Genomic DNA, 114,786 nt, shown 5'->3' with positions numbered 1-114,786 from the left:
GCGCACGGCCGGCACTGCCTTGGCCTCCGCCGCGGGTGCGTCCGCCTGCGCTGCGGGCGCGACCGGGGCAGCCACGCGCGCCGCCGGACGTTGAGCCGCCAACTGATGCGCGGGGACTTCGATCACTTCGCCCGCATTGACCTTGAACACAGCCACCGCTTCGGCCAGGCGTTCCGCCTGTTCCTGCAGCGAACCTGCGGCCGCGGCAGCCTCTTCCACCAGCGCCGCGTTCTGCTGCGTCACCTCGTCCATCTGCGACACGGCACGGTTGACCTGGTCGATGCCGCTGGACTGTTCTTCCGACGCGGCCGAGATCTCGCCCATGATGTCCGTCACGCGCTTCACCGAGGCCACGATCTCCTGCATCGTCGAGCCGGCGCGCTCCACCTGCTCCGAACCCGCGCCGACCTTGGACACGGAATCCTCGATCAGGCCCTTGATTTCCTTGGCCGCCTGGGCGCTGCGCTGCGCCAGCGAGCGCACTTCGCCCGCCACCACGGCAAAACCCTTGCCCTGCTCACCCGCGCGGGCCGCTTCTACCGCCGCATTCAGCGCCAGGATGTTGGTCTGGAAGGCAATGCCATCGATCACCGACACGATCTCGGAGATCTTGCGCGAACTGGCCGAGATTTCCTGCATGGTATTGACCACTTCCGACACCGCCGAACCGCCGCGCTCGGCCACGTCGGACGCGCTGGCCGCCAGCTGGTTGGCCTGGCGCGCGTTATCCGCATTCTGCTTCACGGTCGATGCCAGTTGCTCCATCGAAGCCGCGGTTTCCTCAAGCGAAGCGGCCTGTTCTTCCGTGCGGCTGGACAGGTCCGTATTGCCGGCGGAAATCTCGCGCGAGCCCACGTTGATCTCGTCCACGCCACGGCGCACCGCAGATACGGTACGAGTCAGGCTTTCCTGCATGCGCTTGACCGCAGCCATCAACGTGCCGATCTCGTTGGTCGAGGTCACGTCTACGCGGACGGTCAGATCACCGCCAGCGATCTTGTCGAAGCTGTCGCTGACAGCGCGCAAAGGCCGCAGAACGACACGATTCATGAACAGGAAGGCGCCCAGCCATACCGCCACGATCAGCACCGCCAACGCGGCGTACACAATGGCCATCGTCGCCGCCTGCGAGCGCGAGGACGACACCATCTCTTCGCTGTAGGAGGTAATGTCTTTGGCGAATTCGCCCAGTTGTTTCGAGAACGCCCCGCTCGCGGCGCCGGCCCTGGTGTTTTTCAAATCCAGGTAAGCCGCCGAATCGCCCTTGTCCAACGCCGACATCATGGCTTGCAATGCGTCTGCAAAGCCGTTGAACGAGGAAAGAAGGTCACCCTCGGCGCTCTTTCCTACCGCCGTGGTCTTCGGGATGGCCTTGAAGGTCTCCATCTTCTTCTTGGCGTCGGCGACCAGCTGTTGCACCGTACGGGTGTTCTCGCTGGCGCCATTGGCGTCGCCCGTGGCCCGCTGCGCGGCAGCGATGTCGGCGCGTATGGTCGCGCGCAGCATCTGCGTGTAAGCGTCCTTGATCAGATTCGCCTGCTGTACGCTCAAGCTATCCAGCGCATTGATCGCCTCGGAGTTGGAACGCATGCTGTTCCAGCCCAGGACGATGGAAACCAGCGCGGCCAGCGCTACGGCCAACTGGGCAAGCATCAAGCCCGTACGCACCTTCAGATTGCTAAACATTTCCGTATATTCCGGTAGTCGTCCCGACGGCACTCTTGCCGCCAGGCCGTAAATAGGGGGGTAGCTTTACTGCCTGTGCTGCGCTGACGGATCCCTCCGTCAGAAAGACTCCCAATCGTCATCCGCCGCAGGCGTCGGGCGCCGGCTGGGGGCTGGCGCCGCAGGCGCGGCATCCTTGGCGCTCGCCGGGCGACTGGCTGGCCGGCGTAGCGGACGAACGGTGGTAGCCGCTTCCGGCGCTGGCTTGGGCCGGGCGACCTGAGTCAGGCGTGGCGCAGGCGCCGCCTTGGGTGCAGGTTCCGCCGGCTGAGGCGCTTCAGCGTTGGCGGGTTCGGCGGGCACCTTGCCTGCCGCAGCCTGCGGCTGTGCGGGCGGCGCCGGCATGCGGGGCGCGCTGCGTTGCGATGCCAATTGCTGCGCGGGGACTTCGATCACTTCGCCCGCATTGATCTTGAACACGGCCACCGCTTCGGCCAGGCGCTGCGCCTGTTCCTGCAGGGAGCCCGCGGCAGCCGCCGCCTCTTCCACCAGCGCCGCGTTCTGCTGCGTCACCTCGTCCATCTGCGACACCGCGCGGTTCACCTGGTCGATGCCGCTGGACTGTTCTTCGGACGCCGCCGAGATCTCGCCCATGATGTCCGTCACCCGCTTCACCGAGGCCACGATCTCCTGCATCGTCGACCCTGCGCGCTCCACCTGCTGCGAGCCCGCGCTGACCTTGGTCACGGAATCCTCGATCAGGCCCTTGATTTCCTTGGCCGCCTGGGCGCTGCGCTGCGCCAGCGAGCGCACTTCGCCGGCCACCACCGCAAAGCCCTTGCCCTGCTCACCCGCGCGCGCCGCTTCCACCGCCGCATTCAGCGCCAGGATGTTGGTCTGGAAGGCAATGCCGTCGATCACCGACACGATCTCGGAGATCTTGCGCGAGCTGGCCGAAATGCCTTGCATCGTGCTGACCACTTCCGACACCGCAGAACCGCCGCGCTCGGCCACATCGGAAGCGCTGGCCGCCAGCTGATTGGCCTGGCGCGCATTGTCCGCGTTCTGCTTCACGGTCGACGCAAGTTCTTCCATCGACGCCGCGGTTTCCTCCAGCGAGGCCGCCTGCTGCTCGGTGCGGCTGGACAGGTCCGTGTTGCCGGCGGAAATCTCGCGCGAGCCCACGTTGATCTCGTCCACGCCACGGCGCACCAGCGCCACGGTGCGGGTCAGGCTTTCCTGCATACGCTTGATAGCGCCAAACAATTGGCCAATCTCGTTGGTGCTGCGCACGTCGATGCGCCCGGTGAAATCGCCGCCCGAGATCTTTTCAAAATGGTCGCCCGCTTCCCGCAACGGGCGCAGCACGGTCCGGCTGATGAACAGCCAGCAGCCCAATGCCAAGGCCAGGGAGATCGCCAGCATGACTATCGTGACCGTGCGCGAAACGCCGTGGGCCGCTTCGGCCTGCACCACCAGCTCATCGGTGCTGGAGTCGATATGCGCCAGCACGCCGCCGACGGCCTCTCTCAGAGCCGTGTTCGCCGCGCTTCCCGCGTCGTTCAGATCCAGGTAGTCCTGCACGGCCATGGTCGACAACGCAGCCGCCTGACGCCTGACCACGTCGCTGAACTGCTTGTAGGCGCCTTCCAGCTTTTGATTCAACGCCTCCGAGCCTTCCAGGCGCGGTGCCTTGCGGTATGCGTCCAGCGCCTGAGCGCCTTCCTGCATCAAACCTTCCGCGCGCTTGGCCTGCGAAGTCGCCTGTTCGGTCTTTCCTTGCTGCAGATCCATCAGCGACGTCGCCAACAGCAAGCGGCCGCGCAGGAACAGGATGTAGGCCCGGTTCAGCTGCGAGGCCTGCGTGGAATAGGCGTCGTTGACCCGCTCCAGCTTCTCATTGCTCGAGTTCAGCCCCATCCACGCCACGCCATTTGAGATGAACATGGCGCCCGTGAAGAGCAGCAACACCAGAACGAGACAGGTGCGGACTTTCAAGTTGACAAGCATGGAATATCCGAGCGTTAAGCAATGTGAAACGACTATTTCCTACTCTGCACGCACACACGGACGCCCCGGCCCCTGGCCAGTAGCGTCCGCAAAGGCGCAACCCTACGCACCCGATGGCGCGTTTTTGTACCTACCGCATTGCTACTTGCGGCTGAACAGACTTGATCCCTGGATGGTCATGAATGCTGCCGACGCCGCTTGCAGCGCGACCTGGCGCAACGCGAGCTGGCTGGCGCCTTGGTAGTAGTCCAGTTCTTCCAGATCCGAGAGAGATTTGGAATAGGACAGCCCCTTCTGCGTACCGGTGGCATCCAGCGCATCCAGTTCATTCATGCGAGCGCCGACCGAAGCTTGTACCGTCAGCACGTTGTCATAGGTATTTGCCAACTTCTTGTTGGCGGTAGCGAGTGCATTGTTCAACTTTGCCGTCGCCACCGGATCGCCGCTGCTGGGCGCATCCAGAGCAGCGATCACATCGTCCAGGGCTGCGAACACATCCATATCGGCGGCCTGAACGCTCTCGACATTGATCACGTCGCCTGCGTTGGGAGCACCCTTGATTGCCACCGACACGCCGCCAAAATCAATGGTCGCACCATCGGTATACCCGGTAGCAGGCAACCCCGCAGCCGGTACTGTGGAGCTAGATCCGTCGGGATTGGTCGTCGTAACCCGGTAACCGATAGCGCCCGTAACCGCATCGGCCTCAAACTGCACGGCAAAACTCTTTCCGTTGTTGGCAGATCCGGGCACAACGGAAGGCGCGCCGAACTGGGCAGTCCCGGTATTGGCGCTTGCAGCCGATGCGACGAAAGCCTGCGAACCCGGATTGGCTCGGGCAAAAATGTCCTTGCCCAGGTCACTGGTGGACAGTTGCCGGCTTTGATCAACCTGAATGGTTCGTTCGCCGACCGAGCCGCTGTAAACAATCTGACCGGCAGCATTCTTCGCGTACGGCATGACGCTGCCATCATTACCGGAGAACAGGTACTGGCCATTGCCATCGGTGGTATTGGCCAAGCCCAGCATCGCTTCACGGGTACTCTTGAGTGCCGCGGAGAGAGTCTGGCGATCCGTATCGGACAGCACGCCACCCGCCTGGATGATGCGTGTTCTCGCTTCCTGCAGAGCGTTCGTGACGGCGGTCAAGGTGTTGTTCTCTTGACCCAGGTTCGTATTGGCCGTCTGGCGGTTCATGCCATACGTACTGTTCATGCTCTGCGTCTGTGCGACGCTGATGGCCTGCGCCGCCGCCAAGGGGTCATCGGCAGGGCTCAGGTTCTTGCGTCCGCTACCGACCTGCTCAACCAGGCGGTTCATATCGGATTCCTGAGAGAGAACGCCCTTCAGGCCGTTCGAGTACATCATCGAGGTGCTCAGGCGCATGGTGAAGCTCCGAAATTTTCTTTATTTGTCACGATTCAACGATCCGATCAGCCGCGCAGACCCAGCAGCGTGTCGAACATGGTGCTGGCCACATCAATGATGCGAGCACTGGCTTGATACTGTTCCTGGTACAGCGACAGGCTGACGTATTCTTCGTTCAGGTTGACGCCCGAGACCGCCTGCTGCGCCGCAGTCTTCTGCGTGATCAGGTTTGCCTGCGCGGTCGCCGCGGACTTGAGTTGAGCGGTTTGCACCCCAACCGTATTCACCACCTGGCCGAACATATCGTTCACGCTCATCGTGCCGTTACCAAGCACCTTGCTGTTCTGCAGCTGAGCCAGTTTCAGCGCGTTCTTGCCGTTGGCGTCACCGCCTTCTAAGTCGGCCGCCGCGATCTTGTAAGGATCGGAGATCAGAACGGTAAGATCGCGTGCCGCATCGCGCGTGGGTGCCAGCGACCATTTGTCGCCAGCCTGGGGCGGCGCGCTGATGGTCAGGGTCACACCCATCTCGCTGTCGAGATTCAGCGTGCCCGGCGTCCCGGTGGCCGGACCGTTGTAGACCTGCGAACCTTCCGGCATGCGCAGCACGCGGTAGTTCGTGCCGTCGAAGGAAATCTCGTATTCCTTGGCGTTGATGTTGTTCAGGTTCGTGAACTGACCCGAAAGCGACGCGTTGCTCTTGTTCTGCGCATTCGGTACGCCCTGCGGCGAACCGATGCCAAAGAAGTCCGTGCCGGGATTGCCGTTCTGGTCCAGGCCCTGCTTGTGCTGCTCGTTGAAGGACAGCGCCAGGCCGACGGCCATCTGACCCAGCTGGCTTTGCATGACATCCAGCGAAGTCGCGCGAAATTGCAACAGGCCGCCCAGCGAGCCGCCGGTCACTTCCGCATCATCCAGCTCCACGGCGACCGTCTTACCCGAGCCGGCCGGCAGCGTGTAGGCAATGGCGGTGCGTCCCGTATCCTTGGAGGAAGCCACCGCTTGCAGCGGATAGATGGTGCTGCCGGACAGCAGCGCCTGGCCGCCATTGGCCAGCGAAATATTGATCTTGTCGCCCTGTTCGTAGGTGGTGATGCCTACCAGCTGATTCAGTTCCATGACGGCCTGGTCGCGCTGATCCAGGAGATCGTTCGGAGGACTGCCGCCCGCCTTGCCCGTAGCCAGCGAGATTTGCTGGTTCAGATCGTCGATACGCGTCAGATAACTGTTGACCTGCTCGACCGTCGTGGTGATCTGCGTGTTCAGGCCGATGCGCTGGTTTTGCATCTCGGTGTAGGCCGAACGGATCTGGGTGGCCAGGCTATTGGCCTTGCCCAGCAAATCCTGGCGCGCGGCAGGGTCGGCAGGCTTGCTGGCCACCGCATTCATGCTGGTGAAGAAATTGGTCAGGCCTGGCGCGATGCCGACGGTGCGGTCGGCGAACAGGTTGTTGATTGCCGAGACCTGGTTGTATTGCGTCTGCAACTGGGCGCCACTGCCCTGAGCGCCGACCAGTTGCTTGTACAGGAAACTGTCGTAGCTGCGCACGACCGTGTCGACCTGCACGCCTCGGCCTATGTAGCCGTTGCTGGTCGCCTGGGCACCGGCAGTCGAAACCATGACGCGCTGGCGGTTGTAACCGACCGTGGTGGCATTGTTGATATTGTGGCTGGTGGTGGCCAGCCCTGCCTGAGCGGCGTTCAGCCCGCCCAGCGCCAATTTATACATATTCATGCTGACAATGCCCCGTATTTAACCGCTGATATACCTGGATATCCAATTAACGGCAGGAGGTGATCCGAATTTAGAGTCCTTCCAACATCTGGCGAGAAATTTCCACCTTGGATGCCGCGCCCCGCAGCTGGCTCATCACGCCGATCAACTTTTGCGCATACTGGGGATCCGTCGCATAACCCGCGTCCTGGATCCGGCGCGCCGCCTCGATCTCGTTGCGGGCCTGCGTGACGGCCTCGTAGCGCGGGCTGTTGCCGATCAGACGGGCGTAATCCGCGAACGATTCCTCGTAGGACGCGTAGGCGCGGAAAGGTTGCGTCACCTTTTTCGCCACTCCGTCTTCGTATTCAGTAGTCAGTACGTTGACAACCTGCCCCTTCCAGCTGGATCCCGCCTTGATGCCGAACAGGTTGTAGCTGGTGCTGCCGTCCTGGTGCTTGATCTCGCGCTTGCCCCAGCCCGACTCCAGCGCCGCCTGGCCCATGATGAGGCGGGCCGGCACGCCGCTTTGCTGGGAAGCGAGATTGGCTGCGCGCGACATCTTGGACACGAAGGCGACCACGTGGTCGGGCGCGCCTTCCGCAGCGGCCAGCGCCCGGTTCTGCGCGCTGTTATTGCGCATCACATTCAGCAATGCCGACACTTCGCGCGAGCCAGCGGCGCGGAAATCGAGGTCCGCGCCCTCTCCCAGGCGCTTGACAGCATCCGCGCCCAACTCGCCGGGCTTGCCCTGCTGCATCTGCGCCAGAATGGCGCCGGACAGGCCGATGCCAGGCGACGCCAGATGCAGGGCCAGCTGCTCGTCCGCCATGGACTGCAGCATCTGCGTCTGCTGCGAGTCGAACAGCCCTTCCTTGGGCGTCGCCTCGCGCATGCGCTTGACCATCATCTGCAGGAACAGGGCCTCGAACTGCTTGGCAACCTGTTTCTGCTGCTCGGTCCCCTCAGGATCCTTTTTGACATCGCGCTTCAGGTCAGACAGGCGGCCCATGTCGAAAACCGAATCCTGCCGGCTGGCGCCGCGCGCCGCATCATTGGTGTACGCCATGGCCGTCAGATGATTTCCAGTTCGGCGCGCAAGGCGCCGGCGGTCTTCATGGCCTGCAGAATCGCCAGCAGGTCCTGCGGCGTGGCGCCCAGGGCATTCAAGCCCTTGACCACATCCGCCAGATTGGCGCTGGTGCTCACGCGTTGCAGGGAACCGTTCTCCTGACGCACCTCGATCTGCGTATTGGGTACCACCACCGTCTGCCCTTCGGTGAAAGGCGTGTCAGGCTGCGATACCTGGTTCTGGCGATTGATGATGACCGACAGATTGCCGTGGGCCACGGCGGCTTCTTCGATCATGACGGTGCGGTTCATGACGACCGAACCCGTGCGCGCATTGATGATGACCTTGGCCACCGTGGGCGCGCGCGCCACCTGCAAGTCTTCGAGCTGCGACAGGAAGCGCGCCTGCGAAGCCTGATCCATCGGTGTGCGCACCTGCACCACGCGTCCGTCCAGCGCAGTGGCGGTGCCTTGGCCGAACTTGCGGTTCAACGCCATGGCCACATTCTGCGCCGTGCCGAAATCGGTATTGTTCAGTTCCACATAAACGTAGCCGTCACGCGCGAACGTGGTGGGCACGCCGCGCTCTACGATGGCGCCCGCGCTAATGCGCCCGCCATTCAACTGGTTGATCTGCACGCTGGAGCCACCGGCGGAGGCGCCCGCGCCGCCCACCAGGATGTTGCCCTGGGCGATCGCGTAGACCTGGCTATCGGCCCCCTTGAGCGGGGTCATCAGCAATGTGCCTCCGCGCAGGCTCTTGGCGTTTCCCATGGACGAAACCACCACGTCCAGCGTCTGGCCCGGCCGGGCGAATGCCGGCAGCGTGGTCGTGACCATGACCGCGGCCACGTTCTTCAATTGCATATTGCTGCCGGGCGGAACGGTAATGCCCAGCTGCGACAACATATTGGTCAGACTTTGCTGCGTGAACGGCGTCTGCCGCACCTGATCGCCACTGCCATCCAGACCCACGACCAGGCCATAGCCGATCAGCTGGTTGCCCCGCACGCCCTGGATCGACGCCAGGTCCTTGAGCCGTTCGGCGTGCGCCGCACCCGCGCCGGCCATCAGCCCGACCGAAATGCAGACGCGCGCCAACAAGGACACCAAGGCGGATATCGGATTCGGTTGTTTCATGTTCAGAACGGCGAAGCGATCAGGAAGAAGCGTTGCAGCCAGCCCATGGTCTGGACTTCGTCCATGACGCCTTTGCTGCGGTACTCGATGCGGGCGTCGGCCACCTGCGTGGACGACACGGTGTTGGTGCCGGTGATGGAGCGCGGATCAACCACGCCGGAGAAACGCACGAATTCGCTGCCCCGGTTGATGGCGATCTGCTTTTCGCCCGCGACCTGCAGGTTGCCGTTGGACATCACCCCCACCACCGTGGTCGTGATGGTGCCGGTAAAGGCATTGTTCGCCGTGCTGTCGCCCTTGCCCTGCGACACATTGCCGCCCTTGGCGTCGGTGTTCAGGTTGGCATTGGCCCAGCTATCCATGAAGGACGGCGCGGCGGCGATGCCCAGGGAAGCGCTGCCGCTGCGGTTGGTGTTGGTGGCGACGTTCTTGGAAGCGTTGGTCTTTTCGTTCAGGACGATGGTGACGATATCGCCCACGTTGCGCGGCCGGCGGTCCTCGAACAAGGGATAGTTGCCGTAGGTCGTCGGCTGATAGATCGAGCCCGTGGGCTGCGCCATGGGCGTGGGCGGCGGCGGCGGCGCCGCCGTCGTCGGCCCGGTCACGATGGGCTCGGGCGGGATCATGGCGCAACCGGCCACCAGCATAGCCAGGGCCGCACTCGATACCAGGCGCAGGACAGACATGGGCATCACAGTTGGGTCAGGCGGGCCAGCATTTCGTCCGAGGTCTTGACGGCCTTGCTGTTCATTTCGTAGGCGCGCTGGGTGGTGATCATGTTGACCAGCTCTTCAGCGACGTTGACGTTGGAGGTTTCAACGTACTTCTGCATGATCGAACCGGCGCCGTCCACGCCAGGCTGCAACAGGTTGGCGGGTCCCGAAGCGTCGGTCTCCAGGTACAGGTTCTCGCCGACGCTCTGCAAGCCGGTGGGGTTGATGAACGTGGCGATCTGCAGCTGGCCGATCTGCACGTTGATGCCAGCGGCGCCGGGCTGCGTCACCGAAACGATGCCGTCGTTACCAATGGAGATCGACAGCGCATTGTCGGGGATGTTCATCGGCGGCTGGATCACGTAGCCGCTGACGGTCGTCAACTGGCCGTTCTGGTCGCGTTGCAGTGCGCCGTCGCGGGTGTAGGCCTGGGTGCCGTCAGGCAGTTCGACCTGCAGGAAACCACGGCCATTGATGGCGATATCCATCTCGCTGCCCGTGTTGTTCAGATTGCCGGCGGTGTGGATGCGCTCGGTCGCGGCCACGCGCGCACCGGTACCCAGTTGCAGGCCCGACGGCAGCTGGGTAGCGTCGCCGACTTGGGCGCCAGGCTGACGCAGCGTCTGGTACATCAGGTCCTGGAACACGGCGCGACCGCGCTTGAAGCCATTGGTCGAAACGTTGGCCAAGTTGTTCGAAATCACGTCCATGGAAGTCTGCTGACCTTCCAGACCCGTCTTGGCGATCCACAACGAACGCATCATGATGAAGTACTCCTGGTGCCGCGGCCCTGCCGCGCGCAAAAAATGTTTCTAGTTCAGTTGCCGTATCACGCGCTTACCGACAGGATGCCGTTGGCGCGCTCGGCGTTGCGGTCCGACTGCTGGATCACCTGCATCTGCTGCTCGAAGCGGCGGGCGTTGGCGATCATGCCGACCATCGCCGCCATCGGATTGGTATTGCTGCCTTCCAGCACGCCCGACAACAGCCGCAGGCTGGGGTCGGCAGGCACCGGAGGCGCGGGTTGGCCATTGACGGGCGCCATGCGGAAGACGCCATCGTCGCCGTGCACCAGCTGCTCGTTCTGCGGGCTGGCCAGTTTGATCCGGCCCAGGTTCAGGATGTTGTTCGGCGCGTCGCCTGCGCCGATGGCGGTAATGGTGCCGTCCGCGGTGATGGTCAGCGCGGCCTGGTCGGGCACGTCGATGGGGCCGCCCTGGTCCGACAACACGGGTTGGCCCAACGAGGTCTGCAACAAGCCATTGATACCGACCTGCAGGCTGCCGGCGCGGGTGTACGCCTCGCCCTGCGGCGTCTGCACGGCGATCCAGCCACGCTCGCTGGACAGCGCCACGTCCAGGTCCCGGCCCGTGGTCTGCATATTGCCCATCTGGAAGCTGTTGCGCGGCGTGGACGCCACCGTCGAAACACGCGTGGGCAGACTCGTCCCATCCGTGACCGGCACGGAGCGGTACAGCGCGATCTGCTCGCGGAAACCCGCCGTGTTCACGTTGGCCATGTTGTTGGAAAGCGCGGCCTGATGCTCGGTGATGCGCGCCGCGCCATTCATGGCGGTGTAGATGATACGGTCCATTGCCTATTCCGTCGGTGTCGTCTCGTGCCTGCCCGGCTTACTTCAGATTCATCAGGACTTGCATGATTTCGTCCTGAGTCTTGATGGTCTGCGAGTTGGCCTGGTACGTGCGCTGGGCGATGATCATGTTGACCAGTTCCTTGCTCATGTCGACGTTGGACGACTCCGTGGCCTGGCCCACGACCTTGGAGAGGCCGTTGGTGCCGGGCTGGCCCAGGATGGGCTGGCCGGAGGCGGAGGTTTCCGTCCAGGCGTTGTTGCCCACGGGCTGCAGCCCCTGCAGGTTGGAGAAGTCAGCCAGCACGATGGTGCCGACGACCTGGGTCTCGCCGTTGGTGTAGCTCGCCACTATGCTGCCGTCACCACTGATGTTGATGCCGCTGAACTCGCCGGAAGCGTATCCGTCCGGCTTGGCTACCAGCTTGTAGGCGCTGCCGAACTGTGTGGTGCCGGCGTAGTTCATCGCAATGTTGATCGGATCTGCAGGCGTGGTGCCGCCGCCCGGGTTGGCGAAGGACAGGTTGACGACAGGTGCGCTGGTCATCACGCCGGCCTTGTTAAAGGTGAACTTCTGCGGGTTGCCCCAGACTCCGCCCGCTTCGGTGGTCGGCGCCATGGCCTGCCCGTCGATCGTGTAGTAAACGTCGTACGTGCTGGTATCCGCAGTAGCTGCGGGGCGCTTCACGAAGTACTGCATGACCTGATGGGAATTGCCCAGCGAGTCGAACACCGTCATCGGCGAGGCGTTGGTATAGGTGTTGGACAGCTTCGGGTCGAACGGCTTGCCAGTTTCGACGACAGCCGCCGTGTACTCCGTGAACGCCCCCATCTTCGACAGATCACCGCTCGTAATAACTCCGCCCGCGCCCACGGTTACCGTTTCCGTACCGACGGTGAAGGTGGAGCCCGGGGCGGGCAGCCCACCACCGGCGGGCTCGGTATCCTCCAGTTTGGCGGTACCCGTGGCATCTCGGCTGAAGGTGTACACAGTGCCAGGCGCCGCACCCAGCGTGACCTTCCCAAGGACAGGCGCCTTGGTTTGCGTATCCGTTTCGTAGATGACTTTCGCGTTGGCATCCAGGTTGGCCACGGTGGTGCCAGTGGAAGTCGCCTTCGGTGCCACGTTGGCAGTAGGCAACTGCAATTCCACCGGATTCGCGCCCACGGAGCCCGGCGGATAACCCGTCAGACGATAGCCCTGTGCGTTGATGATGAAGTTGTTCTTGTCGACCAGGAATTCGCCGTTGCGGGTGTACATCACCGCACCGCTCTGGTCGGTTACGCGGAACATGCCCTTGGCGCCGTCAATGGCGATGTCGTATTCGCCGCCGCCGCCGTTCACCGTACCCACGGTAAAGCGCTGGTTGATGGCCGCAACCTTCACGCCCAGGCCGACGCGCGAACTGGCGTAAACGTCGGCGAACGACGCGGTGGCGGACTTGAAGCCGACCGTGCCGGAGTTGGCGATGTTGTTGCCGATGACGTCCAGGTTCTGCGCTGCGGCGTTCAAGCCGCTCAATCCTTGTCCGAAACCCATGTTTGTTCTCGCTAATCTTTAACTAGGGGAAGCCGCCGCCCTTGCGCCGGCACCGATACATTGCGCCCGCTTCAGGCGCCGATCACCTTGCGCACGTCCAGCATGCTGGTCTGGCCTTCCAGGCCCAGATCCAGCCTCAGGCCTTCAGTGGAGTACGCCACGCTCTTGACCTGGCCGTAGCTCAGGACTTCCGCATTCACCTTCTTGCCATCGGCATCCGTAGCCAGGACGGACACGGTGTACGCGCCCGGTTCCAGCACAATGCCGTTATCGTTCTTGCCATCCCAGGACAGCGTGTACACGCCGGGCTTCTGGTCTGTCGTTTCGATCGTGCGCACGACCGCGCCATTGGCGTCGGAAATGCGGATCTGCACTTTCTGGGCATCGCCCTGCAGGTCCAGACCGTAAGGCGTGACGACGCGGGCCTCGGGATTTGCCGCATCCACGCCAGACTTGATCTTGGAGCCGGGAATCAGCACGCCCTTGCCTATCATGGCCACGGCATTCATCGACTGCGACACGTCGATCTGGCCACTGATGGCGAGCATGGTGTTCTTCAGGTTGGTGATGCCTTCCACCGTGGAGATCTGCGCCAGCTGGGAGGTCAGCTCGGCATTCTGCATCGGGTTCAGGGGATCCTGGTTCTGCAGCTGCGTGACCAGCAGTTTCAGGAACTGGTCCTGCAGGCCTTGCGCCGTGCTGCTGCTATTGGCGCCCGTTTGAGCCAGGCCCAAGCCGGTCTTGCTCGTCGATTGGTCGATAGTGGTCATGGATTAACTGGTTCCGGAAATTAGGACTGGCCGATGGTCAGGGTCTTCTGCATCAGGGCCTTGGCGGTGTTGAGCACTTCCACGTTTGCCTGGTAAGAGCGCGAGGCTGCGATCATGTTCACGGTTTCGGCCACCGGGTCGACATTGGGCATGCTGACGTAACCCTGCGCGTCGGCCATGGGGTGCTGCGGGTCATAGACCTGCTTCAAGGGGGACTGGTCTTCGACCACGCCAGCCACGCGCACGCCGCCGATTTCCTGGCCCAGCGCCTGGCCGGCCGGGGGATTCACCTGGAACACGACCTGACGGGCGCGGTAGGGTTTGCCGTCGGGGCCAACCACGCTGTCGGCGTTGGCCATGTTGCTGGCCGCCACGTTCATGCGCTGCGATTGCGCGCTGAGCGCCGAACCGGCGATATCGAAAATGCTCAACAAGGACATTGCCTGCCGCTCCCTTTAAAGAATCATTCCTGAATTGCGGCCATCATGGTCCGGATACGGCCAGACAGCATCTGCATCGTGCTTTGGTAATGCAGCGTGTTATCCGCGAACTGCACGCGTTCGATGTCCATGTCCACCGTGTTGCCATCCATGCTCGGCTGGTACGGCAGGCGGTACAGGAGTTCCGTCGGACCTTGCGATACGGCCTTGGCCGGAATATGGCGAGCGGCAGTCAGCGTGAGCGCGGTGTCGGGCAGGCGTTTCGTGCCTTCCATGGCGTTGGCCATGGCCGTCTTGAAGTCGAAATCGCGCGCCTTGTAGTTGGGCGTATCGGCATTGGCGATGTTCGACGACAGCACTTCCTGGCGTTGCGCGCGCAGTCCCAGGGACTGCTGGAAGAACCGAAAATCTTCATTAAGCCTGTCTAGCATCGGGGCGCCTTGGTGCGTTGCAATTCAGATAAAGCCAGGGACGCCGGACAGACCGTTATCCCATTGGATGACGGCATCATAGGGGCCGGGGGCTCAACACAATCAGCCAAATAACCCGTCATTTCTCATCCAATTCACGTATTGCCGAATGCCGCGGACTTCTACAATTCCTCCATCATGAAAATATCCGCACTCCGACTCCGCGCGCGCGCAGGCTGCCTGGCAGCCCTGCTGCTGCCCCTGGCCGCCGCGCAGGGGCAGGAAGCCGCCGTCCAGGCACCCGAGGCGATCGCTCTTGCCGCACAAACCTATCTGCTGGATCAACTGGCCGGCCTTCCAGGGCAGCCCTCGATCGCGATAGACCCGCCGCGCGCGGAACGCCTGGCGCCTTGCGACGCCATGTCCCCGTTTATGCCCTCGGGTATGAAACTGCGTTCACGCATGACGGTCGGGGTGCGCTGCAACGCGCCCAAGCCCTGGACGGCGTATGTCCAGGCGACGGTGAGCGTGCCGGGCCACTACTACGTCGCCGCCCGCATGATTGCTGCGGGGCAGGCCCTGACGCCGGACGACCTCGCTCCAAGAGACGGCGATTTGGTCTCCCTGCCCCCTGGCGCGATTACAGATCCGCAAACCGTGGTGGGCATGTCGGCCGTGCACCGGATCAATGCGGGGCAAGCGGTGCGGGGTTCCGGATTGCGCAACGCACAATCGGTGGTGCGCGGCGCCAACGTCCGCATCAACGCGCGCGGGAAGGGCTTCGTCGTCAGCAGCGAAGGCCAGGCGCTCGACAACGCCGCACCTGGCGCAACCGTGCAGGTCCGCACCGCAGGCGGCCAAGTGGTCAGCGGCGTGGTGCGCAACGCCGGCCTGGTGGAAATACAACTGTAATTGTTGTTACATGTCGCATTGCACCAACACGCCGCCTGCCCCTAAAGTTCCGTCCGGCCCTGCCGTTACTGAGGCATAAGTAGGCGAAACCGTCGCACAACCGACCCAGGACGCCCTGCGGAGAAAATCTTGAAGATCAATTCGACCACCAACCGCCCCCTATCGGCTGACGCCGTCGCGCCCCGCGCCGACTCAGCGGTTGCCCAGGCCTATGGCGCCAGTAGCGCCAGCGGCTCCAGCAGCTCGCAGGTGGCGCTGAGCTCGGCGTCGCGCAAACTGTTGGCGCTGCAGGACGGCTCCAATGACATCAACGTTGAACGCGTCGCCGCCATCCGTGCGGCAATCGCATCGGGTCAGTTGAAGATCGACACCGGCCGCATCGCGGACAGCCTGATTGCCAGCGCCCGCGACTTGCTGAAATAACCCCGAACCTCCCGAGCCGAACAGCATGACCATGAGCACCGTCGAATCCCTGCAATCCTGCATGCGCCAGGAAGATGCCCTGATCACCGAGTTCTCCGCCATTCTGGAAGAAGAGACCGAGGTGCTGGTGGGCTTGGGAAGCGTCGGTACGCTGCAGGAAATTACCGAGCGCAAGGGCGACGTCGCCCGCAAGCTCGTGGACCTGAGCCAGGTCCGGGACTCCCTACTCGCGGAAATCGGTCTGCCCGCCGGACACACCGGCACCGAGCAGGCAGCCGTTCTGCATCCGCAGCTGTCCGGAGTCTGGCAGGCCTTGCTGAGCAAATCGGCATCCGCCAACGAAATCAACTTGCGCAACGGCGCGCTCATCGACGTGCACTTGCGCTACACGCAGCAGTCGCTGGACGCCCTGCGCGGCTTGGGCGCGGCGGGTGGCACCGTGTCCACTTACGACGCCCGCGGGCGTGGCGCACGCAGCGGCCCGGGCCGCAAGCCCATCGTGGCTGGTTGAATCTGGCAGGATGGGTAAAGCGCGCCAGTTCGCGCGCAAGATCCCACCTCGCTATCGCGCGCAACCCATCACATATTTGCGCAAAGCCACTGCAACAACGGCCGTCGTCACCCCGCCGTCATTTCCAGCATCGCATACATCTTCAGCAAAGCCACCGGCAACATGCGCCCGGACAGCTTGCGATCCGTTCCCATGATGCCCGACAGGGGGCCGCGCAGCACTTCCGCTGCCGGCGTATGCGCCAGCTGCCAACATGCCGCGCCCATCTGGCCGGCCATTAGCGATTGGCGCGCCAAGGCATGAGCGCCGTCCACCGCCGGCAAAGCCTGCCACGCATTCGCCATACAGCGGAACCCCGCCTTGGCCTCATCCTGCAGCACCAGCCAGCGCGCCACGGTGGCGGCATCCGCTTGGGACGCGGGCAGATTGGTCATGCCGAACAACTGTCCGGCCACCTCACCACTGACCGTGTCGATCAGCCGGGCGCAGACCAGCCGGACGGGCTCGCCACCGTTGCGGCCCGGCAGGATCACTTCCGTACCTGAGGCCCACAACGCCAGGGGCACGCGCTTGCTGCCCTGGACGCTGTGCAGCCCCGGCATATCGCCAGGTTGGCCGACGGGCAGATAGCCCACGCTCTTGCCCACGGCATTCAGATTGGTCGGGCAGTCATCCTGGATGACGCGCTGCCCGCCAGCGCTGCGCGCAACCCAGGCAACGCCCTGCTCGTTCAAAGCTGGCCACAAGGCGGAAGTACCGGTTTCCAGCATGTGTACGACCGGGACGCGCGCCAGTTTCTCGGCCAGCCAGGCCACTCGCGCCTCTAGCGCCAGGGCCGCGTCCGGCTGGGCCGGCGCCGCTGGCGCAAAGGAGGACAACAGGCCGTGCGGCAGCACCAATTGCTGCGCTGGTGCCGCCAAAGCCGTGCCGCGATCACTCATCAGCAGCGTGCCCAGCAAGGCCCCACCCGGGAGGCCCTCCCCCTTCATGGCGGTCTTGCCATGCATGGCAAGCAGGTGCCGTCCGCAAACCGCGGAAAACTCTCGACGCACCATCGCCAAGGGGTCATCGCCCAGGGCGGCTACGCTCGCGCCCGAACTGTCGCCAACATAGCCGCGCCAGGATGCGCGAGCCTGCACGCAGGCGGGATCGCTTTCCAGCCAGGCGATCGCGTCGTCCAGGTTCTGCGCGGCCTCGATGGACCCCGCACCGCCTTGCGGACGCAGGATGGCGGACGCCAGCAATTGCCGCTTGCGCGCTGGATCCACGCTTTCCGGCTCCCGCGACGCGGACACCAGCGTCGCGAGGTCTGCCTCGCTAGGGGTGTACAGCGCGCGGGCGCGCTCGACCATCGAGAAGGCGCGGTCGATCAGCACGTCGGCGCGGGCCAGCTCCATGTGTTCCGGCACTTTCTGCCCGACCGACATGTAATGGATGGGCAAGCGGTGACGGATGGCCGTATCCAGCGCCGCACCCAGGCGCGTAGCCTCGTCCAGCTTGGTAATGATGCATCCGGCGACATCCTCGCCCACGCCATTACGGTACGCATGCGCCACTTCGTCCAGCGTGTCGCCTTGACTGGCCGCGTTGAGCACCAGTAGCCGGCGCACGGGTTTGCCCGCGTTGCACAGCATGGCTGCCTGTTCCGCCACCTGGCGATCGCGCTGGCTGATGCCGGTGGTATCGATCAGCACGATCTTGCGGCTGCCCAATTCAGCCAGGATGCGGCGCAACTCGCCCGCGTCGCGCACGGAGTGGGCGGGCACGCCCATCAGGCGTCCGTAGATCTGCAGCTGTTCCAGCGCGCCGATCCGGAAATTGTCGGTGGTCAGCATCGCGACCTGCTCGCGGCCCTCGCGCGCCACGCAGCGTGCGGCCAGCTTGGCCAGCGTGGTCGTCTTGCCCACACCGGTCGGACCGACCAGGGCATATACGCCGCCAGCCAGGAACTCATCCTCGGAACGCAGCACGGGCAGGTGGGTCACCAGTTCGTTGCGGGCCCAGCTCAGCGCCGCTTCCGGCGTCATTCCTTCCGGCAGGCGCTCCACCAGCGTGCGCACCAGCTTGGTGCTGAACCCCGCATCCAGCAGGCTGCGGAACAGAGCCGCGCCCGCGGGTTCCCGGCCTGGCCCTTGGCGGCCGCCCCAGAGCAGGCCATCCATGCGGCTTTCCAAAGCGCCGCGCAGCGCGCTTATGGCGTCCTGCAGTCCGGCTGCGGCGTCGGCCGGCATGGCAGCAGAGGGCAAAACTGGCGGCTGGCGCAACGGCGCGTCCGGCATGCGGGCCATGGCAGGCGCGGGTGCCGGTTGGGGCGTGGACGGCGTATAGGCCGCAGGCGCTGGAGCCGCGCTTGCCGGCTGGCCCGCATAGGCTACAGGCGCCGCCGGGACCAACCCTGCCGGCGCAGCAGCGGATGCGGCGGACTGATCTGCGGGGACCTGGCGCAACGGCGGCAGCGATGGCAATTCAACCCGCACGGGCGCCACCGGCTGGGGCGCTATCGGAGCAACCTGGGGTGTCTCATCGTCAGGCTGCGTCGAAGAGGCGTAGGCGGTCTGGTATGCGGCGATCGAACGCGACGGCGTCGCATATCCGCCCTGCGGCATCACAGGCGTGGACGCGCGCCCTGCCTGCTCAGGCAGATCGAAGCGCATGCCCGCAGGCGGCAGCGCTTCGGGCGGCCGGACGGGCGCGGCGTCCTGGCGCGGCGCGGCCTCATAGCCGGCATCGTCAAAAGCGCCTTCGACGGTGGCCAGCACCTCCACGCCGCCATCGACGCTGCGGTTCGACACGATCAGCGCGTCCGGGCCCAGCACCTGCCGGACCTGGCGCATCACATCGCGGCTATTCGCCCCAAAAAATCGGCTTATCTTCATGCCCCATTACCTCCGCCGATCAGCGCGGTAACACGCACCATGCGCTCATCGGGTATTTCCGTATTCGACAACACGCCCAGCTGCGGCAGATGGTGCCGCAGGAAGCGCGACAAAGGCGCACGCAAGACCGGAGACACCAGCAGCACCGGCGCGTTGCCCTGCGATTCCTGGCGTTCGACCGCAGCCTGCGCTTCGCGCAGCAAGGTATCTGCCAGCCCGGGTTCCAGGCCGCCGCTGGTCGTCATCGCCTGCGAAAGCACACGCTCAAGCTTCACGTCCAGGCCAATCACCCGCAGCTCGCCCTCTCCAGGGAACCATTGCTGGGTGATGGCGCGGCCCAGCGAACGACGCGTCAGCGCGATCAGTTCGTTGATGTCGGGCTGGCTGCCCGTACCCGCGGCCAGCGCCGCCAGGCGCGGACCGTGCTCGGACAAGGTGTCGATGATGGTGCGCATATCGCGGATCGGCACCTCTTCCGACAGCAGGCCCTGCAATACCTTCTGCAATGCCGTGAGCGACAGGGTCTTGGGCACCAGATCTTCGACCAGCTTGGGCGCATCGCGTCCAATGCGGTCCAACAATTGCTGCACTTCCTGGCGGCCCAGCAGATTGGAACCGTGACGATGCATCAGGTGATTCAGATGGGTAGCGACCACGGTACCCGCATCAACCACTGTGTAGCCCGCCACCTGCGCCTGATCGCGCAGACTGCCGTCGATCCACAGCGCCGGCAAGCCGAAGGCGGGATCGGTCGTGGGCGTGCCCTTGATCTGCACGGTCACGCCGCCCGGGTCGATGGCCAGCCACTGGCCAGGCATGGCGACGCCGTGACCGACCTCCACGCCGGACAGCAGGATGCGGTAATCGTTGGGCTTGAGCTCCAGGTTGTCGCGGATATGCACGACCGGGGGCAAAAAGCCTACGTCCTGCGCGAATTTCTTGCGCAGGCTGCGGATGCGGTGCAGCAGTTCACCATTCTGGGCGTGGTCCACCAGCGGGATCAGGCGGTAGCCGACCTCAAGGCCTAGCTGGTCCACCATGGACACGTCGTCCCAACTGGCCTCGGCCGCCGCGGCCTGTGCCTGCGTAATCGCCTGTGGCGGCACCTCGGCCGCCGCGGCCGCTGCCGCGGTTTGTCGCTTGTACAGCATCCAGCCGCCCCAGGCCAGCGCGCCGGCCAGGGTCAGGAATGCAACGTGCGGCATATTGGGGATCAGGCCCATGATGCCGACGATACCGGCGGTCAGGAACAGCACGCTGGGGTTGGAGAACAGCTGGCTGAGAATCTGCTGGCCGATGTCCTGGTCGGTCGAAACGCGCGACACCACCACGCCCGCCGCGGTCGAAATCACCAGCGCCGGGATCTGGGCCACCAGGCCGTCGCCGATGGTCAGCAGCGTGTAGACGCGCGCCGAATCACCCATCGACATGTCATGCTGGGCGACGCCCACGATCAAACCGCCGATGATGTTGATCGCCATGATCAGCAGGCCGGCGATGGCGTCGCCGCGCACAAACTTGCTGGCGCCGTCCATCGAGCCGAAGAAGTCGGATTCCTGGGAGACTTCCGCGCGGCGCTTGCGCGCCTCGTCTTCGCCGATCAGGCCCGCGTTCAGGTCCGCGTCGATCGCCATCTGCTTGCCCGGCATCGCGTCCAGGGTGAAGCGCGCGCCCACTTCGGCGATACGGCCCGCGCCCTTGGTGATGACGATGAAGTTGATGATGGTCAGGATCACGAAGACGATGATCCCCACGGCGAAGTTGCCGCCGACCAGGAAGTGGCCGAAGGCCTCGATGACCTTGCCAGCGGCGTCGGGCCCGGTGTGGCCATGAAGCAGCACCACGCGGGTGGAAGCGACGTTCAACGACAGGCGCAGCAGCGTGGCGAACAGCAGCACGGCCGGAAATGCCGCGAAATCCAGCGGCTTGCGCGTAAACATGGCCACCAGCAGGATCATCACGGACAACGCGATGTTGAAGGTGAACAGCAGGTCGAGCAGGAACGTGGGCAGGGGCAAAACCATCATGCCCAGCACCATCACGATCAGGATGGGCCCTGCCAGCAGCCGCGCATGCGTGGCCCCGTTACTTTTCAACATGGTGAGCAAAGCGCTCATTCCTTAAGCTCCTTGTGCTGCGGTTTTGGCTTGCGGGTCCAGCTCGACCGGCACGGGCAACCGGGTCGGGGCCGTCGGCTCGGCGCCCCAACCGGCCCGCCAGGAGCGCAGCTGGAAGACCCACGCCAGCACTTCTGCCACCGCGGTGTAGAGTTCGGACGGGATTTCCTGCCCAAGCTCCACGTGTTGATGCAATGCGCGCGCCAAGGGCGGCGCTTCCAATGTGGGGATGCGGTTCTCGGCGGCAAGCTCGCGGATCTTGGCTGCGATCAGGCCCGTACCCTTGGCCAGCACCCGCGGCGCGCCGCTCTTTTCCTCGTCGTACTTCAGGGCCACGGCGTAGTGCGTGGGGTTGGTGACCACCACGTCCGCCTTCGGCACTTCTGCCATCATGCGGCGGCGCGCCGCCTGGCGCTGCTGCTGCCGGATGCGCGCCTTCACGTGAGGGTCGCCTTCGCTTTCCTTGTGTTCCTGGCGCACGTCTTCCTTGGACATGCGCAGCTTCTTCAGGTGGCTCCAGATCTGCCACGGCACGTCCAGCATGACGATGATCATCAGCGACGCCACGATGAAGGCGCAGCACATCGCCACCAGCGTCAGCGCCTTGATCAGCGCCGCCGACGGCGCCACGTGCATCAGGCTGAGCATGTCGTCGTGGTAGCGCCAGATGACCCAGACCGCCACGCCGCCGACCAGCGCGGCCTTGGCCAGCGCCTTGATGAGCTCCACCACCGTCTGTGACGAGAACATCCGCTTCACCCCGGAAATGGGGCTGAGCTTGGAGAAATTGAACTGCAGGGGCTTGCCCGAGATGACGATGCCGCCCAAAAGCACGCTGGACAACACGGCGATGACAGCCAACAGCCCGAAAATCGGCAACAGCACCAGCAGGGCCTGGCCGAAACCCTCCACCGCACGCTCGACCATCACGCCGGGATCGAGAACGATGCGCTGATCGAACGCCAGGCCGTTGCGCAACACGCCGCTCAGGGTCCGGTAGAGCGAGCTGCCGCCCACCCAGATGGCACCCACGCCCGCCGCCAGCATCATGAACGTTCCCAACTCGCGGGAACGCGCAATCTGCCCCTCCTCGCGCGCCTTTTCCAGGCGCCTGGGAGAGGCGGCTTCGGTTTTTTCGAGGTCGCTTTCTTCGGCCATGCTCTGCGGTGTCGTTGCGGCTCGCGGATTCTGGAATTACGAGCTGCCCGCCGAGATTCTAGGAGGCCCCGGGGTCTGGCGATAAGCCAAGAAACGGGGGGAAAGCGGCGCTATTCCCGGATGCGTTTCAGGCGGCGCGCTCCAGGCCCGCCCGGAACGCCCCCAGGCCCGGGCAGGCCAGCCACGTCAGTGGCCTGTGGCGACCGCCAGCCGGTCTGCCTCGCCCTCTCCGGCCGCCGCCTGGAAGCGGTTGAAGTCCAGGCCGATCCGCACCGCGCCCCAATGTTCCGACCCCAGATAGACCGGGATGGAAATGTCATTGACGATTTCGCCCGTATCGCGGGAATAGGTCTGCAGCAACATCCCGCCGGTATTGGTCGCCAGGCGCAAGCCCACCGGATCATCGAAGATGCGCTTGTTGCGCACTCGCAGGATGTCCTGCTTCGGATCCCCGGTAGGCGCTTGCGAAAAGCGGCGATTGTGGGCCGGCGCGTATCCCCGGCCGTCCACCAGGATCGTGTAGATCCCGCCCGGCACGCCATCCAGCACACTATCAAGCAACTGCGTCACGGTCTCATCGATCTGCCGGTCGTAACTGGTGTGGTAGCGCGCAGGTTCGCTGCCGGGAATGCGCCGGTAGTGGCGGTCGAACACATCGGCACCACGGCTTCTGGCGTCTTCCAGAAGGTTGACAGCGGCGTCGCGGAAGGCTTCGACAGCCTGGGACAGGCCGTCAAAGGCGGTATTGCCGGTGCGTATGTCGGCCAGCACCTCCTGCACGCTCTCCGTCTGGCGACGGATGCGGTCGATTTCGCTGGACATGTTGCCGACGCGATTCAACACGTCGGCGCTCAACGCCGCTATCCGCCCCACCTCCTCGCTCATACCGTGGTTGGTGGAGTCCACCTCGCCTATGGCCTGGACAACGTCGCCGACCTGGCGGTTCATGCTGTCGAAATCCCGCACGAAACGCTCAAAGCCGGAGCATGTCCGATCCAGCACTGCGCCGGACGCGTTGACGTCCTCGCGCAATGTGCCGGTCTGATGCTGGGTCGTCTCCACCAGCTCCAACATTTCGGCGGTATGCCGGCCGATATCGCTGGTAGCCGAGTTCACACGCTCGGCCAGCCGCCCGACCTCGCTGGCGACCACGGCGAATCCCCGCCCCGCATCCCCCGCCCGGGCCGCCTCGACCCCGGCGTTCAAGGCCAGGAGTTGAGTCTGCAAGGCGATCTCCTTGATCAGCTTGCTGATGTCGCCAACGGAGTGGGCGCGGTCTGTCAGTTGACCGACCACCTCGGTGAATGAAGCCATCTCCCGCGTCATGCGCTCCACCCGCGCCTTGACGTCGGACAGTTCGGCCAGCGCCTGCTGCGCCGCGTGCAGATTTTGCCCTGACACCTCGGCAATCTCGCGCGCATGGGTGGAGGTTGACGTCGACAACGCGGCGATTTGCGCGCCGCTGGCCGCGAGCGCTTCCGCGGCCCGCGCCTGCTCCTGTGCCAGGATCGAACAATGGCCCGCCTGGAACTGCGTGCGCGCGGCGTTCAGCGCGATTTCGATGCTGGATTGGCGTACGGTCATGATGCGGCTGCGTATGCGCGCCATGAAACCGTACAGCGGCCAAACGGCCGGGCTGATGGATAGCGTACGTTCCGACAGGGTCGCGTCGCCGCGATTGAGCCGCCGCAACAACCGCCACATGCCGCCCAGGCGGAATACGGATCTGGCCATGATCAATCTCCTTGTGCCGGCCCGGATCGCCTTCTATGGGCATCCGTTGCCTGGCGCGCATTGCGCGCCATGATTCACGCTGCACGGCCCCTGATTATTGTTTTGGAGGGGAGTCTATCCACGAGGCGCGCTTTGCGCCCTTAGGGACTACCTTCATGCGCGGGCGGCACCACCCGGAAAATGCACCGCCGGAGTCCCTGTCCGGCGGCGCGGCTCCCGGCTAGAAGCCCAGGCTGGCCAGCAGGTCGTCGACCTGGTCCTGGCTGGTCACCACGTCGGTCTTGCCTTGCGGACTGATCTGCGGCCCGTTGAGCAGGCTGTTGGCTTCGTCGCGGCGTTCTTGCGGGACGTTGTCCAGCAGCACCTGCAGCAGTTCACGCTCGATCGCGCCGACCACGTCCATCATGCGCATGATGACCTGGCCCGTGAGGTCCTGGAAATCCTGCGCCATGATGATTTCCATCAGCTGGGATTGCGTCTGCTGCGCCTGCTTCGGCACATCCTGCAGGTAGGCGCGCGTGTCCTTCACAAGCTCGCGCGCCTCGGGCAATTCCAGGGGCTGGTCGTACCACTGCTGCCAGCGCGCATCCAGCGCCTGCGCCGAGCGCGACAGGCCATCCTGGATGGGGCCGGCCTGCTCGGTGGCGTTCAAGACGCGGTTGGCGGCCTGCTCCGTCATCTGCGCCACGTAGCGCAGACGGTCGCGGGCATCGGGAATCGCGTTGGCTGCGTCCTTGATGGCCTGATCCAGCCCCAGTTCGCGCATGCTGTCGCGCAGCATGCGCGTCAGCGACGCGATGCGGTGGATCAGGTCGGGGGATTCGCCCGGGCTCTCATGTTCCGTCGTGCTCATGGCTCACCTCAACCGGCGATTTTCTCGAAGATCTTGTTGAGCTTCTCTTCCAGCGTCGCCGCCGTGAAAGGCTTGACCACATAACCGTTGGCGCCGGCCTGGGCCGCGGCAACGATGTTTTCCTTCTTGGCCTCGGCCGTCACCATCAGCACGGGCAGCGAGGCCAGCGCCGCGTCGGCGCGGATCTGCTTGAGCATCTCCAGGCCGTCGAGATTGGGCATGTTCCAGTCCGACACCACGAACTGGAAACCGCCGTTGCGCAGCTTTTCCAGGCCGATGGCGCCGTCTTCGGCCTCATCCACGTTCTCGAAACCCAGCTCTTTGAGCAGGTTGCGGATGATCCGCCGCATGGTGGGGAAGTCATCCACCACCAGAATCTTCAGGCCCTTGTCTACCATCTTCTACTCCAGAAAAAATTTAGCTTGGACCGATCGGGGAGCCTTGCGCGTCAGACGCGGTGCCCGCGATCGCCCAGGCGAGTCAGAATGCGTTCGCTTATCGCCGACAACGAAACCACTTCATCCGCGGCGCCCAAGGCGATAGCTTCGCGGGGCATACCGAAGACGACGCAGCTGGCCTCGTCCTGCGCAATCGTGTGGGCGCCCGCGCGGTGCATGGCCAGCATGCCGGCCGCGCCGTCCTTGCCCATGCCGGTCAGGATGACGCCGATGGCGTTCTTGCCCGCGGCTACGGCCGCCGAGTTGAACAGCACGTCCACCGACGGGCGATGGCGGTTGACGGGTTCGCTGGCTTCAAGCTCGATCACGTAGTTGGCACCGCTGCGGCCCAGACGCATGTGCATGTCACCGCCCGGCGCCAGATAAACGTGCCCGGGCAACACGCGGTCGCCGTGCACGGCTTCACGGACCGTCACCGCACACAGGGCATCCAGGCGTTGCGCAAAGGAGCGCGTGAAGCCCGCCGGCATGTGTTGGGTGATCAGGATGGCCGGGCTGTCGGGCGGCAACGGCTGCAGCACCTCGCGGATCGCTTCCGTGCCGCCCGTGGACGCGCCGACGATGACCAGCTTTTCCGAGCTGGACAGCGGACGGCGCAACATGGGCGCGGGTGCGGCGGGCGCGGCGTGCGCTGCTGGCGCGCGCAGCTTGGCGCGCGAGGCGGCGCGTATCTTGTCGGCGATGATCTCGGTGTATTCGAGCAGGCCGTCGCGGATGCCCAGCTTGGGCTTGGTGACGAAGTCGATCGCGCCCAGTTCCAGGGCCCGCAACGTGATTTCGCCGCCGCGCTCGGTCAGCGACGACACCATCACCACCGGCATGGGCCGCAGGCGCATCAGTTTTTCCAGGAAATCCAGCCCGTCCATGCGGGGCATTTCCACGTCCAGCGTCAGCACGTCGGGGTTATGGCGCTTGATGAGTTCGCGTGCCACCAGCGGATCGGGCGCGGTTGCGACCACCTCCATGTCCGGCTGGCTGTTGATGATCTCGGTCATCAGGCCACGCACCAACGCCGAATCGTCCACACACAAAACGCTAATTTTCTTCATTTTTGCTGCCTCGGCCCGCTCAGGACCTGCCCGCGCATTCATAGACAGTCTGCCCGCGCAGACGAAAGTCCCGGCTGATATAGGTGAAGTTCTCGGAATGGCCAGCAAACAGCAAGCCACCCGGCTTGAGCAGCGGCACAAACCGTTCCAGGATCCTGGCCTGGGTAGGTTTATCGAAATAAATCATGACGTTGCGACAGAAGATCACATCAAACTGTTCGTTGATCTGCCACGTCGGCGCCAACAGGTTCAGCGTCTCGTATCGGACCATGTCGGCGATCTCGGGACGCACCCGGACCTGCCCTTCGTTGGCGCCCCGGCCTTTCAAGAAGAAGCGCCGCAGACGCTCGCTATCCATTTTGTCCACGCGCTCGGCCGGGTAGACCCCCGCGCGCGCACGGGTGAGCACATTGGTGTCGATATCGGTGGCCAGCACCGAACTTGCACTGGCCCGAGGGCCCAGCGCTTCCACCAGCGTCATGGCGATGGAATACGGTTCTTCCCCGGTGGAGGCCGCACAGCACCATACCGACACCGGGCCGCCGCGCCGTTTGGCAAAGTCAGCCAAGATGGGGAAGTGATGCGATTCGCGGAAGAAGGCGGTCAGGTTGGTCGTCAATGCGTTGACGAAATCTTCCCACTCAGCCGCATTCGGTTCGTTTTCAAGCTGGTCCAGATAGCTGCCGAAATCCTGCATGCCCAGCGCGCGCAGGCGCCGGGCAAGTCGGCTGTAGACCATTTCGCGCTTGTGCGTGCCCAACGAAATTCCCGCATAGGCGTGAATCATCTTGCGCACGCGCGAAAAGTCCGCGTCGCGAAAATCGAATTGGCGTTCCACCGAAATGGACGGCGCCTGGGTTGCCGCTGCTGTAGCCACTGCGATCCTCAGTGCCCAAGCGCAAGCGCGTCAGGCGCCTGCAAGCGGGTGTCGTCACCGGCGGAACGCGCCGACGACAGGCGCTGGGCCGGAACCTCGATGACCTCGCCCACGTTGATTTTGAACACGGACACCGCTTCGGCCAGACGCTGCGCCTGCTCCTGCAGAGAACCCGCAGCTGCTGCAGCCTCTTCCACCAGCGCCGCATTCTGCTGCGTCACCTCGTCCATCTGCGACACGGCACGGTTGACCTGCTCGATGCCGCTGGACTGCTCTTCGGACGCCGCCGAGATCTCGCCCATGATGTCCGTCACGCGCTTCACCGAGGCCACGATCTCCTGCATCGTCGAGCCGGCGCGCTCCACCTGCTGCGAGCCCGCGCCAACCTTGGTCACGGAATCCTCGATCAGGCCCTTGATTTCCTTGGCCGCCTGGGCGCTGCGTTGCGCCAACGAGCGCACTTCGCCTGCCACCACGGCAAAGCCTTTGCCCTGCTCGCCCGCTCGGGCAGCTTCCACCGCCGCATTCAGCGCCAGGATGTTGGTCTGGAAGGCAATGCCGTCGATCACCGACACAATCTCGGAAATCTTGCGCGAACTTGCCGAAATTTCCTGCATGGTGTGGACCACTTCCGACACCGCCGAACCGCCGCGCTCTGCCACGTCCGAGGCGCTGGCCGCCAGCTGGTTGGCCTGGCGCGCATTGTCGGCGTTCTGCTTGACGGTAGAGGCCAGCTCTTCCATCGAAGCCGCGGTTTCTTCCAGCGAGGCCGCTTGCTGCTCGGTGCGGCTGGACAGGTCCGTATTACCCGCCGCGATCTCGTGCGAACCGACGTTGATCTCATCCACGCCGCGGCGCACTGACGCCACGGTGCGGGTCAGGCTTTCCTGCATGCGCTTCAAGGCGGCGAACAGCTGGCCGATTTCGTTGGTATTGCGCGCGTCCACGCGGGCGGTGAGGTCGCCACCGGCGATGCGGTCGAAGTGATGACCGGCTTCCTTCAGCGGCAGCAGCACGCGGCGACGCAGGAACACATAGGTGGCGAACACCAGCAGCGCGGCGATCACGCCGCCGGCGGCGACTGCCATCAGGACGAACTGGTAGCGCACCTGTGCCACTTCGTGCGCATCCAGCGTCTTGCTGGCGCGCCAGAAATCAAAGCCTTCGATGGCGCGCGCGTACCGGCCCTCGAGAGCGTCCTGTACCGTCTGGACTTGCTTCTGGTAGGCAGGCATGTCCGCCTTTTCCAAGGCGGCCACCAGCGGCGTCAGCCCTTGCCGGACCAGCGCGTCATAGGATTCGTCGATTTCTTTCAGGGCGTCGGCCGCTTCGGCGGGCCGAGCCAGGCTCTTGTAATACTCGTACTCGGCCTGCCCCTTGTTCATGGAGGCCTTGGCCCGCTCCAGCAGGCCCGCCGCCTCGGAGGACAAGCCCTGGGTCAGCAAGGTGGGCTGCCCCACGCTCTTCACGATGTCCGCATAGTTGGCGGCGGCCGCGCGGCCCAGGCCAGTCATGGTGTCCTTGTAGCTGGAGACCACGCGGCCGACCGCGTCATCCAGCTCTTGCGATTGCTTGATCTGCGCCAGGGTGCCATTGCTGATGCGCAGGGACAGCACGCCCAACGCGGCCCCTATCACCAACATGAATGAGAAAAACGCCAGCACCCACAACAGGCTGCTGCGTATCGTCATGTTTGCGAAGAACTTGCGCATCACAAGAACCACTCCCAGATTGAAGTCGTTAAAGGAAAGCGCCACATTGGGTTCAATATGGCGCTTTTACCTCCCAGCAGGCCGTTCCGATCAGGACGCGACCTTCTCCACCAGCGCCATTTCGTCGCTGGTCATCATTTTTTCAATATCCACCAGGATCAGCATGCGTTCGTCCACCGTGCCCAGGCCCGTCAGGTACTCGGTGGACAAAGTGGCGCCGAATTCCGGCGCCGGGCGGATCTGGCCCGAATTGAGCATCAGCACATCGGACACGCCATCCACCACGATACCGACGACGCGGCGGTCGAGGTTCAGGATGATGACCACGGTCTGCTCGTTGTAGTCGACGCGGCCCAGATTGAACTTGATGCGCAGGTCGACGATCGGCACGATGATGCCGCGCAGGTTCGTCACGCCCTTGATGAACGGCGGAACATTCGCAATGCGGGTGACCGTGTCGGCGTCGTAGCCGCGGATCTCCTGCACCTTCAGGATGTCGATGCCGTACTCTTCGTCGCCCAGCGTAAAGACCAGGAACTCGCTGCCGACATCTTCATTGCGCGCGGCTTGCGCTTGCGGTTTGGCTGCCATGAGGTTTATTTCTCCATCAATTCAGAATGGCTTCGGGCTGCGACCAACGCTCGCGGTTGGCGCGCGCAAGCGCAAATACGTCGACGATCAGGGCCACGCTGCCATCGCCCAGGATGGTCGCGGCGGAAATGCCCGGCACCTTGCGGTAATTCGATTCCAGATTCTTCACCACCACCTGGTGCTGGCCGATCAGGTGATCCACCAGCAACGCAAACCGGCGGTCCTCGGCTTGCATGATGACCGCGATGGCCTGCGTGGGATCGGTCTGGGCGTCGCTGACCGAGAACACCCGGTGCATTTCGACCAGCGGCAGGTACTCGCCGCGCACGTGCATCACGCGCTCGTTGCCCGCCACCGAGTAGATCTGGTCATTGGTGGGCTGCAGCGATTCGGTTACATGGTTCAGCGGCAGGATGAAGGTTTCCTCGCCGACGCGCACCGACATGCCGTCCAGAATGGCCAGCGTCAGCGGCAGGACGATGCGCGTCGTGGTGCCGTTGCCCGGCTCGCACGACAGCTGCACGTGGCCGCCCATGTCCTGGATGTTCCGGCGCACCACGTCCATGCCCACGCCTCGGCCGGAGATGTCCGTCACCTTTTCGGCGGTGGAGAAGCCCGGCGCAAAGATCAGCTGCCAGATTTCGTCGTCCGGCGAATTCTCGTTGACGGGCAGGCCCTGGGCGATCGCCTTCTTCAGGATCTTGTCGCGGTTCAGCCCGCCGCCGTCGTCGCTGACTTCAATGACGATGTTGCCGCCGTTGTGCTGGGCCGACAGCACCAGCTGTCCGACGGGGTCCTTGCCAGCGGCGACGCGCTTTTCGGGCGTCTCGATGCCGTGGTCCAGGCTGTTGCGCACCAGGTGGGTCAGCGGATCGATGATGCGTTCGATCAGGCTCTTGTCCAGTTCCGTTGCGCGGCCGTGGGTTTGCAGTTCGATCTGCTTGCCCATCTTGCTGGCGATGTCGCGCACCAGGCGTGGGAAGCGGCTGAACACGTAATCCATCGGCATCATGCGGATGGACATGACCGCTTCCTGCAGGTCGCGGGCATTGCGCTCAAGCTGTTCCATGCCATTGAGCAGGCGGTCGTGCAGCACCGGATCCAGCGTGGATGCGGTCTGGGCCAGCATGGCTTGGGTAATGACCAGTTCGCCCACCAGGTTGATGACCTGGTCGACCTTTTCGACGCCGACGCGGATCGAGGTGGATTCCTTGTCCGCGTGCGCCGGAGCTACCGCAGCGGGCCGGGCCGCGCGGGTGGACTGTGTGATGGCCTCGGCGGCCGCAGCCGACTCGGCGACGGCCGGCGCTTCGGGCGCCGTCTGTGCGGGAGCCGGCGCGGGCGTCGCAGCCGCAATTGGAGCAGCAGTCTGCATTACGCCCGCCGGAGCAGCTTCGCGGCTGATTTCCAGCTGGTCGCCGTCGACGATGAAGCAGCATACTGCCTCGATATCGTCCGGCGTGCAGGTGCTGTCCATCCAGACGGTCAGGGCGCCGTCGGCGCGTTCGCTGGCCTTGACGTTGCCGAGATTGCCCATTTCCTCGAGGAGGGAGGCGGCGTCCTTGTCCGAAACCTTGGTGATCCGCACACGCAGAGGCAAGCTGCCGGCTTCCGCTGCCGGCGCTTGCGCGGCGGGCTCGGGGGCAGGCGCCGGGGCGATCACGGGAGCCGGGGCCGGAACCGGCGCTGCCACGGGTGCAGGGGCCTCGGCCGGCGCGGCTGCCGCGGCGGGATCCTTATGCTCCAGCGCAAGCTGCCTCAGTACGGCGCAGATACGCTCAAACACGGCTTCATCGGGCTCTTCGGAGGCCCGATAGGCATCCAGTTGGCTTTTGAGCACGTCTTTCGTTTCCAAGAAAATATCGATCATGTCCGTACGCAGCGCCATTTCGCCGCGACGGATCGCATCCAGGAGGTTTTCCAGCAAATGGGTCGTGCCCGCCAGCTGCGTGAAGCAGCCGAAGGTGGCCGCCCCACCCTTGATCGAGTGGGCGGCGCGGAAGATCGCGTTGAGCTGTTCGATGTCGGGCGCGCCCACATCCAGCTCGAGCAGCAGCTGCTCCATCTGCGCGAGCAGCTCGTCCGCCTCGTCGAAAAAGGTCTCGTAAAACTGACTGAGGTCCAAACCAGAACTCATGACCCGTACGCCTTCAAAAATGAACTTGCTTACGCGCCGGCCTGCTCGTCGAGCAGTTCAGACGCCAATTCCACCAGCACATTCGGGTCGACCGGCTTGGAAAGCCAGCCACAGACCCCCAGATCCCGGGCGGCCATCTTGCTGTCCACGTCGTCCTCGGTGGTCAACACCAAGACCGGCACGTCCAGGTACTCGTCCTCTTGGCGCAGTCCCTGGATCAGCTCCAGACCGCCCATGACCGGCATGTTCCAGTCGCTGACCACCAGGTCCACCGGGTGGCTCTTGGCCAATTCCAGCGCTTCCTGGCCATTGCCGGCCGTCAGGACTTTCCATCCCGCGCCCGTCAACGTCGCCTGGACGATCATGCGCATCGTCGCCGAGTCGTCCGCCACAAGAATCGTTGCAGCCATTGCTATCGAACCCCTTCCGCGGGCGGGTTGCTCTCCGCCTCGCCTGGTTTGGTTGCCGTCGTGGCCTGGGCCGCGGCTTGCGCCGCTTCCACCGCCGTTCCTACCTCGCGGGCATCCTTGGCGCTGACGTCCGCAGCCGCGGCGTTCTCGCTTTCGATGCGCCGCTGGGTGCTCTGGTTGAGCACCACAAGGCTGATACGTCTATTAACGGCCGCATACGGGTCATCTTTAACCAGGCTCATGCTGGACGACAGCCCCTGGATGCGCAGGACCTTGCTTTCGTTCATTCCGCCCGCCACCAGCTCCTGGCGCGACGCATTGGCGCGGTCGGCCGACAGCTCCCAATTGCTATAGGCGCGCTCTCCGCGAGCGTATTGCGAGGCGTCGGTGTGGCCGGAGATGCTGACCTTGTTGGGCAATTCATTCAGGACCGGCCCCAGTTCCCTGAGGATGTCGCGCATGTAAGGCTGCACTTCCGCGCGGCCGGTGGCGAACATCGGACGGTTCTGGTTGTCGATGATCTGGATGCGCAGACCCTCCGTAGTCAGGTCGATCAGCAGTTGCGGCCTGAAGCTCTTCAGCACCGGACTGGTCTCGATGACGTTTTCGAGCCGCTTTTTCAGATTTTCCAGGCGATGCTGTTCGCGGCGTTCGGCGTCGCCCATGGGCTGGGCCTCGACGCGGTTGCCCTGCGCGCGGCGCACATCGCCCTCGCTGCGCAAGGGATCCCTGCCGCCTCCTGGAACCGCGCTGGTCTCGGCCGAACTGCTGGGCCCACCCGTAATGGCGACGCGCAATGGCATGCGGAAGTACTCCGCAATGCCCTTGAGCTCTTCGCGCGGGACCACGCTGATCAGCCACATCACCAGGAAGAACGCCATCATCGCCGTGATGAAGTCGGCGTATGCAATCTTCCAGCTGCCGCCGTGGTGCCCGCCGCCGTGGACCTTCTTGCGGCGGATCACCACACGGTGGTTGTTTACCGTGCTCATGGCCCGCTCCGTCAGGCCTTGCCGGTGGCGGTGGACTTGGCTTGCCGGACGTGCTCTTCCAGTTCACCAAAGGTCGGACGCACTGCGGAGAACAGCACCTTGCGGCCGAACTCCACGGCCAGCTGGGGCGGATAGCCGTTCATGCTGGCCAGCAGCGTAGTCTTGATGCATTCCAGCACCTTGGTGGCCTCATCGCTGCGGCGCTCGATGCGCGACGCCAGCGGCCCCACGAAGCCGTAGGCCAGCAAAATACCCAGGAACGTGCCCACCATAGCCTTGGAAATCAGGTCGCCCAGGATCGCCGGAGGCTGGTCCACGGCGGCCAGCGCCTTGATCACGCCCAGCACGGCGGCCACGATACCGAAGGCCGGCAGGCCATCGGCCATTTGCTGCAGCGCGCGCACAGGAACTTCGCGCTCATGGCGGTAGGTTTCGATTTCCTCGTCCATGAGCGTCTCGATTTCGAACGAGCTCATGTTGCCGCTGATCATGATGCGCAGGTAGTCCGTGATGAACTCCATCAGCTTGGCGTCTTTGGCGATGCGGGGGTACTCGCTGAAGATCGGACTGGATTCCGGGTCTTCGATATGCGATTCGATAGCCATGAGGCCCTCGCGGCGTGCCTTGTTCAGCAGCACGTACAAGAGCGCCATCAGCTCCATGTACACGTCCTTGCCGTAGCGCGAGCTTTTCAAGGCGTCGGGCAAGGCGGACTTGACCAGCATCAACGACTTCTTGCTGTTGCTGGCGAGGAAGGCACCAAAAGCCGCCCCAAAAATCAGCGTGAGCTCGAACGGCTGGTATAGCGCGCCCAAATGGCCGCCCAGCGCTATGAAGCTGCCGACGACCGACACGGCCACCACGAGAAAACCGATAACAATCAACACATCAGGCCCCTGCCAACGAAGTCTAAAACTGGCGTCAATGATCCCCTGTTCCCCCCGACCCAAAAAGGCGGGTTACGGGGAGTTTTCCAGGGCTTTTGATGTATTTGAATACCGCCGGTCAGAGCCGGGTGGCATTCGCAACGGGTGCGGGGCGGGTGCCGGAGCGCGCCTTGGCCGCAGCGCGGGTCTTGCCGGCGCGGGGTGGCGGCCGGCAGATCGCGCACACGAAATCCGACTGGGGATCGTGGGCATGGGCGATGAAATGCCCCCCGCATTGGCGGCAGGCGGACATTTGCAGCATGCCGCTATCAAAAAAGCGCACCAGCATCCAGGCGCGCGTAAAGCTCAGGACGGGCTCTGCGCCTTCGGCGGCATCGGTGCCGGCGTTTTCGAGATAGAGGCGATAGGCGTCGATGGTGGCGCGTATGCCCTTGCTGCTGGTGCGCGTATTCAGGAACGAATACACGTTGTAGAAGAGCGAGGAATGGATGTTCGGCAGCCAGGTCATGAACCAGTCAACCGAAAAGGGCAGCATGCCCTTGGGTGGCGAGCAGCCGCGGATTTCGCGGTACAAGCGTGCCAGGCGGTCGTGGCTGAGGCTGGTTTCAGCCTCCAGCACCTGCAGCCGGGCTCCCAAAGTGATCATGGAGCTGGCTAGCAGAATGTCATCCGCTTCCTGCGAAACGCTCTTGGTGGCCATTACACGTGCTTCCGGATGGAATGATCAGGCCGTCAGGCCAATTCTTCGACAGGCTGCTTGGCCAGCAGGATGGTTGCGTGCGCTTGCTGCAGCGCACCACCCAGAACGTCATGGGTCAGCGCGGACAACAGGCTGTAGTCATCGAAGCGGAAGCGGCACAGCAACGAGCTGGAGCTTGCGAGCTTGACCAATTGCGCCGGCGAAAGGCGCATGAGGATGTCAGCAACCTCATTGCTGAATCCCAGGCGGAACATCGACGCCGCGTAGTCGTCGCGCAGCATGCGCTGTGCCAGTAACAAATAGGACAGATTCACTTCGCGAATGTCTGTCAGCAATGAATTTTCGACTTGTTGCACGCCCAACTCCCTATTCCCTATCCCGCCGATGGGGGCTTGTGTAAGCAAAAGCACCGGAATTCCGTTGCCATTACGTTCGATACATCCCGCTTTGATGCGAAATGTATCATTTGTTCGCAATTTAAGTAAAATTTACCACAGCTGATGTCATTTTCTATGACTTATATGACAAAACTTTGTTGATGTTGCGCAACTTACCGTTTCCGATACACCTTGACATATAAATTTCAGACGAATTTACGTCAATTTGGCAAATAAGCATTCAAAACATTGCGTACTTTGAGGAATGAAACGGTGTTGTTTGCCGACAATGGCAGCTTGCAGATCACTAAATCCACCTAGCTTTAGCGCCGCCGCGCGTTTGTCGACAATGTCGCAAATTGACAACAACAGACCACGCGCCACGATGGACACCGCCCGACACTCCCGCAATGCCTCACGCAGATGACAGCCTGGTCGAATATGCCCCGCTAGTGCGGAAGCTGGCCCTGCAATTGCTCGCCCGGCTACCCGCCAGCGTAGAGCTCGACGACCTGATCCAGGCCGGCATGATCGGCCTGCTCGATGCCGTGCGCCGCTACCAGGAAACGGCCGACGCCCAATTCGAGACCTACGCCACCACCCGCATCCGCGGCGCGATGCTGGACGAATTGCGCGGACAGGATTGGCTACCTCGCAGCGTGCGCGCCAAGGCGCGCAAGATCGAGCAGGCCATCCAGCAACTCGAACAGCGTTTGATGCGAGCGCCGACGGAAGCCGAAATTGCACAACAGCTCGACATGCCCCTGGGTGACTATCAAACACTGTTGCACGACGCCCAGGGCGTGCAGATCGTGCATTACGAAGACTTCACCACCGAGCCCGACTCGGCTGGCGGTCAATCCGACTGGGCGGCCACCCTGAACCATGGCGCCGCCGGCGGCAATCCGCTGGATTCCCTGCTGGCCGGGGACTTCCGCCAGGCGCTGATCCACGCGATCGACGCCCTGCCCGAGCGTGAAAAGTTGCTGTTGTCACTTTGCTACGAGCAAGGACTGAACCTGAAGGAAATCGGCGCGATCCTGAATGTGACCGAGGCACGGGTGTGCCAACTGAGGTCGCAGGCGACGGCGCGGATACGGGCGAAGCTGAAGGAACAGGCTTGGCAGGAACTGCCCCAGGACGGGCAGATTGCTCAGGTGATATAGAAGGACGCCGGGTGGCGAGACGACTTTGCCCACCCTGACCACTATTAAAGCCTCTCAACATAACGGGCGCACCTCGCGTCCGTTTCTCATTGCGCAACGCCTAAAGAGACGATGGTTAGAGAATCGAGGGCATGCGTGGTCTGCGAACTTCCAAAGACCGGCGTCTTGCATTAAGGGCGCCGTAGCGGCGGTAGTTGTCGGACTTGGGTCGGATTCCTGCCCCCCTCCGACCGGATGGAAGAAAAATGTCGACTTTCGCGAAATAGTGCTAAAGATTGATTTTGGCCTGCCGTAATCCTGGCAACGGAGAGATTCCTAGACAAGAAGTCGACGAACTTTCCCGTTAACACCAGTGGGCGGCCTTGCTGCCCAGTTTGAAGAAGCCTTTCTCTCTTGGGAGCCTCACATGGCAGTCATCAATACCAACTACCTGTCCCTGGTTGCACAGAACAACCTGAACAAATCGCAATCGACCCTGGGCAGCGCCATTGAGCGCCTGTCCTCGGGCCTGCGCATCAACAGCGCCAAGGACGACGCCGCTGGCCAAGCCATCGCCAACCGCTTCACCGCCAACGTGAACGGCCTGACCCAAGCCGCCCGTAACGCCAACGACGGCATCTCGATCGCTCAAACGACCGAAGGCGCGCTGAACGAAGTCAACAACAACCTGCAGCGCATCCGCCAACTGTCGGTTCAAGCCACCAACGGCACGAACTCGCAGACCGACCTGGACTCGATCCAAGCTGAAATCTCGCAGCGCCTGGGCGAAATCACCCGCGTGTCGGAACAGACCCAGTTCAACGGCGTCAAGGTTCTGGCCAAGGACAACACGCTGACGATCCAAGTCGGCGCCAACGACAACGAAACGATCACCATCAATCTGGAAAAGATCGATGCCAAGTCGCTGGGTCTGGAAAAGCTGAGCCTGAACGGCCCGCAAGGCACGGTCACCACCGCCGCCAACAGCGATGTCGAAGGCTTCCTGAGCGTTGCCGCCGGCAGCATCACCGCTGGCGCCAGCGCAGCCGTCACCGTCAGCAACGCTACGGATCTGGGCTCCACCGCCCCGACCTCCGGTTCGCTGGTGAAGGACAGCAAGGGCAACCTGTTCGTCGAAGTCACCGCAACCGCTGGTGCAACGAAGCCGGGCGTTACCACTGGCCAGAAGATGTACGTGTCGGTCAAGGCATCGGACCTGAGCGTTGCTGGCGGCACCGTTACCGTGGGCACCAAGGACGCAACGGCTTCGACGTTCGCCGCTACGACCAACCCGCTGGCCGGCATCGACAAGGCTCTGTCGCAAGTCGACAACCTGCGTAGCGACCTGGGCGCGATCCAGAACCGCTTCGAATCGACTGTTGCCAACCTGAACAACACGATCAACAACCTGTCCGCCGCCCGTTCGCGTATTCAAGACGCCGACTACGCCACGGAAGTGTCGAACATGACCAAGGCCCAGATCCTGCAACAGGCTGGCACCTCGGTTCTGGCTCAAGCCAACCAAGTGCCGCAAACGGTTCTGTCGCTGCTGCGTTAATTCCAGCGGACAGTCCCAGGCGGAATGTGGAGCAGCAGGTCAACTCCACATACTTGCCCAGACAAGAAAGCCAGCCTTCGGGCTGGCTTTTTTATATGCGTCTCTTGCAGTGCACAAGCGCAGCAGCCGCAAAAAAGGGTGGGCTACACCTCGTCCACCCTCTTGCTCATTGCTTGCTTCTACAGACTCGGTGACGTGCTGCGCGCGGTACTTAGGCCTCCAGCTTCACAGAGCGGACCACAGCCGCCACAGCAGCAGGATTCTCGTTGATCAGGTCGTGGCTACCTGCGATGCGCTCCACCCGGCACCCCTGAGCCGCCAGGCGCGCCAAGTCGTCTTCATCCAAGCAACATGGCACCGGCGGCATATTGCGAGGAGGATGCATCGGAACATTGCCGGTCACCACGGTCACCGGCTGCGTAACACCGTTCAGCAAGGGCCAATAGTCCCGCTCAACCGCTGCGGTTGGCGTGACGCCGTAGATTTCCAGAGCGAAGCTGCGCAAGTGTCGGTCATCCGGTCGAGCGGCAATTGCACCGCGCAGAAATGCGTGGTTGTGCCAGAGCTTGGCGGCCGAGAACGGCGTATCAAGGAGTACCACCTGCTTGCACAGCGGCGTACGACGCGCGATTTCCAAAGAGACACTGCCGCCAAACGACACGCCCAGCAAGCCAAAACCCGAGGGCGCAGCCGTCAGCAACGCGGGCAGCAATTCATCCACGAACCCATTGACGGACATTTCCTGAGGTGCAGTGCTGGCGCCGCAGCCGGGCAAGTCAACAAACAATAAATTCGCATCGGACAGGTGGGGTTCAAAGCCTTGGACGGTGGCGATACTGCCCAGCGAACCGTGCAGCACAACCCAGGTCGGACGCCCCTCTTGCCAACCGGCGCCGCGGCGCATACGAATCAGCCCGGAACGTCCTCGCACCATCTCGAACGGCGCAACCACCTGCGCACTTGCCTGCCCCAGCCATTCCTCATGGCCGTGCTCCAGCGCGTCCAGCGCTTCGGGCGTGCCAAGCATGATCTCGCGAGCGTGGCGCTCGATCAGGTCCTTGGGCCAATCCCACCAGCGTATGCGTATCAGGCGGTCAGATACGGCTTCATCGAAACGCCGACGCCGAAATTGCGCGGGATTTCCCATCCAGATTTCGTAGTCGCCGACATCGCGCGACACGACAGAACCAGCGGCGATCACCGCCCCCGTACCGATCTTCACCCCGGACAGGATTCGCGCGCCCGCGCCAATCCATACATCGTGTCCGATCGTGACGCCGCCCCGCGTCGTCGAGTAATCCGTTATATCCTTCGTGGAAGCGAACAACGTACCAAATTGTGGCACCGAGAAGGGAAAGATCGTATAGGTATCCTCGCGGTGGTAGGCTCCAAGAATGATCTCGACGTGATGAGCGATCGTGCAGAAATTTCCGATCGACAACCGCGCAGGCTCCTGCGGCTGATTATGCAGAACGGGTTGCGGCACCCCATAGGAATAGTCACCGATGCTGTACAAGTCAGGATCCGCCAAGCCTATCGCCGTGAAAATCAGGCCGTGTACGCCATGCTGCATCGCCAGGTTCAAGTGTTTGACGCCCTGATGGTCAGGGCGGATAGCCTGGATTTGCCTGCAAATTTGAGCTGCGTCCGCCAGCCGATTCTCGTGCCACGCGCGCGCTGCGACGCCGAAGGCGTCATCCACGCTCATCGTCTGGCCGGTGGCGGGTTTAGGCGCAGTCTTCTTGTTTGCTTTCACCTGCTCTACTCCAATAGATTTTCAATACGCATCCGGGGTGCGATGACGTATCACCGCCGCCGGGCTGCCTGCGATCACCGCATATTCCGGCCATTCGCCACGCAGCACCGTCCCCGCCGCAACGACGCAACCGCGCCGCAATATACAGCCGTCCAACAGCACGCAGTTGGCGCCGATCCAACAATCCTCTTCGATCAGGATGCCGCCTTTGCTGGGCATGAACCGCTGCTCAATGATGGTCAGATCGCTGCGGCGATACTCGTGATTGGTGGGCGCCAGCGTAGTATTGGCGGCGATCAGGGTTCCGCGGCCAATGTCGACGCCGTTGCCTGAATAGATGACCACGCCGGAATTCAGGTAGACATGGTCGCCGATGAGCACATCACCGTCACCGCCGGCGAATTTGATCTTCACGAAACTGTCTATCGTGACGTGGTCGCCCACCGTGACACTATTGCCGCGCACCGATCGCTCGATATCGGCCAAGGGGGAGATCTTTGCCAGGACGGATAGCCGATTCATCGCTTATCTTCCATCAGATGTGCCAGGGTCTTGTCGAAGAAAGTCGCCATGGCGTCATTGGCATCGCCACCCTCCGCAGCCTCATGCCGCGATATGAATTGGTAGTCAGGCGCGGGCAGCTCCTCAAGCGAACCGAACTGTACCGGAATGTTCCTACCCAGGAGCCGCTTGGCACGAGACGCGGCCAGACCCGCGAGATCGCGGATCAACCAGTCAGCCCCCGCCACATGCAGCACGCCGGAACCGGCGCCTGGCAAACGCCGCGCCAGCACCTGTGCGAAATGCTCCACACTCAAGTAGTTACGCCGCGCTTTGCCTCGCCCATGCAGGACGATCCGGCCGTTTGCCACCGCCTGGCGGCAGAAATCAAATGGCGCCAGGGTCCAGCGGTCGAAGCCTGTCCAGCGAGCGGGCGCCCCGAAGAGATTCGCGGGCCGCAAGATGTCCACTGACATGCCTTGCTCCCGCGCAGCCAGGGCATACAACTCTTCTGCATGCCTATGGGTCAGTCCGTAGTCGTTGGCCGGCACGGCGGGCGCCAGCTCGTCCAACAGCGCCGCGGGCCGCCCGAACACGTGGAAAGTGGAAACATAGGCATGGCGCTCGATCCCCGCGCGCGCGCAGGCCTCCAACAGAGCCCGGGTTCCCGCGACATTGACGACATAGGCCAATGACGGATTGGCGCGGCAAGCCACCTCGTGCATCGCCGCTGCATGGATGCAGGCGTCCAGGCCATCCGGGAGCGCCAAGCCGGCCACGGCGTCCGGATCCGACAAGTCCAGGCGGATGTCATCCGACGGCGCCCGGCCTGCGGTGACGACCTCCACGCCATGAGCGCGCAAGCATGCGGCAACCGCCCCGCCCGCGTATCCGCGGGCTCCGGTAACCAGTACCCGCGACGTCATGGCGCCCCTGCGTACGTAAAGGGGGTGATGAAATCGTCCAGCGCAGGCAGGCCCGCATCGCGCGGCGACATGATGGGTTCTTTCATGCCTGATTCGCCAGCCCACCAGTCGATGCCGGCGCTGCGCGGGTCGACACCCGCGTCCCGCAACGGATCGTGAACCGATGTCGTGTAATAGAGCAATGCCGTCTGGTCCCGGTGCGCGGCAAATCCATGGGCGACGCCTCGAGGCACATAAACAGCTTGCGGCTCATCGCCGTCCAGGATCAAGGACAGGGACTGTTTGAACGTCGGCGACCCCCGCCGCAGGTCCAGCAAGCCATCGCGCGCCCGGCCCGACAGGCAGGTCACGAGCTTGGCATGATCCGACGGCGGCGCCTGGAAATGCAGGCCCCGCAAGACGCCGCGATGCGATACCGATACATAGGATTCGGCATAGTCGGCTTCCAACCCCAAGGCGGTCAGCGTGGGCGCGTGCAAAAGCTTGCGGAATTCGCCGCGTGCATCGGGAAAGCGCGGAAGGCTGAACAGGTAGCAGCCCGGAATATCCAAGGCCCTGGCTTCCATGTCAGAGCCCGACGCCGAAGAACAGCTCGATGCGGCTGGCGGCATAGTCCAACATCTCGGGAGTCAACGCAGGCTGCACGCCGATCCAGAACGTGTTGTTCATGATGATTTCCGTATTCGTCAGCTCGCCCGCCACGCGGTAATGCTGGCCGACCATCGAGGGTTGGCGGGTCAGGTTGCCGGCGAACAGCAAGCGCGTGCCGATCTTGTCCTGGTCCAGGTACGTCAGCAGGTCGACGCGGCGCACTTCGGCTTCGGGCCGCAACGTGATCGGGAAGCCGAACCAGGAAGGATCGGAACCGGGCGTGGCCTCGGGCAGGATCAGGAATTCCTCGCAGGAGGCCAGCCGCTCTTTCAAAAAGCGGAAATTGGCCTTGCGCTGCGTCACGAACTCCTCGACCCGGTCCAACTGCGCCAGGCCGCAAGCGGCCTGCATGTCGGTGATCTTCAGGTTGTAGCCAATGTGCGAGTAGGTGTACTTGTGGTCGTAGCCTTCGGGAAGGCTGCCCAGCTTCTGGCAGAAGCGCCGTCCGCAGGTATTGTCCTTGCCGGGTCCGCAGTAGCAGTCGCGGCCCCAGTCGCGGAACGACTCCGCGATCAACTTCAGGTGCGGGTCGTTCGTGAAGACCGCCCCGCCCTCGCCCATCGTGATGTGATGCGCGGGATAGAAGCTGAGCGTGCCGATATCACCGAAGGTTCCGACCATGCGACCGTTATAGGTCGAGCCCAAGGCGTCGCAACAGTCTTCGATCAGCCACAGGCCGTACTTCTTGCACAAGGCCGTCACCACGTCCAGGTTGTACGGGTTGCCCAGCGTATGCGCCAGCATGATGGCCTTGGTGCGCGGGGTGATCGCGGCCTCCAGCAGGCTGGCGTCCACGTTGTAGGTGCCGAGTTCCACATCCACAAACACGGGTACTGCGCCAAATTGCAGAATCGGGTTGACCGTGGTGGGAAAGCCCGCGGCCACGCCAATCACTTCATCGCCCCGTCGGATAGCCCGTTCGCCCAATTTCGGCGAAGTGAGCGTGGAAAACGCCACCAGATTGGCCGAGGAACCGGAGTTGACGGTGATCAGGTGCTTTACGCCCAGATACTGGGCCAGGCGTTGTTCGAAGGCGTCATTGAAGCGGCCCGTCGTCAGCCAACCGTCCAGCGATGCCTCGACCATGGACTTGAGCTCGGCCGCGCCGATCAGCTTGCCCGAAGGCGGCACAACGGTCTTTCCTGGAGCGAACGCTGCGCGCTCGCGCTCCTGGGCCTCGTGATACTGGTCGACCAGCAGGGCGATCTGCGCCCGAATTTCGTTAGGACTCATGCTATTTCTCTAAAATCAGGTGTTCTTGTCTAGGCAGTGTCGCGAGGACTCACGCCAGAGTCACGGAGGGCCGTAAGCCTCTATCTGCGCCTCACACAAGGCGCGCGCGTCCGCGCCTTCGTATTGGGCGCGGTACCACTGCATTGTTTCAGCCACTGAACGGGACAGGCTCCAGCGCGCCTGCACCTGCAGAATGGAACGCGCGCGCGACGTATCGAGCGTCAGCATGCCAGCTTCGTGGGGCCCCTGGACCGCTGTACCGTAAACCACGTCGCCGCTGCCATAGGCGTCGCGGGCAAGCTCGACCACTTCGCGCACCGTAGCCGCCTCGTGCGACGGAGGCCCGAAATTGTACGGACCGGCCAAGTTGGGACGTTCCCATAGCGTTCGCGCCAGGCGCAGATATCCGGCCAGGGGTTCGAGGACGTGCTGCCAGGGACGAGTCGATCCCGGATTACGGATTTCAAGCTTGCCCTGGGCCTGCCAGGCTCGCACGGCATCAGGCAGCAAACGGTCTTCGGACCAATCGCCGCCGCCTATGACGTTCCCCGCCCGGGCGGTTGCAACGGCGACACCCTGCTGCGCCAGGAACGCATCGCGGTAACAGGCCGCGACCAATTCGGCGGCAGCCTTGCTGGCGCTGTAGGGGTCGTGTCCGCCCAAGGCGTCGCCCTCGCGATATGGATGCGGCCATTCCTCGTTGCGATAGACCTTGTCGGTCGTGATGCACAGCGCCACGCGCGCGTCCGGCAGGCCGCGCAGCGCATCCAGGACATGCGCCGTCCCCATTACGTTGGTGTCGAAGGTCTGCAGCGGTTCGCGGTAGCTGGCGCGGACCAGCGGCTGGGCTGCCAAGTGCAGCACGATTTCAGGTTGCGCTTGGCGTACGAGCACAGCCAGCCCTGCCGCATCGCGGATATCGAGAATGTGGCTGTCCAGCACGCGGGCGATGCCGGCCGCCTCAAACAGGCTGGTCTGACCGACAGGCGGCGCCAACGACGCGGCGCATACTTCGGCCCCCAGCAGGCGTAGCCACAGCGCCATCCAGCCCCCCTTGAAGCCGGTGTGGCCAGTCAGGAAGACACGCTTGCCGCGCCAGAAACTGGCGGCGTCGCTGATCACCACACCCTCCAGGGCGCCTTGCCCGCTTCCCACAGGGATTCCAGCATGCGCTTTTCACGCAGCGTGTCCATGGGTTGCCAGAAACCCATGTGCTTGTAAGCCATGAGATCGCCATTGCGCGCCAGGGTTTCCAATGGCTCCATTTCCCAGGAAATATGGTCGCCTTCGATCAGCGGCAGGACCTTGGGAGAGAGCACGAAAAAACCGCCATTGATCAGGCCGCCATCGCCGCGCGGCTTCTCCGTGAAGCCCGCCACCAGATCGTTCTCCATCTTCAAGGCGCCATAGCGCCCGGGGGGCTGCACAGCCGTGACGGTCGCCGAGCGTCCGTGCTTGCGGTGGAACGCGATCAACGCGGAGATATCCACGTCGGCGACCCCGTCACCATAGGTAAAGCAAAATGCGTCTTCGTCCTTGACGTAAGCGGCCACGCGCTTGAGGCGTCCGCCAGTCATGGTGTCGTCTCCCGTATCCACCAGGGTGACGCGCCAGGGCTCTGCCTTGCGCTGATGCACTTCCATCTGGTTGTTGGCCATGTCGAACGTCACGTCCGACATATGCAGGAAGTAATTGGCAAAGTACTCTTTGATGACATAGCCCTTGTAGCCGCAGCAGATCACGAAATCATTGACGCCGTGGGCCGAGTACATCTTCATGATGTGCCACAGGATGGGTTTTCCGCCGATCTCCACCATGGGCTTCGGCTTGACATGCGTTTCTTCGGAAATGCGCGTGCCCAGGCCACCCGCAAGAATAATTGCCTTCATGCTTGTTTCTCACACCATTGTTTGAACATGGCGCGAAAGGCCGTCTCGACCTTACGCGCAAAAGCGGGTTCGTCCATGAGGCTGCTGGCCTGCATTTCGGCACGCAGTCCGGCGCGTATGCGCTCGAGCGCCGGAATATCGCTGGCCAGCGCCACCACCTTATCGATGTATTCCGCCTCGGTCGACGCGATCCAGTCGCCGCGCCCCAGGCCTATCAGGGTGGACGCGCCAATACGGCCGACGCCGGGCCGGCCCGCCAGCGTAATGAACGGAAGGCCTTGATAGAGGCTCTCGAACAACGTCGTTCCGGAGTTGTGCGGAAAACAATCCAGCGTAATGTCCGCGCTGCGCAGCAGGTCCCAAGGAGGTGAATGAAAGCCGATTTCGAGACGCGATGCCTGCACACCGTGTACCGCGAACCGCGACTCCAGCTCTTCCTTCAGTCCAGGGGACACGTAACTGCGGCTATCCACCACCAGCTTGGATGACGGCACCCGGCGCATGATCTCCGCCCACGTGCGAATCAGATGATCGTTGAAACGGATTGCCCTGGAGAGCGTGATGAACCGAACATGGCCATTGGCCAGGGCCGGCAGCGGCCCTGCATCACCCATTCCGGATTTCGGCCTGTAGGCAAAATTGCTGCCGCTCAAGCGCCAAGGCTTCTCCGCGAACAAATGATCGGATCCAGGCGGCACCATTTCAGCATCGCTCAGGATGTAATCAATGGCCGTCAGGCCGGTCGTGCATCCGAAACCCAACCATGTGAGCTGGACGGGAGCCGGCTTGCGCGCAAATACGCCTAGGCGGTTGTTGCCGGTATGGCCGGCCAGATCCACCAGAATGTCGATCTTGTCGGCGCGTATGCGACGCGCCAGCGCGTCGTCCGTCATGCCGTTCGTGCGCGTCCAGTGCTGGGCGTACCCCTTGAACGCTTCGGTCACCTTGTCCTCGACACCCAGGTGTGCGTAGATATGCACCTCGAATTCGTCCGGATTGTGGTGAGCCATCAGGGGCTCAAGAAACAGGGTCACGGGGTGGAATCGGATATCCGGCGAGACATAGCCGATCCGCAGCCGTCGTCCGGGATCTTTGTCGTTGCGGTGAGGCAACCAATGCTTGCGCATCGGCTTGCCAAATATCTCTTCGAATTCCTTGTAGACCTCGAAAATCTGTTCGGCCGTACGATCGGGGAAATAATTCAAGCCGAAAAACCGACTACCCCAGACCTGTGGATTGTCCGGTACCAGGCGTAGCACTTCCTTGTACTTTTTCTCCGCCCCGTCGAAATCGCCGATATCCGCCAGGACCACACCCAAGTTGCCGTGGGAATCCACGACCGAAGGATCCTCTTCCAGGGCGCGCCCGTAGTGATAAATCGCGTCGTAGAAGCGCGAGGCCTTGTGATAGCAGCTACCCAGGACGTTGTGCGCGGAGGCGTACTTCGGATGAATCGTCAGCGCCAGCAAGGCGCTCTGCTCCGCGTCATCCAACGAATCCCGCGCCAACAGCGTCAGGGCCAGCAGGGCGTAGCGGTGCGCAGGCGTCGGATCCAGGCGAAGCGCATGCAGCAAGGCCATCAACGATTCAGTGTTCTCACCCTTGTCGCGCACAATGCACGACAGCGCGTCCCACGCGGCATCGTTCCGGGGAGCCTGCTTGATCAGGCGGCGCACTTGCGCCTCGGTCTCGGCGCTGACCTTGCCCTTGTACGCGAGATTCCGCAGCTCCACGGCCTCCCTGTGCTGTGCAGGGGTGACACCCCGCAGTCCCTTGAGGGGTACTTGCTGCAACAGGCACCTCGACAATGCCTGCACATAGAGCATCCATGAATGGCGCTCGCCCTTGCTGGCCTCCAGGCCATCCGCCAGGAAATCGCGCCAACGTGTTGGCCCGGCAAGCACCAAGGCGGACCGCCGCAGCATCCGCAATTGCTGAGTCAGAGACACACCCTGCGGCGCAGTCGCCGGCTTTTCGCCAAGCGGGCCGCTCGATTTCGACTCGGCCTTCTCTTTTTCGACATAGGCGTCCAGCGCCGCCAGGGACTGCCCTTGAGCCAGCAGTTCCAGCACGTGCCGGTCGATGGTCTCGGTCACTGGCTCGTGCCACCAGTTGAACAACGGAGCCTGCCCGCCCCGCTCGCGGTCTGCAAGTGCGGGAAGCGCCTGCGCAACCACGGCCAGGGCGTCCGCCCCGATCGTATCGTAAGGCGTGCGATCCACCGAGTAACGCACGAGTCCGCGGCGCACCAGATACAGCAGCGCTGCCTGCGTTGCTTCAAATGCCGTCTTGCCCTCGCCCACCGACGGCCCCGCAGCCACGAAGTCAGCCAGGCCCGCCGCATCGAGCGACTCGGGCCAAGCGCAACCCAGCGCATCCAGGACACGCTGAACCACGGGATCGTCGGTGCAGAACACCTGTCCTGGCGAGGTTTCGAAATAGATATTCTTGACGTCGCGCAGGCCCAGCGCGCAACGCCTGAACCGGCCGGCCCAGCGTAATTCCATCAAACGCGCCACATCGATCTGCGGCGAAGCCTGCTCCGCGCGCTCCTGATGCACGATGAGCGTGCGGCGATGGCGGCGGCCGACTGAAAAGTCCAGGTTCTGTTGCCGCAAGACCCGCGGCTTGCCGAGACCCAGCAATCCATGCGCAAGCGATACATTGCCTCCATAGGTGTCGGCCATCTCGATTTGCGGCTCGGCATCGCCCGCGCAGATCAAGGCGTAACCGGACACGAGTTCCGAAAACTCCACGAAGTAATAGGCCTGGCGTGAGAAACCGAACAACCCGGCATCGAGATCAGCTTTGCCAATCTCGGCAGCCGCGGCGAAGGCGCCGGCCATCGGATTGCCCGATGCCATTCCGTTGGAAAATAGGGTCAAAGCAGTGCGGGCAGCAGCAGTCTGTTCTTCCGCGGTGTCGGCACCATGGCCGTACAGCAACATGGCGTCGCGCACCGCCTCGTCCACGCGCGCGCCCGGGTAGGTGTCGTAATTGACGTACGCGATGCCTTCGAACGACAGGTTCAGGCGGCAGATGCGCAGAATTTCGACTGCCTGGCTGCGATCCAGCAAACTGTAGACATCATGGGCGACGATATAGTCGAATTCGCCCAACTCCGGCGTCACCGCGGCGTAATCGGCCGCAAAGAACTCCGCGTTTCCCAAGCCCAGCCCCTCGGCATGCTGACGCGCCAGCTCGATTTGGCCGGCGTCAGGGTCGATCCCGACCACACGAGCTTGAGGATAGGCCGCGGCAAAAGGGAAGACATTGGCTCCTGCGCGGCACCCGAGTACCAGCACGCGAGCCTGATCCAGTGGCACACTGGAAAGACCATACAAATGCGCCGTCGCCCGCAAGTGGCCCGGCGAACTCAGGAAGTTGATGGCGTGGTCGGCCAAGGCGGGAGCGATCGCAACCTCGCGACCCCCATCGGGTAAGGACTCAGGCGCGTTCAAAAAAACTCCGCATCGGGCAAGTAGCTGTGGCAAGTGTGGCGAGAGTATCAGCGGCCGCGCTGGCTAAATCGTTGGAAAAACGCAGGTTTTTGCCGGTTCCTGCGGTAATCCCCCTTCGAGTCCTAATCAAGCCCCATTTTTTCGGACTGTTCCCCTTTTTCACTTCCTCCGATTGCCTCATACTCGCGGCTGCACGCTTTGTATCAATAATTTTCACAACATGACCGCGACGCCTCCCGATCCACTCGCTACGCAGCACAGCAGCATTCCGGATCCCGATGCCCAGGCGCCGATGGATGAGCAGACCCTGCGTCTGCGCGAAGAGAACCGCGCCTTGCGCGAATTGCTGGTGGCGCAGGCGCAGGCCGCGCCCACTCCGCAGGAACCCGGTCCGCTACGGCGGATGTTCTGGTGGTTGATATCGGCGCCTGGCGCTGCACTGGTCCGCTGGCGCGCCCTGGTAGGACGCGAAGACGCGCGGCCAATCACGGGTAAACGCGTGGGATATGCCACATTGACCGTGCTGTATACGCTGGCAATCTATGGCGCGCTGGTTTTGCTGGTGGTGTCATGGAGCTCGCCGAATACGACAGTTTCGGGCTCCACGGCTGCCGGCCCGGTACGGATACCTCTGACGCCGGCACCGCCTGCGAACGCCGAACCTGTATTCGGTCACCCGGAAATGACGCCGGCGGCGATGCCAACACCCGTTCCAGATTCGGACTCCGATTCGGATTCGGGCCCAGGTTCGCCAGAACCGCAACCCGAGCACGCCCCGGCGCCGCCCGCAGCGGCGGACACGATGAACACTACACCCACGTCTACCCTGCGGATGACTGAGATCCCCGCCGTAGACCCCATGGCCTGGGTGGAAGAGCTGAAAGGTGAGTTGGCACGTTGCGCAACGCTGGGGTTCTTTGATCGCCCCGACTGCGCCTGGGCCGCACGCCGGCAGTTCTGTGAACCCAATAGCGCGTGGGGCACCATCAAGGAATGCCCGAATCGACCGTGAGGACCGCCACGAATCCCGTGCATCCGGGCGCAGTCCACGCGATAATCCAATACCGACTCAAGCCACCCTCCAAACACTAGGACACCCCAAGCATGGACGCCTCGATCAGCAACACCGTCAATACCGCCCTGGCCCTGCAGGACGCGAACCTCATGCAGGAAGTACAGGCCCGCGTACTGAAGAAGGCGCTCAATGCGCAAGCGGACACGGCCTTGACGCTGATGCAGTCGCTGCCGGTGCTGGCGGTGGACGCCACGCTGGGTTCGCGCATCGACACGCACGCCTGAACGCCGCGCCGCAGGCGCACAAAAAAATGCGCCGGTCCCTGTCCAGGGCCGGCGCTTTTGCATTGCGCGGGCGGCATGACCGCCCTCCTGCGCATTACTTCTTCTTCATCGGCGGCAAGTCGGTGCAAACACCTTCTGCAACTTCGGCAGCCATGCCCACCGACTCACCCAGGGTCGGGTGCGGGTGGATGGTCTTGGCGATGTCGACGACGTCGGCGCCCATTTCCACGGCCAGGGCCAGTTCGCTGATCAGGTCACCGGCATGGGTGCCGACGATGCTGCCGCCCAGGATGCGATGCGTTTCAGCGTCGAAGATGAGCTTGGTGAAGCCTTCGTCGCGGCCATTGGCGATGGCGCGGCCGGAGGCGGCCCAGGGGAACACGCCCTTCTCGATCTTGATGCCCTGTTTCTTGGCTTCGTCTTCGGTCAGGCCGACCCAGGCCACTTCCGGATCGGTGTAGGCCACCGACGGAATGACGCGGGCGTCGAAGAAGGACTTCTGGCCTGCGGCGGCTTCGGCGGCGACGTGGCCTTCATGCACGGCCTTATGCGCCAGCATGGGCTGGCCGACGATGTCGCCGATGGCGTAGATGTGCGGCACGTTGGTGCGCATCTGGCGATCGACCTCGATGAAGCCGCGGTCGGTCACGGCGATGCCAGCGCGGTCGGCGCCGATCTTCTTGCCGTTGGGGCTGCGGCCCACGGCTTGCAGCACCAGGTCGTAGCGCTGCGGCTCCTTGGGCGCGCCCTCGCCTTCGAAGCTGACGTAGATGCCGTCCTTCTTGGCTTCCGCGCCCACGGTCTTGGTCTTCAACATGATGTTGTCGAAGCGGTAGGCGTTCTTCTTCTGCCATACCTTGACCAGGTCGCGGTCGGCGCCCTGCATCAGGCCGTCCAGCATTTCCACCACGTCCAGGCGCGCGCCCAGCGTGGAGTACACCGTGCCCATTTCCAGGCCGATGATGCCGCCGCCGATGATCAGCATCTTCTTGGGGACTTCACGCAGCGACAAGGCGCCGGTGGAGTCAACGATGCGGTCGTCCTGGGGCAGGAACGGCAGCTTCACCGACTGGCTGCCGGCGGCGATGATGGCCTGCTTGAAGCGCAGGGTCTGGGTCTTGCCGTCGGCGGCCTTGACGGTCAGGTGGTTGGGGTCGGCGAACTCGCCCACGCCATGCACCACGGTGACCTTGCGGGCCTTGGCCATGCCGGCCAGGCCGCCGGTCAGCTTGGCGACCACGCTGTCCTTGTAGCCGCGCAGCTTGTCCAGGTCGATCTTGGGCTCGCCGAAGCTGATGCCGTGGGCGGCCAGCTCGCGAGCTTCGTCGATGATGGCGGCGTTGTGCAGCAGCGCCTTGGACGGAATGCAGCCCACGTTCAGGCAGACGCCGCCCAGGGTGTCATAGCGTTCGACCAGGACCACGGACAGGCCCAGGTCGGCGGCGCGGAAGGCGGCGGAGTAGCCGCCGGGGCCGGCGCCCAGCACCAGCATGTCGTATTCGCCGTCGGCCGAGCCCTTGAAGCTGGCCGCGGCGGGCGCGGCGGCGGGAGCCGGAGCCGCCTGCTTGGGCGCCTCGGCGGCCTTGGGGGCTTCCTTGGCGGCGGGCGCGGATGCGGCGGCACCCGCCGCTGCTTCCACTTCCAGCACGACCGTGCCTTCGGCAACCTTGTCGCCGACCTTGACGTTGATGGACTTCACCACGCCGCCTTGCGACGCGGGGATTTCCATCGAGGCCTTGTCGGACTCGACGGTGATCAGGCTTTGTTCAGCCTTGATCGTGTCGCCCACCGCCACCAGCACTTCGATGACTTCCACTTCCTTGAAGTCGCCGATGTCCGGCACTTTGATTTGAACGGTATTGCTCATGGGGCTCCCCGTTTACAGCGCGATGCGGCGGAAGTCGGCCAGCAAGGCGCCCAGATAGGCGTTGAAGCGCGCGGCCGCGGCGCCGTCGATGACGCGGTGGTCGTACGACAGCGACAGCGGCACGATCAGGCGCGGCACGAACTGCTTGCCGTCCCACACGGGCTTGTGCGAGGAGCGCGACACACCCAGGATCGCCACTTCAGGGGCGTTGATGATGGGCGTGAACGAGGTGCCGCCGATGCCGCCCAGGGACGAGATCGAGAAGCAGCCGCCCTGCATTTCGGCGGGCGAGATCTTGCCGTCACGCGCCTTCTTGGACAGGTCGGTCATTTCCTGGGCGATCTGCAGAATGCCCTTCTTGTCGGCATCGCGGATCACCGGCACCACCAGCCCGTTGGGCGTGTCGGCGGCGAAGCCGATGTGGTAGTACTGCTTGAGCACCAGGTTGTCGCCGTCCAGCGAGGCGTTGAACTCGGGGAACTTCTTCAGGGCCGCGACCACGGCCTTGATCAGGAAGGCCAGCATCGTGACTTTGATGCCCGACTTCTCGTTTTCCTTGTTCAGCGTGACGCGCAGCGCTTCCAGGTCGGTGATGTCCGCTTCGTCGTTGTTGGTGACGTGCGGGATCATGACCCAATTGCGGTGCAGGTTCGCGCCGGAGATCTTCTTGATGCGCGACAGCGGCTTGGCTTCGATCGGGCCGAACTTGGTGAAGTCGACCTTCGGCCACGGCAACAGGCCCAGCGCGGCCCCATCGGCCGAACCGCCGGCAGCGGCCACCGGACCAGCAGCGAGCGCCTGCTTGACGAAGCCGCGCACGTCGTCGGCGGTGATGCGGTCCTTGGGACCGGAGCCCTTGACCTTGCTCAGGTTGACGCCCAGTTCGCGCGCGAACTTGCGCACCGAGGGGGACGCGTGCGGCAGCTGGCCGGGCTTGAGGTTGGCGTCTTCGAGCGCGGCGGCCGGAGCCGGACGCTGCGCGGCAGGCGCAGGCGCTTCGGCCTTGGCGGCGGGCGCGGCAGCGGCCTCTGCCTTGGCGGCCGGAGCCGGGGCTGCGGCGGCAGCGGCGGCGGGCGCAGCGCCCTCCACCACGACCACGACCGAGCCCTTGGCAACCTTGTCGCCGACCTTGACCTTCACTTCCTTGACCACGCCGCCTTGCGAGGCGGGGATTTCCATCGAGGCCTTGTCGGACTCGACGGTGATCAGGCTTTGCTCGGCCTTGATGGTGTCGCCCACCGCGACCATGACTTCGATGACTTCGACTTCCTTGAAGTCGCCGATGTCGGGCACTTCGATGTTCACCGGACCGCTGGAGGCGGCCGGTGCGGCGGCGGCGGCCGGCTGCGCGGCAGCCTTGGCTTCGGCCTTGGGAGCCTCTTCCTTGGCCGGCGCAGCCGCGGGGGCCGCAGCCTCGCCCGCGCCCGCCGCTTCCACTTCCAGCACGACCGTGCCTTCGGCAACCTTGTCGCCCACCTTCACGCTGATCGACTTCACCACGCCGCCTTGCGACGCGGGGATCTCCATCGAGGCCTTGTCGGACTCGACGGTGATCAGGCTTTGTTCAGCCTTGATCGTGTCGCCCACCGCCACCAGCACTTCGATGACTTCCACTTCCTTGAAGTCGCCGATGTCGGGAACCTTGATTTGCACGATGTTGCTCATGTCTCTTTACCCTCAGGCGTATTGCGGGTTGGCTTTGTTCGGATTGATGCCGTACTTCTTGATGGCTTCGGCCACCTTGGCGACCGGCACCTTGCCTTCGTCGGCCAGCGCGCGCAGCGCGGCGACGACGACGAAGTGGCGATCCACTTCGAAGTGCTCGCGCAGCTTCGAGCGGAAATCCGAGCGGCCGAAACCGTCGGTGCCCAGCACCTTGTACTCGCGGCCCTTGGGCACGAACGGACGGATCTGGTCGGCGAAGAGCTTCATGTAGTCGGTCGACGCGATGATCGGGCCTTCCGTCTTGGCCAGCTGTTCCGTGACGTAAGCCACCTGCGGCTTCTTCTCGTCGGGGTGCAGCATGTTGTGGCGCTCGGCGTCCAGGCCGTTGCGGCGCAGTTCCGTGAAGCTGGTGACGCTCCACAGGTCCGAAGCCACGCCCCAGTCGGCTTCCAGCAGTTCTTGCGCGGCCATGACTTCGCGCAGGATGGTGCCCGAGCCCATCAGCTGCACGCGGTTCTTGCCCTTGCCGTGCGACTTGAGCTTGTACATGCCCTTGATGATGCCTTCCTCGTCGCCCTGGGTCAGACCGGGCTGCGGGTAGTTTTCGTTCATCACCGTCAGGTAGTAGTAGACGTTTTCCTGGTCTTCCACCATGCGCTTCAGGCCATGCTGGATGATCACGGCCAGTTCGTGGCCGAAGGTCGGGTCGTACGAGACGCAGTTCGGGATGGTCGACGCCAGGATGTGGCTGTGGCCGTCTTCGTGCTGCAGGCCTTCGCCGTTGAGCGTGGTGCGCCCGGCGGTGCCGCCCAGGAGGAAGCCGCGCGCCTGCATGTCGCCGGCCGCCCAGGCCAGGTCGCCGATGCGCTGGAACCCGAACATCGAGTAGTAGATGAAGAACGGGATCATGATGCGGTTGTTCGAGGAGTACGACGTGGCCGCCGCAATCCAGGAGCTCATCGCGCCCGCTTCGTTGATGCCTTCCTGCAGGAGCTGGCCGTCGGCCGCTTCCTTGTAGTACATGACCTGGTCCTTGTCGACCGGGGTGTACTTCTGGCCTTCCGGCGCATAAATGCCGATTTGGCGGAACAGGCCTTCCATGCCAAAGGTGCGCGATTCGTCGGCCAGGATCGGCACGACGCGCGGACCCAGCTCCTTGTCGCGCAGCACCTGGTTCAGGATGCGCACGAAGGCTTGGGTGGTGGAGATTTCACGGCCTTCGGCGGTGGGTTCCAGCACGGCCTTGAAGGCGTCCAGCGCCGGGGCCTTGAGTTGCTCGTCGGCCTTGGCGCGGCGGCGGGGCAGGTAGCCGCCCAGCGCGGCGCGGCGCTCGTGCAGGTACTTCATTTCGGGCGAGTCTTCGGCCGGCTTGAAGTACGGCAGGTCGGCCAGCTGGTCGTCCGGGATGGGGATGCCGAAACGGTCGCGGAATTCGCGGATCGAGTCCAGCTCCAGCTTCTTCTGCTGGTGGGTGGGGTTCTTGGCCTGGCCGACGTGGCCCATGCCGTAGCCCTTGATGGTCTTGGCCAGGATGACGGTGGGCTGGCCCTCGTGGGTGGCGGCGGCGTTGAACGCGGCGTACACCTTGTGCGGGTCATGGCCGCCGCGGTTCAGGCGCCAGATGTCTTCGTCGCTCATGCGCGACACGGCTTCCAGCAGCTTCGGATGCTTGCCGAAGAAGTGCTCGCGCACGAACTTGCCGTCGTTGGCCTTGTACGCCTGGTACTCGCCGTCGACGGTGTCTTCCATGATCTTGCGCAGGATGCCTTCCTTGTCGTGCGCCAGCAGCGGATCCCAGTAGCCACCCCAGATCAGCTTGATCACGTTCCAGCCCGAACCGCGGAAGTCGCCTTCGAGTTCCTGGATGATCTTGCCGTTGCCGCGGACCGGGCCGTCCAGGCGCTGCAGGTTGCAGTTGATGACGAAGATCAGGTTGTCCAGCTTTTCGCGGGCGGCCAGGGCGATGGCGCCCAGCGATTCGGGTTCGTCCATTTCGCCGTCGCCGCAGAACACCCAGACCTTGCGCTTGCTGGTGTCGGCGATGCCGCGGGCGTGCAGGTACTTCAGGAAGCGGGCCTGGTAGATGGCCATCAGCGGGCCCAGGCCCATCGACACCGTCGGGAACTGCCAGAAGTCCGGCATCAGCTTGGGATGCGGGTACGAGGACAGGCCCTTGCCGTCCACTTCCTGGCGGAAGTGGTTCAGCTGGTCTTCGGTCAGGCGGCCTTCGAGGTAGGCGCGGCCGTACATGCCGGGGGAGGTGTGGCCCTGGAAGTAGACCAGGTCGCCGCCGTGGTTTTCGTCTTCGGCGTGCCAGAAATGGTTCTGGCCGCAGCCGATCATGGTGGCCAGCGAGGCGAAGGAGGCGATGTGGCCGCCCAGGTCGCCGCCGTCCGGCGGATTGTGCTTGTTGGCCTTGACCACCATGGCCATGGCGTTCCAGCGCACGTACGAACGGATGCGCGATTCCAGCTCCAGGTTGCCCGGGTGCGCCGGCTCCAGGCCGGGGGGAATCGTGTTGACGTAGGCAGTGTTGGGCGAGAACGGGATATGCGCGCCGGAACGGCGGGCTTCGTCGATCAGGCGTTCGAGCAGATAGTGGGCGCGCTGCGGTCCTTCACGATCAAGGACAGCCGCCAGGGCTTCGAGCCACTCCTGGGTTTCAAGGGTGTCTTCGTCGTTGGCAGCCTGTACGGCGCCAGCCTGGGCGTAAGAGGACATCGTGTGTCTCCTGTTGGAATGTTCGTGACCGCACCCGCTTACTTATCTACTCGCGGACATTGCATGGTAGCCGGGATCATCCGGGCTACCATGCAAGGCATGGGGTCGGGTTGTTCTAGAGACCTGCTACTGGGTCGGTTCCCTATCAGCCGGCATTCTAAGAAAGAAGATTAACCGGTCGCAAGAAAAATTTCATGTTGCGGTACGGCATTTCATAATGCGGAAAATTTAAAGCCAGCTGAACGCTTTGGCGTCATACTTTTACTTAGGTACTCCAAAAGGACGAGTCGATTCCCGGCAAATCCCTGCCAACACGCACTAAAATGCGCGGTCTATCCGGCCCGAATTCCATGTCCAGCGCGCCCAAGTCCAATATCCCTACGCCGTTCCACGATCACGCCCGCACTCGCCGACGCGGGGTGTACTGGGTCACGCCAGCAATGGTGCTGATTCTCTATATCTGTGTGATGGCGGTGTTTTTCTGGCTGCAGCGCATCCATGACGACAGTGTCATGTTTGTCACCATCGACCAGGAAATGCGCCAGCAGCGCCTGATCTGGGTAGTGCTGGCCCTGTCCTGTGTGATCGTCATCAGCCTGCTGATGCTGTGGCGCTATACCCGTTTCCGTTCGGCGGCCGAAGCCGCCCTGATCGCCGAAACCGGATTCCGCCGCGCCATGGAGAACTCCATGTCCACCGGCATGCGCGTGCTGGACATGGAAGGCCGCATCGCCTACGTGAACCCGGCCTTCTGCCGCATGATCGGCTGGAACGAGGCCGACCTGATCGGCCGCAGCCCGCCCTTCCCTTATTGGGTGCCGGGCCGCCATGAACAGCATCAGCACACCCTGGACGTGCTGATGTCCGGCAAGACGCCCAGCAGCGGCCTGGAGGTCGAGGCGCAGCGCCGCGACGGATCGCGATTCACGGCGCGCATGTATGTGTCCCCGCTACTGGACCCCAACGGCAACCAGATCGGCTGGATGACCTCCATGACCGACATCACCGAGCCCAAGCGCATCCGCGAGGCCCTGACCGCGGCGCACGAGCGCTTCATGACGGTGCTGGAAGGCCTGGACGACGCCATCTCGGTCACCGCCGACACCCACGACGGCCTGGAACTGCTGTTCGCCAACCGCACCTACCGCCGCGTGTTCGGCGCCCAGACCGGCGGCCACGACGAGCTGCTGGCCGGCCGCCGCGGCCGCTTCACCGACGAATCCGTGGAAGTCTTCGCGCCCTCGGTGCAGCGCTGGTTCGAAGTGCACCACCGCATGCTGGCCTGGACCGACGGCCGCCGCGTGCGCATGCAGGTGGCGCGCGACATCACCGAGCGCCGCGTGCACGAGGAAGCCTCGCGCGTGCAGCAGGAAAAGATCCAGCTCACCAGCCGCCTGACCACCATGGGCGAAATGGCGTCTTCGCTGGCGCATGAACTGAACCAGCCGCTGACCGCCATCGCCAACTACAGCATGGGCGCCGTCGCCCTGGTCAAGGCCGGCCACACCAGCCCCAACATGCTGCTGCCGGCCCTGGAAAAGGCCGCCTCGCAAGCCGAGCGCGCCGGCAAGATCATCAGCCGCATCCGCGAATTCGTGAAGCGCAGCGAGCCCCGCCGCCAGCGCGTGGCCATCAGCCGGATCGTGGACAATGCCATCGGTTTCGCCGAGATCGACGCCCGCAAGCGCCGTATCCGCATCGACCGCTTCGTGCCGTCCAACGCGCCGGACGTGCTGGCCGACCCCATCCTGATCGAGCAGGTGCTGTTGAACCTGCTGAAGAACGGGCTGGAGGCCATGGAAAAAAGCGAATCCGACGAACTCAAGGTCGCCGTGATCCTGCATGAACAGCACATCGAGGTCGCGGTGGTCGATCGCGGCCACGGCCTGGCCGAACCCGAACGCCTGTTCGAACCCTTCTTCAGCACCAAGACCCAGGGCCTGGGCATGGGGCTGAACATCTGCCGTACCATTATTGAATCGCACCACGGCCGCTTGTGGGCGGATCCCAATCCCGCCGGTGGCACCATTTTCCGCTTTACCCTGCCCTGCGCTGCACCCCAGTCGCAGGCCCAGAACGATCAGTCCGAGGAGTTGCACGCATGAACACGCCCCACCTGTCGAGCACGGTTTTCATTGTTGACGACGACGAAGCGGTCCGCGATTCGCTGCGCTGGCTATTGGAGGCCAATGGCTATCGCGTTCGCGCCTACGCCAGCGGCGAGTCCTTCCTGGAAGACTACGACGCCAGCCAGATCGGCGTGCTGATCGCCGACGTGCGCATGCCCGGCATGAGCGGCCTGGAACTGCAGGAGCAGCTGATCGCCCGAAATGCGCCGCTGCCCATCGTGTTCATCACCGGCCACGGCGACGTACCGATGGCCGTGTCCACCATGAAGAAAGGCGCGGTCGACTTCCTGGAAAAGCCGTTCAATGAATCCGATTTGCGCGAGATCGTGGCGCGCATGCTGGAGCAGGCCACGCAGCGCGTGAGCAAGCACCAGGCCCAGAAAGACCACGAAGCCATGCTGGCGCGCCTGACCGCGCGCGAGCAGCAGGTGCTGGAGCGCATCGTCGCCGGCCGCTTGAACAAGCAGATCGCCGACGACCTGGGCATCAGCATCAAGACCGTAGAGGCGCACCGCGCCAACATCATGGAAAAACTTGAAGTGACCACCGTAGCTGATTTGATGAAAGTGGCCTTGGCCAAACCCGAGGCGACGGCATGACGGCAAGGATTATCGACGGCGCGGCCCTGTCGGCGCGCATTCGCGAAGAAGCTGCCCAACGCGTTGCGGCCCTGGCCGCCAAGGGCACGCGCCCCGGCCTGGCCGTGGTGCTGGTGGGTGAAGACCCCGCTTCCCAGGTGTACGTCCGCAACAAGGTAGCCGCCTGCGAAAAGGCCGGCCTGCATTCCGTCAAGGAGCAGTACCCCGCGGACATGACCGAGGCCGAACTGCTGGCCCGCATCGCCATCCTGAACCAGGACCCGACCATCCACGGCATCCTGGTGCAGTTGCCGCTGCCCAAGCACATGGACTCGCACAAGGTCATCGAGGCCATCGCGGCCGAGAAGGACGTGGACGGCTTCCATATCAGCAACGCCGGCCTGCTCATGACCGGCCAGCCGCTGTTCCGCCCCTGCACGCCCTATGGCGTGATGAAGATGCTGGAATCGGAAGGCGTGACGCTGCGCGGCGCCGAGGCCGTGATCGTGGGCGCCAGCAACATCGTCGGCAAGCCCATGGCGATGCTGCTGCTGCAGGCCGGCGCCACCATCACCATCTGCAATTCCAAGACGCGCGACCTGGCGGCCCAGACCCGCCGCGCCGACGTGCTGGTGGTCGCCACCGGCAAGCCCGGCATGATCGACGGTTCGATGATCAAGCCCGGCGCGGTCGTCATCGACGTGGGCATCAACCGCGGCGCCGACGGCAAGCTGTGCGGCGACGTGGACTTCGCCTCGGCCAAGGAAGTGGCCGGCGCCATCACGCCCGTTCCGGGCGGCGTGGGCCCCATGACCATCGCCATGCTGCTGGTCAACACCATCGAAGCGGCCGAACGCGCCGCAGCCTGACGGCCGGCGTACCCGCGGCCGGCCAGGCCGCGGGACGGGGATTGCGATCTGCCCTTGCGTTCGGGCAGATCGCCCTCACCTGATTCTCATGCCCTTGCCGGCGCCTCGTGGCGCTGCTCACCTCTTCCCAGCCTGTAACACCATGACCCAGAACCCCCTGCTCGCCCCTGTCTCCGACCTCGTCGACTACGCGGCCGTCAAGCCCGGACACATCGTGCCGGCGGTCGAGGAACTGCTGGGCATCGCCCGCCAGGCCGTGGACCGCGCCGCCGATCCCGCGCTGGCGCCCACCTGGGAAGCCGTGGTTGAACCGCTGGACACGGCCTCGGAGCGCCTGTGGCGCGCCTGGTCGGTCGCCGGCCACCTGAACGCCGTGGTCAACACCCCGGAACTGCGCGAAGCCTACAACGCCGCCCTGCCCCTGGTGACCGAATTCTCCACCTGGGTCGGCCTGCACGAAGGCCTGTACAAGCAGTACCAGCGCCTGGCCGCCGCCCCCGATTTCGCGTCCTGGACGCCAGTGCGCCGCCGCATCGTGGAAATGGCCCTGCGCGACTTCCGCCTGAGCGGCGTGGAGCTGCAAGGCGCAGACCGCGAACGCTACGCCGCCATTTCCGACCGCGAGGCCCAGGCCTCGCAGAAATTCTCTGAAAACGTGCTGGACTCGATCGACGCCTGGGCGCTGCTGGTCGAGGACGAAGCCCGCCTGGCCGGCATTCCGGCCGACGTACAGGCCGCGGCCCGCGCCGCGGCCGAGGAAGACGGCAAGCCGGGCTGGAAGCTCACGCTGAAGATGCCGTGCTACCTGCCGGTGATGCAGTACGCCCAGGACCGTACGCTGCGCGAGGCGCTGTACCGCGGCTACGGCACCGTGGCGTCGGAACACGGCGACGGAAAATTCGACAATTCGCCGCTCATCGAAGAGCTGCTGTCCCTGCGCGCCGAGGAAGCCGGCCTGCTCGGCCTGGGCACCTTCGCCGCGCTGCGCCTGCAGACCCGCATGGCCCGCGACGCGCAGGAAGTCACTGTGTTCCTGCGCGATCTGGCCGCGCGCGCCAAGCCCTACGCCCAGCGCGACCTGGCTGAACTGAAAGCCTACGCCACCGGCGAACTGGGCCTGGACGACCTGCAGCCCTGGGACGTGGCCTACGCTTCCGAGCGCCTGCGCGAATCGCGCTACGCCTACTCCGAAGACGAGGTGAAGCAGTATTTCACCGAGCCGCGCGTGCTGTCGGGCCTGTTCGAGGTCATCGAGACCCTGTTCGATGTGCGCCTGGCTGAAACGCCCGTCTCGTCCTGGCATGGCGACGTGCGCGGCGTGCGCGTGGAAAGCCCCAAGGGCGAACTCATCGGTTATCTGTATCTGGACCTGTACGCCCGCGCCGGCAAGCAAAGCGGCGCCTGGGTCGACAGCGAACGCACGCGCCGCGTCGTGGCTGGCAAGGTGCAGACGCCCATCGCCTACCTGACCTGCAATTTCTCGCGCCCCAACGGCGACAAAGCCGCCGTCCTGACGCACGACGACGTCATCACGCTGTTCCATGAAACCGGCCATGCGCTGCATGCCCTGCTGTCCGAAGTGGACGAGCCCGGCGCGGCGGCCTTCGCCAGCGTGGAATGGGACGCCATCGAGCTGCCCTCGCAGTTCATGGAGAACTTCTGCTGGGAATGGGCGGTGGTGCAGAAGCTGTCCGCCCATGTAGACACGGGCGAGCCCCTGCCGCGCGCGCTCTACGACCGCCTGGTCGCCGCCCGCAACTACCAGAGCGGCATGCAGACCGTGCGCCAGATCGAGTTCGCGCTGTTCGACATGCTGATGCATGACCGCGCCCAGGGCGCGTCGATTGCCGAAGTGCTGGCACTGCTGCAGGAAGTGCGCCAGGAAGTGGCCGTGCTGTTCCCGCCCGCCTGGCACCGTCTGCCGCATGCCTTCTCGCACCTGTTCGCGGGCGGCTACGGCGCGGGCTATTACAGCTACAAGTGGGCAGAGGTGCTGTCGGCCGACGCCTATGAGGCCTTCGAAGAGGCGGCGGCCCGCCAGGCCGGCAACGCGCTGGGCACGCTGGATCCCGAAACGGGCGCACGCTTCCGGCGCGAAGTGCTGGCAGTAGGCGGTTCGCGCCCGGCGGCCGAGTCCTTCGCCGCCTTCCGCGGACGTGCGCCTCGCATCGACGCCCTGCTGCGCCATAGCGGCATGACGCCTGCCTGAGCGTCCGCTTCCCGGTCGCTACCCGACGGCCCGTCCTGGCGGGCCGTTTGCTATGTTGCGGCGGCGTCGTCGACTGGCCGGCGCGCCGACATCACCAGCCAGCGTCCATGCACGGACTGGTCGGAGCCGGCCTGCTTCCAATAGCGGCGGCTTTCCTCGTCCTGCGCCTGTTTGAGCCGGCGGCCGTAATACAGGCGCGACGGCACGGCCAGCACATGCTCGACCATGCGCTTGGGCTTGATCTCGTCCACATCGTGCAAGCTGATGTCCCTGAAACCGTAGTGCTGGAACAGCAGGTGCAGCTGCGGAAAGCTCCAGGGGAAGTACGTGACGTAATCCTCGCCGCGCTGCCGTCCCACCATGGGCCGGAACCCCGAATGGAAGCCGCGCAGCAGGAACTGCAGGCGCGAACGGAAATACCAGGTGTTGGGCGTGGTGACGATCAGGGTGCCGCCCGGGCGCAGCGCGCGGTAAAGGCTCTGCATCAGCACGCCGGGGTTGGTCAGCAGATGGATCGCCTCGCAGCAGACCACGGCGTCATAGGGTTCGGCAACCGTCAACGGCGTTTCCAGGTCGTGCTCCGTCACGCGGCGGTAGCCGCCGGCCTGCGGAAACTCCCACAGGCCCACGCCGTCGATATCGACCTGCCGGCCGCTGGCGGCGGGCAGCATGTCGCCCAGCCAGCCCGTGCCGCAGGGCGCGTCCAGCACCGAATCCGCCAGGCGGCTGCGCAGGATGTCGAGCACGACGGGATAGTAGGGATAGTAGGGGTAGCCCAGGGAATTCCTGACCGGCATGTCCATATGTGGCGCCTCTGGATTCTGAAATCTGACACGGTCCTGAATGTAGCGGCAGCCATGGCATCCGGTCTGGCGAATTCGCCACTTCCAAACAATAACCAGACAAAGCTTTACAAGTCGGACGGCCGGTCCCGGCCCCGCGGCTTGCGCCAGGACAAGCCGGCCCCAGGTCCGCCCGCCCCCGCACCCTGCCCTGCCCGCGCCTTGCGGGTAGAATCAAAAGGTTTACCCTCTACCGGCCCTTGGACTCATGCGACACCTCATTTCCGGCCGCGCCCTGCGCAGCCTGCTGCTGACCCTGTGCGTGTTTCTCGCTGCCTGCGGCGACAGGAACGTCGATTGGACCCTGTACAACGTGAAGGGACACCTGCCCGACCTGAAGTTCTCGCTGCCCGGCGCAGGCGGCAAGATGGTCAACAGCGACGACCTGAAGGGCAAGACGGTGCTGCTGTTCTTCGGCTATGCCAGCTGCCCGGACATCTGTCCCACCACCATGGCGCAGTTGACGGCGGTGCTGCAGAACCTGGGCGACAAGGCCCGCGATGTGCGCATCCTGTTCGTCAGCGTGGACCCGCACCGCGACACGCCGGACATCCTGCAGGCCTACGTCAACGCCTTCAACAACAATGCCATCGGCGTGACCGGCGATGAAAAGCAGATCGCCGACCTGGCGCGCCGCTACCGTGTGGCCTACCAGATCGAGAAGCCGCGCCCGGGCGACGACGCGGATATGTACGAAGTCACGCACAGCCGCGGCGTGTATATATTCGACAAGGACGGCAAGGCCCGCTTGCTGGCATCGGACACGGACAGCATCGAGGCCATGACCAAGGACGTGCGCCAGTTGATCGACCTGACTTCCTGAGCGCCGGCGGGGCGCAATGTTGCCCGTGCGCCCCATACACCAGTTGTTACAGCCGCTACGCGCGGGGCGTGAGTATCATCTAGCCACACTGCCCCCTTTTACTTCCAGCAAGGAGTACGCGCATGAGCATAATCATCATGATCATCGTCGGGTTCGTCGTGGGCCTGATCGCCCGCGCCATCATGCCCGGAGACCAGAACATGGGGATCATCATGACCACCATCCTGGGTATCGTCGGTTCGGTCGTCGCCGGATTCCTGGGCCAATCGCTAGGCTGGTACGCGCCGGGCGAACCCGCCGGGTGGATCGGATCGGTCGTCGGCGCGATCGTCGTGCTGTTCGTGGTGGGCCTGATCGCCAAGAAACGCGCCTGACGTTCTGCTGGACCTGAAATGAAAACGGGCCGATCTTTCGATCGGCCCGTTTTTTTTCGGCCTGCCCTTATTGCTGCTGGGCCTGCGCGGTCACCGTGCGTTCGGTCCAGCCGCCGCCCAGCACCTTGTACAGCGTGACCAGGTTGGACAGCCTGGCCCGACGCGTGTCCACCAGGGCCTGCTGCGCGCTGTACAGCGAACGCTGCGAATCCAGCACGCTCAGGTAGTCGTCGATGCCTTGGCGGAAACGCTGATCCGAGGCGTCGTAGGCGCGCTGGTTGGCGGCCACCAGGAGCCGCTGCGCCTGGATCTGCTCGTCCAGGGTCCCGCGCCCGGCCAGGGCGTCCGCCACTTCGCGGAAACCCGTCTGGATCGACTTCTCGTACTGCGCGACCTGGATGTTCTTCTGCACCTTGGCCAGATCCAGGCCGGCAAGCAGCGAGCCGCCCGCGAAGATCGGCACGGTGATCTGGGGCACGAAGCTCCAGGCGCCCGAGCCGCCTTCGAACAGCCCGCCCAGGCTGGCGCTGGCGGTACCGGCCGAGCCCGTCAGGCTGATGGTCGGGAAGAAGGCGGCGCGCGCCGCGCCGATATTGGCGTTGGCGCCCTTCAATTGGTGCTCGGCCGCGCGGATGTCCGGGCGGCGGGCCAGCAGGTCCGACGGCAGGCCGGCGGGCAAGGTGGTCGGCAGCATGGCATCGTCTAGCTTGACCGCGTTATCCAGCGCCGCCGTCAGCTCGGGCGACAGCGGCTGGCCCACCAGCAGGACCAGCGCATTGCGGTCCTGCGCGGCCTGGCGCGTGTATTGCGACAGGTTGCGCTCGGCGGTGCGCAGCGACACTTCCGCCTGGCTCAGGTCCAGCGCCGTGGACAAGCCCTGGTCGTAGCTCTGCTGCGTGAGCTTGAAGGAATCCTGCTGGCTCTTGAGCGTGTCGCGCGTCAGGCCGACGAGTTCCTGGTCGGCGCGCAGGGTCAGGTAGGCGTTGGCCACTTCGGCGATCAGCGTCAGCTGGGTCGCCGTGCGGGTTTCGTCCAGCGCCAGATAGGATTCCAGCGCTTTGTCGCTCAGGCTGCGGATGCGGCCGAACAGATCCAGCTCCCAGGCCGACATGGCGGCGCCGACCTGGTAGCTGTGGCTGGTGGTGGCGCGGCCGCTGGGCGACAGATCGGCCGGCGAACGCTGGGCCGTTTCCTGGCCGGCGATGCCGATGCTGGGCATCAGGTCGGCGCGCTGGATGCGGTACTGGGCGCGCGCCGCCTCGACGTTCAGGGCCGCCACGCGCAGGTCGCGGTTGTTGGCCAGCGACTGCTCGATCAGCTGTTGCAGCAGCGGGTCCGAGCCGAAGAAATCGCGCCAGCCGATGTCGGCCGTCATCAGGCCGCCCGCGTCGGCCGGCTGGGCCGCCTGGTAGGACGGACCCGTGGGATAGGCCGCGTCGACCGGCGCGTCCGGCCGTTCGTAGGTGGGGGCCAGCGAGCAGCCCGCCAGGGCCGCCGCCAGGGAAACAGACAGCAAGGTTCTCATCGGGAATGTCATTGCGGTTGGCCCTCCGTCGAGACGCCCTGCGTGCCATTGGCGCTGGTGTCGTGCTCGTCGACGTTTTCGCTCATGCGCTTGACCTTGAAGACGCGCAGCATGATCACGAAGAAGGCCGGAACAAAGAAGATGGCCAGGAAGGTGCCGGTCAGCATGCCGCCGATCACGCCTGTACCGATGGCGTTCTGGCTGCCCGAACCCGCCCCCGACGAGATCGCCAGCGGCGTCACGCCCAGGATGAACGCCAGCGACGTCATCAGGATGGGACGCAGGCGCTGCCGCGCGGCGTGGATGGCCGATTCCGTCAGGCTGGCGCCCTGCTCGTAGTGCTCTTTGGCGAACTCGACGATCAGGATCGCGTTCTTGGCCGCCAAGCCGATGGTTGTGAGCAGACCCACCTGGAAGTACACGTCGTTGGACAGGCCCCGCAGCATGGTGGCGAGCAAGGCTCCGATGATGCCCAACGGCACCACCAGCATCACCGCCGACGGGATGGTCCAGCTTTCGTACAGCGCCGCCAGGCACAGGAACACCACGATCAACGAAATCGCGTATAGCGCGGGCGCCTGGGCGCCGGACAGGCGTTCTTCGAACGACAGGCCGGTCCATTCAAAGCCCACGCCCACCGGCAACTTGCCCGCCAGGCGTTCCATTTCTTCCATCGCCGCGCCCGAGCTGTAGCCCGGCGCCGCCTGGCCCTGGATGTTGTACGACGGCACGCCGTTGTAGCGGTTGAGCTTTTGCGGACCGTAGCTCCAGGTGGCCTTGGCGAACGCCGAGAACGGCACCATGTCGCCCGCCTTGTTGCGCACGTACCATTTGTCCAGGTCTTCCGGCAGCATGCGCGACGACGCCTCGCCCTGCGCGAACACCTTCTTCACGCGGCCGCGGTCGATGAAGTCGTTGACGTACGACGAACCCCAGGCCGTGGCCAGCGTGCTGTTGATGTCCGAGACCGCCACGCCCAGGGCGCGCGCCTTCTCGCGGTCGATGTCCAGCTGGTACTGCGGCGCGTCTTCGATGCCGTTGGGGCGCACGCCCTGCAGGACCGGACTCTTGGCGGCTTCGCCCAGCAACTGGTTGCGCGCGGCAAGCAGCTTCTCGTGGCCCACGCCTGCGCGGTCCATCAACTGGAAGTCGAAACCGGTGACGTTGCCCAGTTCCATCACGGACGGCGGCGGCACCACGAACAATTGCCCGCGGCGCTCGGTCTTGCGGAAGTGCGCGTTGGCCCGTGCCGCCACGGCGCCGGCCTTCAGGCGGGCGTCGCCGCGTTCTTCCCAGTCGCGCAGCTTGATGAACAGGATGGACGCGTTCTGGCCGCGGCCGCCGAAGTTGAAGCCATTGACCGCGAACACCGAGGTGACGGCGTCCTTTTCCTCGTTCAGCAAGTACTTGGTGGCGTCGTCGATGACGGCCTTGGTGGCTTCCGCCGTGGCGCCAGCAGGCGTCTGGATCTGGGCGAACAGAATGCCCTGGTCCTCATCCGGCAGGAACGCGGTCGGAATGCGCGTGAACATCCAGCCCATGGCGAGGACCAGCGCCAGGTAGATCACCATCAGACGCTTGCTGCGGTTCAAGCCGCGCGCGACGGTATTGGCGTAGCCGTTGCTGCTGCGCTCGAACGTGCGGTTGAACCAGCCGAAAAAGCCCTTCTTCGAGCCATGATGGCCCTTGGGGATGGGCTTGAGCAAGGTCGCGCACAAGGCCGGCGTGAACACGATGGCCACGATCACCGACAGCACCATGGAGGACACGATGGTGATGGAGAACTGGCGGTAGATCACGCCCGTGGACCCGCCGAAGAAGGCCATGGGAATGAACACGGCCGCCAGCACCATGGCGATGCCGATCAGGGCGCCGGTGATCTGCGACATGGACTTGCGGGTGGCCTGCTTGGGCGACAAGCCCTCTTCGGCCATCACGCGCTCGACGTTTTCCACCACCACGATGGCATCGTCCACCAAGAGGCCGATGGCCAGCACCATGCCGAACATGGTCAGCGTGTTGATGGAGTAGCCGAACGCCGCCAGCACGCCGAACGTGCCCAGCAGCACCACCGGCACTGCCAGCGTCGGGATGATGGTGGCGCGGAAGTTCTGCAGGAACAAGTACATCACCAGGAAGACCAGGATGATGGCCTCGATCAGCGTCTTGAACACCTCATGGATCGACAGGCTGACGAACGGCGTGGTGTCGTACGGATAGACGACGTCCATGCCCGGCGGGAAGTAAGGCTTCAGGTTGTTGATGGTGTCGCGCACCGCCTGGGCCGTATCCAGCGCGTTGGCGCCCGGCGCCAGCTTGACCGCCAGGCCCGAGGCCGGCTTGCCGTTGTAGAAGCTGTCGATGGCGTAGGTCTGGCCGCCCAGCTCGATGCTGGACACGTCGCCCAGGCGCACTTGCGAACCGTCGGCGTTGACCTTGAGCAGGATGCGGCCGAAGTCTTCCGCCTTTTCCAGGCGCGAAGGCCCGATGATGGTCGCGTTCAGTTGCTGGCCGCGCACGGACGGCAAGCCGCCCAGCTGGCCGGACGACACCTGCACGTTCTGTTCCTTGATCGCCGCCACGACGTCGACCGTGGTCAAGCCGTAGTTGACGAGCTTGGCGGGATCCAGCCAGATGCGCATCGCGTACTGCGAGCCGAACAGCTGGAAGTCGCCCACGCCCTGCGTGCGGCTGATGGGATCCTGGACATACGAGGCGACGTAGTCGGCCAGGTCGTCCTTGGTCATCGAGCCGTCGGTGGAAACGAAGCCCGCCACGATCAGGAAGTTCTTGGTGGCCTTGGTGACGCGGATGCCCTGCTGCTGCACTTCCTGCGGCAGGAGCGGCTGCGCCAGCGACAGCTTGTTCTGCACCTGGACCTGCGCGGTATCAGGGTTGGTGCCCTGCGTGAAGGTCAGGGTGATGGACATGCTGCCGTCGGAGTTGCTTTCCGAGGAGATGTACTGCAGGCCGTCCAGGCCGTTCATCTGCTGCTCGATCACCTGCACCACGGTGTCCTGCACGGTCTGCGCGGACGCGCCCGGGTAGGTCACCGCGATGCCGATGGCTGGCGGCGCGATGTTGGGGTATTGGGAAACCGGCAGCTTCAGGATGGACAGCGCGCCGGCCATCATCAGCACGATCGCGATCACCCATGCGAAGACCGGTCTATCGATAAAAAACTTTGCCATGCAAGGCTCCTGACTACTACTGCTTGGCCGCCGCGGCGGCTGCTTGCGGCTGCTGCGCCGGTTGCGCGGCGCTGGCTTCGGTGGCGACGACTTCAGCCCCCGGACGCACCATCTGCAGACCTTCCACGATGACCTTGTCGCCGGCGGCCAGGCCGTCGGTGACCAGCCACTTGTCGCCGATGGCGCGGTCGGTCTTCAGTTCGCGCAATTCGACCTGGTTCTTGGCGTTGACCACCAGCGCCGTCGGGATGCCGCGCTGGTTGCGCGTCACGCCGCGCTGCGGCACCAGCAGGCCGTCGGCGGCGACGCCGTCGGCCAGGCGGGCGCGCACGAACATGCCCGGCAACAGGCGGCGTTCCGGATTGGGGAACACCGCGCGCAAGGTGACCGAACCGGTGCCCTGGTCCACCGTGACTTCGGAGAACTGCAGCTTGCCCGGCTGGCTGTACTGCGAGCCGTCTTCCAGGGTCAGCGTCACCAGCGCGGCCTGCTCGCCATCGGCCTTTTTCAGCAGGCCGCTGGCCAGCGCGTTCTGCAGGCGCAGCAGCTGGACGCTGGATTGGGTCACGTCGACGTAGATGGGATCGATCTGCTGCACCGCGGCCAGGGCCGTGGTCTGGTTGGCCGTGACCAGCGCGCCTTCGGTCACCGCCGAACGGCCGATGATGCCGTCGATGGGCGACAGCACCTTGGTGTAGACCAGGTTGATGCGGGCCGTGTCCAGCGCCGCCTTGGCCGACAGCACGTCGGCGGCGGCCTGATCGCGCGAGGCGACGGCGTTGTCGTAGGTCTGCTGGCTGACGGCGCGAGTGGCGACCAGCGGCTTGTAACGTTCGGCCAGCAACGCGGCCGTCTTCTGCTGCGCCTGGGCGCGCGCCAAGGCGGCCTTCTGGCTGTCCAGGCTGGCCTGGTAGAGGGCGGGATCGATCTGGTAGAGCTGCTGGCCCGCCTTGACCTCGCCGCCTTCGGTAAAGAGGCGCTTCTGGACGATGCCATTGACCTGGGGACGCACTTCGGCCACGCGGAACGGCGAGGTGCGGCCAGGCAGTTCGGTGGTCAGCGAAACCGGCTGCGTGGCAAGCGTCACGACCGTTACCTGGGGCTTGCCCGCCTGGGGAGCGTCTTGCTTCTTGCCGCAAGCGGCCAGCGTGAGGGCCGATGCCGTCAGCGTGACGACTGCCGCGCTGCGCCACATAGCGCTTTTCTTATCCATAGATTGCATTCCCGATTTCAACAAAAAAAAAGCCCGCCCCGGATCGCGTAATGAGCGTTCCGTGCGCATCGATTGGGTGGATTTGCCTCGAACACGCAGGCTGGGCTTTGTCGCATTGCTGCATTGCAGAACTCGCATTCTGCGTTATCCCGCCCCAGAAACAAAGAGGCATGTTGAGAAAACATCATTCCATTTATGGGACAATGGCTTTACCGTTGAATATGACAAAATTCCGCCATGAAACGCTTGCAAGGCATGGAACTATTCGTCGAAGTCGCCAAAACACGCAGCTTCAGCCGCGCGGCGGCGATGCTCGGCGTGCCGAAATCGACACTGTCCCGCCAGGTGGCCGAGCTGGAGCGCTCCGTCGGCTTGCGGCTGCTCAGCCGCACCACCCGCAAGGTCGAACTGACCGACGCGGGCCGGCTGTACTTCGACCGCTGCCAGCGCATCGTGGCCGAGGCGCAGATCGCCCATGAGGAACTGCAGAAGCTGGTCGATACGCCGGCCGGGCCGCTGCGGGTGAACATGCCCGCGGATTTCGGCACGGACTTCCTGGCTGAATCGTTCATGGAATTTTCCCGCCGCTACCCCGACGTCACGTTTTTCCTGGACCTGGCCAACCCGGACCACGCGCAGCGCGTGTTCCAGACCTGCGATGTTTCGATCGAAATCGGCGAACTGCCCGATTCGTCACAGATTGCGAGGCTCTTGGGCATGCTGCCGGCCCAGTTGTACGCCTCGCGCGAATACCTGGAGAAGCACGGAGAACCGCGGCATCCCAGCGACTTGACCCGCCACGAGTGCATAGAGTTCCGCGCCAAGGGCGCCGGGCAGGTGACCCGCTGGCCCCTGACCGACGGCCAGCAGCACATCGAATTCACGCCCGGCAACCGCTTTTCCGTCAACGGCGTCGCCATGGCCCGGCGCCTGGCCCTGCTGGGCGCGGGCATCGTCGTGCTGTTGGGCGACCAGTTGGCCGAACAGCAGTCCGGTCAATTGCAGCGAGTGCTGCCCGACTGGCAACTGGGTCCGTTCCCGGTCTACGCGGTGACGGAGACACGGCTGTTGCCCGCCAAGACCCGGATCTTCATCGAATTCCTGATGGAGCGCCTGGGCGACGTCGGGCAAGCGAAGAATACTCCCGCTTTCATGAAATAAACGGAAGCCGGAAACAGACTGAAAAATTTAGGACTGGCCGACAACACCTGTCGGTCAATTCGACCAATCAGAAGCGCTCGTCTTCACGCAGGTAGCGCCATTGGCCCAGCGGCAGGTCGCCTAGCGACACGCGTCCGATGCGCACGCGTTTCAGGCCGATTACCTTCAGGCCGACCAGTTCGCACATGCGGCGGATCTGCCGTTTTTTGCCTTCCCGCAGCACGAAACGCAGCTGGTCGCTGTTCTGCCAACGCACCTGCGCCGGCTTGAGCGCCTTGCCGTCCAGGGACAGACCATGGTTCAGCAGCGCCAGCCCGTTGTCGGACAGGTTGCCCTGCACCCGCACCAGGTATTCCTTGTCCACGCTGGAATCTTCGCCGATCAGGTGCTTGGCGATGCGGCCGTCCTGGGTCAGCACCAGCAGGCCTTGGGAATCGATGTCCAGGCGGCCGGCAACGGCCAGCCCGTCCAGGTGCGAACGCTCAAAACGCTGCGGCGCGCGGTCGCCCGCAAAGCGGGAGCGGGAGTCGATCAGGGCCACGGCGGGCGTGTAGCCCTTTTCCGCCTGGCCCGAGACGTAGCCCACGGGTTTGTTGATGAGGATGGTGACGCGCGAGGTCTGGCGCGCCTGCGCGGCGCGTTCCAGGGTGATGACCTGGTCAGGGTAGGCCCGCGCGCCCAGTTCGGACACCACGGCGCCGTCCACGCGGACCCAGCCGCGCTCGATATAGGTGTCGGCCTCGCGGCGCGAACACAGCCCACGCTCGGACATGAGCTTGGAGATACGTACTTTTTCCATGGCCGGTATTGTATGCGGACGCCATGCGCCACACTCTTCATGCCGCGGGGTCGTAGTCCGACGGCGCCATCGGATCCAGCGGATGGAGCGGCCGGCTGCGCCGCTGATAGGGAAACAGCGCGAAGTCCGAGCTCGTGACGCCCGCGCTGGCGCATTCCACCAGCGCCTGGGAGATAGGTTCGAACACAGGGCGGCAATACATGCGCGACTTCACCAGCACGAAGCGCGCCCGGCGCGGGTCCAGCCCCATGCTCTCGAACACGCCCAGGTCCCAGGGCTCGTGCGTTCTCTCGGTGATCACCAATTGCGCAGCGCCTATGTCCAGCACCGCGCTGCGGCCCATGCATGCCGTCTGCCCCGTGTACGTCGGACCGGTAATGACATATTCGCCGCCGGTCACGGCGCGGACCACCCCGCGCAGCAACACGGGCGCCGCCGGGCGGCCGATGGCCGGAATCGGCCGTTTGTTGCCCACCGCCAGCTCCACCTGCGCGCCCTCGCCCGCCGCGATCAGCGCGGCGACGGCCTCGGGGTCACAGTACAGGCCCGCAATGATGCCCGTCAGGCCGGCGTCGACCGCGGCTGTCAGCACCTCCATGGTGTCGCAGGTGCCGCCGGACATGCAATTGTCGCCATGATCCAGCAGGAGCACGGGCTTGTCCGCGCCACGGGCCAGTTGCGCCGCGCGGGCCAGCGACTCGCCCAGGGGTTCGCTGTCGTAGAAGTAACCGTCGCGCTCGGCCCAGATGGCCTGCGCCATTTCGCTTGCGACCCGTTCCGCCTGCTCCTGCGGCCCGGAGCCCACCACGACCACGCTCAGGCATGGGTTGGGGATGTCAGCCAGGGCGAAGCCCGCCAGCACGGAGGCGCCCAGGATGCCGCCCTTTTCCGCGCCCCGCGCCGCCTGCACCGCGCGGCGCATGGCGCCCTGGGACGTGGCGCTGCGCAGGGTGTGCGTCATCAGCGGCAGGCGGCGCCAGGCCATGACCGGGCGCGGACCGCCGTTGAGCCAGTCATACAGGATGCGGCCCGCGTGCTCCCCGGTCTCGTACATGTCCACATGCGGGTAGGTCTTGAAGCTGACGATCACGTCGGCGTTGGCCATCATCTTGGGCGTGACATTGCCGTGCAGATCCAGCGCCACGGCGATGGGCACGTCCGGCGTGCGCCGCCGCAGGCGCTCCAACAAGTCGCCCTCGCCATCGTCGGTGGTCTCGGCCACCATCGCGCCATGCAGATCGAGCAGGATGGCGCCACAGCCCTGCGCGCCGGCCACGATCGCGTCGCTCAGTCGGCTGTAGGCATCCGCCGACACCGGGCCGCTGGGGTAGGCGGTCGCGGAAACCGGCGTGACCACGGTCGCGCCGTTGGCCTCGGCAATATCGATGAAGGCCGACATGGCCGTGCGCTTGCCCTTGTTCTCGGCATAAGCCTGGGCGCCGAAGGCGGGACCGTCATTGCCGAACGCGGACAGCGGCGTGGGCACCGGCGAGAACGTGTTGGTCTCGTGGTTCAGGCGGGCGATCATGACCTTCATTGTCCGGCTCCTCGGCATGCAGATTCAGTGTGTTCAGTTGTTCTGGGACGGCCCCGGGCGCAAGGCCCCCAGGCCAAGCTTTTCCATGGCCTCGCTGGCCTCGACGATCATCGCGGCCACTTCCGCGACGCTTACGCGCAGGCCCGTCGCCCGGGTCCGCATGTGCTCATAGGCGGCGCGCTCGTCCAGGCGCTGGTGGTCCATCAGCACGCGGATGGCCTTCTCGATGACGCGTCGCGCCTTGATCGTGCTTTCCAGCTTGTTGATCTTGGACTGCTGGCGGCTCTGGAACTGCTTGGCCGAACGCGCCAGCACCAGCGTGCTGAGCACGCCCGCCGAGCGGAACGGCCGCGTCAGCACGCCGTGCGCATTGGTCTTTAGCAACTGCTTCAACGTGGTCGGGGTTTCGTACTCGGACAAGGCGATCAGGGTGGCCTCGACCTCGCTGGCCGTCCAGGCGGCGCTGTTGCGGCCGCATTGCGATACCTGGAAGAAGATGACGTCCACCCCTGCGGGCGGGCCATCCGGAAACGGCCAGTGCAGATGGATGCGGCAACCGATGCGCTTGAGCTGTTCGACCAGCAGGTCGCGGTCCTCGCCCGGCGGATACACCACGGCGACGGCCACGCTGCGCAGGTCCTCGTAGAGGCGGCGTAGGCTATGGTCCATGGCTATTTCAACCAGAACTCGTCCAGGCCGAACGCGGTGAGGTACGGGTCCGGCTTCACGGGTTCGTCGCTTTCCCAGACGATGTCGAAGCGACCGTCCTCGCGGCACACGCCTATGCGCGGCGTCAGCACGCTATGGTTGTTTTCCGCCAGCACGGACATCTGCCCGTCCGGCGCGTCGAACTGCACCTGATGCACCGCCTGCACCAGCTTGCGGGTGTCCATGCTGCCCACGCGCTGCAAGGCACGTGCGAACAGGTGCATCTGGCTATAGCAGGTCTCGGCATAGACGCTGGCGGGATGGTCGCCGAAGCGGGCGCGCCAGCGTTCCAGGAAATGCGCGTTGGCGGGCGTATCCACCGTATTGAAATAGGTCGCAGCGGTGATGTGGCCCACGCAGCGCCGCGGTCCGATCTCCGCCACCTCCGACTCCGCCATGGTCAGGCTGGCGATGGGGATGTGCGCGGTGGCTGCGCCCTCGGCCTGGCAAGCCTCGTGGTAGCGCTGGTAGAAGCGCTGCGCATCGGAGCCGATCAAGGTGGAAAACACCACGTCGGGCTGGATGCGGCGGATGTCCGCCACCACGTCGTTGATCTCGCTGTCGTCGCAGCCCAGCGGCAGATAGGTTTCATCCAGGATCTCGCCGCCATGCTCCTCGACCGTCTCGCGCATGATGCGGTTGGTCTCGCGCGGGTAGATATAGTCCGCGCCCACCAGGAAGATGCGCGAACCGCAGTTCTGGATCAGGTATGCAGCCAGTTGCATGCTGCCCTGGTTCGGCGCCGCGCCGGTATAGATGACGTTGGGCGAATACTCGAAGCCTTCGTAGACCGAGCCGTACCACAGCAGGGAATTGCTGCGCTCGACCACCGGCAGCATGGCCTTGCGGCAGTGCGAGGTGCAGCCGCCAAAGATGACGCTGACCTCGTCTTCCAGCAGCAGCCTGGCCGCCAGGCGGCGGTACTCTTCGGCGTCGCTGCGCGGGTCGTACACTACCGGCGCCAGCGGCCGCCCCAGAACGCCGCCCAGTTCGTTGATCTCTTCCACCGCCAGTACCGTGCCGAAGAAGTGCTGCGATTCCGTGGTTCCGGTGACGCCGCTGCGCGAATAAAGCACGCCGATGCGCCAGCCCGGCCGCTCTGCGTGCTTGTCCTGGGGCGTACTCATGAGGGAATCCTTGAACGGGTAGTGCGCGTGTGCGTCATGGCGAATCCGGGCCGCGTGGCCTTCATACTTTCAGATGAGCAATGATATTGCCCGCCGCCTCTGGCGCGCCAGCCTCGCCTTCATCGACGATGCTGCCCTGCTTGAGCACCAGGTAGCGATCGGCCACGTCCAGCGCGAACGCCACGTTCTGCTCCACGATGAACATCGTCGTGCCATGCCGCTCGCGTTCCCAGTTCAGCGCGCGGCCCAGGCGCTCGATCACCGAGGGCTGCAGCCCTTCCGTAATCTCGTCCAACAGCAGCAGCGCGGGCCGCTGCATCAGGCCGCGCGCCACCAGCAGCATTTTCTGCTCTCCGCCCGACAGGGTGCCGGCGTGCTGGCGCAGGCGGCTCGTGAACACCGGAAACAGCTCCGCGATCTCGGCGAAGCGTTCGTCGAAGAGTTGGTCGCGCGCCAGCCCCAGGCGCAGGTTGTCGCGGATGCTCAGGTCGGGAAACAGCGGCTGTTCCTGGGCGGCGTAGGCCACGCCGCAACGCGCCACTTCGTGCGGCCGCAGCCGGGTGGCGTCGACTCCGCCCACGCTGACCCGCCCGCGCTGCTTGGGCAGATAGCCCATGACGGTCTTGAGCAAGGTGCTCTTGCCCATGCCATTCTTGCCCAGCAGCGCGACGCAGGCGCCGCGCTCGACCGTGAGCGACACGTCATGCAGCACCATGGCCCTCTTGTAGCCGCTGGATACCGCTTCCATGCGCAACGCCGGCGCTGCGATGCTCGTCATTGCCCTGCTCCTTGCGCGGCCGGCGCGCTGCCGGCGTAAATGGTGCGCACCAGTTCGGATTCCACGACCTCGCGGAATCCTCCGTCCATGACGATTCGGCCCTGGTGCAGGACCACGATGCGCGTTGCGATCTCCTTGACGAAATCCAGGTCATGTTCCACCAGCAGGCAGCAGAGGCCATAACGGTGCGCCAGGGACGACAGCACGTGGCCGATCTGCAGGCGTTCGGCCTTGCTCAGCCCGGCCGTCGGCTCGTCCAGCAGCACGATGCCCGGTTCCAGCGCCAGCACCATCGCCAGTTCCAGCGCCTGCTGCTGTCCGTGCGACAGGTCGCGCGCCACACGGTCCAGGCACTGGTCCAGGCCGGTCACGCGCAACGTTTCAAGCGCATAGGGCGGCAGATCCAGCGTGGAAGATCGGCGCCACCAAGACGGCCGTTCGCGCAGCGTGGTCGCGATGCGCAGGCTTTCGGCCACCGTCAGCGTGTCGAACACGTTGGCGTTCTGGAACTTGCGGCCCAGTCCGTGGCGCACGCATTGTTCAGGACCATCGCGCCGCAGCACTTCGTGGCCATAGAGTTCCAGCCTGCCCTGGGAACGTTCGGCGCCGTCCGCGATACAGCGCATCAGCGTAGTCTTGCCGGCGCCGTTGGGGCCGATCAGCCCCAGCAGTTCGCCGCCGCGGGCTTGCAGGTCTATGCCTTCCAGCACCTTCAGGCTCCCGAAGTGCTTGGACACGCCCGCCAGGCTCAAGGCCTGGGCCGCGCCGCCGGCCTGCCGCGCAGGGACGACGCGCTCGCCCAGCGCGGGCATGGCCGCGCGCCCTGCCCTTGCGCGCCATGGCGCGGTCAGCAGGGGAAGCAGCCCGCGCGGCAGCAGCAGGATCACCAGCACAAAGGTCACGCCCAGCAGCAGTTGCCAGACGAACGGCATGTTGCCGCTGAGATAGGAGCCCGCGACGTTGATGAGGATGGCTCCCAGCACCGGCCCCCAGATGGTGCCGCGCCCACCCAGTGCGACCCAGATGATCAGTTCCGTGCCGAAGACGAAGCCCGTCAGCTCCGGCGCCACCACGCCGCTGAACGCGCCATAGCCGAAGCCCGCCAGGCCTGCCACCGCGCCGCAGGCCACCAGCAACGCGATGCGCCAATGGGCGGTGTTCAACCCGAGGTAGCTGCACCGCGCCTCGTTGTCGCGCAGCGCCACCAGGACGCGGCCGCCGTCGCTGCGCACCACCACCCAGGCCAGCAGCGCCACCGCCGACAGGCCGCCTGCCGCGATCACGTACCAGGCCTCCAGCGACAGGTCGAAGGTTTCGTAGCCCGTCAGGCCGGATGAAGAGCCGGTGTAGGTGCCGCCGGACAGCACCAGCTGCATCAGCACGATGGGCAGCACCAGCGAAATCACCGTGGCGAAGAATGGCGAGGCCCCACGGTAGAACGACAGCCAGCCCGTCACCAGCGCCAGCAGCGCCGCGGCACCCACCGCGGCCAAGGCAGCCATCGCGGCGATCGCGGGCGAGAATCCGTAGTGCGTGAAGGCCAGGCCCGCGGCGTACGCGCCCACCCCGAAAAAGGCGGACTGGCCGAAAGTCAGGTAGCCGGTGTAGCCCCACAGCACGTCCACGGTGATCGCCGCCACGGCGAAGAACAGCGCCTTGATCAACACGTTCAGCAAATAGGTGTCGAACAGCCAGGGACCCGCCGCGGTCAGGACCAGGCAAAGCCCGGCCAGGCCCAGCAGGCTGCGGCTGCGCGCGGTCTTTTGCGCCGAGGCGTCGTCAGCGGCGCCAGCCAGCGTTTGAGGGATCAATGCGCGGTCAGTCATGGGCGAATCCTTGAGGACGCAGACGCAGCGTCAGCGCGGCCAGGACGGCGATGGTGACGCCGCCCAGGATCGGGCTGACGTAGACGCTCACCAGCACCTGGCAGGCGCCATAGAGCAGGCAGGTCAGCAGCAGCGCGGTGATCGAATGGCCCGACACCATGACCAGCATGAAGGCGCTGACCAGCCACGGCAGCCCCATGTTCGGGTCGACGCTGGACAGGGGCGTGATCAGCGCGCCGGCCAGCGCGCCCAGCCCCGCGCCCAGGCCGAATGTGGTGAAGCGGATGCGCTCGGCGTTGATGCCCAGGCCGCGCGCCAGATCCTCGTTCATGATGACCGCCCGGGTCCGCACGCCAAAGCGCGTGCCGCTGAGCAGCAGGGTCATCGTGGCATACATCAGCAATGCCGCCGGCACCAGGAACAGGCGGTATGCCGAATACTCCGTCCCAAGAAAGGACACGGCGCCGTGGATGGGCGAATCGGCGAACTTCACTTCGCGCCCGAAGGCCATGGTGATGAGCTGGCCGATCACGATGCCCAGTCCCCAGGTGGCCAGGATGGCGTCCAGCGGCCGCTTGTACAGCGGCTGCACGATCAGCCGTTCCACGCCCATGCCCACCAGCACGCCGACCGCCAACGCGAACGGCAGCGCCAGCCAGGGATTCAGCCCCAGTTGCGTCACCACCAGGCTGGCGTAGCTGCCCAGCGTAAGAATCGCGCCGTGCGCGAAGTTGACGATCTTCATCACGCCGAAGATGATCATCAGCCCGGCCGTCACGATGAACAGCATGGCGGCCGTGCTCAGGATGTCCAGCAGCAAACCCATATCGCTCTCCGGCGCCGCCGGCAGGACCGGCGGCGCTTGTCATGGCATGGCCGTCACTTCAGGTCCGGACACTGCGCGCCCGGGTCGACCTTGTCGAAGGTTTGCAGGATCTTGATGGAACCGTCCTGCTGCACCTGCCCCAGGCGCATGGTCAGCGCCGCGTGGCGCTGGCGGTCCATGGTCACCGGGCCGCGCGGGCCATCGAACGTGACCGCGCTCAACGCCTGCACCACCTTGGGCGCATCGGTGCCGCCAGCCTTTTCGACGGCCGCCTTGTACAGGTAGAAGGCTTCATACTGCGGCGCGGAGAATTCGTTGGCGGTCTTGGCGTCGTTGCCGAACTTCGCCTTCAGGGCGTCCAGGAATTTGCGGTTCTGCGGCGTGTCGATGCTGGTCAGGTACGAGGCCGACATGTACATGCCCACTGCCGTGTCGCCCATGGTCTTGGCCGTGCCTTCGTCGATCGCCAGATTGCCGTAGGGCATGGCCAGGCCAGCAGCCTTGACCTGCTTGGCCAGGCTGACGTTGGGCCCGCCGCCCGCCGTCGAGCTGATCAGCGCATCCGGGTTGGCCGAGCGTATCTTGGAGACCACCGGCGTCCAGTCGGAACCGTCGATCGGAAGATACTCTTCTCCCACCACGCGTCCGCCCTGCTTTTCGATGTATTCCCGCGTGAACTTGAGCATGCCGCGGCCGAAGGCGTAGTCGCTGCCCACCAGGAAGAAGGTCTTGGCCTTGCGGTCCTGCATGAAGTGGTCCACCACCGGCGCGACCTGCTGTTCCGGCACCCAGCCGTTCACGTGCAGCCAGCGGTTGCACGACCGCCCTTCATAGAATGACGTGTAGATATAGGGCACCTTGCCGCGCGACACGATGGGCAGCGCGGCGTTGCGCGCCGCGCTGGTTTCCATGGCGATGATGGCATCGACCTTCTTCTGGAACACCAGGGTGTCGTAGGCCTTCTGCGCCCCGACCGCGCCCGAGGCATCGTCGGCGATCTCCAGCACGATCTGGCGGCCGAGGATGCCGCCGGCCGCATTGATCTCGTCGGCCGCCAGTTGCGAGGCCTGCACCACGCCCGGCGCGACCACGCTGTTGGCGCCGGACAGGCCGACGGGCACGCCGATGCGCAGCGGTTCGGCCGCGTGCGCGCTGGCGGCGCCAGCCAGCAGTGCGACAAACGACAGTCGGATCCGGCAGCTATTCAATAGGCTCTTCATGGGTTTTCTCCTTGGGGGTACGGCCGTGGACCGTCGTTCAGCGTTGCCGCGGGCCTGCGGCGGCGCCCAACTGCTCGTCATAGATGTCGCGGCGCCTGTCGCGCAGCACATGGTTGAAATCGTTCAACTGGCGCGCACGGCGCGACGCCTTCAGGTCTATGGGCGCCAGCAGCACCTCCTCCTGGTCGATGCTGGCGGGTCCCGCCGCCGTCCAGCCCTGGGACCCCACGATCAGGCTGCGGCCCACGAAGGGCTGGCCGCGCTCGGTGCCGACGCGGTCCGCGCACACCACTGTCAAGCCGTTGCTGTGGGCGCCGCTCATGGTCAGCGCATGGGCCATGACCGGTCCGTCGCGGGTCTGCCCCGGCATCGGCACCCAATTGGTCGGCACCGCCACGATGTCCGCGCCGCGCACCGCCAGCAGCCGGTAGACTTCGGGAAACCAGCCGTCGTAGCAGATGGCCACGCCGATGCGGCCCAGCTCGGTATCGAACACCGGCAATCCCAGGTCGCCCGCCTCGAAATACAGGTTCTCGTCGCCCCACAGATGCAGCTTGCGATAGGTCCCCAGATAGCCATCCGGACCCGCGACCAGTGCGGAGTTGTAGAGACGCCCTCCGGCGCGCTCCGCGATGCCCGCCACCAGATAGATGCCCAGGCGCTGCGCCAACGCGATCCACGCCTGCGAGCTCGGGCCTTCCGGCACTGGTTCAGCCAGGGCGTAGGCCTCCTCGCGGCTCTCGAACATATATCCCGTGTTGGCCAGTTCAGGCAGCACCACCAGCCGCGCGCCCTGGGCCGCGGCCTGCTCCACCAGTTCGATGGAACGCGCGATGTTGGCGGCGGTTTCGCCGATCGCGGGCTCCATCTGCACGCTGGCCACCCAGGTCACGGCGGCGGGAGAACGTTGCGGTTCCGACGCTTGCATGCGAGCTCCATATTCAGAAATTGAAAACGAAAAAGCCCCCGACCACGCATTGCGTGCAAGTCGGGGGCTTCTATAGCCAAGACTGTATGTTCAGGCAGCAATCATTGCTGCGGGGTACTGCAAGCCATTCAGGTCAATGTTGACCGTGTGCGAATGATAGGGAGACGCGGGTTCCTGGGACAATAAGTGCTTTCCCGGACGATATTCCGGCGGGAGTCCGGCACTGCGTCATTGCGACGCATTGGGTCGTCCCGCCCGGCTTGGCATAATACGCAGCCATGAGCAAACCCGCAGCACACCACCCTCCCCTTGCCGCAGGCTGGCTGGCCAGCGCGCCTCCCATCCTGCCTCCTGCCCCGCGCCACTGGCTGTTCCGCCCCGGCGCGCTGACCGCCGGTTTGCGCCAGGTTGGCCAGGTGCGCCTGCGCGTGCTGGCCGAATACGCGGACGGCGCGCCGCCGGACGAAGCCCGGGCGATGGGCCTCGCACCCGGCACGCCGGTGTGGATTCGCGAGGTGCTGATGTCGGTCAATGGCGTGGACAGCGTGCCCGCGCGCAGCCTGACGCCGCTGCGCGCCTCTCACGGCGCCTGGCAAGGCATGCGCCGCCTCCTGACCCGGCCATTGGCGGACATGCTTTACCACGACAGCACGGTCGAGCGTTCGCCGTTTGCCTGCCGCCGGCTGGCCTCGCCGGTGCCGTTCCATGCCACCGCGCTGGGCGTATTGCCGGCCGGCCAGCGCGACCGCGATGGCGGACGCATCTGGGCGCGCCGCTCGGTGTTCTGGCGCCAGGGCCAGCCGCTGCTGGTGGCCGAGTGCTTCCTGCCGGCGTTCTGGGAGCTGGTCGCCGATCAGCCGGTGCCGCCGCTGGTGCCGCATCAGCGCACGCCGCGCTGACACCCCGGCCTCAGCCTTCGTAGCGGCGCCCGCGCTCCAGCAGTTCGGGCGTGCCGATCACAGCGTTCAAGCCGTCGAAATCCAGCATGCACTCACGCCAGGGCGCGGTCGTGCCATGCTGGCGCAGGCTGGCGTAGTATCCCTGCAGCGTGTGCGCCACCGCGCGCGCCGTGCCGCCCGGGAAGATGACGATGCGGAATCCCAGCGCGGTCAGCGCATCGGCGCTTTGCACCGGGGTCTTGCCGCCTTCCACCATGTTGGCCAGCAGCGGCGCGCGGTGCGCAAAGCGGCTGCACGCCGCCTGCATCTGCTCCGGCGTACGCAACGCCTCGATGAACAGCGCGTCCGCGCCCGCTTCCAGATACGATTCCGCGCGGTCCATAGCCGCTTCCAGTCCCTCCACTGCCAGCGCGTCGGTACGCGCCAGGATCAGGGTGGACGCATGCGCGCGGGCATCCACCGCGGCCCGCAGCTTGCCGCGCATCTCGGCGGCCGGGATCACGGCCTTGCCGTCCAGATGGCCGCAGCGCTTGGGAAAGGTCTGGTCTTCCAGCTGGATCATGGCGGCGCCGGCGCGCTCCAGGCCGCGCACGGTGCGCTGCGTGTTGAGGGCATTGCCGAAGCCGGTGTCGGCGTCGACGATAACGGGCGTGGCCACCCGCTCGGTGATGCGGGCCAGCGTGTCCTCGACCTCGCTGTACGTGGTAAGGCCGATATCCGAGCGGCCCAGCCGCGTGTATGCGATGGACGCGCCCGACAGGTATAGCGCGCCGAAGCCCGCCTGTTCGGCGATCAGCGCGGACAAGGCATCGTAGACGCCGGGAGCCAACACGGCGCCGCCGGCCAGCTGTGCTTGCAGATTCTGTATTTGCATGGTCTGGAAAATCCTAGGAAAGCTCGCGGCCCAGCAGGGATGCGGCGGTCGCCGCGGCGATATGGCCGCCCGCCACTGCGCTGAGCAGGCCATTGCCGGACAGGTAGCCGGACACGTCGTTGCCCGACACGCCGCGCGCCGCGCCGCCTGCGGCCAGCAGATTGGGCAAGGCATGGCCCATCTGGTCCAGCACGCGGCAATCCGCGTCGATGTCCAGGCCACCTTGCGTATGGAACAGCGCGCCTGTCACCTTGACGGCGTGATACGGCGCCTGCAGCGTCCGCTCGAAGCGCCGGCCGTACGGATCGGCGGCGTCGCGGGCCACGCCTGCGAGCGTCGCGCGCAGCGTCGCTTCGTCGCAGCCGATCACCCCCGCCAACGCCGCAACGTCGGCGCAGGTCTTCAGCGCCTGCCCCGTCTCTGCCTGGACGAAGTCCGGAAAGCCGCGCGCCAGCGCCAGCGTGCGGTCGTCGAATACGTTCCAGGCCACGCCGCCCGGTTGCTCCAGCACATGCACCGCGGCCTCGGAATAGCCGTGCGTCTCGTCATGAAAGCGCCGCCCCGCGCCATTGATCTGCACGCCGCCGTCCATCATCACCGCCCAGGAGATCAGTGCGCCCTGCGGCGTGGCCCAGGAGCCATGCCCCTGGTAGCCGCCCAGGTCGGCCAGGCGCGCGCCCAGCTGCACTCCCCATTCGATCGCGCTGCCGTCGTTGCCGACGTGGCCGCCGTAGACGGCCTCGCGCATGGCCGGCAGATGTTTGCCCACCATCGCCGCGTTGCCGCCAAAGCCGTTGCAGGCCAGGATCAGCACGTCGCAACCGATCACGTCGATGGAGCCGTCCGGCCGCTCGCAGCCCACCGCCGTGATGCGGCCGGCTTCGTCCGTCCAGATCTGCCGCGCCAGGGCGCGGGTCAGCAGATAGGCTCCGGCTGCGGTGGCGGCGCGCTCCAGCGCGGCCACCAGGGCCGCGCCCGTGCGCTCGGGCAAGGTGTGCATGCGGCGGGCGCTGTGGCCGGGGTACAGGAAGCCGTCCAGCACCTGGAAATCCAGGCCGTGGCGCGCAAGGTTGTCGATCGCGGCGGCTGCCGCGCCCGTGTAGGCATCGACCAGCTGCGGCGCGGCCGTGCCGCCGGTCTTGGCCTGGATATCCGCGGCAAAGCGCTGCGCGTCGTCCTCGATGCCGGCGGCCCGCTGCGCCGCCGATCCCGCTGCCGGGATGAAGCCGGACGACAAGGCGGTGGAGCCGCTGGGCGCGGCGTCGCGCTCGATCAGCACGGTCTCGATGCCGGCATCGGCCAGGCGCAGCGCGGCGGTCAGGCCGCAAGCGCCCGCGCCGATGATGGCCACCGGCACGTGCATCGCGTCCGCGCCAGGCGCTGCACCCCGCAGGACTTGCGGCGCGCTCACGAGGCCAGCCTGTCCAGGAATTCCTGGCAGGACAGCACATCGGCCACGGTGCGCAAATCCGCCAGCGCGGCATCATGCATGGCCGGCGTGGGCGCGGCGCAGCCATCGGCCAGCACCGCCACGTGATAATCCCGCATGTGGGCGTCGCGCGCGGTGCTGGCCACGCCGCCATTGGTGACGATGCCGGCGATCACCACGTTGGAGATGCCCGCGCGCCGCAGCACCCAGTCCAGCTGGGTATTGAAGAAGGCGGAATACGCCACCTTCCAGACCGACACGTCCACCAGTCCGTCCAGTTCGGCGACGTTGGCCTGCCCCTTGGAGCCGGCGACGAAATCGCCCTTGCGCAGGAACGGGCGCAACTGCCGCAGATGCGGCGAGATCATGGGTTCGCCGTGCGCGTCCGGCCATAGCGTGAACTGGCTGGCCGCCACGAAGCCTCCTCGCTCCTTGAGCTTGCGGGCCACGGGCGCGACCCGGGCAGGCAAGGCCCGCGCCTGCGGACTGACGGCGCCGCCGCGGTCGTAGGCGCCGCCGGGCGCGAGGAAATCGTTCTGCAGATCGATGACGACCAGCGCTGTGCTGCGGGGATCGAAGGCTGACATGGGCTCTGCTCCTAGGAAGCCTGGCGGGCGATCAGCAGATTGCCCAGGGAATCGACCTGGCCGGCAAAGCCGGGCTCGATCCAGATCGTGGTGTCGGGCTGCTCCAGGATGGCGGGTCCCGCCACCTCTGCGCCCACCGGCAGGTCCAGCCGCGCATAGCGCACGGCGTCATGCCATTGCCCGCCATGGAAGACGGGCTGCGTGCCCAGCGCGTCCGGCATCGCGGTGCTGGTCGGCGCCAGCAGCGCCAGATCGAACTTGGGGCGCTGGCCGATGCGCGCATAGCGCAGGTTCAGGATGCGCACCGCGATGCCGTCCAGGCTGCGGCCGAAAGCAGCGCGGTAAGCGCGCTCGAAGGCGGCGCCGATGCCGGCGCGGTTCAGTTCATCACGGCCGACTTCCACTCGCACCGTATGGCTCTGACCCACGTACAGCATGTCCAGTTCGATGCTCTCGCGTATGCCCTGAAAGCCCACGCCGGCGGAATCGAGCCGCTCCTGGCAGGCCAGGGCCAGGCCATCGATGCGGGCCAGCAGGTCGTCGGCGTCCAGGGCGGCGAGCGCCACGTTCAGCGTCTGCACGCCGTCATGCCGCATGTCGGCCATGACGCAGCCCAGGGCCGAGGTCACGCCGGGGTAGCGCGGCACGATGCCGCGTGCCGCGTCCACTTCGTTCATCATGGCGCAGACGTGCAGCGCGCCGCCGCCGCCAAACGGCATGTAGGCGAACTTGCGCGGGTCGTGGCCGCGCTCGATGGACACCACGCGGATCGCGCCCGCCATCTTGGCATTGGCCACGGTCAGGATGGCCTCGGCCGCGGCATGCACGTCCAGGCCGAGCGGCTTGGCCACGTGTTCCTCGATGGCGGCGCGCGCCAGCGCCACGTCCATGGTGGCAAGCAGGCCCCCGCCCAGCGGGCGCTCGGCCGCGATGCGGCCCAGCAGCACGTTGGCGTCGGTCACGGTGGGACGGGTGTTGCCCCGGCCATAGCAGGCCGGCCCTGGCACGCTGCCGGCGGATTCGGGACCCACCTGCAGCAGGCCGCCCGCGTCCACGCTGGCAATCGAGCCGCCGCCCGCGCCTATGGTTTCGATCTGGATCATGGGCGCGCGCACCACCATGCCGAAGTCGATGGCGGTCTGCGCCGACAGCGAGGCCTCGCCGTCCGCCACCAGCGACACGTCGAAGGAAGTGCCGCCCATGTCGCCGCTGACCACGTTGGGAAAGCCCGCGGCGCGCGCGATCGCAGCGCAGGCGATGACACCCGCGGCCGGGCCCGACAGCGCGGTGCGCACCGGCACGTCGCAAGCGGTCTGGCGCGACATCACGCCGCCGTTGCTCTGCACCACCAGCAGTTCGCCGCCGAAGCCGTTGTCCTTCAGATCCGCTTCCAGCCGGGTCAGATAGCCGCCGACCACCGGCTGCAGCGAGGCGTTGAGCACGGCCGTGGAACAGCGCTCGAATTCGCGGATCTCGGGCAGCACCTCGGTCGCGGCGGTGACGTTGCCGTTGGGCCAGAGCCCGCGCACGCAGGCCGCGGCCTGCGCCTCATTGGCCGGATTGGCATAGGCATTGACGAAGAAGAGGCAGACCGCCTCGCAGCCCTGCTCCAGCAGTTGGCGGGCCGCGGCCTCGACCTGGGCCAGGTTTACCGGCGTGTCGATGGTGCCGTCGGCCAGCACGCGCTCCTCGACTTCCAGGCGCAGGTCGCGCGGAACCACCGGCTCATAGTTGCCGCGCAGGCCCCAGGTCTGGGGCCGGTCGCGACGGCGCATTTCCAGCACGTCGCGAAAACCTGCCGTGGTGATGATGCCGGTACGCGCCACCTTGCGCTCCAGCAGCGCGTTGGTGCCTACCGTGGTGCCGTGCACGATGGTGGCGATGGCGTCCGCGCCATCGGCGACGCGGGCAATGCCGTTCATGAAGCCGCGCGCTTCCTCGCCGCGGGTGGAAGGCACCTTCACCACGCGGGCGCTGCCGCCCGCCTCGTCCAGCACGAATATATCGGTGAACGTGCCGCCCACGTCCACGCCTACGACCAAGCCTTGTGCTGCGCTCATGCCGACTGCTCCTTCAGATTTCCACTTACATAGCCCATCTTGCGGTCATGCTCGCGCGCCGCCTGCGTACGCGCGGCAGGCTCGCCATAGCCGCCTCCCCCGGGCGTTTCCAGCCGAACCCGGTCGCCGCGCTGGAGCTGGATGCCCAGCATCTTCGAACGCATGGGCGGGGTCTGCCAGCCGCCGTCCTGCTGATAGCGGAAAACGTTCAGCGCCGCTTCCCTGCCGCCTGCGATGCCCTTGGGCGCGCTCTTGCCGCGCTCGCCGAAGATGAAGGCTTCGGCGCTGTCTTCCAGCAGTTCGATTTCATAGATGGCGCCCAGCCCGCCGCGGTGCTGGCCGTCGCCCGCCGAATCGGGCCGCAGCGCCCATTGCGTGAAACGCACGGGATAGGCCGCCTCCAGGATCTCCAGCGGCGGAATGGTGGCCGTAGAGATGGGCGCATTGCCGTGGCTGAGCCCGTCGCCGTCCGAATGGCCGCCGTGGCCGCCGCCGAAGAAGCTGAACATCACCCAGCGCTGGCCGCGCCGGGCGGGGTCGCTGCGGTAGCCGGCGATCGACAAGGCATTGATGGTGCCGTAGGCCTGCGCCAGCGCGCGCGCCGGCTCGGCCTGGGCCATGGCGCAGAAGATCACGTCGATCATGCGCAGGATGGTTTCGGTATAGCCGCCGACCGGACGCGGGCGGTCCGCCGAGATCACCAGGCCGTCCGGCAGCACCACGTCCACCGCGTCCAGCACGCCGGCATTGGCCGGCACGTCCGGGAACAGGTGCTTCAGGGCCACGTAGCAGGCCGCGATCGCCGTGGCGCGGGAGATGTTCACCGGCCCGGCGCAGGCCGGCGAGGTACCGGTGAAATCCAGCGTCAGACGCTCGCCCTGGACTATGAGATTGAGCGCGATGCGCAACGGCTGGTCGCGCACGCCGTCGTTGTCCAGCATGTCTTCGAAGGCGTACTCGCCGTCGGGCAGGCGCGAGATATGGTCGCGCATCAGGCGGCGCGCCCGTTCGCGCAGCGTGTCCAGCGATTCCAGCACGGTGGCGTCGCCGTATTCGTCGAGCAGGCCATCCAGCCGGCCCGCGCCCAGTTCCAGCGCCGCCAACTGACCGTTCAGGTCGCCCCACAGGCTGTCCGGCAGGCGCGTATTGGCCTTCAGGATGGCCAGCACGTCCAGGTCGAGCACGCCCGCGCGCACGATGCGCACCGGCGGAATCTGCACGGCTTCCTGCCAGCATTCAGTGGCGGCGGGGTTGTAGTTGCCCGGCACCGCGCCGCCGACGTCATGCCAGTGGGCCGCCGAGGCCAGGAAGCAGAACAGCTTGCCGCCGCGGAACACCGGACGCACCAGCTTGAAGTCGTTGGCGTGGGTGCCGCCTTCGTAGGGATCGTTGAACAGCCAGACGTCGCCGTCGACCATGCCACCGCGCTCGGCGGCCGCCTTGGCCGCGGCCTTGACGGCGAATGCCATCGCGCCCACGAATACCGGCAGGCCGGACTTGCCCTGCACCAGCGTGGCGCCGGTGGCGGCGTCGTACATGCCGTGGCAGGCGTCGTGGGCCTCGGCGATGATGGGGTTGAACGCGCTGCGGTACAGCGTGGCGTCCATCTCGTCGGCGATCTGTTCCAGGCGGCCTTTCAGGACCGCGAGTGTGACGGGGTCAAGCATGATGTGGTTCCTAATGAGTCTTGCGCTGTTTCAGCAAATTCAGCAGTCCGCCGGCCTGCACCATTTCCAGCAGGAAGGCGGGCACGGTGTCGCAATGCAGTTCCGCAGGTTCTCCCGCGGCGCGGCGGATGCGGCCGGCGGCGGGATCCAGGGCGATGCGCTCGCCCTCTTGCAGGGTTTCGGCCTGTGGGCAGGTCAACAGCAGCAGGCCCACGTTGAAGGCGTTGCGGAAATACAGGCCGTTGAAGGACGGCGCGACCACCGCGGCGATGCCCAGGCGCACCAGCGCCGCGGCAGCCTGTTCGCGCGAGGAGCCGATGCCGAAGTTGGGACCGGCCACCAGCACGTCGCCCGGCCGCGCGCCGGCGGCGAACTCGGGCCGAACGCGCTGCAGGCAGTGGCGCGCGATCTCGTCGATGCCGAATTTCATATACGCGCCCGGCGCCAGCGCGTCGGTGTCGATATCTGCGCCCACGCGCCAGACGCGGTGCGTCACGGACTGCTCGGTCATGCCATGAACTCCCGCGGATCGGCGATGCGGCCGGCTATCGCCGATGCCGCCACCGTATAGGGTGAAGCCAGATAGACCTGGGCCGTCTCCGAGCCCATCCGCCCCTTGAAATTGCGCGCCGTGGTGGCGATGACGCTGGAGCCGTCGGGGATGGACCCGCCGTAGCCCGCGCAGGCTCCGCAGGATGTGGCCAGCACGTCCGCGCCGGCATCGCGCAGCGCCTGCATCACCCCTTCCGCCTCGGCCTGGCGCTGGTCCTGCCGGCTGGCCGGCGCCACCATCAGGCGCATGCCGGCGGCCAGCCGGTGGCCGCGCAACACGCTGGCCGCGGCGCGCAGGTCCTCCAGCTTGGCGCCGGTGCAGGCGCCGATATAGGCCACTTGCAGCGGCACGTCGCCATACTGGTCCACGTCGCGCGCATTGGCCGGGCTGTGCGGCGCGGCGACCTGCGGCGCCAGCGCCGCGGCATCGAAATCGTGCCATTCGGCCTGCGCCCCTTCGTCGCTGCGCCAGCGCGCCAGATCGATCTCGTCCGTGACGCCCGCCTCGCGCAGGTAGGCAACGGTGGTGGCATCCGGCGCAATCAGGCCGACCTGCGAGCCCAGCTCCGCGCTCATGTTGGACAGGGTCATGCGTTCCTGCATCGACAAGGCGCGCACCGCTTCGCCGCAGAATTCCACCGCCTGGTAGCGGCCGCCGTTCATGCCGTAGCGGCCTATCATGTGCAGCATCATGTCCTTGGCGGTCACGCCCGGCGCCAGCCGGCCGCTCCAGCGCATCATCAGGGTCTGCGGCACCTTCACCCAGATCTGCCCGGTGACGGCCACGCCCAGCATCTCGGTGCTGCCAATGCCGAACATGTAGGCGCCGAATGCCCCGCCGGTAGGCGAATGCGAGTCCCCGCCCACGCAGAACATGCCGGGGCGGATATGCCCATGCTGCGGCACCACCACGTGGCAGATGCCGAGCGAGTCATAGACGTTGGGCAAGCGCTGTTCGACCGCCCAATCGCGCGCGATGCGCACGATGCGGCGCGACTCGTCATCGGATTCGGGCACGTAGTGGTCTATGACCAGCACGATCCTGGATGGATCCCACAGCGTGGCGCCCAGTTCCTGCAACATGGGCTGCAGGCGGCGCGGACCGCTGGAATCATGGAACATGGCCAGGTCGACCGCACAGGTGACGATTTCGCCCTCGGCAACGGAAGCACGGCCACAGGCCGCCGCGATCAGCTTCTGCGCCAGCGTTTGAGGCTCGGCCATGGCTACATCCCGAGATAGGCCCGGCGCACGTCGTCGCTGGCCATCAGTTCCGGACAGGCGCCGCTATAGCGCACCGCCCCGTTTTCCAGCACGTAGGCGCGCTGTCCCGTCTCCAGGGACTGCCCCACGTTCTGCTCCACCAGCAGGATCGCCAGTCCCTCGCCATGGAGGCGCGCGATCAGGCCGAACAGCTCTTCGACCATCAGCGGCGACAGGCCCAGCGATGGCTCGTCCAGGATCAGAAGGCGCGGCTCGGCCATCAGGCCGCGGCCGATGGCCAGCATCTGCTGTTCACCGCCGGACATGGTGCCAGCCAGTTGCGCCAGGCGTTCGCGCAGGCGCGGGAAGATGTGCAGCACCTTCTCCAGGTTGGCGGCGCGGCGCTCGCGCGCCCGGGTGAACGACCCGAGTTCAAGGTTTTCGCGCACGCTCAGGTTGGGGAACACGCGCCGGCCTTCCGGCACCTGGATCAGCCCGGCCTTGACCACGTCGCGGTAATGGCGGCCGGTCAGGTCCTGGCCCTCGAAGCGGACCGTGCCGCCCCAGGGCCGGCACAGACCGCAGACCGTGTTGTTCAGCGTGGACTTGCCCGCGCCGTTGCTGCCCAGCAGCACCACGATCTCGCCCTGGTCGACCCGCAGGTCGACGCCGCGCAGTATTTCCATGCGGCCGTAACCGGCGCGCAATCCCTGGACTTCCAGCAGCGCGCTCATGCCGGCGCTCCCTGCGCGGCCAGCCTGGCCGCCGCGCCCTGGCCCAGATAGGCCTCGACCACCGCCGGATCGCGCGTGACCTCGCCCGGCGTGCCCGAGGCGATAAGGCGGCCCTGCGCCAGCACCCATACATGTTCGGCCAGGCTCATCACCGCGCGCATCACGTGTTCGATCATCAGCACGGTCACGCCGTCTTCGGCCAGCTTCTTCACCACCGGTATCATCTCGTCGATCTCGCTGGGGTTGAGCCCCGCCAACACTTCGTCCAGCAGCAGCAGGCGCGGCCGCGTGGCCAGCGCGCGCGCCAGCTCCAGGCGCTTGCGGCCGGCCACCGTCAGATCCGCCGCCGGCCGGTCCAGCAAGGCCCCCAGATTGACCCGCGCCGCAACCTCTTCGGCCGCTTGCAGCGCCTCGCGGCGATTGCCCAGGCGCAAATGCGCGCCCACGGCGATGTTCTGGCGCACCGTCTGCGCGCCGAAGGGCTGCACGATCTGGAAGGTGCGGGTCAGCCCGAGCCGCGCCGATTCGTGCGGCGGACGGCCGGTGATGTCGGCGCCGGCGAAATGCACCGAGCCGGAACCGGGTTTGAGGAAGCCTGACAGCAGGCCGAACAGCGTGGTCTTGCCCGCGCCGTTGGGACCGACCAGGGCCGTCAGCGAACCCTGGCGCACGTCCAGGCTCACATCCTGGACCGCCTTCAGGCCGCCGAAAGTGATGGAAAGATTGCGCGCTTGCAGCAGGATCTCAGACACGGGCGCGCTCCTTGGCACTGAACAGCCGGCCCAAAGCCTGGCCGCTGCCGGTGATGCCGCGGGGCAGGAACATCACGATCACGATGAGCACCACGCCGTAGATGACCATGCTGATGCCAGGCAGTTCGCCAAACAGGTTGCGCGTCAGGTCGCTCAGCGCATGCAGCGTGACCGCTCCCAGCACCGGCCCCCACAAGGTGCCCAGGCCGCCGACGATGGCGCCGACCAGCGCCTCCACCGACACGGCCGAGCCGAAGGCGATGCCCGGATCGATGTACTGGAACACCTGTACGTAGAAGGCGCCCGCGGCGCTCATGAAGGCCGCAGACAGCGCGATGCCGCCGAGCTTGACCCGCAGCGGATTCACGCCGATGGCGCGCGCCGCGTCCTCGTTGTCGCGCACGGCTTGCAGGTAGGCGCCGAAGCGCGAATGGCGCAGCCATGCCGTGACTACCAGCGCCAGCAGCACGAAGCCCAGCAGCAGGTAGATGTAGCCGCGGCGCGAACCGAACTGCATGTTCGCCACGCCCTCCTGCAACGGCACCATCAGGCCCACGCCGCCCCCGGTGAACGACACCGACAACGCCAGGATGCGGAACACTTCCGCAAACGCCAGCGTCACCAGCGCGAAGTAAGAGCCCTTCAGGCCATAGCGGAACGTCAGCCCGCCCACCGCCAGCCCGACCAGTGCGCCCAGCGCGATGGCCATCGGCAGCGCCAGCCAGGGATTGATGCCCAGGTTCAGCTGCCCCAGCGCCTGGGCATAGGCGCCCACGCCGAAGAACAGCGCATGGCCGAACGACAGCTGGCCGCCATAGCCGCCCAGGATGTTCCAGGCCTGCGACAACAGGGCCGCGTACAGCGACATCATGACGAACGTCAGCGCCACGCCCGATTCGGTCAGCGCGGCGGCGGCCGCCAGCGCCGCGCCGAACAGCGCGATAGTCAAAAGATCCTTGCCCATGCTCAGCCCCTCGCCCCGAACAGCCCCTGCGGGCGAAACAGCAGCACCGCGATGAAGATCGCGAATATGCCCATCTGGCCCAGCGAGTCGCCCAGGAACAGGCCCCCGATGGACTCCACCACCCCGATCAGCAGGCCGCCGACCAGCGCGCCCACGAAGCTGCCCATGCCGCCCAGCACCACGATGGTGAAGGCCACCAGCACGAAGCCGCCGCCGACCTGCGGATTGACGTAGTAGGCTGGCAGCAGGAAGCAGGCCGCCGCGCCCAGGCAGGCCATGCCGATGCCGAACGACAATGCATAGACCTTTTCCACGTCTATGCCCATGAGCTTGGCGCCCTGCTTTTCCTTGGCCACCGCGCGGATCGCCCGGCCCAGGTCGGTGCTGCGGATGATCCAGAACAGCACCGCCGCCACCGCCAGCGCGCCACAGAAGGCGATGACCTTGGGCAAGGCGATCATGGCCGGCCCGATCTCCACGGTGGACAGCGTGTAGGCCGTGTCGATGGTGCGCGTATCCGACTTGAACCACACCAGCGCCAGGTTCTCCAGCACGATGGCCAGGCCCAGCGTCACCAGCAGGATGTTCTCGTCCTTGCCGTGGCTGGCGCGGTTGATCACGTAACGCTGCAAGGCGTAGCCCAGCGCGAACATGCCCGCCACCACCAGCGGCAAGGCGGCGTACGGGTCGATGCCCAGGCGGTCCTTCAGCAGATACACCGCGTACAGCGCCACCATCAGCGCCGCGCCATGGGCGAAGTTGATGATGTGCAGCACGCCGTAGATCAAGGTCAGGCCCAGGGCGATCAGCGCGTACACCGCGCCCGTGGTCAGGCCGTTGAGCACCGACGAAAAGAGGATGGCGGGGTCGAGCACGCTCAGGCCTTCAGCGGAAAGATGGCGTCGGCCTGGCGGTAGTCGGCCGGGATGACGACCTTGATGTCGCCGCCGATGACCTGCGTCAGCAGGGGCTGCGCGCCGGTGTTCTGGCCGTTCAAGAACTTGGTCGGGCCGTAGGGCATGATGTGGTCCGAGAAGGTGCTGGAAGCCAGCGCGTCGATGATGGCGGCGCGGTCGGCCGACTTGGCGCGTTCCAGCGCGTCGGCCAGCAGCAGCACCGAGGTGTAGGTCATGAAGACCTCGTAGCTGAAGTAGGCGCCCTTCTCTTCGACGCGCGCCTTCAACGGGGCCACGCGCGCATCCTTGGGGTTGAACCAGTGGTTGCAGTCGAGGATGCCATTGGCGATGTCGGGGAATTCCTTCAGGAACTTGTAGCTGGAGGCCGCGCCGCCCAGCACCGAGTAGATCGCCTTGGGCTGCACCTTCTGCTGCTTCATGGCGCGCAGCAGCAAGGCATATTCGTTGTAGTAGTTGGCCGGGATCACGATGTCCGGATTGAGGGACTTCATGCGCAGCACGATGTTGTTGAAGTCGCGGGTGGGGTTCGGGTGCTTGACCACGTCCTTGACCTCGAAGCCATGCTGCGGCAGCGCCTTGGACAGCAGCGCCGCGGTGCCGGTGCCGAACAGCGAATCCTCGTGCACGATCATCACGGTCTTGGCGGGCTTGCCTGCCGCGTCGTTGAGCGCGGCCAGGTCGGTGATGGCGCGTTCGCTACAGGCGCGATAGCCCGGGCCGAAACGGAAAGTGTTCTTCAGGCCGCGCTCGACGATCTGGTCGGCCACGCCCACGTCCACCACGTGCGGAAGGTTGTACTTGGCGGCGGTCTGCGTGGTGGCCAGGCAGATCGCCGACGCATAGGCCCCGACAATGGCCGACACGCCCGCCTCGTTCATTTTCTCGACCTCGGCCGACCCCGCCTCGGGGCGCGACTGCGCGTCGCCCAGCATGGCTTCCAGCGGCGCGCCGCCCAGCGACTTGATGCCGCCGGCCTTGTTGATGTCCTCGATCGCCAGCAGCGCGCCCAGGCGGCATTGCTGGCCCGAATAGGCCAGCGCCCCCGTCACCGGATGCAGGATGCCGACCTTGACGGGTTTGGCGCCCTGGGCGCGTACCACCCATGGCGCCGACACCAGGGCAGCTGCGGCGGCGGATTGATAGAGGAAAGTGCGGCGCGAGTTCATGGGCGATCTCCGAGAGTTCAATGGAATTGGGCGGACAGCTCTTCGCTGACCCATACCTTGGCGTCGATGCTGCCGACGCGTGACAGCTGCAACTGGTACTGATAGCGATCGGGGCGATACAGGCCTTGCAGCAGCTGCACGGGCCGCTCGTTCACGTCGCGCACGATGCGCGTCACGGCCAGCAGCGCGGAGCCCACGGCCACGTCCAGATGGCGCGCCACCTGCGCATCGGCCAGCCGCGCCGAAATGGTCTGGGTAGCGCCGCCGAACTCCACGCCGGCCGCTTCCAGCAACATCAGCAGGGGCTCGCGCTCCAGGTCTTCGCGCGTGAAATCGGCCACGGCCTGCGGCACGTAGGTCGTGATGTGGGACAGCGGCCCGGCTTCGGTGCTGCGCACCCGCAGGCTCTTGTGCACGGGCGCGCCGGGCGCGAGGTCCAACGCTTCGGCCACCACGGGCGGCGCCGACACCAGGGCGCTGTCCAGCACCTGCACCGAGGTGCGCAGGCCCATGTTGACGATGTTTTCCAGCAGGCCGGTCAGATGGGCCTTCTGCGGCGGATTGGCCTTGGGCGCGCTGGCCGGAGTCGCCGGCGCGCGCAGCGGCCAGGTGCCCAGGCCGGGCCGGCGCGACACCAGCCCGTCGGCCACCAGCATCTCCATGGCCTTGCGGATGGTGATGCGGGCCACGTCGAACTGGTCGGCCAGCGCGTGCTCGCCTGGCACGCCGTCCTGATCGAAGCGCCCTTCCTGCACCTGTTCGCGCAGGACGAGGTAGATCTGGTGGTACTTCGGCAGAGGTAATGAGGTTCCCATGACGGGAACTCTAGGAGTGTCCTAATGTACCGTCAATGGAACAAATGGCTTTGAGGGTTGTTCTATCGGGAAAACACTGAGGGCGCGGATTCGATCCGGTTACGCCCGCGCTGCTTGGCGTAATACAGGGCGCGGTCGCTGCGGCTGAGCGCCAGTTCGGCGTCCGCGTCCATGGTGTGCATGGTCGAGATGCCGATGCTGACCGTCAGCGGAATATGACGGTCGTCGCCCAGCGAAAACGGCGCCGCCGCGATGCGCTGCTGCACCCGCGTGGCGAAGGCGTGCGCGCGCTCGATGTCGGTATCCGGCAGCACCACGGCGAATTCCTCGCCGCCGATGCGCCCCACCAGGTCGACCGCCCGCAGCTGGGCCCGCAGCGTGTTGGCGAAGTGCTGCAGCACGCCGTCGCCAATGGCGTGGCCCCAGGTGTCGTTGATGCGCTTGAAATGGTCCAGGTCACACATCAGCACGGCGGCGCAATCGCTGCCCTGGCGCTTGATCCGGGCCAGTTCCGCGGCGATGCGCGACATGAAGTGGCGGCGGTTCGGCAGCGTGGTCAGGGCGTCGGTGGCGGCGAGTTCACGCAGTTCGAAATCAGCGCGCTTGCGGTCGGTGATGTCGGTCACGAAGCCGTGCCAGACCACGGTGCCGTCGGCCGCCTTGCGCGGACTGGCGTCGCCCTGGCGCCAGCGCAGGCCCTGCTGCGGCAGGCACACCCGGAACTCCAGGTGCCAGGGCGTCTGCGCCGCGGCTGCGGCCTGCAGCGAGGCGTGGTAGGTCGCCAGGTCCTCGGGATGGACGCGCTGCTCGATCGCCGCGGGGCTGGTGCGCACCTCGTAAGGCGTGAGTTCGAACATGTCCCAGATGCCCGCGCTGACGTACAGGAAGCGCGACCCGCCTCCGGGCCGCTGGCCGCACTGGAATACCATGCCCGGCACGGCGTCGGTCAGGTTGACCAGCAGGTCCGCCGTGCGCCGCAGGCGCTCCGACATCGCGCGCATGGCGCTGATGTCAGTGGTGGTGCCCATCATGCGCAAGGCCCGCCCCTGCGCGTCGCGGCTGACGACCTTGCCGCGGCTGCAGATCCACTTGTAGCTGCCGTCCTTGCAGAGGATGCGGTGCTCGACCTCGTAGCTCTCGGTCTTGCCCTCGAAATGCGCCTGCATGGCGGCGCGCACATAGTCGGCATCGTCTGGGTGCAGGCGCTTGTAGGAGTCTTCGATGCGGTTGGTGACTTCGGATTCGGCGTAGCCCAGCAGGGCCTTCCAGCCCGGCGAATAGGTGATTTCGCCGGTTACGACGTTGCGATCCCAGATCCCCGTGCCACTGCCTGCGATGGCCATGGAGAGGTTGCGCGCCTCGGTGCGCCAGCCGTCTTCCGCCGCCCGCTCCGCCGCCAGGGCCTCGCGCTTCTCGACGGCCGCGACGGCCAGCTCGGCGAAATCGTGCAAGGCATCCAGGTCTTCGTCGCCGAAATCCCGCGGCTGGGCATGCAGCAGCCGGAATGTGCCCAGCCGGCGGCCATCGCTGGCGCGCAGCGGGCAATCCACGGAGAAAGGGAGCGTACCGGCCGCGGTTGCGGGCAAGGCGCCCGCCTGGGCCTGCCAGACGCCATCGGCGTCGCTGCAGGCGACCAGCGCCATGTCCACGCCGAACTGCCGCCTGGCCAAGCGGACGAGCCGGTCCAGGGGGCCGTCGAGCCCGGCTTGCACATTTTCCGCGCCGCCGGCCGGCGCGCTTGCAGGAGGAACGTCACCTGTTGCTGGCATGTCTGGACCTGACTCAACACGAGATTCATAAACATGGCCATGCCGGTGGCCATGTCTGACATTTTGTCACGCTCTGCACCAAAATAGCATCATTTTGAACGATATGATCACCGGCCTATGGAACACCCTACCCGCGTGCTGCAACGCGCCTGGCTACTGCTGCTGGCCTTGCTGATCACCCTTCACGGCGGCCTGGCCCACGCCCAGGCGTTCGATCGCCAGGCGGAGAACGCCCGTTACCGGCAATGGCTGGAAGACTTCCGCGCCGACCTCCAGCGTCTGCGGCAATCGCCCGATCCGGCCAAGGCCGACATCGACAGCCTGTTCGCGAAGACCATCGTGCCGGGTTCCCGCGGCACCCAGCTGGTCAGGACGCTGGCGCAGGCGCCGGGCGACTCCACCAGCGGCGAGATCCACTACGCAGGCTTGCAACGTGTCTTCCTGGCCGCCCTGGCCGACGCCGTGGTGGCGGGCGACGGCGGAGACTACCCGGAAACGCAGGCCAAGTATCAGAAACAAGTATTGCGCGTGCGTTACATGCACGTGGATGGCGGCGGCCGTCTGGAATCCTTTTTCAACGACCCCGAGCACTTCAAACCCTACCGCCTGCCCGCGCCCGGCACCCTGGAGCGCGACGCCTACCCCTTCCTGCTGTTCGAGGAACATGACGGCAAGCTGCGGCTGGGCGGCGTGTCCAAGGAATTCTGGGAGCTGGTGAGGTTCATGGATACGCTGCAATATGCCTAGGCGACTGGTCCTGCTGCTGGCGGCCATCGCGCACGCCGGCCCGGCCCTCGCGGCCTGCGGCCCGGCCGCCGTCGATTTCACCGCGCCCGTGCCACTGAAGGCGGTGCCCGTCTCGGTCGGCCTGGGCGGCGACCGTGTCCTGCTGGGCCGACAGGGCGAACGCATTGCCGCCCGCAACCAACCGGTATGGGTCGACGAAACCGGCGATCCGCTGCCCCGGACCTGGATGGACAAGGTCGACTGGTCCGCTTACCGGCTGGACAACGTGTCTCGGGCGCCCGCCAGGCTGTATTTCGACGGCGATGGCCGGCTGTGCCGCGCGGAATCCTATGAACTTCCCCGGCGCGGCGACGGCCCACCCTTTCTGTCGGGCGGTTACACCCTGGAGTACGACGGCGCCGGCGCCCTGACGCGGGTGGTCGAGTACGAACAGACCGCGGTCCGCCGGCCCGCCACCTACGAGGCAAGCGGCCAGGCCTGCCTGAAACGCGATGCCCGGGGCGCGCTGACCGCCTTCACCAATGAGGCTTGCGAAGACAAGCAACAGCCGGCCGCCGGCCGGTTCTACGCGCGCGACGCCGCGGGCCGCCTGCTGCGCGCCATCGATATCGCCGCGCAAGGCGGCGCGTTCCAGGTCCAGACCTATGATGCCCAGGGCAAGCCGGACCAACGTTATGTGCGCCGCCATTCCCCCGGGGATGGCGCCAGATCCTACGCCCATGTCGCGCACGCCTCCCCTGACTCCCGCCCTTATCCGGTGCACCGGGAAGAGTTGAACCAGCTGTCCACCGAGGTGCCGGGCAATGACTGGCGCATCGTCAGCATCGCCGACGACGTGCCGCTGGACGACACGGACATGCAGTCCTGGAATCCGGACACGCAGACCATCCTGGCCCAGGGCGTGACCGATGCGCAAGGCCGCGCGCTGCTTGCGGCGGACGCGCAGGCGCGCGTCTGGCAGGCCATGCGCGACAAGCCTGGCAGGATCTTCTGGTATTCGGACTTGATGAGCCGGGTGCTGCTGCTGCCTGCGATGGACGAGGCCCGCTGGCGCGCCTGCGCCGATCCCGCGAACCAGGCCGCCGACGCCTGCGACTGAGGCGGCCGGGAGCCTAGCGCCAGGCTTCCGGTTCGACGCTGACCTCGCCCTTGTCGGCCGAAAAATACACCACGCCGTCCGAAATGTTGGCATTCAGGCGCATGGTGCGCTCGGCCAGCTGGGCCAGCGCACGGGTCTGTTCCGAGGGCAGGTTCACGATCTTGAGGTTGCGCGTGCGTTCCAGCTTGTTCTTCACGCCGTCCCACCAGATCTTGCTGGCGGAACCACCGTAGCAATAGACGATGACTTCGTCGGCGCGGCCACAGGCGCGCAGGATGCGGCGTTCTTCGGGCTGACCGACTTCGATCCAGAGCTTGACCGCGCCGGTCAGGTCCTTGACCCACAGGTCGGGTTCGTCGGTGTCGCTCAGGCCTTTGGTGAAGGCCAGCTCTTCCTGCGCGTGCAGGGCGTAGGCTACCAGCCGCACCATCATGCGCTCGTCGGTTTCCGAGGGATGGCGGGCGACCGTCAGCGCGTGGCTGCCGTAGTAGTGGCGGTCGGTGTCGGCGACGTTGAGCTCGGCCTTGTAGATGGTGGCGCGCAGGGCCATGGCGTAAATCCGGTGAATGTAGCGAATTGCTGAAGGCCGCCATGATAACGCCTGCGGCGCTGCGGCACGTCCACAGACGGCTGCAGGCGCCGGCCCGGCGGCGCTACACTGAGCGGCTCCGCTTCGCCGCGCCCGCCACCGGATCCCGCCCATGACCGCCACCGCAGCCCTGCTCGCCTTTACCCTGGCCGCCGCCATCCTGACCGTCACGCCCGGCATGGATACCGCCCTGGTGCTGCGCACCGCCGCCGTCGAGGGGGGCCGCCGCGCGCTCATGGCTGGCCTGGGTATCGCCGCCGGATGCCTGGCCTGGGGCGTGGTGGCGGCATTCGGCCTGGGATCGCTGCTGCTGGTATCGACCCTGGCCTACGACACGCTGCGCATCTGCGCGGCGCTGTATCTGTTTTATCTGGGCGTGAAACTGCTGTGGGGCGCCCGGCCAGGCAAGCAGGCCGCACCCGATTCCGCGCCGCCCGCCCCCGCCGCGGCAGCCAGCGCTGGCGGCTGGTTCATGCGCGGCTGCCTGACCAATGCCCTCAATCCCAAGATCGGGATCTTCTACATCACCTTCCTGCCGCAGTTCATTCCCGCGGGCGCGGACGTGCTGCGCTTCAGCCTGCTGCTGGCAGGCATCCACGCGATGCTGGGGATACTGTGGTTTGGCGTGCTGGTGGCAGCGACGCGCCCGCTGGCGCGCTGGCTGTCGCGGCCGGCCGTGATGCGCGGCCTGGACCGCATGACGGGCGCGGTCTTCATCGCCTTCGGGCTGAAGCTGGCGCTGGAAAAGCGCTAGTTTCGGCCCCCCGCGCGCAGCGGGGGGATGCAAGCGGCCACCGGCTGCCAGCGGGCGGCCACCTGCCTCAATAGACCCCGATCGAATGGCGGGCCACGAAATGGCCCTCGCCCACGGCGACCAGCGGCTCGACCAGCGGATCGTCGCCCAGCTTGCGCATCGGGCTGGGGATCTCGTCGACCAGCAGCGAGCGCTCGCGGTGGCGGCGCTGCGGGTCGGCGATGGGCACCGCCGCCATCAACTTCTTGGTGTAGGGATGCTGCGGGTTCTCGAAGATGGCCCGGCGCGGGCCGATCTCGACGATCTGGCCCAGGTACATCACCGCCACCCGGTGGCTGACGCGCTCGACCACCGCCATGTCGTGCGAGATGAACAGGAACGACACGCCCAGCTCGCGTTGCAGGTCCAGCAACAAGTTGACGATCTGCGCCTGGATCGACACGTCCAGCGCCGACACCGATTCGTCGGCGATCACCACCTTGGGGTTCAACGCCAGCGCGCGCGCGATGCAGATGCGCTGGCGCTGGCCGCCCGAGAACTCGTGCGGATAGCGGTCGATCATTTCCGGCAGCAGGCCGCACTTGTCCATCAGCCAGCGCACCCGGTCCTGGGCCGCCTTGCCGCGCGCCACGCCGTGGATCAGCAGCGGTTCCATGATGGAATAGCCCACCGTCATGCGCGGATCCAGCGAGGCGAACGGATCCTGGAAGATGAACTGGATGTGCTGACGCAGGGTCTGCATGGCGCTGCCGCGCAGCGCGCCGATGTTCTTGCCGTCGAATTCGATGCTGCCGGCCTTGCTCTTGACCAGCTGCAGCAGCGAACGGCCGGTGGTGGTCTTGCCGCAGCCGGACTCGCCCACCAGCGACAGCGTCTCGCCCGGATACAGGTCGAAGCTGACCTTCTCCACGGCGTGCACGCGCTTCTGCACCCGGCCCAGGATACCGCCGGTGATGTCGAAGCTGGTGGTCAGGTCGCGCACCTTCAGCACCGGGCCGTTCTCGCGGCGCACGGTGGACGCAGCCGCGACGGGCGCGGCGGCGGCTTGCGGTCGCGCCGTGGGGTCGTCCACGCGCAGCAGCGGGAACGGCGCGGGTTCGTCCGTGCCCTGCATGGCGCCCAGCCGCGGCACCGCCGACAGCAGCGCGCGCGTATAGGCGTGCTGCGGGCGGGCGAAGACCTCGTCCGAGCTGCCCTCTTCGACCTTGTCGCCGCGGTACATGACCAGCACGCGGTCGGCGACTTCCGCCACCACGCCCATGTCGTGCGTGATGAAGATCACGCCCATGTCCATTTCTTCCTGCAACTGGCGGATCAGCTGCAGGATCTGGGCCTGGATGGTCACGTCCAGGGCCGTGGTCGGCTCGTCGGCGATCAGCAACTGCGGCTTGCACGACAGGGCCATGGCGATCATGACGCGCTGGCGCATGCCGCCCGACAACTGGTGCGGATAGCGGTCCAGGATGGCGCGGGCTTCGGGGATGCGCACCCGCTCCAGCATGCGCAGCGTCTCGGCGCGGGCCGCGGCGGCGTCCAGTCCCTGGTGCAGCTGCAGGGCTTCGGCAATCTGGTTGCCGGCCGTGAAACTGGGGTTCAGGGACGTCATGGGTTCCTGGAAGATCATCGCCACGTCCGCGCCGCGCACGCGCTGCAGCGTGCTGTCGGGCGCGTTGAGCAGATCCAGCACTTCGCCGCTGCGCCGGCGCAGCAACATGCCGCCATTGACGATCCGGCCGCCGCCATACTCGACCAGGCGCATCAGCGCCAGCGAGGTCACCGACTTGCCCGAGCCGGATTCGCCCACGATGGCCAGGGTTTCGCCGCGGTCGACGTGGAAGGAGACTTTGCGCACTGCTTCGACGGTGCGCTCGGGGGTCTTGAAGCGCACGGTCAGGTCGTTGACCTGGACGACGCGCTTGGGGTCCATTGTTGTTGCCATGGTGATTACTTTTCCTGACGCGGATCGAGCGCGTCGCGCAGGCCGTCGCCCAGCAGATTGAAGCCCAGCACCACCAGGAAAATGGCCGATCCGGGGAAGATGGACATCCAGGGCGCCTGGGTCATGAAGTTCTTGGCGGTGTTCAGCATCGAGCCCCAGGACGGGTTCGGCGGCTGCAGGCCCAGGCCCAGGAACGACAGGCTGGCCTCGGCGATGATGGCCGTGGCGATGGTGATGGTGGCCTGCACGATCAGCGGCGGCATCACGTTGGGGAACACGTGCCGGCCGATGATGCGCAGGTCGGACGCGCCCAGGGCGCGCGCGCTCTGCACGTAATCCTCGTTCTTGACTGCGAGCACCTGTCCGCGCGTGAGGCGGATGAACTTGGGCGCGGCCGAGACGCCGATTGCGATCATGGCGTTGGTCAGGCTGGGGCCGAGAAAGGCGGCCAGCGCGATGGCCAGGATCAGGAAGGGAATGGCCAGCAGCGCCTCGGTGGCGCGGGAAATGATGCTGTCGGTCCAGCCGCCGAAATAGCCGGCGGCAAGACCGAAGGGCACGCCCACCGCCAGCGCGATCAGGACCGACACCAGGCCCGCCATCAGCGAGGCGCGGGCGCCATAGACCATGCGGCTGAAGATGTCGCGGCCCAATTCATCCGTGCCCAGCCAGTAGGACGCCGAAGGCGCCTTGCGGATGGTGGTGAAGCTGGTCTGGAAGGGATCGTGGCTGGCGATCAGCGGCGCCAGGATGGCGATCACGACAAAGAACAGCACGATCCCCAGGCCCAGCATGGCGATGTGGTTGCGCTTGAATTTGCCCCAGGCGCGGTTGCGGCTGCGGGGCGGCGTGACGGCTGCGGCCGTTGCAGGAATTGCGCTCATGAGTGCCTCAGGCGGGGATTGACCAGGATGTACAGGATGTCGGCCAGCAGGTTCATGATGATGAAACCCACCGCCACGCAGAGCACCACGCCCTGCACCACCGCGTAGTCGCGCGTGAAGACGGCGTCGACCACCAGCTTGCCGAAGCCCGGGATCGTGAAGACCTGCTCGGTCAGCACGGCGCCCGCCAACAGTTCCCCGAACAGCAGCGTCACCAGCGTGACAATGGGCATCAGCGCATTGCGCAAGGCATGGCGCAGCACCACGCTGCGCGGAGATACGCCCTTGGCGCGGGCGGTACGCACATAATCGGCCGACAAGGCTTCCAGCATGGCCGAACGGGTATGGCGCATCAGATACGCGGCGATGGCCGTGGACAGCACCAGGGACGGCATCAGCATGGTCTTGATCGACAGCCAGAAGTCCTCGGACGGCGACACATAGCCCGAGGCCGGCAGCAGCTTCCATTGCACCGACACCACCATGATGAGAATGATGCCAAGCCAGAAATTGGGGATGGACATGCCGGACAGCGCGGCGATGTTGGCGCCCATTTCGATGGGCTTGCCCTTGCGCACCGCGGCGACGATCCCCATGGGGATGCCTATCAGCAGCGCGAAGAACATGGCCATGGCGGCCAATTGCAGCGTGACCGGCAGCTTCTGGCCGATCAGCGTGGTGACGGGTACGTCGGTGCGCAGCGACTTGCCCAGGTCGCCTTGCACGACCTGCGTGGCCCAGGCGGCGTACTGCACGGGCAGCGGATCGTTGAGGCGGTACTTGTCCCGCAGGTAGTCCAGGACGGCGGGATCGCGTTCTTCGCCGGCCAGTGTCAGCACCGGGTCGCCGGGCAGGATTTTCTGCAGCATGAAGACGATCATCGACACCAGTATCAGTGTCGGTATCGCGACGAGCACGCGGCGCAAGATGAGTTTAAGCATATGAGAAACCGTAAGACAGGAACGGCGGACGGGGCGCGCAGGATAAACCGCGCCCTGCCGCCGCAAACGACAACCGGACGCGCAAGGCGCGTCCGGCTGGCGCGGCGCATGACTGCCGCGCCGCGATCACTTCTGCGCGTAGCTCACGCCTTTCAGGCGGATCATGCCGTCAGGATAAGGCGTGAAGCCCTTGACCTTCTTGGCCATGGCGAAGGGCCAGGGCTGGTAGTAGTTATACACCCCGGGCAATTCGTCCTGGATGATGGTCTGGGCCTGGTCGTAAATAGCCTTGCGCTTGGCCTCGTCGGGCACGGTGCGGGCCTCGTTCAGCAGCTTGTCCACTTCCGGGTTGCAGTAGTGGCCATCGTTCAGCGCGCCCTTGCAGGTGACGAAGGCGTGGATGTTGCCGTCCGGATCGACCCGGCCCGACCAGCCCAGCATCACGACCTGGAAGTTGCCGCCGGCCGATTCCTTTTGCAGCGCGGCGTACTCGGTCGGGCGCAGCGACAGGTCGAAGCCCGCCTCGGACGCCATGGCCTGCACGATCTCGGCGATCGAGGACGTGGTGGTGTTGTTGCCGAACATGACCTCGGCCTTCACGCGGTCAAAGCCCGCCTGCTTGAGCAGCGCCTTGGCCTTGGCGACGTCGCGCTTGGTCGGCGGGAACTTGTCGCTGTGGTAGGGGCTGGCGGGCGGGAACGGCTGCTGCGCCGGATCGAAGATGCCGCCGCCGGCCACTTCGCTGATGGCGTTGCGGTCGATGGCGTATTGGAACGCCTGGCGCACCAGCTTGCTCTTGAACGGATTGTCCTCGGCGCGCTTGCCGTTGGCGACGTTGAACATGAACTGCTGGAAGCCCAGGCCGGCCACCGGCGCGAAGGTCAGGCTGGCGTCGCTCTTGACCTGCGGCACGTCGGAGGGATTCAGGCGCTCCAGCATGTCCAGGTCGCCGGCGCGCAGGTTGGACAGGCGCACGGTGGTGTCCGGGATCGGCAGGAAGGTCACGCGCTTGAAGGCGAAATCCTTGGCGTCGTAGTACTGGTCGAATTTCTCCAGCACGATGCGGTCGTTCTGGATGCGTTCGACGAACTTGTAGGGACCGGAACACACGGGCTTGCGGCCCACGGCGGCCACGTCGTCGCTGAAGGTCTTGGGCGACAGCATCATGCCGGCGCGGTCGGACAGCTGCGCCAGCAGGGTGGCGTCGGGCTTTTTCAGCGTCAGCACCAGCGTCGTGGCATCAGGCGCGTCGACCTTTTCGACCGAGGCCAGTTCGCCCTTGCGCAGGCTGTCCGGCAGGGACATGGCGCGTTCCAGGTTGGCCTTGGCCGCGGCGGCATCGAACTTGGAGCCGTCATGGAACAGCGCGTCCTCGCGCAGCTTGAAGGTCAGCACCTTGTTGTCGGGGCTGAACGACCACGAGGTGGCCAGTTGCGGCACGAAGTGCAGCTTGGGATCGATGTCGATCAGCTTGTCGCACAGCGAGGTGAAGACGATGCGGCCCACGTACGTGCGCGCCCGGTGCGGGTCCAGCACGTCCGGATCTTCCTGCAGGCCGATCCGGATGTTCTGGGCGGAAGCCGCGCCCGCGGCCAGCGCCAGCAGGCTGGCGCCGAAGGTCAAGGTCAAGCGTTTCATTATTTAGATTCCCCTTGTGGCTGCGCTATTGCGTATTAGAAGCCGACCGCCTGACCGTCGCGCCGGCTGTCGCTGGCGGCGACGTAGCCAAGCTCGTTGTCGTTTTCGGACATGCGCCAGATGAACTGGCCCGCGCCGAAATCCATGTACGGATCGTCGACCGACTTCAAAGCATGCCCGAGGTCTTTCAGGCCCGCAATGGTGGAAGCCTTCATATTGGTCTCGATGTCCAGCGTGAAATCGCGGTTGACCTTCCAGCGCGGCGCGCAGCAGGCGGCCTGCGGATTCTGGTGATAGTCCAGCATGCGCACCACGGTCTGCATGTGGCCTTGCGGTTGCATGTCGCCGCCCATCACGCCAAAGCTCATGACCGGCTTGCCGCCGCGGGTCAGGAAGCCCGGGATGATGGTGTGGAACGGACGCTTGCCGCCTTCGACCACGTTGGCCGACTTCGGATCCATCGAGAAGCCCACGCCGCGGTTCTGCATGCTGATGCCGGTGCCCGGCACCACCACGCCCGAGCCGAAGCCCATGTAGTTGGACTGGATGAACGAGATCATCATGCCGTTTTCATCGGCAGCGGTCAGGTAGATGGTGCCGCCGGCGTGCGGACGGCCCGCCTCGAAATGGGTGGCGCGGTCCAGGCGGATGAGCTTGGCGCGGCTGTCCAGGTAGGCGTCGGACAGCATCTGTTCCGGCGTCACCTGCATGGAACGCGGGTCCGCCACGTACTTGTACAGGTCCGCGAAAGCCAGCTTCATGGCTTCGATCTGGATGTGCTGCGACTGTACCGAGTCCACCGGAATGTCGGCCATGTCGAAGCGCTCGACGATGCCCAGCGCGATCAGCGCGGCGATGCCCTGCCCGTTCGGCGGGATCTCGTGCAGCTCGTAGCCGCGGTAGGACTTGGAAATGGGCTTGACCCATTCCGGGCGGTAGTTGCGCAGGTCTTCCAGGGTCATGGCGCCGCCGCATTCCTGGCTGAAGGCGGCGATGCGCTCGGCCAGTTCGCCTTCGTAGAAGTCGCGGCCCTTGGAAGCGGCGATGCGGCGCAGCGTGTTGGCGGCGTCCGGGAAGCGGAAGTGTTCGCCGACCTTGGGCGCGCGGCCCTCGGGCAGGAAGGCCTGGGCGTAGCCCGGTTGCGATTTGAGTTCTTCGGCGGCTGCGGCCCACTTGTGCGCCACCACCGGCGGCACGGCGTAGCCGCGCTCGGCGATCTCGATGGCGGGTTCGAACAATTGCTCGAACGGCAGCTTGCCCAGTTTTTCATGCAGCGCGGCCCAGCCGGCCACCACGCCCGGCACCGTCACGGCGTCCCAGCCGCGCTTGGGCTGGATCGCCAGGCCGTCGGCGCCCACGCCGTGCTTGCGCTTGAAGTATTCGGTGCTCCAGGCCGCGGGGGCCACGCCCGAGGAGTTCAGGCCGTGCAATTCCTTGCCGTCCCAGACGATGGCGAAACAGTCGCCGCCCAGGCCGCAGGACACGGGTTCGACCAGGACGATGGTGGCGGCCGCAGCGATGGCGGCGTCCACGGCATTGCCGCCCTTGAGCAGCATGCGCAACCCTGCCTGCGCCGCCAGCGGATGCGACGTGGACACCACGTTGCGGGCGAACAGCGGAATGCGGACGGAAGGATACGGGTTGCCCCAGTCGAAGGATTTCATGTGGCTAGTCTCATAACGGGTAAGCGGCCGAAGTTACTCCCGTGGTTTAATTAAATCAATTTGAAATTTTGTTCCGTCATAAAAGAGATTTTTGTGAGTACCATCCGTTTTCTGCGCACTTTCCTGGCGGTCGCGCACCACGGTTCCTTCTCCGAAGCGGCCGAACAGGTGGCGCTGACCCAGGCCGCGGTCAGCTTCCAGATGCGCTCCCTGGAAACGGAACTGGGCCGCGAACTCTTCGACCGCAGCGGACGGCTCGCCATCCTGAATGCCGCCGGCCGGGAATTATTGCCGGAAATCAAGCACTTGCTGGATCTTTACGACCGCATGCGGCTGCCGCGCACCGTACCCGGCGAGCTGGCCGGGTCGGTCGCCGTGGGCAGCATCGTGTCGTGCATGGGGACCCTGTCCAAGGTCGTGTCGGGCATGAAGAAGCAGCACCCCAAGCTGGACGTGCGCATCCTGTCGGGCAAGGCCAGCGAGCTGGCGGGCAAGGTCGAGGACGGCGAGCTGGACGCGGCCTTCCTGGTGGAGGCCGGGCGCAAGATGGCCAGCACCCGCTGGACCGCGCTATATGAAGAGCAGCTGGTCGTCATCGCCCCGCGCTCGGCGCCGGGTGAAGACGCGCGCCAGGTACTGGCGCAGAACCCCTTCCTGCGCTTTGACCGCACCCAGCGCACCGGCCTGCAAATAGACCGGCTGCTGCGCCGCCTGGCGGTGCCGCTGAACGAATACCTGGAACTCAACGCCATCGAGACTCTGGTCGAGCTGGTGCGCCAGGAGGTCGGCGTGACGCTGCTGCCGCTGATCAACGGCTCCAACTGGCAGCACAGCCCGGAACTGCGGATTCTCACCCTGCCGCAGGACCTGGGGCCGATGGCGCGCGCCATCGGCATGCTGGAGCGGCGCGAGCATGCGCGCCAGGGCATCACGGCGGCGATCTGCGAGGCCTGCGCCCAGGCGTTCCAGGCGCGCGAACCGCAGACCGCCGCCTGAGACTTACAGCCCCATCGCCGGGTCCGTCACCGACGGGAGGCCGGTTTCCACGCGGCCGGCAAAGCGGCGCAGATAGGCAGGATCTTCGGCCAGGCGCACGGTGAAGTCGTACCAGCCCTGGCTGCCTTCCAGCGCCCAGTGCTGTTCGACCTGGCCGCCCGCGGGCACCGTGAACTTCCAGCGCTCGTGGTTGGCGTAGTAGGCGTTGGGCGCGACTTCGAAGGTGCAGGGATTCTTGCCGCCGTTAATGAAGCTGACGTAGACGTCGCCCTTGGCGATTTCGTAGCAGACGCGGATCTCCGGCGCCAGCGCCGACGTGCGGGCCAGGGCCAGGTCGCCCGCGAAATGGCGGTGGTAGCCGTTGGGGCCCAGCACCCACAGGTCGTACTTGCCGCCGTCGGCCGCCGTGTCCCAGTTGCCTTCCAGCTGCTTGTCCGGCTCCACCGTGTAGCGACGCGGCAGGCGGTCCAGGTGCAGGCGGTCATAGACGTGAAACACCGCCGCCTGCTTGCCCGTGTTGGAAAACACCAGGCGCATGGCGCCCGTGTCCGGCTGGGCGCGGGCGCTGGTGTGCAGTTCGTAGGGCAAGGCGCGGGAATAGCGCACGCCCTGCTCCTGCACCGGCTTGGCCTGGGTGCTGGGATCGGGCAGCGGCACGGCCTTCAGCGCTTCCTGCGCGCTGCGCTCGCTGTCCGAACCCGCGCGGGTCAGCAGGTTCAGGTCGGGCAGCTTTTCGTTGTTGGGCGTGGCGAAGTTGAAGGCCGAAGTCAGGTCGCCCAGCACCGCGCGGCGCCAGGGGCTGATGTTGTCCTCGGCCACGCCGAAGCGGGCTTCCAGGAAGCGCAGCACCGAAGTGTGGTCGAATGCCTGCGAGTTGACCCAGCCGCCGCGGCTCCACGGCGACACCACGTACATGGGGACGCGCGGGCCCGGGCCGTAGACGCGGTCGTCGGCGGCGTCCTGGGCGGAGGCATGGGTATGGCGCTCCAGGTCGGTGTTGACGGTGGAGGCGCCGGCCATCGAGCCGTCCGGGTTCAGCGAGGGCGCGGCGGGCGGCGGCAGGTGGTCGAAATAGCCGTCGTTCTCGTCGAAGTTGATGAGCAGCACGGTCTTGCTCCAGACCTCGGGGTTGGCCGTCAGCGCGTCCAGCGTTTCCTGGATGTACCAGGCGCCCTGGATCGGGCTGGACGGGCCGGGGTGCTCGGAATACGTGGCGGGCGCCACGATCCACGACACCTGCGGCAGCGTGCCGTTGACGGCGTCCTCGCGCAGCGCCTTCAGGAAGCCGCCGTCGGGCATGGTGTTGGCCGTGCCCTTGTACAGCGGATTGGCGGCATCCATGGACGGCGTCCAGGCCGGATAGGGCGCGCCGTTGGCGCTGTTGCCGGCCAGCTCGTTGGCGCGGCGGTATTGCTTGAAGCCGGCCAGCGGGTTGTCGCCGAAGTTTTCGGGCAGGTTCTGGTAGACCTTCCAGCTGACGCCGGCTTCCTGCAGGCGCTCGGGATAGGTCTTCCAGGTCCAGCCGGTGGACGAAGCGCCCAGGCTGTCCCACTGGTTGCGGGTCGAGGGGCCGTTGCCCAGGGCCAGCGGATCGTTGGTGCCAGTCCAGTGGAACAGGCGGTTGGTGTTGGTGCCGCCGTGGGTAGAACAGTGATAGGCGTCGCACAGCGTGAAGGCTTCGGCCAGCGCGAACTGGAACTCCACCTCTTTCTTCTTGTAGTAGCCCATGGACTGGTTCTGCTTGTAGCGCGGCCAGTGGTCCATACGGCCGCCGTCCCAGGCCATTTGCGCGTCCACGTAGTCGTGCGGCGTGCCGGCCACGCGCTGGGCGTTGCCCTGGCTGCTGTCCAGGTGATACGGCATCACCACGCGGGTGCCGTTGCTCTGCTCCCAGACCGAGCGCTTTTCAGGCAGCGGAATGGTGATGCGGTCGCCGAAGCCGCGCACGCCCTTGAAGGTGCCGAAGTACATATCGAAGGAGCGGTTTTCCTGCATCAGGATGACCACGTGCTCGACGTCGTTGATGGTGCCGGTGCGGTTGTTGGCGGGGATGGCCAGCGCGCGGCGGATCGCCGGCGGGAACATCGACAGCGCGGTCAGGCCTGCGGTCGAGGCGGCGGCGTTGCGCAGGAAGCGGCGCTTGCCGGCGTGGACCTGGTCTTTATCGAACGTCACGGATTCTATTCCTATGGATCTGGAGGGAGCGCCGCTCAAGGCGCGCAACGCAATTCGGGTTTGACGGGCTCGGGCTTCGGCGTTTCGGGCTGGCCGGTGCCGGGGTCCTTGCCACCGTCGTCGTCGCCGTCATCGCCGCCGCAGGCAGCCAGCGTGGCGCTCAGCATCAGCACCGCGCCCAGGCGCAGGAAACCGCGCAAGATCATGGACATGCTCATTTTTTTATCCTCGGTACATCAGGGAAACAGTTCGGAAACGGACTTGCCGGACAGGGCGAGCGACTTCACTTCAGCTTCGGTGAGCGCGCGCGACCAGTACGCCAGGTCGTCGAAATACATCGTGTAGGGACCCTTGGTGCCGGCGCAGCAGACGCCATAGGTGCCGCGTCCGTCTTCGTTCAGGCCCAGGTGCGGCCCGTAGACGCCGGCGATCTTGGTCAGGTCGACCGAGCCCGTGCCGATGGTGCGCTGCGAGAAGCCCAGTTCGCTGTCGTAGACGGAGGCCGTCAGGGTCTTGGCCGTCTTGTTCACGGTCATCGCAACGTAGACCGGCTTGTTCGGGGTGAACTTGACGTTGTTGATGTCGACACGCGAGCCGCCGCCAGCCAGGTTGAAATACAGCACCGGACCTGCCCACTGCGCGATGGTGATGCCAGGGTTGCCGCCGGAGTTGTAGTCCTTGTTGCCCAGGATGGACCGGTCGTTGGCGGTGCCGTCGGACTGGTACCAGAAGCCGATGGTGAAGGCCTGGGCCGCGTCCAGCATGCCTGCCGGATAATCCAGCTTGAAGCCGCCCAGGGCCGCCGCGCTGCGGTCGTTCTTGAACATCTTGCCGAACACGCCCGTGTCGGCGTAGGCCGGCGCCTGCGTGCCGTCGAACGGAGTGATGGCTCCGCCGCCCGCGGCGATGTCGGTCATATTGCCTTCGAACGGGAACAGCATCGTCAGGCCAGTGCGCAGCGAAGCCAGCAGCGGCAGCGGCTTGGTGTAGGCCACGGTCGTGCGCGCGGCGCTGACCGCGTTGCCGACCGCCACGCTGTAGTTCAAGGTGTGCACGCCCTCGGTGTCGAACTTGAAGCCCTTGTCCACATACTCGGCCACCGTGCCGGCCACGCGTGCGATCTCCACGCCGTCGCGGCTGACCACGATGTCGCCGGCCGGCTCGCCCACACGCACCCAGCTCAGCGTCACGCTCTTGTTGTCGGTCGAGGTGCGGGCCGCGGTGTGGCGCAGTGCCAGCTTGCCGGCAAGCGAGGTGCCCGCCATGTCGTACTTGGCGGCGGGCGGCAGGACCTTCAGGTGGTCCAGCACCGTCGGCGCCACATCGGCCGCGCTGGGCAGCGCGTACCAGTTGTTGTCCCACAGGCCGTCGAACGACGCGTCGTCGGCGCTGCCGCCCAGCAGCGCAGGCTGGTTGGCGGCCAACAGGATGGTCTTGTTCGAGGACATGGGACGGCCGTCGCTGGCGCCGGTCTTGCCCAGGCCGTGGCTGGAAGCCACGATCACCAGCCACTTCTCGCCGGGGTGCTCCGCCTTGCGGTCGGCGATCTGCTTGGTCAGCGCGCCGATGGCGGCGTCGGCCTGCCGGATCGCGCTGTCATAGGCCGAGCCGAAGCCGTTCTCCGAGGCAATCCGTTCCGGCGCGCCGAACTGCGCCACCACCACGTCATAGCCTTCGGTGATGCGGTCGCGCGCCTGGGCGGCGACGCAATCGTCCGCGCCGGCGCAGTCGGTCAGCGACTGCAGATAGCCCGCGTCGCGCTGGCCGGCGATAAGGCCGGCCACCACGGTCGAATTGAAGGCGGCGGCGGTGCGCGCTTCGGGGCGCGCCTGCTTGATGCGCTGGAACAGGGTCGGCGATTGCAGCGTTTCGCCCTGCACGCTGTAGCGCACGCCGTGCTGGTCGGCCCATTGCCCGGTCAGCAGCGTCGCCCAGCCCGGCGCCAGCAACGTGGGCTGCTGCGTGGGCGCGTCCGTCACGCCGCCGGTCCAGGCGCGCGTGGCGTTGAGCTGCGCGAGGTTCGGCAAGGCCTTGTCGGCCACGCCGCGGCGCATCGCGTCATAGGTCAGGCCGTCGACGCCGATGAACAGCACCTTGTCGGCGGGCGTCGGGTCCGGCTGGGTCACAGGCGGCTGGGTCGGCGGCGCTTCGGTGTCGTCGTCATCGTCGCTGCCGCCGCAGCCCGCCAGGGCACTGGTCGCCAGCAGGGCCGCGCACCATCTTCTCCAATTCAATGCTTGCATGCTTCTCTTCTCTAGTCATGAACAGGGTTTTATGCAGGGCCACATGATGGCCAGCCAAGGTGAAAGCCCCGTGAAGCAAAGAAGAGAAACCTTGATCGACGGATCAGGATTCTTTTGCGCGCAACCATGGCGCAGGCGCCGCGCATCGCGGGCTTGTCATGTGCGGCGGCTATAGTCGGCGCGGTCTCAATCCGCCACGCACGTTCAATCCATGCCCCTGTTCCTGCGCCCGACCCTGCCCGCCGCATTCCGCATACTCGCCGTGCTGGCCCTGGCCGCCGGCCTGGGCGTATGGGCGTCGATCCTGCTTGCGCCCAAGGCTGGCGCCCTGCCTCCGGCGGTGTCGGCGCAAGCGCCGCGCGCTGCCGACAACACGCCCGTGGCGTTGTGGTTCGGCAAGGACGAGGCCATGCGCACACAGATCACCGTGCTGGGCGTGATCGCCGCAGGCGCCGATGGCGCCGCCGTGCTCAGCATCGACGGCGGTCCGCCGCTGGCCTGGCGCGCGGGCGGCGAAGTGGCCCCCGGCATCGTGCTGCGCGAAGTCGCCGCGGACGCGGTGACGGTGGAACAGGCTGGGCGCGCCAGCCGCCTGCCGGCCCCGGCCGCCCTGCCCGCTCCCGCCGGCATATCGCGCGAAAAGTGAGCCGCGCCGCAGGCGCTGCGACGCGCGCCCCGGGCGCAGACCGGACCTGCCCGCATTTGGCCGCGCCGTCACTATTGCTGTCATATTTCATGTCCACAATCCTCCGCTCCTACTGAAAGACCGGAGTCATCAAGTGCGTCAGTTACCGCGCGGGCTTGCCCGCCAGCAAGGTTTCACCCTCATCGAGATCATGGTGGTGATTGTGATCATGGGGATACTTGCGGCGCTGATCGTCCCCCGCGTGCTGGATCGTCCCGACCAGGCCCGCCAGGCCGCCGCGCGCCAGGACATCGCCGGCATCATGCAGGCGTTGAAGCTGTACCGGCTGGACAATGGCCGCTACCCCAGCACTGCGCAGGGCTTGCGCGCGCTGGTGCAGAAGCCCGAAGGCGTGAACAACTGGCGCGGGTACCTGGACAAGCTGCCCAACGATCCCTGGGGCCATCCCTACCAATACCTGAGCCCTGGCGTCAAAGGCGATATCGACGTGTTCTCGTTCGGCGCCGACAACAAGCCCGGCGGAGAGAGCGGCGATGCCGACATCGGCTCCTGGGAACTCTGAACGCGGCTTCACGCTGGTCGAAGTCCTGGTGGTGCTGGTGATCGTGGCGATCGCGGCCAGCATGGTGAGCCTGTCCGTGGGCCGCGGCGAGAACCGCTTGCGCGGCGACGCCCTGCGCCTGGCCGACGCCTTCACCGTGGCCCAGAGCGAGGCCCGCAGCGACGGCCGTCCCATCCGCTGGCTCGCCAACGGCCAGGGCTGGTCGTTCGAACGCCAGGGCCGGCTGCCAGGCCCGAACGCCGAGGAAGACAGGCCGCTGCCGCCGGACCGGCTGGAGCGCGACGAGGTGCTGCGCCCGCAATCCTGGTCGGCGGCGCCGGTGGCGCTACGGCTCGATCCGGACCGGCCGCTGGTGTTCAACACGGAATGGGTCGCCGCGCCGGTCACGCTGACGCTGAGCGCGGGCGATGCCCGCGTCACCTTGCAGCGCGACGCCGCGGGCCGCTATGAAATTCAATGAACCGCCCCGCCCGCCCGATCGGCAGCGCGGGTTCACGCTGATCGAAGTGCTGGTGGCCCTGGCCATCATCGCCGTCGCCATGGGCGCCGCCCTGCGCGCGACCGGCGTCATGGCGGAAAACAACCGCGCCCTGCAGGACAAGACGCTGGCGCTGCTGGCTGCGCAGAACGCGCTGGCCCAGTTGCGGCTGGAACAAGCGCTGCCGCGCGCAGGCACGCGCAGCGCGCCCTGTGCTCAGGGCGGCCGGGCTTTGCAGTGCGAAATGGAGTTTACGAATTCGATGAACCGCAGCTTCCGCCAGGTGTCGATCAGGGTGCGCGACGCCGGCGCCGCGCAGGCGGACGCCGTACTGCTGCAGCTGGATGGCCTCTTGTCCAGTCTGAGATAGCCATGCGCCGCCCTCCCCGATCCCAAGCCGGCTTCACGCTGATCGAAGTGCTGGTGGCCCTGGCGCTGATGGCGCTGGTCAGCCTGATGGCCTGGCGCGGCCTGGCCAGCGTGTCCGGCGCGCGCGAGCGGATC

General features: G+C 65.5%; 100 protein-coding genes (2 of these 100 only partly in view). 24 read left to right on the top strand and 76 right to left on the bottom strand.

Annotated elements, in window-relative coordinates:
* From IB258_RS00995 to flgB, 13 genes are all read right to left on the bottom strand, one after another.
* Window positions 1–1,686 carry the 5' portion of a methyl-accepting chemotaxis protein gene (locus IB258_RS00995; RefSeq protein WP_175163438.1) on the bottom strand. 165 nt of this gene lie to the left of the window's left edge, so the window shows 1,686 of its 1,851 coding nt (coding positions 1–1,686); its start codon is at window positions 1,684–1,686; its stop codon lies beyond the left edge, outside the window.
* A 99-nt stretch (window positions 1,687–1,785) separates the two neighbouring features.
* Window positions 1,786–3,675, bottom strand: coding sequence for a methyl-accepting chemotaxis protein (locus tag IB258_RS00990; protein ID WP_192352003.1), 1,890 nt, complete (start codon window positions 3,673–3,675; stop codon window positions 1,786–1,788).
* A 141-nt stretch (window positions 3,676–3,816) separates the two neighbouring features.
* Window positions 3,817–5,061 carry a flagellar hook-associated protein FlgL gene (gene flgL / locus IB258_RS00985; RefSeq protein WP_054456678.1) on the bottom strand — a complete coding sequence of 415 codons (1,245 nt, stop codon included), beginning with the start codon at window positions 5,059–5,061 and terminating at the stop codon, window positions 3,817–3,819.
* Window positions 5,062–5,108: 47 nt separating this feature from the next.
* The gene (flgK, locus tag IB258_RS00980) at window positions 5,109–6,776 is read right to left on the bottom strand and encodes a flagellar hook-associated protein FlgK (protein WP_192352002.1); all 1,668 of its coding nucleotides are present in this window, start codon (window positions 6,774–6,776) and stop codon (window positions 5,109–5,111) included.
* A gap of 70 nt (window positions 6,777–6,846) precedes the next feature.
* The gene (gene flgJ, locus IB258_RS00975; RefSeq protein ID WP_054456676.1) at window positions 6,847–7,824 is read right to left on the bottom strand and encodes a flagellar assembly peptidoglycan hydrolase FlgJ; all 978 of its coding nucleotides are present in this window, start codon (window positions 7,822–7,824) and stop codon (window positions 6,847–6,849) included.
* 5 nt (window positions 7,825–7,829) lie between these two features.
* On the bottom strand, window positions 7,830–8,966 hold the full coding sequence (locus IB258_RS00970) for a flagellar basal body P-ring protein FlgI (protein WP_119452088.1): 1,137 nt from the start codon (window positions 8,964–8,966) through the stop codon (window positions 7,830–7,832).
* 2 nt (window positions 8,967–8,968) lie between these two features.
* Window positions 8,969–9,658, bottom strand: coding sequence for a flagellar basal body L-ring protein FlgH (locus IB258_RS00965; RefSeq protein WP_119452089.1), 690 nt, complete (start codon window positions 9,656–9,658; stop codon window positions 8,969–8,971).
* A complete protein-coding gene (gene flgG, locus IB258_RS00960; protein WP_054456673.1) occupies window positions 9,658–10,443 on the bottom strand; it encodes a flagellar basal-body rod protein FlgG in 786 nt (261 codons plus the stop codon). The genes IB258_RS00965 and flgG overlap by 1 nt, the downstream gene beginning before the upstream one ends.
* Window positions 10,444–10,508: 65 nt before the next feature.
* On the bottom strand, window positions 10,509–11,273 hold the full coding sequence (locus tag IB258_RS00955; protein WP_054456672.1) for a flagellar basal body rod protein FlgF: 765 nt from the start codon (window positions 11,271–11,273) through the stop codon (window positions 10,509–10,511).
* Between the two features lie 37 nt (window positions 11,274–11,310).
* On the bottom strand, window positions 11,311–12,810 hold the full coding sequence (locus tag IB258_RS00950) for a flagellar hook-basal body complex protein (RefSeq protein WP_192352001.1): 1,500 nt from the start codon (window positions 12,808–12,810) through the stop codon (window positions 11,311–11,313).
* 71 nt (window positions 12,811–12,881) lie between these two features.
* Entirely contained in the window at window positions 12,882–13,580 is a 699-nt protein-coding gene (locus tag IB258_RS00945; RefSeq protein WP_054456670.1) for a flagellar hook capping FlgD N-terminal domain-containing protein, read from the bottom strand.
* Between the two features lie 20 nt (window positions 13,581–13,600).
* Entirely contained in the window at window positions 13,601–14,020 is a 420-nt protein-coding gene (gene flgC / locus IB258_RS00940) for a flagellar basal body rod protein FlgC (protein WP_054456669.1), read from the bottom strand.
* Between the two features lie 23 nt (window positions 14,021–14,043).
* Window positions 14,044–14,451: a flagellar basal body rod protein FlgB gene (gene flgB / locus IB258_RS00935; RefSeq protein ID WP_054456668.1), complete on the bottom strand. Its 408-nt coding sequence runs from the start codon at window positions 14,449–14,451 to the stop codon at window positions 14,044–14,046.
* 177 nt (window positions 14,452–14,628) lie between these two features.
* On the opposite strand from flgB, the gene flgA reads away from it, so the two are divergent.
* The 3 genes from flgA (at window position 14,629) to IB258_RS00920 (ending at window position 16,276) form a co-directional block, all read left to right on the top strand.
* Window positions 14,629–15,342, top strand: coding sequence for a flagellar basal body P-ring formation chaperone FlgA (flgA, locus tag IB258_RS00930; protein ID WP_125473406.1), 714 nt, complete (start codon window positions 14,629–14,631; stop codon window positions 15,340–15,342).
* A gap of 129 nt (window positions 15,343–15,471) precedes the next feature.
* Complete coding sequence (flgM, locus tag IB258_RS00925; protein WP_054456667.1) at window positions 15,472–15,765, top strand: flagellar biosynthesis anti-sigma factor FlgM; 294 nt, start codon at window positions 15,472–15,474, stop codon at window positions 15,763–15,765.
* A gap of 31 nt (window positions 15,766–15,796) precedes the next feature.
* On the top strand, window positions 15,797–16,276 hold the full coding sequence (locus IB258_RS00920; RefSeq protein ID WP_054456868.1) for a flagella synthesis protein FlgN: 480 nt from the start codon (window positions 15,797–15,799) through the stop codon (window positions 16,274–16,276).
* A 107-nt stretch (window positions 16,277–16,383) separates the two neighbouring features.
* Here the strand turns inward: IB258_RS00920 and flhF are convergent, their stop codons facing one another.
* The 16 genes from flhF to flhD form a co-directional block, all read right to left on the bottom strand.
* Window positions 16,384–19,152, bottom strand: a complete 2,769-nt coding sequence (gene flhF, locus IB258_RS00915; protein ID WP_192352000.1) for a flagellar biosynthesis protein FlhF — start codon at window positions 19,150–19,152, stop codon at window positions 16,384–16,386.
* A complete protein-coding gene (gene flhA / locus IB258_RS00910) occupies window positions 19,149–21,269 on the bottom strand; it encodes a flagellar biosynthesis protein FlhA (RefSeq protein ID WP_119452092.1) in 2,121 nt (706 codons plus the stop codon). Before flhA ends, flhF begins: the two co-directional genes overlap by 4 nt.
* A 3-nt stretch (window positions 21,270–21,272) precedes the next feature.
* Window positions 21,273–22,427 carry a flagellar biosynthesis protein FlhB gene (gene flhB, locus IB258_RS00905; RefSeq protein WP_054456664.1) on the bottom strand — a complete coding sequence of 385 codons (1,155 nt, stop codon included), beginning with the start codon at window positions 22,425–22,427 and terminating at the stop codon, window positions 21,273–21,275.
* Between the two features lie 186 nt (window positions 22,428–22,613).
* Complete coding sequence (locus IB258_RS00900; RefSeq protein WP_225590237.1) at window positions 22,614–24,161, bottom strand: methyl-accepting chemotaxis protein; 1,548 nt, start codon at window positions 24,159–24,161, stop codon at window positions 22,614–22,616.
* Between the two features lie 220 nt (window positions 24,162–24,381).
* Window positions 24,382–25,014, bottom strand: coding sequence for a protein phosphatase CheZ (gene cheZ, locus IB258_RS00895; RefSeq protein WP_054456663.1), 633 nt, complete (start codon window positions 25,012–25,014; stop codon window positions 24,382–24,384).
* Window positions 25,015–25,022: 8 nt separating this feature from the next.
* Entirely contained in the window at window positions 25,023–25,412 is a 390-nt protein-coding gene (cheY, locus tag IB258_RS00890; protein ID WP_013393379.1) for a chemotaxis response regulator CheY, read from the bottom strand.
* A gap of 50 nt (window positions 25,413–25,462) precedes the next feature.
* Entirely contained in the window at window positions 25,463–26,521 is a 1,059-nt protein-coding gene (locus tag IB258_RS00885; protein ID WP_013393378.1) for a chemotaxis response regulator protein-glutamate methylesterase, read from the bottom strand.
* Window positions 26,522–26,540: 19 nt separating this feature from the next.
* Entirely contained in the window at window positions 26,541–27,398 is an 858-nt protein-coding gene (locus IB258_RS00880) for a CheR family methyltransferase (protein WP_054456662.1), read from the bottom strand.
* 8 nt (window positions 27,399–27,406) lie between these two features.
* A complete protein-coding gene (locus IB258_RS00875; protein ID WP_119451937.1) occupies window positions 27,407–29,110 on the bottom strand; it encodes a methyl-accepting chemotaxis protein in 1,704 nt (567 codons plus the stop codon).
* A gap of 90 nt (window positions 29,111–29,200) precedes the next feature.
* A complete protein-coding gene (gene cheW, locus IB258_RS00870) occupies window positions 29,201–29,701 on the bottom strand; it encodes a chemotaxis protein CheW (RefSeq protein WP_054456661.1) in 501 nt (166 codons plus the stop codon).
* Window positions 29,702–29,717: 16 nt separating this feature from the next.
* Window positions 29,718–31,838 (bottom strand): chemotaxis protein CheA, encoded by a 2,121-nt coding sequence (gene cheA, locus IB258_RS00865; protein WP_192351999.1) that lies wholly within the window; start codon window positions 31,836–31,838, stop codon window positions 29,718–29,720.
* A 29-nt stretch (window positions 31,839–31,867) separates the two neighbouring features.
* Window positions 31,868–32,248: a response regulator gene (locus IB258_RS00860; RefSeq protein ID WP_192351998.1), complete on the bottom strand. Its 381-nt coding sequence runs from the start codon at window positions 32,246–32,248 to the stop codon at window positions 31,868–31,870.
* Window positions 32,249–32,250: 2 nt separating this feature from the next.
* Complete coding sequence (motB, locus tag IB258_RS00855; protein WP_054456658.1) at window positions 32,251–33,240, bottom strand: flagellar motor protein MotB; 990 nt, start codon at window positions 33,238–33,240, stop codon at window positions 32,251–32,253.
* A gap of 11 nt (window positions 33,241–33,251) precedes the next feature.
* On the bottom strand, window positions 33,252–34,127 hold the full coding sequence (motA, locus tag IB258_RS00850) for a flagellar motor stator protein MotA (RefSeq protein ID WP_054456657.1): 876 nt from the start codon (window positions 34,125–34,127) through the stop codon (window positions 33,252–33,254).
* A 118-nt stretch (window positions 34,128–34,245) separates the two neighbouring features.
* Entirely contained in the window at window positions 34,246–34,827 is a 582-nt protein-coding gene (gene flhC / locus IB258_RS00845; RefSeq protein ID WP_192351997.1) for a flagellar transcriptional regulator FlhC, read from the bottom strand.
* A 32-nt stretch (window positions 34,828–34,859) separates the two neighbouring features.
* A complete protein-coding gene (gene flhD / locus IB258_RS00840) occupies window positions 34,860–35,183 on the bottom strand; it encodes a flagellar transcriptional regulator FlhD (protein ID WP_013393369.1) in 324 nt (107 codons plus the stop codon).
* Between the two features lie 431 nt (window positions 35,184–35,614).
* On the opposite strand from flhD, the gene IB258_RS00835 reads away from it, so the two are divergent.
* Window positions 35,615–36,370 (top strand): RNA polymerase sigma factor FliA, encoded by a 756-nt coding sequence (locus IB258_RS00835; RefSeq protein ID WP_054456655.1) that lies wholly within the window; start codon window positions 35,615–35,617, stop codon window positions 36,368–36,370.
* 406 nt (window positions 36,371–36,776) lie between these two features.
* Window positions 36,777–37,907, top strand: a complete 1,131-nt coding sequence (locus IB258_RS00830; RefSeq protein WP_054456654.1) for a flagellin FliC — start codon at window positions 36,777–36,779, stop codon at window positions 37,905–37,907.
* A gap of 211 nt (window positions 37,908–38,118) precedes the next feature.
* Here the strand turns inward: IB258_RS00830 and IB258_RS00825 are convergent, their stop codons facing one another.
* Genes IB258_RS00825 through IB258_RS00790 form a run of 8 tightly spaced genes read right to left on the bottom strand, consistent with a single transcriptional unit; the run spans window position 38,119 to window position 48,267 of the window.
* Window positions 38,119–39,663 carry an alpha/beta fold hydrolase gene (locus IB258_RS00825; protein ID WP_054456653.1) on the bottom strand — a complete coding sequence of 515 codons (1,545 nt, stop codon included), beginning with the start codon at window positions 39,661–39,663 and terminating at the stop codon, window positions 38,119–38,121.
* Between the two features lie 21 nt (window positions 39,664–39,684).
* Window positions 39,685–40,149, bottom strand: coding sequence for a DapH/DapD/GlmU-related protein (locus tag IB258_RS00820; protein WP_225590236.1), 465 nt, complete (start codon window positions 40,147–40,149; stop codon window positions 39,685–39,687).
* A 32-nt stretch (window positions 40,150–40,181) separates the two neighbouring features.
* On the bottom strand, window positions 40,182–41,090 hold the full coding sequence (locus IB258_RS00815) for an NAD(P)-dependent oxidoreductase (protein ID WP_192351996.1): 909 nt from the start codon (window positions 41,088–41,090) through the stop codon (window positions 40,182–40,184).
* Window positions 41,087–41,656 (bottom strand): dTDP-4-dehydrorhamnose 3,5-epimerase family protein, encoded by a 570-nt coding sequence (locus IB258_RS00810; RefSeq protein ID WP_192351995.1) that lies wholly within the window; start codon window positions 41,654–41,656, stop codon window positions 41,087–41,089. The genes IB258_RS00815 and IB258_RS00810 overlap by 4 nt, the downstream gene beginning before the upstream one ends.
* Before the next feature lies 1 nt (window position 41,657).
* Window positions 41,658–42,974 carry a lipopolysaccharide biosynthesis protein RfbH gene (rfbH, locus tag IB258_RS00805; RefSeq protein WP_054456649.1) on the bottom strand — a complete coding sequence of 439 codons (1,317 nt, stop codon included), beginning with the start codon at window positions 42,972–42,974 and terminating at the stop codon, window positions 41,658–41,660.
* 60 nt (window positions 42,975–43,034) lie between these two features.
* A complete protein-coding gene (rfbG, locus tag IB258_RS00800) occupies window positions 43,035–44,129 on the bottom strand; it encodes a CDP-glucose 4,6-dehydratase (RefSeq protein WP_370539798.1) in 1,095 nt (364 codons plus the stop codon).
* Window positions 44,093–44,863 (bottom strand): glucose-1-phosphate cytidylyltransferase, encoded by a 771-nt coding sequence (rfbF, locus tag IB258_RS00795; RefSeq protein WP_054456648.1) that lies wholly within the window; start codon window positions 44,861–44,863, stop codon window positions 44,093–44,095. Before rfbF ends, rfbG begins: the two co-directional genes overlap by 37 nt.
* A complete protein-coding gene (locus IB258_RS00790; RefSeq protein WP_192351994.1) occupies window positions 44,860–48,267 on the bottom strand; it encodes a methyltransferase domain-containing protein in 3,408 nt (1,135 codons plus the stop codon). Before IB258_RS00790 ends, rfbF begins: the two co-directional genes overlap by 4 nt.
* A 277-nt stretch (window positions 48,268–48,544) precedes the next feature.
* Between IB258_RS00790 and IB258_RS00785 the strand changes: the two genes are divergently transcribed.
* Window positions 48,545–49,336, top strand: a complete 792-nt coding sequence (locus IB258_RS00785; RefSeq protein WP_192351993.1) for a hypothetical protein — start codon at window positions 48,545–48,547, stop codon at window positions 49,334–49,336.
* Between the two features lie 92 nt (window positions 49,337–49,428).
* A complete protein-coding gene (locus tag IB258_RS00780) occupies window positions 49,429–49,623 on the top strand; it encodes a YjfB family protein (RefSeq protein WP_192327428.1) in 195 nt (64 codons plus the stop codon).
* Between the two features lie 94 nt (window positions 49,624–49,717).
* Here the strand turns inward: IB258_RS00780 and lpdA are convergent, their stop codons facing one another.
* From lpdA to aceE, 3 genes are read right to left on the bottom strand one after another with little or no spacing between them, the layout of a single operon-like run.
* On the bottom strand, window positions 49,718–51,490 hold the full coding sequence (gene lpdA / locus IB258_RS00775) for a dihydrolipoyl dehydrogenase (RefSeq protein WP_192351992.1): 1,773 nt from the start codon (window positions 51,488–51,490) through the stop codon (window positions 49,718–49,720).
* Window positions 51,491–51,502: 12 nt separating this feature from the next.
* Window positions 51,503–53,155 (bottom strand): dihydrolipoyllysine-residue acetyltransferase, encoded by a 1,653-nt coding sequence (gene aceF, locus IB258_RS00770; protein WP_192351991.1) that lies wholly within the window; start codon window positions 53,153–53,155, stop codon window positions 51,503–51,505.
* Between the two features lie 12 nt (window positions 53,156–53,167).
* Window positions 53,168–55,876: a pyruvate dehydrogenase (acetyl-transferring), homodimeric type gene (gene aceE, locus IB258_RS00765; protein ID WP_054456642.1), complete on the bottom strand. Its 2,709-nt coding sequence runs from the start codon at window positions 55,874–55,876 to the stop codon at window positions 53,168–53,170.
* A gap of 350 nt (window positions 55,877–56,226) precedes the next feature.
* Between aceE and IB258_RS00760 the strand changes: the two genes are divergently transcribed.
* The 4 genes from IB258_RS00760 to IB258_RS00745 all read left to right on the top strand — a co-directional run bounded on the left by IB258_RS00760 (window position 56,227) and on the right by IB258_RS00745 (window position 61,661).
* A complete protein-coding gene (locus IB258_RS00760) occupies window positions 56,227–57,981 on the top strand; it encodes a PAS domain S-box protein (protein WP_013393358.1) in 1,755 nt (584 codons plus the stop codon).
* The gene (locus IB258_RS00755) at window positions 57,978–58,604 is read left to right on the top strand and encodes a response regulator transcription factor (protein WP_054456641.1); all 627 of its coding nucleotides are present in this window, start codon (window positions 57,978–57,980) and stop codon (window positions 58,602–58,604) included. The genes IB258_RS00760 and IB258_RS00755 overlap by 4 nt, the downstream gene beginning before the upstream one ends.
* Complete coding sequence (gene folD / locus IB258_RS00750; protein WP_042793255.1) at window positions 58,601–59,452, top strand: bifunctional methylenetetrahydrofolate dehydrogenase/methenyltetrahydrofolate cyclohydrolase FolD; 852 nt, start codon at window positions 58,601–58,603, stop codon at window positions 59,450–59,452. The genes IB258_RS00755 and folD overlap by 4 nt, the downstream gene beginning before the upstream one ends.
* A gap of 142 nt (window positions 59,453–59,594) precedes the next feature.
* Window positions 59,595–61,661 (top strand): M3 family metallopeptidase, encoded by a 2,067-nt coding sequence (locus IB258_RS00745; protein ID WP_192351990.1) that lies wholly within the window; start codon window positions 59,595–59,597, stop codon window positions 61,659–61,661.
* 50 nt (window positions 61,662–61,711) lie between these two features.
* Here IB258_RS00745 and IB258_RS00740 read toward each other — a convergent pair whose 3' ends face one another.
* Window positions 61,712–62,464, bottom strand: a complete 753-nt coding sequence (locus tag IB258_RS00740) for a bifunctional 2-polyprenyl-6-hydroxyphenol methylase/3-demethylubiquinol 3-O-methyltransferase UbiG (protein WP_175213221.1) — start codon at window positions 62,462–62,464, stop codon at window positions 61,712–61,714.
* A 247-nt stretch (window positions 62,465–62,711) separates the two neighbouring features.
* Between IB258_RS00740 and IB258_RS00735 the strand changes: the two genes are divergently transcribed.
* A complete protein-coding gene (locus tag IB258_RS00735) occupies window positions 62,712–63,326 on the top strand; it encodes an SCO family protein (RefSeq protein ID WP_054456639.1) in 615 nt (204 codons plus the stop codon).
* Between the two features lie 122 nt (window positions 63,327–63,448).
* Window positions 63,449–63,700, top strand: a complete 252-nt coding sequence (locus IB258_RS00730) for a GlsB/YeaQ/YmgE family stress response membrane protein (RefSeq protein WP_013393352.1) — start codon at window positions 63,449–63,451, stop codon at window positions 63,698–63,700.
* Between the two features lie 67 nt (window positions 63,701–63,767).
* Here the strand turns inward: IB258_RS00730 and adeC are convergent, their stop codons facing one another.
* The 3 genes from adeC to IB258_RS00715 are packed head-to-tail and all read right to left on the bottom strand — an operon-like array spanning window position 63,768 to window position 69,629.
* A complete protein-coding gene (gene adeC, locus IB258_RS00725; RefSeq protein WP_054456638.1) occupies window positions 63,768–65,237 on the bottom strand; it encodes an AdeC/AdeK/OprM family multidrug efflux complex outer membrane factor in 1,470 nt (489 codons plus the stop codon).
* Window positions 65,234–68,416 (bottom strand): efflux RND transporter permease subunit, encoded by a 3,183-nt coding sequence (locus tag IB258_RS00720; RefSeq protein ID WP_054456637.1) that lies wholly within the window; start codon window positions 68,414–68,416, stop codon window positions 65,234–65,236. The genes adeC and IB258_RS00720 overlap by 4 nt, the downstream gene beginning before the upstream one ends.
* A gap of 16 nt (window positions 68,417–68,432) precedes the next feature.
* Window positions 68,433–69,629, bottom strand: coding sequence for an efflux RND transporter periplasmic adaptor subunit (locus IB258_RS00715; protein ID WP_054456636.1), 1,197 nt, complete (start codon window positions 69,627–69,629; stop codon window positions 68,433–68,435).
* A gap of 255 nt (window positions 69,630–69,884) precedes the next feature.
* Here IB258_RS00715 and IB258_RS00710 point away from each other — a divergent pair, with 255 nt between their 5' ends.
* A complete protein-coding gene (locus IB258_RS00710; protein WP_054456859.1) occupies window positions 69,885–70,790 on the top strand; it encodes a LysR family transcriptional regulator in 906 nt (301 codons plus the stop codon).
* Window positions 70,791–70,857: 67 nt separating this feature from the next.
* Here the strand turns inward: IB258_RS00710 and IB258_RS00705 are convergent, their stop codons facing one another.
* The 9 genes from IB258_RS00705 to IB258_RS00665 all read right to left on the bottom strand — a co-directional run bounded on the left by IB258_RS00705 (window position 70,858) and on the right by IB258_RS00665 (window position 80,539).
* The gene (locus tag IB258_RS00705; protein ID WP_054456635.1) at window positions 70,858–71,589 is read right to left on the bottom strand and encodes a pseudouridine synthase; all 732 of its coding nucleotides are present in this window, start codon (window positions 71,587–71,589) and stop codon (window positions 70,858–70,860) included.
* 37 nt (window positions 71,590–71,626) lie between these two features.
* The gene (locus tag IB258_RS00700) at window positions 71,627–73,126 is read right to left on the bottom strand and encodes a M81 family metallopeptidase (protein WP_192351989.1); all 1,500 of its coding nucleotides are present in this window, start codon (window positions 73,124–73,126) and stop codon (window positions 71,627–71,629) included.
* Window positions 73,127–73,159: 33 nt separating this feature from the next.
* The gene (locus IB258_RS00695; protein WP_054456633.1) at window positions 73,160–73,795 is read right to left on the bottom strand and encodes an ANTAR domain-containing response regulator; all 636 of its coding nucleotides are present in this window, start codon (window positions 73,793–73,795) and stop codon (window positions 73,160–73,162) included.
* Window positions 73,796–73,797: 2 nt separating this feature from the next.
* Window positions 73,798–74,961: a transporter substrate-binding domain-containing protein gene (locus tag IB258_RS00690; RefSeq protein WP_125473069.1), complete on the bottom strand. Its 1,164-nt coding sequence runs from the start codon at window positions 74,959–74,961 to the stop codon at window positions 73,798–73,800.
* 61 nt (window positions 74,962–75,022) lie between these two features.
* Window positions 75,023–75,739 (bottom strand): ABC transporter ATP-binding protein, encoded by a 717-nt coding sequence (locus tag IB258_RS00685; RefSeq protein ID WP_192351988.1) that lies wholly within the window; start codon window positions 75,737–75,739, stop codon window positions 75,023–75,025.
* Complete coding sequence (locus tag IB258_RS00680; RefSeq protein WP_192351987.1) at window positions 75,736–77,565, bottom strand: ATP-binding cassette domain-containing protein; 1,830 nt, start codon at window positions 77,563–77,565, stop codon at window positions 75,736–75,738. Before IB258_RS00680 ends, IB258_RS00685 begins: the two co-directional genes overlap by 4 nt.
* Window positions 77,558–78,391 carry a branched-chain amino acid ABC transporter permease gene (locus tag IB258_RS00675; RefSeq protein ID WP_192351986.1) on the bottom strand — a complete coding sequence of 278 codons (834 nt, stop codon included), beginning with the start codon at window positions 78,389–78,391 and terminating at the stop codon, window positions 77,558–77,560. The genes IB258_RS00680 and IB258_RS00675 overlap by 8 nt, the downstream gene beginning before the upstream one ends.
* Before the next feature lie 53 nt (window positions 78,392–78,444).
* Window positions 78,445–79,611: a substrate-binding protein gene (locus IB258_RS00670; RefSeq protein WP_054456629.1), complete on the bottom strand. Its 1,167-nt coding sequence runs from the start codon at window positions 79,609–79,611 to the stop codon at window positions 78,445–78,447.
* A 37-nt stretch (window positions 79,612–79,648) separates the two neighbouring features.
* Window positions 79,649–80,539: a nitrilase family protein gene (locus tag IB258_RS00665; RefSeq protein WP_054456628.1), complete on the bottom strand. Its 891-nt coding sequence runs from the start codon at window positions 80,537–80,539 to the stop codon at window positions 79,649–79,651.
* A gap of 278 nt (window positions 80,540–80,817) precedes the next feature.
* Between IB258_RS00665 and IB258_RS00660 the strand changes: the two genes are divergently transcribed.
* The gene (locus IB258_RS00660; RefSeq protein ID WP_119449517.1) at window positions 80,818–81,438 is read left to right on the top strand and encodes a chorismate lyase; all 621 of its coding nucleotides are present in this window, start codon (window positions 80,818–80,820) and stop codon (window positions 81,436–81,438) included.
* Between the two features lie 10 nt (window positions 81,439–81,448).
* On the opposite strand, the gene IB258_RS00655 is transcribed toward IB258_RS00660, so the two are convergent.
* From IB258_RS00655 to IB258_RS00590, 14 genes are all read right to left on the bottom strand, one after another.
* The gene (locus IB258_RS00655) at window positions 81,449–82,312 is read right to left on the bottom strand and encodes an oxaloacetate decarboxylase (RefSeq protein WP_192351985.1); all 864 of its coding nucleotides are present in this window, start codon (window positions 82,310–82,312) and stop codon (window positions 81,449–81,451) included.
* 13 nt (window positions 82,313–82,325) lie between these two features.
* Window positions 82,326–83,723, bottom strand: coding sequence for an FAD-dependent oxidoreductase (locus tag IB258_RS00650; RefSeq protein ID WP_192351984.1), 1,398 nt, complete (start codon window positions 83,721–83,723; stop codon window positions 82,326–82,328).
* A complete protein-coding gene (locus tag IB258_RS00645; RefSeq protein ID WP_054456624.1) occupies window positions 83,720–84,328 on the bottom strand; it encodes a cysteine hydrolase family protein in 609 nt (202 codons plus the stop codon). Before IB258_RS00645 ends, IB258_RS00650 begins: the two co-directional genes overlap by 4 nt.
* Window positions 84,329–84,339: 11 nt before the next feature.
* The gene (locus tag IB258_RS00640; RefSeq protein WP_192351983.1) at window positions 84,340–86,388 is read right to left on the bottom strand and encodes a hydantoinase/oxoprolinase family protein; all 2,049 of its coding nucleotides are present in this window, start codon (window positions 86,386–86,388) and stop codon (window positions 84,340–84,342) included.
* On the bottom strand, window positions 86,385–88,055 hold the full coding sequence (locus IB258_RS00635; protein WP_054456622.1) for a hydantoinase B/oxoprolinase family protein: 1,671 nt from the start codon (window positions 88,053–88,055) through the stop codon (window positions 86,385–86,387). Before IB258_RS00635 ends, IB258_RS00640 begins: the two co-directional genes overlap by 4 nt.
* A gap of 10 nt (window positions 88,056–88,065) precedes the next feature.
* Window positions 88,066–88,566 (bottom strand): 3-isopropylmalate dehydratase, encoded by a 501-nt coding sequence (locus IB258_RS00630; RefSeq protein ID WP_054456621.1) that lies wholly within the window; start codon window positions 88,564–88,566, stop codon window positions 88,066–88,068.
* Window positions 88,563–89,831 (bottom strand): 3-isopropylmalate dehydratase large subunit, encoded by a 1,269-nt coding sequence (locus IB258_RS00625; RefSeq protein ID WP_192351982.1) that lies wholly within the window; start codon window positions 89,829–89,831, stop codon window positions 88,563–88,565. The genes IB258_RS00630 and IB258_RS00625 overlap by 4 nt, the downstream gene beginning before the upstream one ends.
* Window positions 89,832–89,833: 2 nt before the next feature.
* Entirely contained in the window at window positions 89,834–90,544 is a 711-nt protein-coding gene (locus IB258_RS00620) for an ABC transporter ATP-binding protein (protein WP_054456619.1), read from the bottom strand.
* Window positions 90,541–91,296 (bottom strand): ABC transporter ATP-binding protein, encoded by a 756-nt coding sequence (locus tag IB258_RS00615; protein ID WP_119449512.1) that lies wholly within the window; start codon window positions 91,294–91,296, stop codon window positions 90,541–90,543. The genes IB258_RS00620 and IB258_RS00615 overlap by 4 nt, the downstream gene beginning before the upstream one ends.
* A complete protein-coding gene (locus IB258_RS00610; protein WP_054456617.1) occupies window positions 91,289–92,260 on the bottom strand; it encodes a branched-chain amino acid ABC transporter permease in 972 nt (323 codons plus the stop codon). The genes IB258_RS00615 and IB258_RS00610 overlap by 8 nt, the downstream gene beginning before the upstream one ends.
* 2 nt (window positions 92,261–92,262) lie before the next feature.
* On the bottom strand, window positions 92,263–93,135 hold the full coding sequence (locus tag IB258_RS00605) for a branched-chain amino acid ABC transporter permease (protein ID WP_013393327.1): 873 nt from the start codon (window positions 93,133–93,135) through the stop codon (window positions 92,263–92,265).
* A 2-nt stretch (window positions 93,136–93,137) separates the two neighbouring features.
* Window positions 93,138–94,343 (bottom strand): ABC transporter substrate-binding protein, encoded by a 1,206-nt coding sequence (locus IB258_RS00600; protein ID WP_192351981.1) that lies wholly within the window; start codon window positions 94,341–94,343, stop codon window positions 93,138–93,140.
* A 17-nt stretch (window positions 94,344–94,360) separates the two neighbouring features.
* The gene (locus IB258_RS00595; RefSeq protein ID WP_054456615.1) at window positions 94,361–95,158 is read right to left on the bottom strand and encodes a GntR family transcriptional regulator; all 798 of its coding nucleotides are present in this window, start codon (window positions 95,156–95,158) and stop codon (window positions 94,361–94,363) included.
* A 62-nt stretch (window positions 95,159–95,220) separates the two neighbouring features.
* Window positions 95,221–96,927 carry a sensor domain-containing diguanylate cyclase gene (locus IB258_RS00590; RefSeq protein ID WP_054456614.1) on the bottom strand — a complete coding sequence of 569 codons (1,707 nt, stop codon included), beginning with the start codon at window positions 96,925–96,927 and terminating at the stop codon, window positions 95,221–95,223.
* A gap of 117 nt (window positions 96,928–97,044) precedes the next feature.
* Here IB258_RS00590 and IB258_RS00585 point away from each other — a divergent pair, with 117 nt between their 5' ends.
* Both IB258_RS00585 and IB258_RS00580 read left to right on the top strand, forming a co-directional pair.
* Window positions 97,045–97,674 (top strand): hypothetical protein, encoded by a 630-nt coding sequence (locus tag IB258_RS00585; RefSeq protein WP_175163263.1) that lies wholly within the window; start codon window positions 97,045–97,047, stop codon window positions 97,672–97,674.
* Entirely contained in the window at window positions 97,667–98,773 is a 1,107-nt protein-coding gene (locus IB258_RS00580; RefSeq protein WP_192327383.1) for a hypothetical protein, read from the top strand. Before IB258_RS00585 ends, IB258_RS00580 begins: the two co-directional genes overlap by 8 nt.
* 13 nt (window positions 98,774–98,786) lie before the next feature.
* On the opposite strand, the gene IB258_RS00575 is transcribed toward IB258_RS00580, so the two are convergent.
* Complete coding sequence (locus tag IB258_RS00575; protein ID WP_119449507.1) at window positions 98,787–99,323, bottom strand: YaeQ family protein; 537 nt, start codon at window positions 99,321–99,323, stop codon at window positions 98,787–98,789.
* 151 nt (window positions 99,324–99,474) lie between these two features.
* Between IB258_RS00575 and IB258_RS00570 the strand changes: the two genes are divergently transcribed.
* On the top strand, window positions 99,475–100,116 hold the full coding sequence (locus IB258_RS00570; RefSeq protein ID WP_054456610.1) for a LysE family translocator: 642 nt from the start codon (window positions 99,475–99,477) through the stop codon (window positions 100,114–100,116).
* Window positions 100,117–100,183: 67 nt separating this feature from the next.
* Here IB258_RS00570 and IB258_RS00565 read toward each other — a convergent pair whose 3' ends face one another.
* The 5 genes from IB258_RS00565 to ggt all read right to left on the bottom strand — a co-directional run bounded on the left by IB258_RS00565 (window position 100,184) and on the right by ggt (window position 107,182).
* Window positions 100,184–102,043: a dipeptide ABC transporter ATP-binding protein gene (locus IB258_RS00565; RefSeq protein ID WP_119449505.1), complete on the bottom strand. Its 1,860-nt coding sequence runs from the start codon at window positions 102,041–102,043 to the stop codon at window positions 100,184–100,186.
* Window positions 102,044–102,060: 17 nt separating this feature from the next.
* A complete protein-coding gene (locus IB258_RS00560) occupies window positions 102,061–102,939 on the bottom strand; it encodes an ABC transporter permease (RefSeq protein WP_054456608.1) in 879 nt (292 codons plus the stop codon).
* A complete protein-coding gene (locus IB258_RS00555) occupies window positions 102,936–103,880 on the bottom strand; it encodes an ABC transporter permease (protein WP_119449504.1) in 945 nt (314 codons plus the stop codon). Before IB258_RS00555 ends, IB258_RS00560 begins: the two co-directional genes overlap by 4 nt.
* A 126-nt stretch (window positions 103,881–104,006) precedes the next feature.
* Window positions 104,007–105,518 carry an ABC transporter substrate-binding protein gene (locus IB258_RS00550; protein WP_192351980.1) on the bottom strand — a complete coding sequence of 504 codons (1,512 nt, stop codon included), beginning with the start codon at window positions 105,516–105,518 and terminating at the stop codon, window positions 104,007–104,009.
* A gap of 35 nt (window positions 105,519–105,553) precedes the next feature.
* A complete protein-coding gene (ggt, locus tag IB258_RS00545; RefSeq protein ID WP_054456605.1) occupies window positions 105,554–107,182 on the bottom strand; it encodes a gamma-glutamyltransferase in 1,629 nt (542 codons plus the stop codon).
* A gap of 93 nt (window positions 107,183–107,275) precedes the next feature.
* On the opposite strand from ggt, the gene IB258_RS00540 reads away from it, so the two are divergent.
* Window positions 107,276–108,178, top strand: a complete 903-nt coding sequence (locus IB258_RS00540) for a LysR family transcriptional regulator (RefSeq protein WP_054456604.1) — start codon at window positions 107,276–107,278, stop codon at window positions 108,176–108,178.
* A gap of 3 nt (window positions 108,179–108,181) precedes the next feature.
* Here IB258_RS00540 and IB258_RS00535 read toward each other — a convergent pair whose 3' ends face one another.
* From IB258_RS00535 to IB258_RS00525, 3 genes are read right to left on the bottom strand one after another with little or no spacing between them, the layout of a single operon-like run.
* Window positions 108,182–110,353, bottom strand: coding sequence for a phosphocholine-specific phospholipase C (locus tag IB258_RS00535; protein ID WP_192351979.1), 2,172 nt, complete (start codon window positions 110,351–110,353; stop codon window positions 108,182–108,184).
* Between the two features lie 35 nt (window positions 110,354–110,388).
* Window positions 110,389–110,571 (bottom strand): hypothetical protein, encoded by a 183-nt coding sequence (locus IB258_RS00530; RefSeq protein WP_054456602.1) that lies wholly within the window; start codon window positions 110,569–110,571, stop codon window positions 110,389–110,391.
* Window positions 110,572–110,589: 18 nt separating this feature from the next.
* Entirely contained in the window at window positions 110,590–112,596 is a 2,007-nt protein-coding gene (locus IB258_RS00525; RefSeq protein ID WP_192351978.1) for an alkaline phosphatase family protein, read from the bottom strand.
* Between the two features lie 211 nt (window positions 112,597–112,807).
* Here IB258_RS00525 and IB258_RS00520 point away from each other — a divergent pair, with 211 nt between their 5' ends.
* From IB258_RS00520 to IB258_RS00500, 5 genes are all read left to right on the top strand, one after another.
* On the top strand, window positions 112,808–113,242 hold the full coding sequence (locus IB258_RS00520; protein WP_125472210.1) for a general secretion pathway protein GspC: 435 nt from the start codon (window positions 112,808–112,810) through the stop codon (window positions 113,240–113,242).
* Window positions 113,243–113,375: 133 nt separating this feature from the next.
* A complete protein-coding gene (gspG, locus tag IB258_RS00515) occupies window positions 113,376–113,804 on the top strand; it encodes a type II secretion system major pseudopilin GspG (RefSeq protein WP_192351977.1) in 429 nt (142 codons plus the stop codon).
* A complete protein-coding gene (gspH, locus tag IB258_RS00510) occupies window positions 113,776–114,264 on the top strand; it encodes a type II secretion system minor pseudopilin GspH (protein ID WP_175213208.1) in 489 nt (162 codons plus the stop codon). The genes gspG and gspH overlap by 29 nt, the downstream gene beginning before the upstream one ends.
* Entirely contained in the window at window positions 114,251–114,652 is a 402-nt protein-coding gene (gene gspI, locus IB258_RS00505) for a type II secretion system minor pseudopilin GspI (protein ID WP_175163274.1), read from the top strand. The genes gspH and gspI overlap by 14 nt, the downstream gene beginning before the upstream one ends.
* Window positions 114,653–114,654: 2 nt before the next feature.
* Window positions 114,655–114,786, top strand: partial view of a type II secretion system protein J gene (locus tag IB258_RS00500; protein WP_054456597.1) — the 5' end (the start) only. The gene runs 474 nt beyond the window's last position; the window shows 132 of its 606 coding nt (coding positions 1–132); its start codon is at window positions 114,655–114,657; its stop codon lies off the right edge, out of view.

It is taken from the genome of Achromobacter sp. ACM02, from assembly GCF_014851605.1.
Taxonomy (GTDB): Bacteria; Pseudomonadota; Gammaproteobacteria; order Burkholderiales; family Burkholderiaceae_B; genus Achromobacter; species Achromobacter aegrifaciens.
Note: the sequence above shows the minus strand (reverse complement) of the source record. Positions and strands in the feature narration are given on the sequence as shown.

What these genes read in the sequence shown, in the direction of transcription:
- IB258_RS00990 (WP_192352003.1), bottom strand. Translation starts at nt 3,675, where the DNA reads ATGCTTGTCAACTTGAAAGTCCGCACCTGTCTCGTTCTGGTGTTGCTG.
- flgL (WP_054456678.1), bottom strand. Translation starts at nt 5,061, where the DNA reads ATGCGCCTGAGCACCTCGATGATGTACTCGAACGGCCTGAAGGGCGTT.
- flgK (WP_192352002.1), bottom strand. Translation starts at nt 6,776, where the DNA reads ATGAATATGTATAAATTGGCGCTGGGCGGGCTGAACGCCGCTCAGGCA.
- flgJ (WP_054456676.1), bottom strand. Translation starts at nt 7,824, where the DNA reads ATGGCGTACACCAATGATGCGGCGCGCGGCGCCAGCCGGCAGGATTCG.
- IB258_RS00970 (WP_119452088.1), bottom strand. Translation starts at nt 8,966, where the DNA reads ATGAAACAACCGAATCCGATATCCGCCTTGGTGTCCTTGTTGGCGCGC.
- IB258_RS00965 (WP_119452089.1), bottom strand. Translation starts at nt 9,658, where the DNA reads ATGCCCATGTCTGTCCTGCGCCTGGTATCGAGTGCGGCCCTGGCTATG.
- flgG (WP_054456673.1), bottom strand. Translation starts at nt 10,443, where the DNA reads ATGATGCGTTCGTTGTGGATCGCCAAGACGGGTCTGGAAGGTCAGCAG.
- IB258_RS00955 (WP_054456672.1), bottom strand. Translation starts at nt 11,273, where the DNA reads ATGGACCGTATCATCTACACCGCCATGAATGGCGCGGCGCGCATCACC.
- IB258_RS00950 (WP_192352001.1), bottom strand. Translation starts at nt 12,810, where the DNA reads ATGGGTTTCGGACAAGGATTGAGCGGCTTGAACGCCGCAGCGCAGAAC.
- IB258_RS00945 (WP_054456670.1), bottom strand. Translation starts at nt 13,580, where the DNA reads ATGACCACTATCGACCAATCGACGAGCAAGACCGGCTTGGGCCTGGCT.
- flgC (WP_054456669.1), bottom strand. Translation starts at nt 14,020, where the DNA reads ATGTCCTTGTTGAGCATTTTCGATATCGCCGGTTCGGCGCTCAGCGCG.
- flgB (WP_054456668.1), bottom strand. Translation starts at nt 14,451, where the DNA reads ATGCTAGACAGGCTTAATGAAGATTTTCGGTTCTTCCAGCAGTCCCTG.
- flgA (WP_125473406.1), top strand. Translation starts at nt 14,629, where the DNA reads ATGAAAATATCCGCACTCCGACTCCGCGCGCGCGCAGGCTGCCTGGCA.
- IB258_RS00920 (WP_054456868.1), top strand. Translation starts at nt 15,797, where the DNA reads ATGAGCACCGTCGAATCCCTGCAATCCTGCATGCGCCAGGAAGATGCC.
- flhF (WP_192352000.1), bottom strand. Translation starts at nt 19,152, where the DNA reads ATGAAGATAAGCCGATTTTTTGGGGCGAATAGCCGCGATGTGATGCGC.
- flhA (WP_119452092.1), bottom strand. Translation starts at nt 21,269, where the DNA reads ATGAGCGCTTTGCTCACCATGTTGAAAAGTAACGGGGCCACGCATGCG.
- flhB (WP_054456664.1), bottom strand. Translation starts at nt 22,427, where the DNA reads ATGGCCGAAGAAAGCGACCTCGAAAAAACCGAAGCCGCCTCTCCCAGG.
- IB258_RS00900 (WP_225590237.1), bottom strand. Translation starts at nt 24,161, where the DNA reads ATGGCCAGATCCGTATTCCGCCTGGGCGGCATGTGGCGGTTGTTGCGG.
- cheZ (WP_054456663.1), bottom strand. Translation starts at nt 25,014, where the DNA reads ATGAGCACGACGGAACATGAGAGCCCGGGCGAATCCCCCGACCTGATC.
- cheY (WP_013393379.1), bottom strand. Translation starts at nt 25,412, where the DNA reads ATGGTAGACAAGGGCCTGAAGATTCTGGTGGTGGATGACTTCCCCACC.
- IB258_RS00885 (WP_013393378.1), bottom strand. Translation starts at nt 26,521, where the DNA reads ATGAAGAAAATTAGCGTTTTGTGTGTGGACGATTCGGCGTTGGTGCGT.
- IB258_RS00875 (WP_119451937.1), bottom strand. Translation starts at nt 29,110, where the DNA reads ATGCGCAAGTTCTTCGCAAACATGACGATACGCAGCAGCCTGTTGTGG.
- cheW (WP_054456661.1), bottom strand. Translation starts at nt 29,701, where the DNA reads ATGGCAGCCAAACCGCAAGCGCAAGCCGCGCGCAATGAAGATGTCGGC.
- cheA (WP_192351999.1), bottom strand. Translation starts at nt 31,838, where the DNA reads ATGAGTTCTGGTTTGGACCTCAGTCAGTTTTACGAGACCTTTTTCGAC.
- IB258_RS00860 (WP_192351998.1), bottom strand. Translation starts at nt 32,248, where the DNA reads ATGGCTGCAACGATTCTTGTGGCGGACGACTCGGCGACGATGCGCATG.
- motB (WP_054456658.1), bottom strand. Translation starts at nt 33,240, where the DNA reads ATGAGCACGGTAAACAACCACCGTGTGGTGATCCGCCGCAAGAAGGTC.
- flhC (WP_192351997.1), bottom strand. Translation starts at nt 34,827, where the DNA reads ATGGCCACCAAGAGCGTTTCGCAGGAAGCGGATGACATTCTGCTAGCC.
- IB258_RS00835 (WP_054456655.1), top strand. Translation starts at nt 35,615, where the DNA reads ATGCCTCACGCAGATGACAGCCTGGTCGAATATGCCCCGCTAGTGCGG.
- IB258_RS00830 (WP_054456654.1), top strand. Translation starts at nt 36,777, where the DNA reads ATGGCAGTCATCAATACCAACTACCTGTCCCTGGTTGCACAGAACAAC.
- IB258_RS00815 (WP_192351996.1), bottom strand. Translation starts at nt 41,090, where the DNA reads ATGACGTCGCGGGTACTGGTTACCGGAGCCCGCGGATACGCGGGCGGG.
- IB258_RS00810 (WP_192351995.1), bottom strand. Translation starts at nt 41,656, where the DNA reads ATGGAAGCCAGGGCCTTGGATATTCCGGGCTGCTACCTGTTCAGCCTT.
- rfbH (WP_054456649.1), bottom strand. Translation starts at nt 42,974, where the DNA reads ATGAGTCCTAACGAAATTCGGGCGCAGATCGCCCTGCTGGTCGACCAG.
- rfbF (WP_054456648.1), bottom strand. Translation starts at nt 44,863, where the DNA reads ATGAAGGCAATTATTCTTGCGGGTGGCCTGGGCACGCGCATTTCCGAA.
- IB258_RS00785 (WP_192351993.1), top strand. Translation starts at nt 48,545, where the DNA reads ATGACCGCGACGCCTCCCGATCCACTCGCTACGCAGCACAGCAGCATT.
- IB258_RS00780 (WP_192327428.1), top strand. Translation starts at nt 49,429, where the DNA reads ATGGACGCCTCGATCAGCAACACCGTCAATACCGCCCTGGCCCTGCAG.
- lpdA (WP_192351992.1), bottom strand. Translation starts at nt 51,490, where the DNA reads ATGAGCAATACCGTTCAAATCAAAGTGCCGGACATCGGCGACTTCAAG.
- aceF (WP_192351991.1), bottom strand. Translation starts at nt 53,155, where the DNA reads ATGAGCAACATCGTGCAAATCAAGGTTCCCGACATCGGCGACTTCAAG.
- aceE (WP_054456642.1), bottom strand. Translation starts at nt 55,876, where the DNA reads ATGTCCTCTTACGCCCAGGCTGGCGCCGTACAGGCTGCCAACGACGAA.
- IB258_RS00760 (WP_013393358.1), top strand. Translation starts at nt 56,227, where the DNA reads ATGTCCAGCGCGCCCAAGTCCAATATCCCTACGCCGTTCCACGATCAC.
- IB258_RS00755 (WP_054456641.1), top strand. Translation starts at nt 57,978, where the DNA reads ATGAACACGCCCCACCTGTCGAGCACGGTTTTCATTGTTGACGACGAC.
- folD (WP_042793255.1), top strand. Translation starts at nt 58,601, where the DNA reads ATGACGGCAAGGATTATCGACGGCGCGGCCCTGTCGGCGCGCATTCGC.
- IB258_RS00745 (WP_192351990.1), top strand. Translation starts at nt 59,595, where the DNA reads ATGACCCAGAACCCCCTGCTCGCCCCTGTCTCCGACCTCGTCGACTAC.
- IB258_RS00740 (WP_175213221.1), bottom strand. Translation starts at nt 62,464, where the DNA reads ATGGACATGCCGGTCAGGAATTCCCTGGGCTACCCCTACTATCCCTAC.
- IB258_RS00735 (WP_054456639.1), top strand. Translation starts at nt 62,712, where the DNA reads ATGCGACACCTCATTTCCGGCCGCGCCCTGCGCAGCCTGCTGCTGACC.
- IB258_RS00730 (WP_013393352.1), top strand. Translation starts at nt 63,449, where the DNA reads ATGAGCATAATCATCATGATCATCGTCGGGTTCGTCGTGGGCCTGATC.
- adeC (WP_054456638.1), bottom strand. Translation starts at nt 65,237, where the DNA reads ATGACATTCCCGATGAGAACCTTGCTGTCTGTTTCCCTGGCGGCGGCC.
- IB258_RS00720 (WP_054456637.1), bottom strand. Translation starts at nt 68,416, where the DNA reads ATGGCAAAGTTTTTTATCGATAGACCGGTCTTCGCATGGGTGATCGCG.
- IB258_RS00715 (WP_054456636.1), bottom strand. Translation starts at nt 69,629, where the DNA reads ATGGATAAGAAAAGCGCTATGTGGCGCAGCGCGGCAGTCGTCACGCTG.
- IB258_RS00710 (WP_054456859.1), top strand. Translation starts at nt 69,885, where the DNA reads ATGGAACTATTCGTCGAAGTCGCCAAAACACGCAGCTTCAGCCGCGCG.
- IB258_RS00705 (WP_054456635.1), bottom strand. Translation starts at nt 71,589, where the DNA reads ATGGAAAAAGTACGTATCTCCAAGCTCATGTCCGAGCGTGGGCTGTGT.
- IB258_RS00700 (WP_192351989.1), bottom strand. Translation starts at nt 73,126, where the DNA reads ATGAAGGTCATGATCGCCCGCCTGAACCACGAGACCAACACGTTCTCG.
- IB258_RS00695 (WP_054456633.1), bottom strand. Translation starts at nt 73,795, where the DNA reads ATGGACCATAGCCTACGCCGCCTCTACGAGGACCTGCGCAGCGTGGCC.
- IB258_RS00690 (WP_125473069.1), bottom strand. Translation starts at nt 74,961, where the DNA reads ATGAGTACGCCCCAGGACAAGCACGCAGAGCGGCCGGGCTGGCGCATC.
- IB258_RS00685 (WP_192351988.1), bottom strand. Translation starts at nt 75,739, where the DNA reads ATGACGAGCATCGCAGCGCCGGCGTTGCGCATGGAAGCGGTATCCAGC.
- IB258_RS00680 (WP_192351987.1), bottom strand. Translation starts at nt 77,565, where the DNA reads ATGACTGACCGCGCATTGATCCCTCAAACGCTGGCTGGCGCCGCTGAC.
- IB258_RS00675 (WP_192351986.1), bottom strand. Translation starts at nt 78,391, where the DNA reads ATGGGTTTGCTGCTGGACATCCTGAGCACGGCCGCCATGCTGTTCATC.
- IB258_RS00670 (WP_054456629.1), bottom strand. Translation starts at nt 79,611, where the DNA reads ATGAAGAGCCTATTGAATAGCTGCCGGATCCGACTGTCGTTTGTCGCA.
- IB258_RS00665 (WP_054456628.1), bottom strand. Translation starts at nt 80,539, where the DNA reads ATGCAAGCGTCGGAACCGCAACGTTCTCCCGCCGCCGTGACCTGGGTG.
- IB258_RS00660 (WP_119449517.1), top strand. Translation starts at nt 80,818, where the DNA reads ATGAGCAAACCCGCAGCACACCACCCTCCCCTTGCCGCAGGCTGGCTG.
- IB258_RS00655 (WP_192351985.1), bottom strand. Translation starts at nt 82,312, where the DNA reads ATGCAAATACAGAATCTGCAAGCACAGCTGGCCGGCGGCGCCGTGTTG.
- IB258_RS00645 (WP_054456624.1), bottom strand. Translation starts at nt 84,328, where the DNA reads ATGTCAGCCTTCGATCCCCGCAGCACAGCGCTGGTCGTCATCGATCTG.
- IB258_RS00640 (WP_192351983.1), bottom strand. Translation starts at nt 86,388, where the DNA reads ATGAGCGCAGCACAAGGCTTGGTCGTAGGCGTGGACGTGGGCGGCACG.
- IB258_RS00635 (WP_054456622.1), bottom strand. Translation starts at nt 88,055, where the DNA reads ATGCTTGACCCCGTCACACTCGCGGTCCTGAAAGGCCGCCTGGAACAG.
- IB258_RS00630 (WP_054456621.1), bottom strand. Translation starts at nt 88,566, where the DNA reads ATGACCGAGCAGTCCGTGACGCACCGCGTCTGGCGCGTGGGCGCAGAT.
- IB258_RS00625 (WP_192351982.1), bottom strand. Translation starts at nt 89,831, where the DNA reads ATGGCCGAGCCTCAAACGCTGGCGCAGAAGCTGATCGCGGCGGCCTGT.
- IB258_RS00620 (WP_054456619.1), bottom strand. Translation starts at nt 90,544, where the DNA reads ATGAGCGCGCTGCTGGAAGTCCAGGGATTGCGCGCCGGTTACGGCCGC.
- IB258_RS00610 (WP_054456617.1), bottom strand. Translation starts at nt 92,260, where the DNA reads ATGGGCAAGGATCTTTTGACTATCGCGCTGTTCGGCGCGGCGCTGGCG.
- IB258_RS00600 (WP_192351981.1), bottom strand. Translation starts at nt 94,343, where the DNA reads ATGAACTCGCGCCGCACTTTCCTCTATCAATCCGCCGCCGCAGCTGCC.
- IB258_RS00595 (WP_054456615.1), bottom strand. Translation starts at nt 95,158, where the DNA reads ATGGGAACCTCATTACCTCTGCCGAAGTACCACCAGATCTACCTCGTC.
- IB258_RS00590 (WP_054456614.1), bottom strand. Translation starts at nt 96,927, where the DNA reads ATGCCAGCAACAGGTGACGTTCCTCCTGCAAGCGCGCCGGCCGGCGGC.
- IB258_RS00585 (WP_175163263.1), top strand. Translation starts at nt 97,045, where the DNA reads ATGGAACACCCTACCCGCGTGCTGCAACGCGCCTGGCTACTGCTGCTG.
- IB258_RS00580 (WP_192327383.1), top strand. Translation starts at nt 97,667, where the DNA reads ATGCCTAGGCGACTGGTCCTGCTGCTGGCGGCCATCGCGCACGCCGGC.
- IB258_RS00575 (WP_119449507.1), bottom strand. Translation starts at nt 99,323, where the DNA reads ATGGCCCTGCGCGCCACCATCTACAAGGCCGAGCTCAACGTCGCCGAC.
- IB258_RS00570 (WP_054456610.1), top strand. Translation starts at nt 99,475, where the DNA reads ATGACCGCCACCGCAGCCCTGCTCGCCTTTACCCTGGCCGCCGCCATC.
- IB258_RS00565 (WP_119449505.1), bottom strand. Translation starts at nt 102,043, where the DNA reads ATGGACCCCAAGCGCGTCGTCCAGGTCAACGACCTGACCGTGCGCTTC.
- IB258_RS00560 (WP_054456608.1), bottom strand. Translation starts at nt 102,939, where the DNA reads ATGAGCGCAATTCCTGCAACGGCCGCAGCCGTCACGCCGCCCCGCAGC.
- IB258_RS00555 (WP_119449504.1), bottom strand. Translation starts at nt 103,880, where the DNA reads ATGCTTAAACTCATCTTGCGCCGCGTGCTCGTCGCGATACCGACACTG.
- IB258_RS00550 (WP_192351980.1), bottom strand. Translation starts at nt 105,518, where the DNA reads ATGAAACGCTTGACCTTGACCTTCGGCGCCAGCCTGCTGGCGCTGGCC.
- ggt (WP_054456605.1), bottom strand. Translation starts at nt 107,182, where the DNA reads ATGAAATCCTTCGACTGGGGCAACCCGTATCCTTCCGTCCGCATTCCG.
- IB258_RS00530 (WP_054456602.1), bottom strand. Translation starts at nt 110,571, where the DNA reads ATGAGCATGTCCATGATCTTGCGCGGTTTCCTGCGCCTGGGCGCGGTG.
- IB258_RS00525 (WP_192351978.1), bottom strand. Translation starts at nt 112,596, where the DNA reads ATGCAAGCATTGAATTGGAGAAGATGGTGCGCGGCCCTGCTGGCGACC.
- IB258_RS00520 (WP_125472210.1), top strand. Translation starts at nt 112,808, where the DNA reads ATGCCCCTGTTCCTGCGCCCGACCCTGCCCGCCGCATTCCGCATACTC.
- gspH (WP_175213208.1), top strand. Translation starts at nt 113,776, where the DNA reads ATGCCGACATCGGCTCCTGGGAACTCTGAACGCGGCTTCACGCTGGTC.
- gspI (WP_175163274.1), top strand. Translation starts at nt 114,251, where the DNA reads ATGAAATTCAATGAACCGCCCCGCCCGCCCGATCGGCAGCGCGGGTTC.